The 91,751-nt window shown below is 56.0% G+C and carries 92 protein-coding genes and 10 pseudogenes; 48 read left to right on the top strand and 54 right to left on the bottom strand.

Annotated elements, in window-relative coordinates; all coding sequences use genetic code 11:
- On the top strand, positions 1-237 hold a 237-nt coding region (locus DU29_RS01000000129960; protein WP_028624274.1), incomplete at its 5' end, for an FAD-dependent oxidoreductase.
- Positions 234-911: a class I SAM-dependent methyltransferase gene (locus DU29_RS0114370; protein WP_028622338.1), complete on the top strand. Its 678-nt coding sequence runs from the start codon at positions 234-236 to the stop codon at positions 909-911. The genes DU29_RS01000000129960 and DU29_RS0114370, both read left to right, overlap by 4 nt.
- A gap of 69 nt (positions 912-980) precedes the next feature.
- Here DU29_RS0114370 and DU29_RS1000000131515 read toward each other — a convergent pair.
- Positions 981-1,919: pseudogene (locus tag DU29_RS1000000131515) on the bottom strand (IS110 family transposase); the annotation flags it as partial.
- A 364-nt stretch (positions 1,920-2,283) separates the two neighbouring features.
- Here DU29_RS1000000131515 and DU29_RS0114385 point away from each other — a divergent pair.
- The 8 genes from DU29_RS0114385 to DU29_RS0114420 all read left to right on the top strand — a co-directional run bounded on the left by DU29_RS0114385 (position 2,284) and on the right by DU29_RS0114420 (position 11,417).
- Positions 2,284-2,475 (top strand): type II toxin-antitoxin system RelB/DinJ family antitoxin, encoded by a 192-nt coding sequence (locus tag DU29_RS0114385; RefSeq protein WP_028622339.1) that lies wholly within the window; start codon positions 2,284-2,286, stop codon positions 2,473-2,475.
- 48 nt (positions 2,476-2,523) lie between these two features.
- Positions 2,524-3,444 (top strand): ABC-three component system protein, encoded by a 921-nt coding sequence (locus DU29_RS0114390; protein ID WP_028622340.1) that lies wholly within the window; start codon positions 2,524-2,526, stop codon positions 3,442-3,444.
- Entirely contained in the window at positions 3,441-3,689 is a 249-nt protein-coding gene (locus tag DU29_RS0114395) for an ABC-three component system middle component 6 (protein WP_028622341.1), read from the top strand. The genes DU29_RS0114390 and DU29_RS0114395 overlap by 4 nt, the downstream gene beginning before the upstream one ends.
- Positions 3,686-5,407 carry an ABC-three component system protein gene (locus DU29_RS0114400; RefSeq protein WP_028622342.1) on the top strand — a complete coding sequence of 574 codons (1,722 nt, stop codon included), beginning with the start codon at positions 3,686-3,688 and terminating at the stop codon, positions 5,405-5,407. The genes DU29_RS0114395 and DU29_RS0114400 overlap by 4 nt, the downstream gene beginning before the upstream one ends.
- Positions 5,408-5,486: 79 nt before the next feature.
- The gene (locus tag DU29_RS0114405) at positions 5,487-6,749 is read left to right on the top strand and encodes a hypothetical protein (protein ID WP_028622343.1); all 1,263 of its coding nucleotides are present in this window, start codon (positions 5,487-5,489) and stop codon (positions 6,747-6,749) included.
- Positions 6,746-7,792, top strand: coding sequence for a hypothetical protein (locus DU29_RS0114410; protein WP_028622344.1), 1,047 nt, complete (start codon positions 6,746-6,748; stop codon positions 7,790-7,792). Before DU29_RS0114405 ends, DU29_RS0114410 begins: the two co-directional genes overlap by 4 nt.
- Before the next feature lie 101 nt (positions 7,793-7,893).
- Entirely contained in the window at positions 7,894-9,645 is a 1,752-nt protein-coding gene (locus tag DU29_RS0114415; RefSeq protein ID WP_028622345.1) for an ATP-dependent nuclease, read from the top strand.
- Positions 9,642-11,417: an ATP-dependent helicase gene (locus DU29_RS0114420; RefSeq protein WP_028622346.1), complete on the top strand. Its 1,776-nt coding sequence runs from the start codon at positions 9,642-9,644 to the stop codon at positions 11,415-11,417. Before DU29_RS0114415 ends, DU29_RS0114420 begins: the two co-directional genes overlap by 4 nt.
- A 100-nt stretch (positions 11,418-11,517) precedes the next feature.
- Here DU29_RS0114420 and DU29_RS0114425 read toward each other — a convergent pair whose 3' ends face one another.
- From DU29_RS0114425 to DU29_RS0114515, 19 genes are all read right to left on the bottom strand, one after another.
- Complete coding sequence (locus DU29_RS0114425) at positions 11,518-12,585, bottom strand: PDDEXK nuclease domain-containing protein (RefSeq protein WP_028622347.1); 1,068 nt, start codon at positions 12,583-12,585, stop codon at positions 11,518-11,520.
- Positions 12,582-13,784 carry a tyrosine-type recombinase/integrase gene (locus DU29_RS0114430; RefSeq protein ID WP_028622348.1) on the bottom strand — a complete coding sequence of 401 codons (1,203 nt, stop codon included), beginning with the start codon at positions 13,782-13,784 and terminating at the stop codon, positions 12,582-12,584. Before DU29_RS0114430 ends, DU29_RS0114425 begins: the two co-directional genes overlap by 4 nt.
- A gap of 215 nt (positions 13,785-13,999) precedes the next feature.
- Positions 14,000-16,621: a conjugal transfer mating pair stabilization protein TraN gene (traN, locus tag DU29_RS0114435; RefSeq protein ID WP_047882719.1), complete on the bottom strand. Its 2,622-nt coding sequence runs from the start codon at positions 16,619-16,621 to the stop codon at positions 14,000-14,002.
- Positions 16,622-16,762: 141 nt separating this feature from the next.
- Positions 16,763-16,960, bottom strand: a complete 198-nt coding sequence (locus DU29_RS0114440) for a hypothetical protein (RefSeq protein WP_011077967.1) — start codon at positions 16,958-16,960, stop codon at positions 16,763-16,765.
- A gap of 142 nt (positions 16,961-17,102) precedes the next feature.
- Complete coding sequence (locus DU29_RS1000000133530) at positions 17,103-17,234, bottom strand: hypothetical protein (RefSeq protein ID WP_011077966.1); 132 nt, start codon at positions 17,232-17,234, stop codon at positions 17,103-17,105.
- A gap of 1 nt (position 17,235) precedes the next feature.
- The gene (locus DU29_RS0114450; protein ID WP_011077965.1) at positions 17,236-17,442 is read right to left on the bottom strand and encodes a hypothetical protein; all 207 of its coding nucleotides are present in this window, start codon (positions 17,440-17,442) and stop codon (positions 17,236-17,238) included.
- A 270-nt stretch (positions 17,443-17,712) separates the two neighbouring features.
- Positions 17,713-17,847, bottom strand: a complete 135-nt coding sequence (locus DU29_RS1000000133535; RefSeq protein WP_256203872.1) for a hypothetical protein — start codon at positions 17,845-17,847, stop codon at positions 17,713-17,715.
- 398 nt (positions 17,848-18,245) lie between these two features.
- Positions 18,246-18,491 (bottom strand): hypothetical protein, encoded by a 246-nt coding sequence (locus DU29_RS0114460; RefSeq protein ID WP_016502341.1) that lies wholly within the window; start codon positions 18,489-18,491, stop codon positions 18,246-18,248.
- Positions 18,492-18,556: 65 nt separating this feature from the next.
- Entirely contained in the window at positions 18,557-18,802 is a 246-nt protein-coding gene (locus DU29_RS0114465) for a hypothetical protein (protein WP_016502340.1), read from the bottom strand.
- A 49-nt stretch (positions 18,803-18,851) separates the two neighbouring features.
- Complete coding sequence (locus tag DU29_RS0114470) at positions 18,852-19,238, bottom strand: hypothetical protein (RefSeq protein ID WP_011077960.1); 387 nt, start codon at positions 19,236-19,238, stop codon at positions 18,852-18,854.
- Between the two features lie 73 nt (positions 19,239-19,311).
- Complete coding sequence (locus tag DU29_RS0114475; RefSeq protein WP_011077959.1) at positions 19,312-19,728, bottom strand: hypothetical protein; 417 nt, start codon at positions 19,726-19,728, stop codon at positions 19,312-19,314.
- A gap of 69 nt (positions 19,729-19,797) precedes the next feature.
- The gene (locus tag DU29_RS0114480) at positions 19,798-21,612 is read right to left on the bottom strand and encodes a nitric oxide reductase activation protein NorD (RefSeq protein ID WP_028622349.1); all 1,815 of its coding nucleotides are present in this window, start codon (positions 21,610-21,612) and stop codon (positions 19,798-19,800) included.
- A gap of 80 nt (positions 21,613-21,692) precedes the next feature.
- The gene (locus tag DU29_RS0114485) at positions 21,693-22,892 is read right to left on the bottom strand and encodes a DUF3150 domain-containing protein (protein WP_028622350.1); all 1,200 of its coding nucleotides are present in this window, start codon (positions 22,890-22,892) and stop codon (positions 21,693-21,695) included.
- A gap of 75 nt (positions 22,893-22,967) precedes the next feature.
- Positions 22,968-23,936, bottom strand: a complete 969-nt coding sequence (locus DU29_RS0114490) for an AAA family ATPase (protein ID WP_028622351.1) — start codon at positions 23,934-23,936, stop codon at positions 22,968-22,970.
- A 93-nt stretch (positions 23,937-24,029) separates the two neighbouring features.
- Positions 24,030-24,389, bottom strand: coding sequence for a hypothetical protein (locus DU29_RS0114495; RefSeq protein ID WP_023049098.1), 360 nt, complete (start codon positions 24,387-24,389; stop codon positions 24,030-24,032).
- A gap of 456 nt (positions 24,390-24,845) precedes the next feature.
- Complete coding sequence (locus tag DU29_RS0114500; protein ID WP_028622352.1) at positions 24,846-25,574, bottom strand: phospholipase D family protein; 729 nt, start codon at positions 25,572-25,574, stop codon at positions 24,846-24,848.
- A gap of 66 nt (positions 25,575-25,640) precedes the next feature.
- On the bottom strand, positions 25,641-26,444 hold the full coding sequence (locus tag DU29_RS0114505) for a hypothetical protein (RefSeq protein WP_028622353.1): 804 nt from the start codon (positions 26,442-26,444) through the stop codon (positions 25,641-25,643).
- Positions 26,441-27,907, bottom strand: a complete 1,467-nt coding sequence (locus DU29_RS0114510) for a 3'-5' exonuclease (protein ID WP_028622354.1) — start codon at positions 27,905-27,907, stop codon at positions 26,441-26,443. Before DU29_RS0114510 ends, DU29_RS0114505 begins: the two co-directional genes overlap by 4 nt.
- A complete protein-coding gene (locus DU29_RS0114515; protein ID WP_028622355.1) occupies positions 27,904-28,359 on the bottom strand; it encodes a hypothetical protein in 456 nt (151 codons plus the stop codon). Before DU29_RS0114515 ends, DU29_RS0114510 begins: the two co-directional genes overlap by 4 nt.
- Before the next feature lie 166 nt (positions 28,360-28,525).
- On the opposite strand from DU29_RS0114515, the gene DU29_RS0114520 reads away from it, so the two are divergent.
- On the top strand, positions 28,526-29,584 hold the full coding sequence (locus tag DU29_RS0114520; protein ID WP_028622356.1) for an RNA-guided endonuclease InsQ/TnpB family protein: 1,059 nt from the start codon (positions 28,526-28,528) through the stop codon (positions 29,582-29,584).
- Positions 29,585-29,687: 103 nt separating this feature from the next.
- Here the strand turns inward: DU29_RS0114520 and DU29_RS0114525 are convergent, their stop codons facing one another.
- Positions 29,688-31,178 (bottom strand): DEAD/DEAH box helicase, encoded by a 1,491-nt coding sequence (locus DU29_RS0114525; protein WP_028622357.1) that lies wholly within the window; start codon positions 31,176-31,178, stop codon positions 29,688-29,690.
- A 259-nt stretch (positions 31,179-31,437) separates the two neighbouring features.
- Here DU29_RS0114525 and DU29_RS0114530 point away from each other — a divergent pair, with 259 nt between their 5' ends.
- Together DU29_RS0114530 and yejK are read left to right on the top strand one after the other, a co-directional pair.
- Positions 31,438-32,004: a hypothetical protein gene (locus tag DU29_RS0114530; protein WP_028622358.1), complete on the top strand. Its 567-nt coding sequence runs from the start codon at positions 31,438-31,440 to the stop codon at positions 32,002-32,004.
- 3 nt (positions 32,005-32,007) lie between these two features.
- A complete protein-coding gene (gene yejK, locus DU29_RS0114535) occupies positions 32,008-33,009 on the top strand; it encodes a nucleoid-associated protein YejK (RefSeq protein ID WP_028622359.1) in 1,002 nt (333 codons plus the stop codon).
- 66 nt (positions 33,010-33,075) lie between these two features.
- Here the strand turns inward: yejK and sppA are convergent, their stop codons facing one another.
- Positions 33,076-34,011: a signal peptide peptidase SppA gene (gene sppA / locus DU29_RS0114540; RefSeq protein WP_011077946.1), complete on the bottom strand. Its 936-nt coding sequence runs from the start codon at positions 34,009-34,011 to the stop codon at positions 33,076-33,078.
- A gap of 455 nt (positions 34,012-34,466) precedes the next feature.
- On the opposite strand from sppA, the gene DU29_RS0114550 reads away from it, so the two are divergent.
- The 21 genes from DU29_RS0114550 (at position 34,467) to DU29_RS0114655 (ending at position 47,309) form a co-directional block, all read left to right on the top strand.
- Positions 34,467-34,703 carry a hypothetical protein gene (locus tag DU29_RS0114550; protein ID WP_016502335.1) on the top strand — a complete coding sequence of 79 codons (237 nt, stop codon included), beginning with the start codon at positions 34,467-34,469 and terminating at the stop codon, positions 34,701-34,703.
- Between the two features lie 282 nt (positions 34,704-34,985).
- Positions 34,986-35,867, top strand: coding sequence for a prohibitin family protein (locus DU29_RS0114555; RefSeq protein WP_011077945.1), 882 nt, complete (start codon positions 34,986-34,988; stop codon positions 35,865-35,867).
- Positions 35,868-35,975: 108 nt separating this feature from the next.
- Positions 35,976-36,506: a dual specificity protein phosphatase family protein gene (locus DU29_RS0114560; RefSeq protein WP_011077944.1), complete on the top strand. Its 531-nt coding sequence runs from the start codon at positions 35,976-35,978 to the stop codon at positions 36,504-36,506.
- A gap of 270 nt (positions 36,507-36,776) precedes the next feature.
- Positions 36,777-37,520, top strand: a complete 744-nt coding sequence (locus DU29_RS0114565) for a hypothetical protein (RefSeq protein ID WP_011077943.1) — start codon at positions 36,777-36,779, stop codon at positions 37,518-37,520.
- Positions 37,521-37,877: 357 nt separating this feature from the next.
- The gene (locus tag DU29_RS01000000129970; protein ID WP_011077941.1) at positions 37,878-38,387 is read left to right on the top strand and encodes a hypothetical protein; all 510 of its coding nucleotides are present in this window, start codon (positions 37,878-37,880) and stop codon (positions 38,385-38,387) included.
- A gap of 9 nt (positions 38,388-38,396) precedes the next feature.
- Positions 38,397-38,561, top strand: coding sequence for a hypothetical protein (locus DU29_RS1000000132845; RefSeq protein ID WP_158491055.1), 165 nt, complete (start codon positions 38,397-38,399; stop codon positions 38,559-38,561).
- 125 nt (positions 38,562-38,686) lie between these two features.
- Positions 38,687-38,923 carry a hypothetical protein gene (locus tag DU29_RS0114585; RefSeq protein ID WP_016502333.1) on the top strand — a complete coding sequence of 79 codons (237 nt, stop codon included), beginning with the start codon at positions 38,687-38,689 and terminating at the stop codon, positions 38,921-38,923.
- Between the two features lie 77 nt (positions 38,924-39,000).
- Positions 39,001-39,357 carry a hypothetical protein gene (locus tag DU29_RS0114590; protein WP_033050531.1) on the top strand — a complete coding sequence of 119 codons (357 nt, stop codon included), beginning with the start codon at positions 39,001-39,003 and terminating at the stop codon, positions 39,355-39,357.
- A gap of 11 nt (positions 39,358-39,368) precedes the next feature.
- On the top strand, positions 39,369-39,551 hold the full coding sequence (locus DU29_RS0114595; RefSeq protein WP_016502332.1) for a hypothetical protein: 183 nt from the start codon (positions 39,369-39,371) through the stop codon (positions 39,549-39,551).
- Between the two features lie 11 nt (positions 39,552-39,562).
- A complete protein-coding gene (locus DU29_RS1000000133000; protein WP_020190238.1) occupies positions 39,563-39,721 on the top strand; it encodes a hypothetical protein in 159 nt (52 codons plus the stop codon).
- A gap of 362 nt (positions 39,722-40,083) precedes the next feature.
- Entirely contained in the window at positions 40,084-40,437 is a 354-nt protein-coding gene (locus tag DU29_RS0114605) for a hypothetical protein (protein WP_011077937.1), read from the top strand.
- 116 nt (positions 40,438-40,553) lie between these two features.
- Entirely contained in the window at positions 40,554-40,805 is a 252-nt protein-coding gene (locus DU29_RS1000000132365) for a hypothetical protein (protein WP_028622361.1), read from the top strand.
- Between the two features lie 105 nt (positions 40,806-40,910).
- Complete coding sequence (locus DU29_RS0114615; protein ID WP_011077935.1) at positions 40,911-41,360, top strand: type II toxin-antitoxin system PemK/MazF family toxin; 450 nt, start codon at positions 40,911-40,913, stop codon at positions 41,358-41,360.
- Positions 41,361-41,718: 358 nt separating this feature from the next.
- A complete protein-coding gene (locus DU29_RS0114620) occupies positions 41,719-41,994 on the top strand; it encodes a hypothetical protein (RefSeq protein WP_011077934.1) in 276 nt (91 codons plus the stop codon).
- A gap of 12 nt (positions 41,995-42,006) precedes the next feature.
- The gene (locus DU29_RS0114625) at positions 42,007-42,357 is read left to right on the top strand and encodes a hypothetical protein (RefSeq protein WP_011077933.1); all 351 of its coding nucleotides are present in this window, start codon (positions 42,007-42,009) and stop codon (positions 42,355-42,357) included.
- 58 nt (positions 42,358-42,415) lie between these two features.
- A complete protein-coding gene (locus DU29_RS0114630; protein WP_236645614.1) occupies positions 42,416-43,264 on the top strand; it encodes an N-6 DNA methylase in 849 nt (282 codons plus the stop codon).
- Between the two features lie 147 nt (positions 43,265-43,411).
- On the top strand, positions 43,412-43,801 hold the full coding sequence (locus tag DU29_RS0114635) for a hypothetical protein (RefSeq protein WP_011077931.1): 390 nt from the start codon (positions 43,412-43,414) through the stop codon (positions 43,799-43,801).
- 25 nt (positions 43,802-43,826) lie between these two features.
- Positions 43,827-44,504 carry a GNAT family N-acetyltransferase gene (locus DU29_RS0114640; protein WP_016502329.1) on the top strand — a complete coding sequence of 226 codons (678 nt, stop codon included), beginning with the start codon at positions 43,827-43,829 and terminating at the stop codon, positions 44,502-44,504.
- A gap of 60 nt (positions 44,505-44,564) precedes the next feature.
- The gene (locus DU29_RS0114645) at positions 44,565-45,320 is read left to right on the top strand and encodes a serine/threonine protein phosphatase (protein ID WP_177326962.1); all 756 of its coding nucleotides are present in this window, start codon (positions 44,565-44,567) and stop codon (positions 45,318-45,320) included.
- Positions 45,321-45,645: 325 nt separating this feature from the next.
- Positions 45,646-46,053: a hypothetical protein gene (locus tag DU29_RS0114650; RefSeq protein WP_011117396.1), complete on the top strand. Its 408-nt coding sequence runs from the start codon at positions 45,646-45,648 to the stop codon at positions 46,051-46,053.
- The gene (locus DU29_RS0114655) at positions 46,050-47,309 is read left to right on the top strand and encodes a tyrosine-type recombinase/integrase (protein WP_028622363.1); all 1,260 of its coding nucleotides are present in this window, start codon (positions 46,050-46,052) and stop codon (positions 47,307-47,309) included. The genes DU29_RS0114650 and DU29_RS0114655 overlap by 4 nt, the downstream gene beginning before the upstream one ends.
- A gap of 100 nt (positions 47,310-47,409) precedes the next feature.
- Here the strand turns inward: DU29_RS0114655 and DU29_RS0114660 are convergent, their stop codons facing one another.
- The 13 genes from DU29_RS0114660 to DU29_RS0114735 form a co-directional block, all read right to left on the bottom strand.
- On the bottom strand, positions 47,410-48,708 hold the full coding sequence (locus DU29_RS0114660) for a hypothetical protein (RefSeq protein WP_011077926.1): 1,299 nt from the start codon (positions 48,706-48,708) through the stop codon (positions 47,410-47,412).
- 65 nt (positions 48,709-48,773) lie between these two features.
- A complete protein-coding gene (locus tag DU29_RS01000000129975) occupies positions 48,774-49,205 on the bottom strand; it encodes a hypothetical protein (protein ID WP_177326963.1) in 432 nt (143 codons plus the stop codon).
- Between the two features lie 345 nt (positions 49,206-49,550).
- The gene (locus DU29_RS0114675; protein ID WP_028622364.1) at positions 49,551-51,278 is read right to left on the bottom strand and encodes a restriction endonuclease subunit S; all 1,728 of its coding nucleotides are present in this window, start codon (positions 51,276-51,278) and stop codon (positions 49,551-49,553) included.
- Complete coding sequence (locus DU29_RS0114680) at positions 51,275-52,744, bottom strand: type I restriction-modification system subunit M (RefSeq protein WP_028622365.1); 1,470 nt, start codon at positions 52,742-52,744, stop codon at positions 51,275-51,277. Before DU29_RS0114680 ends, DU29_RS0114675 begins: the two co-directional genes overlap by 4 nt.
- A gap of 102 nt (positions 52,745-52,846) precedes the next feature.
- Entirely contained in the window at positions 52,847-55,210 is a 2,364-nt protein-coding gene (gene hsdR / locus DU29_RS0114685; protein ID WP_028622366.1) for an EcoAI/FtnUII family type I restriction enzme subunit R, read from the bottom strand.
- Between the two features lie 216 nt (positions 55,211-55,426).
- On the bottom strand, positions 55,427-55,627 hold the full coding sequence (locus DU29_RS1000000132930; protein ID WP_152635548.1) for a hypothetical protein: 201 nt from the start codon (positions 55,625-55,627) through the stop codon (positions 55,427-55,429).
- A gap of 144 nt (positions 55,628-55,771) precedes the next feature.
- Positions 55,772-56,131 (bottom strand): histone-like nucleoid-structuring protein, MvaT/MvaU family, encoded by a 360-nt coding sequence (locus DU29_RS0114695; protein WP_011077924.1) that lies wholly within the window; start codon positions 56,129-56,131, stop codon positions 55,772-55,774.
- A gap of 187 nt (positions 56,132-56,318) precedes the next feature.
- A complete protein-coding gene (locus tag DU29_RS0114705; RefSeq protein ID WP_016502327.1) occupies positions 56,319-56,945 on the bottom strand; it encodes a hypothetical protein in 627 nt (208 codons plus the stop codon).
- Positions 56,946-57,010: 65 nt separating this feature from the next.
- A complete protein-coding gene (locus tag DU29_RS0114710; RefSeq protein WP_011077922.1) occupies positions 57,011-58,000 on the bottom strand; it encodes a hypothetical protein in 990 nt (329 codons plus the stop codon).
- Between the two features lie 955 nt (positions 58,001-58,955).
- The gene (locus DU29_RS0114720) at positions 58,956-59,261 is read right to left on the bottom strand and encodes a hypothetical protein (protein ID WP_011077920.1); all 306 of its coding nucleotides are present in this window, start codon (positions 59,259-59,261) and stop codon (positions 58,956-58,958) included.
- A gap of 394 nt (positions 59,262-59,655) precedes the next feature.
- A complete protein-coding gene (locus tag DU29_RS0114725; protein WP_011077918.1) occupies positions 59,656-60,684 on the bottom strand; it encodes a ParB/RepB/Spo0J family partition protein in 1,029 nt (342 codons plus the stop codon).
- A gap of 159 nt (positions 60,685-60,843) precedes the next feature.
- On the bottom strand, positions 60,844-61,977 hold the full coding sequence (locus DU29_RS0114730; RefSeq protein ID WP_011077917.1) for a ParA family protein: 1,134 nt from the start codon (positions 61,975-61,977) through the stop codon (positions 60,844-60,846).
- A gap of 201 nt (positions 61,978-62,178) precedes the next feature.
- On the bottom strand, positions 62,179-62,658 hold the full coding sequence (locus tag DU29_RS0114735; RefSeq protein ID WP_011077916.1) for a hypothetical protein: 480 nt from the start codon (positions 62,656-62,658) through the stop codon (positions 62,179-62,181).
- Positions 62,659-63,663: 1,005 nt separating this feature from the next.
- On the opposite strand from DU29_RS0114735, the gene DU29_RS0114740 reads away from it, so the two are divergent.
- A complete protein-coding gene (locus DU29_RS0114740) occupies positions 63,664-64,530 on the top strand; it encodes a replication initiation protein (protein WP_011077915.1) in 867 nt (288 codons plus the stop codon).
- A gap of 169 nt (positions 64,531-64,699) precedes the next feature.
- Here DU29_RS0114740 and DU29_RS0114745 read toward each other — a convergent pair whose 3' ends face one another.
- Positions 64,700-65,041: a hypothetical protein gene (locus DU29_RS0114745; RefSeq protein ID WP_016502326.1), complete on the bottom strand. Its 342-nt coding sequence runs from the start codon at positions 65,039-65,041 to the stop codon at positions 64,700-64,702.
- Between the two features lie 100 nt (positions 65,042-65,141).
- Positions 65,142-65,462, bottom strand: a complete 321-nt coding sequence (locus DU29_RS0114750) for a hypothetical protein (protein WP_028622368.1) — start codon at positions 65,460-65,462, stop codon at positions 65,142-65,144.
- Positions 65,463-65,609: 147 nt separating this feature from the next.
- On the opposite strand from DU29_RS0114750, the gene DU29_RS01000000129985 reads away from it, so the two are divergent.
- The 4 genes from DU29_RS01000000129985 (at position 65,610) to DU29_RS0114770 (ending at position 68,991) form a co-directional block, all read left to right on the top strand.
- On the top strand, positions 65,610-67,112 hold the full coding sequence (locus DU29_RS01000000129985) for a 3'-5' exonuclease (RefSeq protein ID WP_033050535.1): 1,503 nt from the start codon (positions 65,610-65,612) through the stop codon (positions 67,110-67,112).
- Between the two features lie 59 nt (positions 67,113-67,171).
- Complete coding sequence (locus DU29_RS0114760; protein ID WP_016502325.1) at positions 67,172-67,357, top strand: hypothetical protein; 186 nt, start codon at positions 67,172-67,174, stop codon at positions 67,355-67,357.
- Between the two features lie 196 nt (positions 67,358-67,553).
- Entirely contained in the window at positions 67,554-68,525 is a 972-nt protein-coding gene (locus DU29_RS0114765) for a DNA replication terminus site-binding protein (RefSeq protein ID WP_011077913.1), read from the top strand.
- 175 nt (positions 68,526-68,700) lie between these two features.
- Positions 68,701-68,991: a hypothetical protein gene (locus tag DU29_RS0114770; protein WP_011077912.1), complete on the top strand. Its 291-nt coding sequence runs from the start codon at positions 68,701-68,703 to the stop codon at positions 68,989-68,991.
- A 178-nt stretch (positions 68,992-69,169) separates the two neighbouring features.
- Here DU29_RS0114770 and DU29_RS01000000129990 read toward each other — a convergent pair.
- The 3 pseudogenes from DU29_RS01000000129990 to DU29_RS0114785 form a co-directional block, all read right to left on the bottom strand.
- Positions 69,170-69,892 (bottom strand): annotated as a pseudogene (locus DU29_RS01000000129990) (endonuclease); the annotation flags it as partial.
- 23 nt (positions 69,893-69,915) lie between these two features.
- Positions 69,916-70,911: pseudogene (locus DU29_RS0114780) on the bottom strand (Tn3 family transposase); the annotation flags it as partial.
- A gap of 335 nt (positions 70,912-71,246) precedes the next feature.
- A pseudogene (locus DU29_RS0114785) lies at positions 71,247-71,495 on the bottom strand (ATP-binding protein); the annotation flags it as partial.
- Positions 71,496-71,602: 107 nt separating this feature from the next.
- Between DU29_RS0114785 and DU29_RS0114790 the strand changes: the two are divergent.
- The 3 genes from DU29_RS0114790 (at position 71,603) to DU29_RS0114800 (ending at position 75,051) form a co-directional block, all read left to right on the top strand.
- Positions 71,603-72,994, top strand: a complete 1,392-nt coding sequence (locus DU29_RS0114790; protein ID WP_023118183.1) for an IS4 family transposase — start codon at positions 71,603-71,605, stop codon at positions 72,992-72,994.
- 37 nt (positions 72,995-73,031) lie between these two features.
- Positions 73,032-74,060: an IS30 family transposase gene (locus DU29_RS0114795; RefSeq protein ID WP_019818564.1), complete on the top strand. Its 1,029-nt coding sequence runs from the start codon at positions 73,032-73,034 to the stop codon at positions 74,058-74,060.
- 70 nt (positions 74,061-74,130) lie between these two features.
- On the top strand, positions 74,131-75,051 hold the full coding sequence (locus DU29_RS0114800; RefSeq protein WP_003463565.1) for a cation diffusion facilitator family transporter: 921 nt from the start codon (positions 74,131-74,133) through the stop codon (positions 75,049-75,051).
- 408 nt (positions 75,052-75,459) lie between these two features.
- Here the strand turns inward: DU29_RS0114800 and merR are convergent, their stop codons facing one another.
- The gene (merR, locus tag DU29_RS0114805) at positions 75,460-75,858 is read right to left on the bottom strand and encodes an Hg(II)-responsive transcriptional regulator (protein WP_003089120.1); all 399 of its coding nucleotides are present in this window, start codon (positions 75,856-75,858) and stop codon (positions 75,460-75,462) included.
- 74 nt (positions 75,859-75,932) lie between these two features.
- Here merR and DU29_RS0114810 point away from each other — a divergent pair, with 74 nt between their 5' ends.
- Genes DU29_RS0114810 through DU29_RS0114820 form a run of 3 tightly spaced genes read left to right on the top strand, consistent with a single transcriptional unit; the run spans position 75,933 to position 76,791 of the window.
- Positions 75,933-76,283: a mercuric transporter MerT family protein gene (locus DU29_RS0114810; protein WP_003089115.1), complete on the top strand. Its 351-nt coding sequence runs from the start codon at positions 75,933-75,935 to the stop codon at positions 76,281-76,283.
- Positions 76,284-76,295: 12 nt separating this feature from the next.
- Complete coding sequence (merP, locus tag DU29_RS0114815; protein WP_003150552.1) at positions 76,296-76,571, top strand: mercury resistance system periplasmic binding protein MerP; 276 nt, start codon at positions 76,296-76,298, stop codon at positions 76,569-76,571.
- A 7-nt stretch (positions 76,572-76,578) separates the two neighbouring features.
- Entirely contained in the window at positions 76,579-76,791 is a 213-nt protein-coding gene (locus DU29_RS0114820; RefSeq protein ID WP_003089113.1) for a GDCCVxC domain-containing (seleno)protein, read from the top strand.
- Between the two features lie 12 nt (positions 76,792-76,803).
- Here DU29_RS0114820 and DU29_RS0114825 read toward each other — a convergent pair whose 3' ends face one another.
- The 3 genes from DU29_RS0114825 to DU29_RS0114835 are packed head-to-tail and all read right to left on the bottom strand — an operon-like array spanning position 76,804 to position 80,450.
- Positions 76,804-79,797, bottom strand: a complete 2,994-nt coding sequence (locus tag DU29_RS0114825) for a Tn3 family transposase (protein WP_003299771.1) — start codon at positions 79,795-79,797, stop codon at positions 76,804-76,806.
- 3 nt (positions 79,798-79,800) lie between these two features.
- Positions 79,801-80,211, bottom strand: coding sequence for a putative toxin-antitoxin system toxin component, PIN family (locus DU29_RS0114830; protein WP_003150546.1), 411 nt, complete (start codon positions 80,209-80,211; stop codon positions 79,801-79,803).
- On the bottom strand, positions 80,211-80,450 hold the full coding sequence (locus DU29_RS0114835) for a ribbon-helix-helix domain-containing protein (RefSeq protein ID WP_003089107.1): 240 nt from the start codon (positions 80,448-80,450) through the stop codon (positions 80,211-80,213). The genes DU29_RS0114830 and DU29_RS0114835 overlap by 1 nt, the downstream gene beginning before the upstream one ends.
- A gap of 201 nt (positions 80,451-80,651) precedes the next feature.
- Between DU29_RS0114835 and DU29_RS0114840 the strand changes: the two genes are divergently transcribed.
- On the top strand, positions 80,652-81,581 hold the full coding sequence (locus DU29_RS0114840; protein WP_003150544.1) for a recombinase family protein: 930 nt from the start codon (positions 80,652-80,654) through the stop codon (positions 81,579-81,581).
- A gap of 6 nt (positions 81,582-81,587) precedes the next feature.
- Here DU29_RS0114840 and DU29_RS01000000129995 read toward each other — a convergent pair.
- A pseudogene (locus DU29_RS01000000129995) lies at positions 81,588-83,600 on the bottom strand (Tn3 family transposase); the annotation flags it as partial.
- Between the two features lie 122 nt (positions 83,601-83,722).
- Between DU29_RS01000000129995 and DU29_RS0114850 the strand changes: the two are divergent.
- Both DU29_RS0114850 and DU29_RS01000000130000 read left to right on the top strand, forming a co-directional pair.
- Entirely contained in the window at positions 83,723-84,268 is a 546-nt protein-coding gene (locus DU29_RS0114850; RefSeq protein ID WP_004574810.1) for a recombinase family protein, read from the top strand.
- A 75-nt stretch (positions 84,269-84,343) separates the two neighbouring features.
- A pseudogene (locus DU29_RS01000000130000) lies at positions 84,344-85,114 on the top strand (AraC family transcriptional regulator); the annotation flags it as partial.
- 61 nt (positions 85,115-85,175) lie between these two features.
- Here the strand turns inward: DU29_RS01000000130000 and DU29_RS1000000133310 are convergent.
- The 9 genes and pseudogenes from DU29_RS1000000133310 to xylJ form a co-directional block, all read right to left on the bottom strand.
- Positions 85,176-85,731, bottom strand: a pseudogene (locus DU29_RS1000000133310) (IS66 family transposase); the annotation flags it as partial.
- Positions 85,732-86,079: 348 nt separating this feature from the next.
- The gene (locus DU29_RS0114870) at positions 86,080-87,330 is read right to left on the bottom strand and encodes a benzoate/H(+) symporter BenE family transporter (RefSeq protein WP_004574812.1); all 1,251 of its coding nucleotides are present in this window, start codon (positions 87,328-87,330) and stop codon (positions 86,080-86,082) included.
- Between the two features lie 186 nt (positions 87,331-87,516).
- Positions 87,517-87,807 (bottom strand): annotated as a pseudogene (locus DU29_RS0114875) (transposase); the annotation flags it as partial.
- Positions 87,798-88,205, bottom strand: a pseudogene (locus DU29_RS1000000131550) (OprD family outer membrane porin); the annotation flags it as partial. The pseudogenes DU29_RS1000000131550 and DU29_RS0114875, both read right to left, overlap by 10 nt.
- 271 nt (positions 88,206-88,476) lie before the next feature.
- Positions 88,477-88,668, bottom strand: coding sequence for a 2-hydroxymuconate tautomerase (locus DU29_RS0114890; RefSeq protein ID WP_003454301.1), 192 nt, complete (start codon positions 88,666-88,668; stop codon positions 88,477-88,479).
- 49 nt (positions 88,669-88,717) lie between these two features.
- A complete protein-coding gene (gene dmpH / locus DU29_RS0114895) occupies positions 88,718-89,512 on the bottom strand; it encodes a 2-oxo-3-hexenedioate decarboxylase (protein WP_004574814.1) in 795 nt (264 codons plus the stop codon).
- Entirely contained in the window at positions 89,509-90,546 is a 1,038-nt protein-coding gene (dmpG, locus tag DU29_RS0114900) for a 4-hydroxy-2-oxovalerate aldolase (RefSeq protein ID WP_004574815.1), read from the bottom strand. The genes dmpH and dmpG overlap by 4 nt, the downstream gene beginning before the upstream one ends.
- 10 nt (positions 90,547-90,556) lie before the next feature.
- A complete protein-coding gene (locus DU29_RS0114905; RefSeq protein WP_004574816.1) occupies positions 90,557-91,495 on the bottom strand; it encodes an acetaldehyde dehydrogenase (acetylating) in 939 nt (312 codons plus the stop codon).
- Between the two features lie 14 nt (positions 91,496-91,509).
- Positions 91,510-91,751 (bottom strand): annotated as a pseudogene (gene xylJ, locus DU29_RS0114910) (2-hydroxypent-2,4-dienoate hydratase); the annotation flags it as partial.

Here is a 91,751-nt window from a genome sequence, read left to right on the forward strand (position 1 = left end):
GTCGAAGCGATGGGCTGCGCGCTGGAAGAAACGCCCCTCGGCATGCAGGTGCGCACCGACGCCGAGAACAAGACTTCGGTGCCGGGTGTGTTTGCCTGCGGCGATGTGGCCCGGGCACCCCATTCAGTATCGCTGGCCGTGGGCAATGGCGCCATGGCCGGCGCCCAGGTGCACCGCTCGCTGCTCTGGCCAGAGACCGTCCAACCCGTGCAACAAGAGAAGGCGGCCGCCTCATGACCCCGTTCACGTTTTCCGGCACGACCATCGTTTCCAGCTATGCCGAGAACGCCGCGCGAATGGTGCCCGGCCTGCGCGACTTGCCGAAGATGGCCGGCGCGCTGCTGGCCGAGCGTGTGCCGACCGATGCGCGCATCCTGGTGCTGGGTGCCGGCGGTGGGCTTGAGTTGAAGGGCTTCGCCGAGATGCAACCGGGTTGGCGCTTCGATGGCGTGGATCCGTCAGCCGAAATGCTCCAGTTGGCCCACACGACCCTGGGACCTCTCGCATCCCGTGCGCGCTTGCACGAAGGCTATATCGACACGGCTCCCATGGGACCGTTCGACGGCGCGACCTGCCTTCTGACGCTGCACTTTCTTCCGCGGGCCGAACGCCTGGAGACCTTGAAGCAGATGCACGTGCGACTCAGGGCCGGCGCTCCTCTGGTCGTCATCCATCACAGCTTCCCCAACGAAGGTCCGGACCAGGACAAGTGGCTCCAGCGCAACGCTGCTTTCGCGGCCGTCTCCGGAATGCCTTCGGCACAGGCCGAGAACATTCGGGCGCTCAAGGAGCGATTGCCCGTACTCTCGCCGGAGCAAGACACTGATCTGCTCAGCGAGGCCGGATTCACGCACATCGAGTTGTTTTATTGCGCATTCACTTTCAAGGGCTGGGTCGCGTACAGGCGATGAACGACTGAGCCCCCCGGCCGCGTGGTGGCACGATGTGAGCCTCCGCATCGTCCGGGCAGTTGCCGCCTTTTCTTTCCAAGGCCTGCCGGTTCTCACCATGGCATTCAGAATGATCAGCAGCTTGCGCATGCAAGCCACGATGGCGACCTTTTTGGGCTTGCCTGCCGCCACCAGCCGCTCATAGCAGGCTCGGATCAGAGGGTTGTGCCGCATGGCTACGATTGCCGCCATGTAGAGGGCGCTGCGCACCGTTGCCCGACCACCGCAGATCATGCGCTTGCCGCGTGACTGGCCCGAGTCCCGATTCATTGGCGCGACGCCGACCAGTGAGGAGATCTGCTTGGCCTTGAGCTGCCCCAATTCTGGAAGCTCGGAAATCAGCACAGCCGTAGTCGCCGGCCCAACGCCTTTGACGCCCTGCAAGAGCTTCGTCAGACTGGCTTGATATTTGGCGAGATGCGCTGCGATGCTCGCGTCGATGTCCTGAACCTGGCGCTTCAGGATGTTCATCAGTTCGATGATCCCAGGCTGCACATCCGAGTGAGAGGCGTACTTGCGCTGACGTTCACTGACTTGCAAGCGGACAAGCTGCCTCCGACGGGTCACCAACGCATGCAGGCGCTGCTGCGTCTCATCTGCCATCGGCCTGGTGAAGCGATCCCGGTCTGGGCGTTTGTCGATCACTTCGGCCAGCTCTGCCAGCATCAGCGCGTCGACGCGATCCGTCTTTGCCAGCCTGCCCATCGCCTTCGCGAAATCTCGCGCCTGTCTGGGATTGACTACCGCCACCCGGAATCCTGCGGCTTGCAGGGCGCAGGCACAGGCAAATTGGTAGCGGCCAGTGGCCTCCATGACGACGAGTGAAATTGGTTGTCTCCTCAGCACTGCCACCAGGGCCTGGTGGCCCTCTTGGTCGTTACTGAAAACGGTGGCTGCGCCATCCCTCCCGATGGCTACATCAAGTGTGTTCTTCGAGATATCGATACCGACGACTATTCCATTGGCCATGATCTCTATGTCCCATCCTTGCAAATGCGAATGTGGTTCCTGCAACTGTTCGGGCTTGCAGAGACCAGTCGCAGACATGCGCTCAGGACTGACGCACGGGCTTGGAAGCACCGAGGGATAACGAGCTACATGCTGCGGCCAATCACCGGTGCCAAACGGCACCGGGCGTGAACGGCCCTCCGATCACGTGGAATGGAAGATACAAGGGATCAAAGCCGGATGGCCGCGACGCGGCACGTGGCGCGGGGTGTAGCCCGCGAGCCCAACGGCGGTATGCCGGGACGCCCAACCTCTCTTGTCAATATGTAAATGACATTGAGGCGCAAATGAGGCACAATGTAGCTACAAAATGCTTGAGGCAGTTATGGCAACCAGTGACGTTGTTCGCGCCCGGATTGACGGGCATATCAAAGAGGAAGCCACAAACGTGCTGGCCGGGATGGGCTTGTCCGTGTCGGATGCCATCCGGATACTGCTGACGCGAATTGCGGCTGATAAGGCGCTCCCTTTTGATGTGAACCGGGGGCAGCAGCAGACGAATACCAAGAAGCCATGAGGCATCGCCTGAAAATAACTAAAAACACTAAATCACGGGCTTGAACCCATGGATCGCTTACAGCAGCTTAATTACGAAAAGGATTTCCGCATCGCCTTCTTGGAATCCAAAGGGGACGGTTTTCAACGTCTGTTCGAGAAGCTGATGTCTAAAGCCCATCCCAATGATTTCATGGCATGCCGCCCGTGGGGCAATGTTGGCGATCGGAAGAATGATGGGTATCTGCCCTCGGCGCGCATCCTTTACCAGAGTTACGCGCCCAATGAATTGACCGCCGCCGAAGCGATCAAGAAGATCAACGAGGATTTCGACGGCGCCAAAGAGCACTGGGAGAAATATTTCGATGAGTGGACCTTTGTCCACAATGCGCAGGATGGCCGTTTGGGCCCTCACATCATCGAAGCGCTGGCGAAACTTGGGCAGGACAACCCAAAGATCAAAATCGGCCACTGCGGCTATGAGGAGATGCTGGCTAAGTTTCGCCAGTTGAGCTTGCAGGATCTCGAATCCTGGTTCGGCCCATCGCTGACGATGGAAGCGAATGTCAATTTGGGGTTTGGCGACCTGGTGGCCGTCCTCACCCACATCAGCATCACTCCCGTGCCCACGGCCAGCGAAGTGAAAGATGTATCGCGCGGCAAGATCGAGGCGAACCTGCTGTCTCAGGCCGTCGCCGACTTTTTGAAGATCGGTATGCAGAAGTCAACGCTCGTGGCGCAGTTCTTCAATAACTGGAAGAACCCGACCTACGGCGAGCAGATCGCGCAGGCGTTCAAAAGTGAATACGTGACGCTGCGAGACCAAGTTCCAGCACTGCACCCCGATGAGATATTCGGCCGGCTCGAAACGTGGGCTGGGGGCACTGCTAACACCACGCCGACACATAAGGCGGCAGTGCTGGCTGTCATGGCATATCTGTTCGACAAATGCGAGATTTTTGAAGACGCTCAAGCGGTGGGGGCTGCATGATTCTGCCCTCCAAGCATCTGCAACAGGATCGAGCACTGTTGACCGTCGGCGCCCATGTTTTGACCTACCTTGTGCGGCCAAAGACCGTCTCTGCGTTGTGGGAGGAACTGAACAAGCATGAAGCAGGCGTAGCCACAATGCCCCGGAAAATTACCTATGACTGGTTCTTACTCGCGCTCGACCTTCTGTACGCCATGGGGACAATTGAACTCGAAAGCGGCCTCGTGGCACGGAGGGCGCCTTGATTCATCACCTTTTCAGCACGCTACCCAGCTTCAAGAGCCTTGAAGACCTGAAACCAGGTCTGAATGTCTTGCTTGCTCAGAAAACCGAGGGTGCAAGCAGCAAGCAGACACGCAATCGTGCGGGAAAAACCAGCTTCGTAGAGCTTGTGCATTTCCTGCTCGGCGCCGACGCTGGTCCTGAATCAATCTTCCGAACCCAGGAACTGGTTGAACACTCCTTCGGCATGGACTTCGATCTGAAGTCGGAGCGCACCGTTGTTGAGCGCAGCGGTGGCACCAAAGCAAAAATCTTTGTGACTGCCCCGCCTGCGGCGAAGGTCAAGTTTTCGGCTACCGAGTGGTGCGCATTCCTCGGCGAGCAGATGTTTGGTTTGAGCAGCCTGGAAGCTGCCGGCAGCAAGCCGCCGTCGTTCCGTTCGCTGTTCGCCTACTTCGCACGCCGGCAAGCGAGTGGCGCCTTCATGACGCCGGAAAAGCAGGCCACGATGCAGGGCACCGGCGACATGCAAATGGCGCTCATGTTCCTGCTCGGATTGGACTGGCAGATTGCGCGCGATTGGCAGGCTGTTCGCGATCGGGAGAAGACGCTGGAAGAGCTGAAGAAGGCGGCAGGGAATGGCGCGTTCGGCTCGATCATCGGCAAGGCAGCCGACTTGCGCACTGAGCTGACGCTGCGAGAGGCACGTCTCAAGAAGCTGCATGCAGAAGTCGAGACGTTTCATGTCCTGCCTGAATATCGTGAGTTGGAAGTCGAAAGCGCCGCACTGACCCGCCAGCTCAATGAGTTGGCCAACGCCAACACCATCGACTTTTCAGCGATCCGGGATCTGGAAAGCGCGCTAGCGTCCGAGGTCCCTCCTGATCTTGAAGACTTGCAGGCCGTCTATGAAGAAGCGGGCGTTGTGCTTCCCGGCCTGGTGAAGCGTCGCTATGAAGACGTGAAGAGTTTTCACGAGTCGGTTGTTCGCAATCGCAAGGACTACCTTTCCAGTGAACTCGAAGCTGCAAAGCTGCGTATTGAACTGCGCGATGGCAAAAAGGCGCAGTTCGACCAACGGCGTGGCGAAGTGCTGGGCATCCTGAAGAGCCACGGTGCGCTGGAACAGTTCCTCAAACTGCAAGGAGAACTAGGCCGCCTGGAGTCCGAAGTGGAATCGCTTCGGCAACGCTTTGAAGCGGCCGAACAGCTTGAAGGCACGAAGAACGAATTGGAGATCGAGCGCAATCGCCTCACCATCCGCTTGCGGCGTGACTTCGCAGAGCAGAAGGATCGACTAGCAGAGGCCATCGTCGCCTTTGAGGAGACTTCGCAGCGTTTGTACGAATCGGCCGGCAGTATGACGGTGGACGAAACATCCAACGGGCCGATTTTCAAGTTTCCGATGCAGGGGCAACGTAGCAAGGGCATCAAGAATATGCAGATCTTCTGCTTCGACATGATGCTCATGCGCCTGTGCGCCAAGCGTCAAATGGGGCCTGGATTCCTGATTCATGACAGCCATCTGTTTGACGGTGTCGATGGACGTCAGGTCATCAGCGCGTTGCGTCTTGGCTCGGAGATTGCGCAGGAGCTTGGCTTCCAGTACATCGTGACGATGAATGAAGACGATGCCTTCAAGGAGACCATTGAAGGCTTCGACCTTAACGATTACGTGCTGCCTAAGCGCCTGACCGACGCTACTGAAGACGGGGGGCTGTTCGGAATTCGATTTGGATGACTTAGAAATACAAGGTCAACTAGATTTGGAGGCCATCGGCACTCCGCTAGCAGCAAGATTTTTCTTATAGGAGGGATAAATGGACAAGAAGACCAAGGGATCGTGGTTGATTCATCACACCAATAAACTCCAGGGAATAACGAATCAGGCCGGTTACGATAAGACCTTTCTCGCGGGCAAGGCTGGCATTTTGCTTTCTGCAATCTCGTCAAACAACCACGCAACACTCAATAACGATCGCTTGAACGTTCTGGCGCAAGCGGCGAACATCAATACGACTTTCGAGCTTCCAAAACTTATCGAAGTTCTGAAACAGCAGCAACTGGTCGACACCGCGAGCGGTGGCGTTGCTGTTCTTGGCGTTACCACAGCGAAGACCCTTCAACACACGTCAGATATATTCGATGCCCTCGCGCCTGGCGCATCCGAGATCGCTTCGATTGCGCTTGCGGAGAAGGCTTCCGTCGAGCCCGTGCTGTCCGACCATGTCTCCACAGAATTGGCCGACTTTTATAAGCTGGCAAAGCCCGATATTCAGCGCCTGATGTCTGATGCTGAACAAATTGGATTCGTGGATGCTGAAGACCTCGGCGCCGGGCAAAGATTGTTGTTTAACGGAAATCTCTTCCGCCGTGAAACTACCCGAAAAATAAAGGCGGTCCTCGATTCGCTTTCATCCGCCGAGCAGACAAAACTCAATGAGTTAACTGATACGCTGAAGAAACGTGCCTGCGTCAGCACGGACTACGCGACACAACTTCTCGGCGAGCCACTTTTCAAAAAGGTGGCGGCCATTGGGTTGTTTGATATTAGCGTTGTCAGCAACTCGACCGAGGATGCTGGGTTCCTGACGCTGCCATCCGCATTCTCGAAGTACAGCAACTCAATGGTCGATGACGCATTTGATCTGGCTAAGGCATTTGTCAGTTCCGTGACCTATGGGATGACGAAGAGCAGCTATTCCAGGGGGCAGATTCAGATGGTTGATGCGCTACTGAGCGCACTGGTTCGAGGTGAAAGCGTGGGGCCGGTAAATGCCATTGCGCAAGACTACAAAGTTCTGGAATTAAAGGGTGTCGTCGAAGTCAAGCATGGCACAAAAAAGGGCCGCAGCGGCCCGATGCTGAAGTTGCTGAAAACGGAAGTTGGTGAACTTGCACTGCAGGCCATCAGGCAAGGCGATGTCAGCGAACATTCTCTCAATTCACTGCCGACTGCGGCAGTCACCATATTCAACGGCCCTGAACACAATCGTGAGAAAGTTCGGCGAGCACAAATCAAGGCAAGCCCGAAGGCTACCAATGACATGCTCTCTATCCTTCGCACAGGAGGAGGCATATGACCAAGGGACAGCAAGTTTTGCTTAAAGGCCCCCGGATGGAGGAGTTGCTGCGAAGCTATTTTCTCAAAGCCGGCTACTACGTGGTGCGAGGAGTTCCGTTTATCTATGAGGGCTTTGACATCACCGATATTGATCTGTGGCTCTACAGTCGTACGTCATCCGTGTCACGTGAAATAACCCTGGTGGATGCCAAAAACAAAAAGACGCCACAAGCGATAGAGCGGATATTCTGGGTTCAAGGGCTTCGCATTGCGACCAAAGCCACCAACGCGGTGGTCGCGACCACGGAGAAGCGTCAGGAAGTAAAGGATTTTGGTCGAGATTTGGGAATCCTTGTTCTCGATGGCACTTTTCTGAGCAAGCTAGATAAGGCAGATGACCCCAATGCGTTGAGGTTTTCCGACGAAGAATTCTTCTCAAAGATTGATGAATATTCTCTAAGCAAGTTGGATGGTGACTGGCGTGGTCGCATAGTTCATTCCAAAAGCTTGCTGGCGAAATCACTTTCGTTTGACAGTTGCAATGAATGGCTTATGCAGGGCAAGTTCTTTGCGGAGCAATCGATAACGAAAAACAATCAGCGCGAGGTTGCTTTGCGCTGCCTGTATATGGTTTGTTCGTTCATTGCGGTCGCAGTTGACTTTTGCATGAAGGAGATTTCGTTCCATGAGCAATCGGAACGCGGTGTGCTCATCAAGGACGGATTCACCTATGGCTCGAAAGGTAGTGCAGGTCTCAAAAAGATATTGAATGTCTCTATGGGACTGATCGAGCAGCACGCCAGCGATGGTGCGGCGACAGCCAGGCAAGTCCGATCCAGCATTGAACGCCAATTGGCGGATCTCAACACGGCTGTCCTTGGCGAGTTTTTTGCAAAGCATGATGTCGCCAGAACGCTCTTCGCTGTAGCGAAAGAGTTCGAGCAATTAGCGATGAGCCGGGACTTTTCTTCCGACGCGACGGCTACGCCTGAGCTCCGTAGCATGCTCTATTGCCTCCTCGACTACTGGGAGGTCGATCGAGTTATGTTTTCAAGCGTTTAAAGGATAGTTAGGACAGTCCCGATGACGGTTGGTCGCCAACTGCTAGGGAGAAAAAGCCCTTAAAAATTAGGATGGACTTCAGAATCGGCTAGGGAGGCTTGATGTATTTGGGCGGTATAAAAATTTCGCGATTTCGGTCTTGCGATAATGTGACTGTCAGCCTCCGGCCTGATCTGACGGTCTTGGTCGGTGAGAACAATGGTGGCAAATCAAACGTCGTAGATGCGATTCGGTTGCTAACCTTGCCGTTGAACGGACGCCGGGAGCGGTATCCGGAGGATGAAGATGTACGACGCCACGCGACAGTCCCGAACTTTCAGATCGAGGGTGTTTTCCGAGACCTCAGCGACACACTGAAAGGACTGCTGATCTCGGCGGTCCCTGATCCCACCAAGAACGAAGCCGTCTTCGGCTATCGGTATGAGGCACGGTCCGAGCGCGCGCCGCGTGGCAAGACCACTGTTTGGGCCGGGCGCTTCGACGCCAACGAACCTGAGGCTGGCTCCTCTGAACTGATCCGGCATGTCTATCTGCCTCCTTTACGCGATGCGCATCAAGCGCTTGGCACAGGTAGCGGTACACGGGTCATGGCGCTACTGCGCAACTTCCTGCCAAAGGATCAAGAACAAGATTTTCTCGCTGGCGTCAGGCGGGCGGATGATCGGCCTGAGATCTTGACAACGATGAACACGGAGATTGGTACCGCCCTAGGTTTGCTGACCAATGGGGTCCGCCCGCAAACAGCAGCTCTGGACTTTGGCGCCGAATCCCTACTTGATGTCGCCCGCGATTTGAGGTTTCGTCTGGCCGATTCCGGTCTAGTGCCCGAAGACATCCGGGCGTCTGGTCTGGGCTACTCCAATCTGCTCTACATGGCAACGGTGGTCGTCGAATTGGCCAAAGCCAAGGAAGCCGACCTCACGATTTTTCTCGTTGAAGAACCCGAAGCACATCTGCACCCGCAGTTGCAGGTGCTGGTGCTCGAATTCCTGTTGGATCAAGCACGCCAATCGGCTAGTCGCGCCATCGAGCCTGGCAAGCCGGAAGGCCGCATCCAGATCGTTGTGACTACCCATTCGCCGAACCTAACAGCATGGGTTTCTCCGATGCATCTAGTGGTCATGCGTTCGCGTCGTCGCGACCAAAACGGGGTGGCGGTATCAGAATCGGTCAGTGTGCCCATTGCTGATATCGGGCTCAAGCCAAAGACTCTGGATAAGATCAGCCGCTATCTGGATGTGACGCGCTCCGCGCTGCTGTTCGGCAACAGGGCAATCCTAGTGGAAGGAATCGCGGAAGCACTACTGTTGCCCGTGTTGGCGCAAAAGCTTGTTCTCGTCGGTGATGCCGATGGATGGCTCCGGTTCAAGGGCACGGTTATCGTGCCGATCGAAGGAGTAGACTTCCGCCCCTACGTAGAGGTGCTGCTACGGCCGCATGGCGATGCACGCATTGCCGACCGGCTGATTGTGATAACCGACGCGGACCCAACGGTGTTGGGCAATCGGAGGGTTGATCTGGAAAACCTCGCTGTAACGCATGGTGCACCCCAGGCACTGACTGTGCTAACCAATCGACACACGTTGGAGCACGAGGTTTTCAGCGCTGGGAACGAAGCCTTTCTAAAGGGCGTGTTTCTTCGTCTGCATCGCAACTCACGGCGTGACTGGGAAGATCGGATCGAGAGAATCCCAGTGCAAGACCGCCCCGATGCGTTTCTTAGACTGATAGAGACGAAGAAAACCCGCAAGGGCGATTTGGCCCAGGCCATGGCTTCACGCATTGCGGCGGGCGAGCCGTTTGTTGTCCCGCCCTATCTCGCAGATGCGATTCGTGGCGCTGCACAAGCATGATTGGCGTTCAGGGTCTAACTGAAGAGCAGGAAGCATTCGCCGCACACGTTGGCGGTGCCTTCGTTCATGCTTGCCCAGGCGCCGGAAAGACCCGCACGATCATTGCTCGTCTAGCAAGGATCGCCGCTACGTTGCCACCACGCCGTGGTGTGGCTGTGCTCTCGTTCACAAACACTGCCGTTGATGAGTTTCGCGAACGCTGCCAGGCGGCAGGGCTAGACCCTCTTTTGAAGCATCCTAGTTTCATGGGAACGCTTGATGCTTTCGTCAGGCGTTTCGTGGTGCTGCCAAGTTGCACTGCAACATGCACGACGCGACCAATCATCATCGATAGTTGGGACACTCTTGGCATCGAGATCCGCTTGTCTGGACAGTTCGCCTTTCGTGGTGATCCGGTAAGCCTGGATCTCTTCGACCCGGAAACCAATGTCATTGATCCAGCAAAGATCGGGCACGCTGGATTGCAAAATCATGTACGCCAGCATCAAGCTCGATATCAGCAAGCTGCGGCACTCCGCCGACGTGGCTTGCTACAGGCAGGCTATTTGAGTGCCGGCGATGCCCGCGTTCAAACACTGCGGTTGATTCGTGACCCAGTGCATGGCGGAGCGCTAGTCCGCGCACTGGCGGCACGTTTCCACGAAGTTATGGTAGACGAAGGCCAGGATTGCAATCCGCTTGATCTGCAGATTCTCTCGTGGCTCAGAGAACATGGCGTGCATGTCACCTTTGTGTGTGACCCTGACCAGGCGATCTACGAATTCCGCAACGGCAATCCTGCAGGTATTCAGGGGTTTAAGGAAACGTTCCCCGTTGACTCGCATCGTAGGTTAACGGGCAATTTTCGTAGCAGCCCTGCGGTCTGTCAGTTAGCGGCCACGCTTAGGAACGCTGGCCAGGTGGACCAGGCTCTCGGCGAAACAGCAAATATTGAACACCCAATTTTGCTTCTGACATATGGTGGTCGAGGCCCAACAGCGACGATCGGTCAGGCTTTCCTTGATCGGGTTACTGAACTAGGCTTGGATTCAACGGACGCGATTATCTTGGCGCATTCTGGCAAGGTCGCGCGACGGGCCGCTGGCACGGCTCCTCACGATTCGAACGGGACCTCACGGATCGAGTCGCTTGCTCGCAAAGTCGCGGAGTTCTGGTCACCAGCCGCGACGGCGAGATCAAGAGAGGCTGTGGTTCAAGTCGTGGAGACGGTTCTACTGGATCTCATGGGGCTACGGCAACCAAACGAGCATTTGTTGAGAACCACCGAACGCCTCGGCATAGATCGTCGAGCACATCGAAGATGTGTGCTGAGTTTCCTAATGAGCCTTCCCAAAAAGTGCGGAAATACTGACGCCGATCGGCTCGCCTGGATAGCCTGTGTGCATGCGGAGACAGAACGACTGAACCTTCCGCTACCGGCTGGTGTTACTGTGCGCAATTTTTTTCGTCGACCAACCAGCGCGCAATGGTCGAACCATCTTCAAGTGCCAATCGCTCTTGGCCTTGCATGTGCCAAGATTCACGAGGCTAAAGGCCGTGAATACGGTGCAGTGTGTGTCGTGATTCCACCCAACCGCGCTCCTGAAAACCGGAGTGAAGCATTGTTCGAGTCGTGGGAAGCACGCGCCGACGCAGAGGCCAAGCGCGTGCTATACGTGGGGTTGACGCGTGCTCAGCATCTCGCAGCACTTGCAGTGCCAGTCGCCTTCGCCAATCGTTGCGTTGCGGTACTGACCGCAGGTCAAGTACCCCACACAAGAAGAGACTTATAAAGCTCGGCAGAGTGCCCTATCGATCATGATAGGGGGAATTCCTGCACCGATCAGCGCGAGTGTTTCATACATATTAAGCCTGATCGACTTGCGATCTAAATCATCTCTTAGCTATGTCGTCACGCTTTTTTATTTGCAGTCGGGCACGTGCGGTTGCTTGCTGTAGCCGCTCTGACAGCATTTCGCGTGGAGGCAAGCTCGTCAGGTATTCGGCAACGTGGATACCTGACTTATCCAGTTCCAGTAGCTCGATCTGTTCGCGCTTTTTACCAGTGCACAGGATGATCCCCAACGGCGAGGCTTCTTCTGCCTCGCGTTCGTGCTTGTCCAGCCAGCGAAGGTAAAGCTCCATCTGTCCTTTATAGGCCGCTTTGAAGTCACCGACCTTCAACTCCACCGCCACCAACCGCCGCAGCTTGCGGTTGTAGAACAGCAGATCAAGGTGGAAATCGTCATCGTCAATTGGGATTCGCTTCTGTCGGGCCACGAAGCTGAACCCCGCTCCCAACTCCAGTAGGAAGGCTTCCATTTCACGGATGATCGCCGCCTCCAAGTCGCCTTCCTGCCAAGTGTCCCGCAGCCCCAGGAAGTCGAGAATGTACGGATCGCGCATGACGAGTGCGGGCGACATACGTTGCGCATCGCGCATCGTCGCCAGTTCCTGCGCGATCGTCTCGCCCGGCTTCTTGGACAGCGCTGTGCGCTCGTACAGCATCGAGTCGATGCGCTCGCGCAGTGTCCGCACGCTCCAGCGTTCGGCGCTGGCCATCTGCGCGTAGTAGTCCCGCTGGAGCGGGTCTTTTAGCGGAATCAAGGCGATGAAATGAGTCCAGCTCAATTGTCGTTTCAGTGATACGACAATCTGTTCGTCGGGGAACGTGGCGGCGAATTGCACCATTCGGCGCAGGTTTTTCATCGAAAAACTGCCGCCGTACTCCTTCACCAACTGCGTCGCCAAGGTCAGCACGACCTCCTCGCCGTAGTCGGCCCGCCGGCCCTCCAAAACCTGCGTGTGGATGCGCTGACCGATGCGCCAGTAGAGCATCGTCAGTTCGCTATTCACTGCCGAGGCGGCGCGCTGCCGCGCCGCATCGATCAGCACGCGAATGTCGCCCAACAGCACCACCGGGGCTGCGGGCGAAGGTGCGGATACCTTGCGGCTGGTCATGCTGTTGCCTCCACTGGTGGTTGCTTGGCACGGGTGATCGTCTTGCGCCGTTTCGCCACCAGTTCGGCAGCCTCGCGCACCGGATCGTCCTCGGTATGGACATAGCGCATGAACATCACGACGGTCTTGTGCGCCGTCAGCGCCATACCGACCTTGACCGGGATACCTGAATTGGCAATGTCGGTCGCAGAGCGATGGCGAATGCCATGCGTCCCTACGTGCGTCGCCCCCGCTGCCTTGAGAGCGCGGCACCAGCCACCGTAATACTCGCCCGTGGTTAGGTGCTGCCCCGGATGGCGTGGCGACGGCAGCACATAGGGATTGCCTTCCCGCCTCGGTGTCGTTGAAAGCAGCCGATAGGCTTCCTCGCTCATGGGCTTGGACATGCCACCGGTCTTGCTGTCTGGCCAGACGACGCGCCGATGCTCCAGATCGACCCATTCCCATTCAAGCGTGACGATTTCGGAGCGGCGGGCGGCGAACTCGAATTGCAGGCGAATCGCCAGCGGGATGACGTAGTTCTCAAGCCCTTCGGCTTCGATCGTGTCGAGCCGCCGGAACAACTTGCCCATGTCCTCGTCGCTGATGAGGTGGGTGGACTTGCCGGCAGGGAACATCGGGACGTGGCGGCAAGGATTGGTGCCGTCTGGCCGATAGCCCCACACCTCCGCCATGTTGAACATCTTACGCAGGATGCTGAACGCCTTGTTTGCCTCGGTCTGCTTGTATGAAAGCTTCTCCATCAGCCCGGCAACGTCCGGCCGCTTCACGTCGTGAACTTTCTTGCGGCCCAGCAGCGGGATGATGCAGCGGTCGATGACCCCTTGATAGCCGACTCGGGTGCTGGGTTTGTTGCGCTTTTTTGAGTAGTCCTCCATGAACTTCTTGCATAACTCCTCAACGCTGGGCGCCTGGCGTGCCTCGGCCTTGTCCGCTGCCGGATCGCCGCCTCGGCGAACCTGGGCCAGCCATTCCTGCGCCAGCGAGCGGGCCTGTTCGACGGTCAGCTCGCCGAACAGGCCCAAGGCCGGCTTGCGGCGCTCGCCGGCGTTCGTTCGGTACTGGAGCATGAACACCTTGCGACCTGCCGGCGTAATCTTGCAGAGGAAGCCGGGAACGAGGGTGTCGCGCAGCTCGATGGCTTGCGCTTGGGGTTGTGCCGCATCGACTGCGGACTTGGTGATCTTGGTCTTAGCCATGATGACTCCTCGGAAAGACCCGATTCCCAGGAGCCTCGTAGGAGCCAGCAGAAGGGAAGCCGGGTCAAGTTTCAGAAAGCACCGGCATATGTTGAACTCGCCTAAGTCCTTGATAAACCTGCGGCAGCTGGTTGTGGCGTAGTCCAGCGAAATGCGGTGCTGGAGTCATCCTGAAATAAAAAAGCCCCGGCACGCGGGGCTTTTTTACTGCTTGATCACTTCATATCAAGCTCATACTGTTTCTTCACCGCGTCGACGTCGAAACCCTCCAATCGCTCCAGGTTGCGATCCAGGGTATTCAGGCGTTTGGTTCCCTCAGAAAACTGTCCCAAGCCACTACCGCTTCCCGTTACATCTTCAAGAGAAACAGTCGAAGCAGTTGGCAGTCTGCCTGCGAGATTCAACATGCCAATCCACTCGGACAGATCCACACGCGACCAATCCATTTTGCCCAACTGATCGGGTGTGATCCCCTCGCAGGTCGGGGTTTTCACCTCTCCCCATCCCAACCCTAGCTGTTCACGAGCCGACTCCTGAATGATCCTCGCAACAACTGAGCCAAAGCAGCAATACGCCTCGCGCTTTTCAACGCAAGACCCAAGCACTTCGGAAGCGCAGTAGCTCCCAACAAAATGGCATTGTCGGGTTTCCTTTTTCGCCCCTAGCTCGAACTCTTTCTCCTCGCATTCCCAAATGATATTGATCAGCAGATCTACGATCACATAGACCATATACACCCAGCCGATAATGTTCACCACCATCGCAGCGTTTGCCCCAAGACCAGTTACTGCGCCATCGGCCCCAGTTGCAAACACAGCATCTGCTGCCGCGGTCGCTCCCATATCCACCATGGCGTCATATGCCTGTTGCATGAGCCAGGTTTGCAGCTTACTCAAGGCTGTCTGCTCAAGGGTGCCGCTGAGCGTCTTCTCGAATGCGCCTGTAGCAGCATCCACGATAGACCCCCATTGCCCCTTCACGACCGAAGTACCAGCTGCCATCACAGCGTTACTTCCCGCAGCCCAGTATCCGGGCGCGAACAGGCTACCCGTTCTGTTCAGCGCTTCCAGCGAACTGGTCATCTTGAGCGTGTTCATCGTCAGGTTCACATAGTCGAAGATGGATACGCTTTCTGGCGCTTCACAACAATCGACGTAACCGCCGAGTGCTTTTTTGCACTCCATTGCCTCGCCCTTGAACACTTTGCAGTCATTGGCCTCATTGATATCGGTACCATCACCACCGCAGTCCAGGTCGTGCTCAGCAAACTGAGCAACCTGAAGCATGGCCACCGCATAGGCAAAATCGCCGCTTTTAGTGTTCGACGAGTCGAAACACTCACTGCCCATGCACCGCGCCCCACCAGGGCATTCGATTTGGGCACCAGTGTTCACGATTGTTTCGTAGCTGGTGTCATAACCGCAGTCCCAGACCTCCTCGAAGGCATAACAAGCGCCTGTCTCGCCTTTTGCGCCATCAATACAGCCTTGAGAGATAAAACCGCAGCTTGGATTCTGCTCGTACTGGGTGCAGGTATTCAGGTTACCGCCATCATTTGAGGGGCACCGTTGCACACCTTTGGCGTCCGTGTAGCAATCCATATTGCCCTTGTAGTAAGAGCACTCGGCGCTTACCTTGGCCTTTTTGCAAAGCGGATCGATGTTCGGATGCGGGGATGGTGGCATGTCCGAGCGGCAGATCTGAACGCCATTGGTTTCAGTACAGCCATTGGCATCCACTGCCGGCATAGACGTGCACGACATCTGCGCGTTGGTGCAGAACCCATCCTCGATCATGTCGAACATAGGCAGGCGCTCTTCCGGCCCCCAACCTTTATCGACAAACGCCTTTGCCGGGTCATAAATGATCTTGATACGGGCGTAACCCTCACCACCGCCGGTGACCGAGGTGCGAGTTTTGAACGTAATCACGTCATCATCACTGCCGAATTTGTCAGTGATCACCTTGTTCGGAGCTACGTTCCAGCTTGTTCCACGCTCGCAGGAGCCAGATGTTTCAGGTGGGAAAACGCCTGGTGTATGTGTCCAAAGCATCTGATCATTGAACAGAATTTGGAAATAGTCATCGAAAACAGCTCTGTCAATTGTGGCTGAGATGATGGCGTCCTTAGCTATCACGCGGAATCGGGTGTACTCCTCATAGATCGCGCAGTTACCACCCCAATAGTTGTCCCCGACCGTGCCGACCCAGATATACAAGCAGCCGCGACCGCATGACTGGAAGTTTGGCTGCCCGGAAACATATTCGATTACACCTACCTTGTAATCATGCAAGAACTCAACGTTCCCGCCCTGATCCACTACACGCTCACATGTTTTGTAGTTAGCAACGTGGGCGTTTTTCGTCACGTTCTCAAATACATCGGTCGATTTGCAATCTGCGAAGTTTTGCTTAAACCCGTCCATGAAGTCGGGCGAGCGAACTTTATCAGCCTGGTTGAGCATAGGGTCTTTGGACAGATCTACAGACATGCGATTGCCGCTGTCGATAAGCGTTCTATATGCCTCCCCCTCAGAGGACGATTCCGATTTCAGACGGGTATTGGCCCGCAACCCAAGATCAATCGTCTTCACATCGTCGCCATAGACCTTCTCCAGCGAGACCGTATCGCCAGCGTCAGGGAAAAGATCTTGGAGCGTGACCGAGGCATTCCCACCGTCGAAAACCTGAAGTGCCTGTTGGCCTACCGATTGGCCCGCCGCCGATCCTGCGGTCACTGCGTCAGCCCAAGCAGTGAAGGTCATGCTATTGAGATATAGGCCTATGACGGTCGCGTTGACCAGGCGTATGAGCGTGGTTTTGAGTGGTTGTCGCATCGATCGCATGTCCAGAAAGAGGGATGCTTCGATGCTATGGCAAGGGGGAAACACGATGGCGCGGTTTCAGGCAATAAAACCGCCTGAAAAAGCAAAGCCCCGGCTGGTGGTGTCACCGGCCGGGGCTCGCTATGTTTTTGATCATGCCTGAGGCACTACTAAGACCTGACCATCACTCGGGATCAAGCGATGAATCACCGCCCATGATTTGACGAACCGGGTATCCGGATCAGAGGATGAAACAGTTCTGGCGATCTGCTCGGGGACTTTGAACACCCGACCAGACTCGACCATCAGTTCTTTGAGTTCTTGGCAGAATAGTGCGTTTGCTGCGGTCATGTTCAACTCTCCTGGTGTGGGTGATCCCCAGAGCCCTTCACACGGAAGGGCTCTGGTGGATCACCCACGGAGGGTGACCACGCAGCGGCCTAGCCGAAGCTAGGCTTGAATCCGTTCACTGGGCAAACCCCTAAGGGATGGCTCAGTGGGCCTTGATGTTGGTGCCGTGCTTCTTGTCGAGACGGTCAGCAACCACATAACCGATCACGCCGGTTAGGGCCAAAACGCTGACCACACCTACGATTGCGTAAACAAGCATCTGCATCGAGTCCATTTCATTCTCCTTTCGGATTGCTCATCGCTGTAATCAAGGATACCACCAAATCGGCGATCATCATTACCACGCCAAGCACCAGACAGAACGATACGACAAGCGGATGCGTCCCTGGTGTAACGATGGAAACGAAAGCGGCTGCCAACAAGCTACAGCCAACGCCCATAAGTGAAGCCTTAATCCAGTCGAATAGTATTTTTTTGTACATAGTTTTTACTCCTCAAAAAGACGAGGAGTCCCAACGGGATTCCCCGTCAGGGTTTAATTATTTCCAACTCCGAGCCGTTCGGCTGAGTCAGTAGAACAACAATAAAGCCATTTGCCTGCGAATAAATCGCATAGGCACATTTCGATTTTTCAGCCAACGATGATGCGCTGCGAACAGCGTCAATTGCGTTTACATGAAACATCGGAAAGACCTCTTATGGAGCAAAGACTCCCGGAGAACCGAAAGTAATTTGCCAAGAGCCTTATTGAATCAAAGCGAGTGACGCGCCTTGATCATTTCTGCGGTGTGAGACTGCTGAGCAGTTGCAACGCCGGAATCGAATGCCTTTAAGCCAAGTTGAATGCCACCAACAACAAGAGCGGTAAGGACGATAAGAGTTTTCATGGTGTTCTCCGTTAGCAAAGGATGCAGACGGAGAACCACCCTGGCGGGAAGTAATCTCCCCGCTGCGGGTTTTTAGGCACGCAGAAAAATCAATATCCAGTTGCCTGGATGCCGATAATTTGAGTGCTATTTTTAAGCCGGTTTGAAAGCGTGGCTCTGCTTTTTTGTGACTCATCACATGCATGATGAGAACACTGCCTGAACGCATACACGTTTCAGGCCTTGGCGGACATGCTCATGCATGGCGCTAAGTTCTAAGCACAGAGGTCTCTGTGCTGGAAGGATTCTTTAGAGCTCGACCTGAAGCCCACTCTATGGCTGCGATGATACCAAACCGATGCCCTTTAACAAGACGCTGAACCAAAAAAAAGGGTGACCCGAAGGCCACCCTTTCACACTCATAGCCCACTCGGTGAAAACACCTTATGACCGCGTTTATTCCGGAAACGGTCAACAACCATCTCCATTGGTTCTTCCAGCATGATCGGGGGGAAAAAACCATGCCCCCGCGAGTGCTTCAGGTATATGACTCCCCCTGTTGACAGCTCCCAGAGGTGAACCTTTGTTTCGCCTTTGGTAACCCAAGCCTTGCGGGCTACCGAGGCCTGACCTTGCAAACGAGCAGCTTCAAGGATCGCGTTCATCGACTTCTCCGTATATCCGACAGGGAGAAGCCCCATGGGGGATTTCTCCCCCATAGGTGGTTTAATTAGAGCGCTACGTCTCGGCTTTCGAGCTTCAGCTTTTCCGGTGCTACTGGAAACCAGTAGCAATCCCAGTCCAGGAAAATGATGGCCCCGGGCCGAAACTCATCGATCTCACGAACGAATCCAAGGATTGTCTTTCCCTTGATTTCGAGCCCGTACCCATTTGTCACCGTTACGGTATCGCCAAGCATGAAATCGCATGGAACAGGCGCGATTTTTGCCATTTTTTCTTCTACAAATCGATGCATTTTTAATCTCCATTTGCATGGAGAACCCCGCCGGAGTTCCCCGGTAGGGTTATTTGCAGATTGCGTTGGCAAGCTCTTCAGCACGAAGCAGAGCGTAAGCTCTTCGCTCCTGGCTCATGTATGGCCAACAAGAGCCAACTGCGTCCGAATAGCTCCCGAAGGCGTCAATCCAGTCCCAGTAAATGTTCGTGCTGTCTACACGTCGCATCTGGTCGGCAGCTGGACGAACAAGGCTGAATACCTTGTACAGCTCGCCACGCTGAGTCGCTTGCTTTACAACCTGAAACTCGCCATCCGTCATAGCCTTGCGGCAAACCTTCTCGACGAGAACACTGGTGGCTCGCTTCAGCAGCCTTTCAACTAGCTTGACCACCTGATCGTTACGAGTAACGAACATCTTGGCTTCGCCTGCCTGGGCGTCCCTATAAGCATTCATCTGATTCTCCATTTCCACGAAGCGCAGAAAGGGAGAAAGCCCGTAGGGGGCTTTCCCCCTATCGGGCTTCTATTTACTTAAACAGTTCTTTGGCTGCGATTTTCAATGTGGTAGCACGAACATCTTCGAAGTCGCACATCATTGCTTCACAACAGACCCGGAAGCTAAACGGATGAACTTCGTCCGAAAGAACCCAATCCATTGCTTCGCGCCAATTCTGCTCACTGACCTGAGGATGAATGATCTGCCTCAGAGTGATTTTCAGCAGGTACTCCCGCATCCACTCAACGTAATCATCGGTGATTTCGTCTCGTGCCCGCAGGGCTTCCAGCTCAGCGTCTGACATTTCAAGAATGTCGAGAAATCCAAGTTGAAAAACTCGCGCATGGCTTGCCTTTCTCCGTGGTCTCCGCTCAAACGAGCGGCGCTGAATAATTACTTGCTCCCCAAACAGATCCAACAAGGGCAACGCAGTCGCAGTATTTTCCATTTCAGACCTCCTCAAACCGACAGAGGCCTCCCACTAGGGAAAGCCCCTAGTGGGTTGAATGGTTATTTGTCAGGCGGCTAATGCTTCGCGAACAAGCTCAAAGAGCGAGTTCTTGAGATTCGCAACCTCCCCAACAGCACGGTATTGGCTGAACAATGCTTTCAGGATGTGCTCATTGGCACTTCCGAAACCAAGTCCAATCACTTCGATGCCGCTGACCTCACACCGCTGAAGAAACTCCTTCGCTGCATGAGTAGTACCTGCGTTCGGTTCACCATCCGTTATGACGAAAAGAATCTTCTTCTCGCCCTTCGCACGAAGAACTTCAACAGCAGCCGGCCACAGTGCTTGCGCAAGAGGCGTACCGCCCTCCGACATCGCACCAAAGCCACCTTCGCTTACCGCCTTGATCAATCGCTCTTTCGGGCTCTTGATCAGTGCGCAGCGCTCAACGCCATCGTTCGCCTTGTTGGGGAACGACATCGCGCCGGTTGTCACCAGCGGAAGTCCCTCCAGCGCGCTTAGCACCGCGTAGACTGCGGCTTCGGCCTGATCCATCGCAGATTTCATACTCCCCGACTTGTCGAGAAGAATCTGGATTGATGCAGACTGACGCTCTGCTCGAGACTTACTTCTAAACACCCGCGTTTCGCCGCCTTTCATCATGGCGATACGGCCAGTGTCGATCCTCTTGCCCTGCCGCTTCAGCCGAACACGGCAATCAACCTGCGCCTGTAACAGCCCATTAAGGCACTGTCGTAGACCGGCAGATTGCTCGATGCCCAATTGCACACGGCGGACGCTCGCTTGATCGGATCGGTTCCTCCCCCTCCCATCCAGAGAGAATGGTCGGAGCGGATTACCGTCGCGCACTGCCTTACGGCCTAGCAACTCACCCGCCTTGTCGCCAACTTCCGAGATCAACCCTTTCAGGTCGGCTTCGGTTGCATCCTTGGCCTGCTCGCGCAGGTTGCTGGCTTCTGGGGAAGGTTTGCCGCTGCCATTGCTGGACTGCGAGGTTTCTTGGCCATCGTCGCCGGCATTGCTGCCGCTACTTGGTTGGGATTGGTCTTGCGGCTCGGAGCCGGACTGGCCTCCATCAGATGTTTCCTGCTTGGATTCGGGTTGCCCCTCCTCTTTGCCTTCATCACCTGCACCCGCACCACCGTCTTGCTTCTGCTCCTGCTGCTGATCGCCTCCACCCGACTCTTGCGAGTCCTGAGGAGCACCCTCCGAGCCTTGCTCGGGCTGCGGTTGCTCATCTTCCTGCTCATCCTCTTGCGAAGGCAGCAGGTCGATAATCGCGTCCACCAGAGCGAGAACATCTGTTGTGCTCTCGCACGTCAGGGTGTTCTTCACCAGGGTCAGGATCTGATCCGTAAGGTCAGCCCCAAGAAGGGTCTCCATACGGGCCAGGTAGGCTTTTGCTGGAACCTCAAGCTGCGGTTCCTGGAGTAGCCAGTAACCGCCGTAGAGAATTCCGTTGTGAATCACATGGAGCGCCGGGCAGTCATCCACCTGCTCAGGCCGAAACGGCTCAAGCAGAACCTTGCGGTTCAGGTAGCGGATGTCCGACTCAGTACCTGGGTACTGATCCATGCTCAATCGTTCAATGCGGATGTCCTCAAGAATGTTCAGCAGATTCTTGCGGAAGGGTGTCGGGCATGAGTCGCGAAAGCAGCCCATGTCTGTGTTGCGGACATGGGAGCATTCATGTGCGATGTACCCGAAGGACAGCGGCAGATCGTCCTCGGTGAAGGGGACAAATACGTTTTTTCCATCTGTCTTAGCCTGGATACCCTCAACGTGCACTTTGACGCCAGTTAGCTCGGCAAGGTGCTGTGCATAGATCGGCAGAGTGCCGACCAGGGATTGATTGCTCATCGTTTATCTCCTTTCTCGCCACCGCGAAAAGGAGTAACCCCGCGAGGAGGGCTACTCCCACGCGGGGTTTGTTTGTGATGTCAGAACCAGAAGGTGCCGAAGGGCATATCGGGTTCGGACGGATTGATTACGAGGGGTTCTTCAGACTGCTCCACTGGAACGGATTCAGCTGGTTCAACAACCTCGGGTGTTGCTGGTACTTCGTTGATGCTGTCGTGACAACTCGGAGTAGCTACGCTTGCGCTCAGCTCTTCCTCGACCATCGTTACGGCATCCGCGGGTACTTCAGCATCAGGTACAGCAACAACAGCGACAGTCTCGGCCGGGGCCTCGATCTCAACTGCTGTAGGAGCCTCTGTTTCAACACCGGCCGGGGCCTCGGTTTCAACTGAAGGCAATGCTGGAACGAAGGCCATCGATGCATCTTCATGACCGTTGGCAATGTTCAGGTTTTTGATCAGCCGCTTGATCGAGTCCTCATCAGAAAGGGCCGACACAAGGGCTACAACGCTGTTGTACTGAGAGCCATTAACCACCCCGGACTTGGGGAGAGCCGCAAGGACTTCCTCAATGTGTTCGGTTAGGGCTTTGACCTCACTGGACAGGAACATCAGGCCGCGAAGCTTGGCGTTGATCTTCCGAACAGTGTTCAGCGTCGTTTGTGTGACATGGCCACGAGTGGCCAAGCCTGTTTCAAGCAAGCGCTCGGCTGTATCTGCCGTCTCAGCGTACAGCTGATCTGACAAACCACGGACCTGCGTACCCAGCGTGTTAGAGAGGTGCTTGTCGCCATCAGGGGAAACACGGCATGCCGCGTACCCAAAATGCATCCCTGCATCTACCTGCGCCTTCGGTGTCACCGAGGTGCGGATAGCATCACGCCATTCTTGCTTCTCCCAGCCCTTGTCGATCCACTCAGTGATCCAGCGTTCGTAGTTAGGGAGAAAGTTGTTTTTCAAGTCGTAGAATTGCGATTTGAGCGCTTCCAGTCGGTCAACAACCTCCTGGATCTTGTCCTGGGAAACTGCATAGCCACCGAGGAACCGCACACCACACTCTTCCACCACCTTTGTAGCCTGCCGCTTGATCTTCTCAAACGGTTTCAGCTTCTCCGGGTCGATTACACGCATCGAGCCGAGTGAAGCCAAAATAGCAGGAGGAATCTTCCCCTCCAGCATTTCAGGTTTAAGCTTTTTCCGAGCAGTCCACAGATGGATACCGGAAAGATCGACCAGCAGTAGTTGGTCTAGGATTTTGATCTCATTCTGTTGAATGGACATTTCACGATTCTCCTTTCTCACATGCATGAAAAAGGGGGAATCGCGCCCGGTGGGGGAGATTCCCCCTTAGGGTTTTTACACAGCAACTTTCCAATCGCCACCAAAGACACTCTGGGCGATCTTACGAATTGCTGTCTTCTGAACTAAATCGCAGCGATTGAGCAGCGATTCATCCAGCGAAAGTTGAAGCGGATTAGCCGCGCCCTGGTGAGTGTATCCACAAGAGATACGCCCCCAGCGAAGCAATGTCCGAGTGGACATCGTGACGCTTAGGTAATTACCACCTAACCCTTGATGTTGATTACGAATGGAGTTCGCAACCTTCACCATGTTTTTCGCCATCTCTTTCGGAAGCATTGGCAAAGCAGATATCAAAGTTGCTACTTCGTTATCAGCCTCAAGGTACGGAACCTCAAACACTCGGAAGCGATCCAGCGATGCCAGGTTCTGCTGCATGGTGCCAGCATGTACTCCCGATGCATCACCCTGTCCCGCCGTATTGCCGCAAGCGACAAACCGGAAGTTGGCATGAGGCTTCACAACCTCACCATTGTTTTCCGCAATCACCAAGGGTCTCCCCTCCATGACAGCGTGCAGACCTACAGTTACTGCCGGATCAAGCGTGTCGTACTCATCGAGCACGAACACAAACCCATTACGCATTGCTTGGGTCAGCGGCCCATCCACAAACTTCGTGTTCAGGTCGCCGCTCACCGGATCAGTGACAGGCAGGTTGTAACCAGTAAGCTCCGGCATTTCCATCCGACTATGTGCCGAAACGGTGATGCAGGGCCAATTAAGATGGGCAGTGACTTGCTCTACGAGCGAAGACTTACCCGATCCAGTTGGGCCGAGGAGCATGCAGCTATCCCCAAACGGAGCGTAGAGCCAACTCATGAACGGCTTGACCAGCATCTCGCGGAAAAAATACTTCTTCTTCGGCGCGACGTGATGCATCCACTGGTGTCCTTCTGCAAAACCTGGCGCTTGCGCGTTGGTATTGAAGCCGAACTCTTTCATCTCAACTTTTGCATTGAATTGCATTTTATATTCTCCGTTCTCGAAAGCAGTTGCCCAAGAAAAGGAGAATCCCCATAGGGGAAGACTCCCCCAGTGGGCGGTTTATTTTGTGCAGGTTTACGCAGCAACTACCAGATCAATCACAGACAGGCTGTCTTCACTGGTTTTTTTGGTGAAGCTTACGACTGGTGTGAGCCCGTGATAAACCAGCTCGGCACACAGCGAATGCATCATCCATGGCGGGCAACTGACCAGAACGGTAGTTGTGCCAGATTTTTTTGCTTCAGCAAGGGCAATTTCGGCAAGACGCTCAACGCGCTTTGCAACACTTTCCTTGGTCGGCAACACCGGGAAGAAAAGGAGATTACGAATCTCCTGAAATTCCTTCCAACTCGTAAGATTACGAACCCCGAAGGCTTCGAGTTCACGGGTAGTTTTAAACTTGGTCAGATTAACGACTTCGTTGGTATTGCTCATATTCTCAACTCCAGTTTTCAGAGCGGAGAAATCCCATACGGGTTTCCCCGCATGGGTAGGTTTTTAAGCTGATTAGAGTCGCAGCTAACGACCCGTGCCAGGCACGGACAAACATCTACGCTCATGCGTGGATGGTTGATTCTGGGGGGTAGCATAGGTCAGACGGACTTATGCTTACTTGAACAGCCCCGATCGGGACTGTGAGGGTTCTTGAGCTGCAATAGCGCGCAGCTTACGCACCTTTCGGTAGGGCCATGATGCCTATTTACAGGGATGCCTGCAACCCTCTGGGATCACGCAAATTTGCGGTCAAGCAGGCCCGGAGGAGAAAGAAAAGCCGCCCTTAGTCAGCCTTGGGCGGCTCGCTTATCGTGCTTCTGGGCCGGCTCACATCAGGTGAGGAATTCCATGGCATTCAGGCTTGCTTTCCGTGCCGGTCGGGCCTCGACACAAGCGTCAAAAATCAAAATCAAACGGCCATAAAAAGTAAAAACCGCCAGGCCCCTTCCGGAACTCGCCACCTGCGGATTTACCAAGGTCTGTCAGGTAATGCATGGTATCTCGAAGCTCGAGGTATCCCCCCGCAACAAGCCGATCCATCAGGTCTTTCGTCTTGATGCCCATTTTTGCAGCCAACTTTGCAGAGGTGAGCTTGGCCATAGCGCCTGAACCACCATCAGCCTCATCGGTCGATGCCGATGCTGCCTGAGCAGCAGCGCCACCGCCTTCGACCTTGACGACCATTTCCATTGCAATACGCACCTCATCGCTTACACGGACAATACGCTGAGCCTCGTCGTAGGCATCGCGGTAGCACTCCGAGTCAGCCTCCCGGGTCAGCAGGATGCCCATCTCGTTGTTATTGACCTGGCTGAACTCGTAGAGGTTGAGGCTCGTGATGATGGCCACTTCTTCGTTGAGGTAGCACTTGGCATGCAAATTCTTGCAGAAGCTCGTGCGAACGAAGGTCAGGGCCTTGAGCCAGTTAATTTCCTGAGGGTTGAGCTCGCTCTTGCCGTAGACGATCCGCACGTCAATCTTCATGCGGTTTTTGTCTTCCAGCAGCTCGCGGATGCGATCATTGATTTTGAGGAACGGGCTGATCAGGATCAGCCGCTCTTTGGCGTTCTTGATCAGCTCCTCCAGGTAGTAATTGGTAGCGCTGGTGTTAAGAAACTTGGGCATATAATTTCCTTGACTTCGTGAATTGCTCGGGCCTAATGCACCCGCGATTGCATGCACCATAAGTGCTCAAACATGGCCACGGGCTCCATCCCAGAAGGATTTTAGATGGAAGAAAAACGCTGGGAGCAGGATCAGCACTAAGCTCGCTACTACAGATAGGGTCACCACCGTCACCGCGCCGTTGAGTGCATGCCACATGCCGATCTCGAGATAGCGCGTCCCCAGATCCGCTGCCTTGATGATGAACGCCATTGCTACGCCTTCTCCTTGGAATGGGATCATCTGGAGCAAGAAAATTAATCCGCCGAAAGCGACCGCGATGATCGCGAATCCCTTGAGACCCAGGGCGGTATCGGCTGTGCTTGGGATGGCGTGCATCGAGATAACCAGGACGAGTAACGCCAGAGCAAACCCCTGCAATGAGCCAGTACCCAAGTCGACGATCGCGGTAACAGAACCGGTGGCCACAGCGCCGATCCAGACAACCAACGGCACCAATCCCTGGTCGGGAAGGCTCTGATCGTATGATGTGCCAAGGGAGATAACGGCGATTGCGCCCCCGGCCAACAAGGGCGCTATGCCCTGAACAAGGAGACCAATCGAGTTGCGCAGAGAAAACGGGCTGTAGGAAAACTCGACGTAGCCCAGCTGCCCAGTGATTGCATCCGGTGCGAATAGAGCAAGCTTCCTGATTCGCAGGCCGAAGAGCAGGCATGCAATCGCGTGCGCCATTTCATGTACAGGCCCGCCGATGATTCCAGTGTTCCGATAGACGATCCACGTCTTTACCGAAAACTGTGACACCAGCTTACCCCAGACAAAAATCGCGCCGGCCGGCACCAGTAAAAGCGCGAGATAGAGGTAGATCATGCGCGCTGCCCCGCTGCTGCTTCCATCTCCCGCTTGGCCTCAGCGTGACTTTTTTGGATCACGACCTGGGTGATGCTGTTGATCACCAACACCTTCTTTGCTCTTGTGGCTGCGACATAGAGCAAATTCAACTCATCAACCCGCTGATCAGGGGTGATCTTCTCTTCGTCGAAGATGTCTGGGAAATCTTCTTCCAAGACAACCACATCCCACTCCAGCCCCTTCGAGCGGTGGCAGGTGCTCACAATCACATCTGCATCAAGAGGATCATCCGTTGAGTTGCGGCGTAGCGCCGAGATCAACTTCGGAATGTCGTTGTGCTCCTTGAGTATCCTGAGCATCCGATTCATCTCGGCATCCTTCGACTCCTCTGCCGCTTCGGCAAACCCTCCAAAGTCGCTGAACTGCCCGAAAAGGCGCTTGTTGCGGATCTCATCCTTGCGGCCGACCTTCAGATGGTAAACATCCTCGAGGTCGGAGATTTGGTATGCCTCAATCCCCCCGTTCCAGTAGACAACTTGGCCGTCAGATACAGCATCAATGGCCGTCATGATCACGCCGATCACCGTGCGGTTGAGCACGGTGTAGTGGTTACATCCAGAGGGCAGCGATGTCGTCACTTTGTCGCGGGCACCAAACCCAACCAGGGGACGTGTTTCCCCTTGCTGTTTGAGGATCGCATTGGCTACGCCGGCAATCATCGGCCCGAACCGGAACGAGTTGGTCAAGAACATCGACGCCGCGCCCTGCACAATCTGCGTATCAAGTGCGTTCTCAGCCCCTCGCCAACGGTAGATTTGCTGCCATTTGTCGCCGACAAATATCTTCCTCGCCTTCTGACCAGCGACCAGGGAGGCAGTTACGGGGTTACTGTCCTGCGCCTCATCGAAAAGGATCACGTCATACGGCAGCTGGGGATTACTGAGCTGGAAGAGCTTCAGGTATGCGTCATGCTGGCAGGGGAATTTGCTCTCGGTATCGATCATCTCGTCCCAGAGTTTCTGGGCAGAATTTATCGTCCGGTCGAGGTGATCGGCTCCGTGCTCCGCTGCCTCTTCCTCGCTGAGCGCAGCAAAATAATGCGCCTCACTGATTTCTTCGTCAGCGCTCGAAAGGTAGGCATTGAGCACAGCGATAGCGTCTCGAACATCTCCCCAGTTCCGTGTTTTGAGGAGCCCGGCAGCATCCGTCAGACGGATGTTCCCGAGCTTGTGCTGATAGTGTCGGCCAAACTGCGGCCAGGCCAACTGGTGGGATGTCTTGCACACTACGTTTTTCGGAAACTTCTCCGCGCCTTCATCCCGGATAGCGCGGTTGTACGCCAGATAGAGCATGCGCAAGTGGCTGTGATGGTTGGCGTAGGCAACAAGCGTTGTCGTCTTGCCGCACCCGGCATAGGCCTTCACCACCAGATGGTCACCTTGGTATTCGATGATGGGGAGCTGTTCTGCGGTCGACTTCATTGAGGCGACTCCATTCTGTTTTTTGCACATTTGCCGCCGTAGACAGACAGCGCTGCTAAGCACCAGAACGAAAACACGGCATCAATCAGGTCGCCCATTGGGAGATGGCGAACAACCAGGGCTACCGGCTCTGTCACCACCAGGAACGTCGCATACCCTGCAACGGCATGCATTCCGAAGGTGCGTAAGGCTGCTGCTGCTATGAGGAGGGGAAATAGTGTGTAAAGCGCCAAGCTATGCGTGGAGCTGGAGCTCGGGGCGAGGTGGGTACAGGCGACGACCATGCCAACCGCTACTGCCATCAAGCCGGCAGCGTGACGACTGGACATCGAGCGCAGCTCTTCGCCGCTGTGCCTGAACGTCAGAATCATGACCGCGTGCGAGCCGATGCCTGCCAGGTAGTCAATGAGTGGTGATCGGCATATCGCCGGAAGATATTTTTCGCTGGGCATGTGAGTCTCCTTAGGTGAGGAGATCGTTTCATGCAGGTCGCGGGGAAAGGTCTGGTTTCGGGCGGTTTTTTGGTCTGAATTACGCAGACGCCGCCCTAGATCGGGGCGGCCGGAGAATAGCGATGGCTCACCTTGGGTTATTCCAGAGCTATGGCACGCTGCCGACATGAAGCACACCAAGACCCTCCAGGTTCGCGTTCGAGACAAACACACTCAGCTGCTGCGCCAGATGGCCCGGCAGGTGAATTTCGTCTGGAACTACCTGAACGAACTCAGCCATCGCTCGATCCGTGAGCGCGGGGTCTTTCTGTCGGCCTACGACTTAGATCGCTATACCCAGGGCGCAAGCAAGGAACTGGGCCTGCACTCGCAGACATTGCAGGAAGTGTCGCGGGAATACGCCACGCGCCGCCGGCAGTTCAAGAAGGCCCGGCTGAGCTGGCGTAAATCGATCGGTGTTCGCCGCTCGCTCGGCTGGATTCCGTTCAAATCCGGCGCAGCGAGCTGGAAGAACGGCCAGGTGTTCCACAATGGCAGATGCTTCAAGGTCTGGGACAGCTACGGGCTGGGCCAGTACCGCCTCCGCTCCGGCAGCTTCAGCGAAGACGCCCGAGGCCGCTGGTATTTCAATGTGGTCGTCGAGCTGGAGACCCAGCTATCGACGGGGCAAGGGGTAGTAGGCATCGACCTGGGCCTGAAGGACGTGGCCACCTGTAGCGACGGGCAGCGGCTGGAGAATGGCCGTTTCTACCGCGACCTGGAGCCCAAGCTGGCCAGCGCCCAGCGTGCTGGCAAGAAAGCTCGGGTGCGGGCAATCCACGCCAAGATAGCCAACCGGCGCAAGGATGCCTTACACAAATTCAGCCGCTCGCTGGTCGAGCGCTGCAACACGATCATCGTGGGCGATGTCAGCTCGCAGAAACTCGTCAAAACCAAGATGGCCAAGTCGGTGCTCGATGCCGGCTGGGGTCAACTGAAAACAATGCTGGCCTACAAATGCGCGCACGCAGGCATCGTCTTCAGGGTCGTGAACGAGGCGTACACCACCCAAACCTGTAGCTGTTGCGGTGCATTGCCCGCCAGCAGGCCGAGAGGTATCGCAGGGCTTGGAATAAGGGAATGGATCTGTGAGTGCGGTGTCACTCACGACCGCGACGTGAACGCGGCCAGGAACATTCTCGCGCTCGGGCATGAGCGTCCTGGAGAGGGAATCCCCGGCGTTTAAGCCGGGGGAGGATGTCAATCCTTGGTTGTTGAAAAATCGCATGGGTGTTAAGTCCCAGCTGAAAGCAGTGAAACATGGCTCTAGATAATCCCAAGCCACCGGCTCACCCGAATCGGCGTTTGCTTTTGGCGCGACGGACGTTATAGCCCTTCACCCAGCTTTTCATGTCTTCGCTCGGTGGTTTGGGTTGCACGGTACCGATCCATGCGCGATCTGGCAGCTCTTTCATGTATGCCTGGTATGCGTACTGAGCCCACCCGTCTTTCTTGCCGGTCTCACGGGCGTACCCAAGCAGCTCGCAGAAAGTGTGCTGTTTACTGGTCGGCCCGAGCACTTTGCGTCGATCGTCTAGCTTCACCAGTTTGCCGGTGGCCACCGCCACCCCATCCGGTATTACGATTTCGTTGCCACACTTCGGACAGAGCAATCCGCTGAAAACAAAGCTGCACTTCGGACATGGCTTGGTTTTTTTCTCCTGATCGCCTTTGTCCTGCGGGCGGCGGTCAAGACGCTCCCCTTCCCCATTGTCCATGGCGTCGGGCACCTCGTCCGTTGGCTTCCCGTTAAGCAAGAGGTTCCCGGAGTGGTCAATGATAATGCAGTCGATTTTTCCAGTTTCAGGCGAAAGCCTCAGACCACGGCCAATCATCTGGTAGTGAAGCATCAGGGATTTGGTCGGTCGCGCAATCACAAGGCAACTGGTAGACGGATCATCAAACCCCTTGATCAGCATTGCCACTGAGACCAAGACCCTTATCCTACCCGCCTTGTACTGGCGCAGGATCTCCTCAGTCTCATGCGGCGGCATGTAGCCGTCGATGTGGGCTGCGGCAACGCCCGCTTTCAAGAATTGTTCAGCAAGCTTTTTTGAGTGCTGGACGTTGCAGGCGAAAACCAGTGTTTTGCGGTTTTGACCCAGCTCTTTCCAGTGAGATACCACGTCACCAAGCAGCTTGGCGTCCCCCATCACCGTGGCGAGCTCGTCCTCGATCCAGTCGCCGTTTGGCTTCGTACTCACGCCCTTCAGCGAAGGCACGGACGGGGCATAGCACACTGTCGGGACAAGGAATCCCAGGTCAGTAAGCTCAGAAAGAGAGATGCAATTGATCAGCCTGTCAAATATGCGGCCCAGGCCACGGCGCCATGGGGTAGCACTTAGCCCGATTACTGGCACCTTGTTCCGCCGGCACCAGTTGATCAACTCAATGTGGGCTTCATGGATAACATGCGCCTCGTCAATGAGAACAAGGTGTGGCTTGTGGTGGTTGAGCATGTAGTCCAAGCGAGGGCGCAAGCTCTGGATCGTTGCTACCTGGATGGGCTTTCGATAGTCCGTCAATGGGTGGTCTGACTGAATCGCTCCCGCGACCAATCCATCTTTGTGGAACCGCTCAAGCGTCTGATCAAGTAGCTTCAGGCTGTCGACGATGAACCAGGCCTTCCGGTTCTTCGCCTGCGCGCCAGCAATGATGTGCTTGGCCACCTCTGTCTTACCGGAGCCTGTGGGGCTCATCAGCATCTGAATGGTCGCGCCAAGGCTGATGCCCTTGCGGAGTTCAAAATCCTGCTGCTGTTGGTAGGGTCGGAGTTGCATCGAGGTTTCCCGCTGAAAGAACTACAGGCAGGAAACCATTGCCTCGAAAAAACCCAAGCTAGGTGCTTGATCCACCTGATGGACACAGCCCGGGCACAGCCTGATGGAGACAGATGTTTTTTCTGAGAATGCGAGCCGATATGGACCATCCCTGAAGCCCGTATCTTGATTTGGGTTTTGCGGGTTACGTGCAAACGTAATCGTCATTGCCTGTGCTTTCGCCCAGGCGTCAATGATGGCCAAGTCAAAGGAGGCCTAGATGGATGACGTAGGAAAGGCACGCGCTCTTAGGTATGCAGAGTCGTTGCGAAACGCAAGCTGGGTTATCGATAAGGATTCAGCAAACGCACAAAATGCCGTTGGATTCTGGCTTTACTCATACAACCTGGTTGCAGGCCCCAGGCTCGTAGGCCAACTGACGTTGGACGGCTATCGAGCCATGCAGTCCGGAGAAGATCTGAAAGCACTTGGCGGGCTCCAGCCAGCCGATGTTCTCGGCGCAACCCTCACCGCCTATGACGCACTGCCCGACCAGAACCGCAATGCAGGGGAGTCACAAACCGTCATATCAGCGCTGTCCCTATACGCCAGTTCAAGTATGACCTTGCAGGCGCTGGCGCCTCTCCAAACTGGAGCACATCAGCACTTCATGGTGTTCGATTGGCTTACAGCCACCGGCAAAAGGATCTTTCGCCCGGCTGCGGCAGTCACCGGATCCGTTCTTGCTCCTGAAACTCTTGCCGAATTCGGGAACTTAGTGCTCTGCGCGCATATGTCGAAACACCCCCACGAAACGCCTTTCCAACTCCAGACTACAGGTTCTTAACTCATGCCAATCCGTCACATCATCGTTCATCAGATCCACAAAAAGCCTGATGGAACCCCAGCTGTATTGCATGCCCGCGACACTGAACTTGCAGCGTCGGCAGCCATCGAGAACATGCTCGGCGACCTCAACGAGAGCTACAACGCCAAACAGGGCAAGGCCTGGGGTTTCTTCCATGCCGAGTCAGGCGCTTATCCCTTCAGCCGATGGTTGAAGGATTACCTCGACGAAAACCAGGACTTCACCGCCTTCAGCCGCCATGCGGTCGAGCACCTGCAAAAACTGATGGAAGAATCGAACCTCTCAACCGGCGGCCACGTCCTGTTCGCCCACTATCAGCAAGGCATGACCGACTACCTCACCGTCGCTCTGCTGCACCACAGCGAAGGCGTGGCGGTGAACGACACCCTGGACGTGACCCCAGCCAAGCACCTGGATCTCGGCCAACTTCACCTGGCAGCACGCATCAACATCAGCGAATGGCAGAACAACAAGCAGTCCAAGCAGTACATTTCGTTCATCAAGGGCAAGAACGGTCGAAAGGTCTCGGACTACTTCCGTGATTTCATCGGTTGCCAGGAGGGTGTAGACGCTCCCGGCGAAACCCGCACCCTGCTCAAGGCATTCAGTGATTTCGTCGAGAGCGAGGATCTGCCCGAGGAGCAGGCGCGGGAGAAGACCAATACTCTGGTTGGCTACGCCACCAGCCAGGCGAAGTTGGGCGAGCCGATGACGCTGGAGGAGCTGTCCGGGCTGATTGATGAAGATCGACCAAAGGCGTTCTACGATCACATCCGCAACCGCGACTATGGACTGTCGCCTGAGATTCCAGCGGATAAACGCACCCTCAACCAATTCCGCCGCTTCACCGGCCGCGCCGAAGGGTTGTCGATCAGCTTCGAAGCCCACCTACTGGGTTCCAAGATCGACTACGACGAGAATGCCGGCACCCTGACCATTCGCAATCTACCCACTCAGTTGCGTGATCAACTCAAGCGCGGCTAAAAAAATGCCCCGTCCATCTCTGGACGGGGCAGATCCTGCTTAGCCTGGCAGTGTTCCTGCTGGGCCTTAGCGCAAGCTCAGGCCGTCGAACCCAAGCCGCAATGAGAGCTGATCGGCAACCGAAGCGCCGATCTTGCTGGCAAAGCGATCCAGGGGATTCTGTTTGCGGGTGAAATCAACGATCTTGCTCACACCTACGACTTCACGAGCCACGTAGTCAGAATCACCAAGGCGATCAACCAGCCCCAGTCCCACCGCTTGCTCGCCCGTCCATATCAGCCCCGAGTACAGGTCGGGATTCTCCTTGGCTTTCAGACGATCTCCCCGACCAGCCTCTACCGAGCGAATGAATTGGTTGTGGGTTGTTTTGAGAACCCCTTCCCAGAACTTCCTCTCCTCAGGATTTTGAGGCTGGAATTGATCCAGGAAAGCCTTGTGTTCCCCGGAGGTATAGGCGCGGCGTTCGACCCCAAGCTTTTGCATGAGCTCAACGTAACCGAAGCTCGCCGCGGTGACACCGATCGATCCGACCAAACTTGCCTTGTCCGCAAATATCTCATCGGCTGCGCTGGCGATGTAATAGCCACCGGAGGCACCCAGATCTGTGATGACGGCATAAACCTTCGTGTCTGGATGCAGTGCACGCAAGCGACGAACTTCATCGTAAACATGGCCCGCCTGCACGGGACTTCCGCCTGGGCTGTTGATTTCCAAAATCACAGCTTTCGTATTCTCATTTTCAAAGGCCTTGCCGAGGCTGCGTTTCAGGTTCTCAGCGCTCGCTTCCTCCCCATCCGCAATCACTCCCCTCACCTTGATTTTTGCTGTTACCGGCACATCGGCCCCAACGCCATCAAGGTCTGCCCTTCCGCCGACCACAAAAGCAGTCACGACGATCCCAAGAGTCGCGAGACGGAAAAAATTCTTCCAGCGACGTGCTGCACGCTGCTCTTTGATGCTTGCTTGCAGCGTTCGCTCCAAGACTTCGAGGCTTTGATCCATGGGATTTCCGTCAGAAAATTTATACACGGCTATTAAACACTGCGGAGAAGCAATCCTGAACAGGCAACGGGAACTTGGGATTCTCGGCGGTCGTGAGAGAAGGAGGCGGATCACTTATACGGAGAACCATTTATGCAGGTCGTCACGCCCCAAGCCCGGAATCGGGCTGGACTTACTCTCAACCTGGTCATTGGAGTTATCGGCTCACCGCAAGCGCTTTCTCGGCTGAAAGCCAAGCTCGAATTAGCCGTTGAGGACGCTTTGCAAGGGCTCTCACAAGAGGCCAGCCATGAGCTTGGAATTGAGATTGGTCGCTGGAACATCGAAACGTCCACCTCCCAACCAGAAGGCGACGGGTCGGCATCGAGCGGGCCACCCCCTGGTCATTCGGTAGAACAGCTGGAAGCCCCCCCGAAGCCCGCATCCGAGGCCTCCCTGAAGGCAGGATTATGCCTATGAGCGCCACATCCGCCGTGACACAAAACTTCGAGCACGAGCGCTTTGTGGTGCGGGATATCTCTGACCAGTATGAGGCTCCGACCTTTGACCTGATTTTCCGAGACCAGGAGCACGGAGTTGAGCGTTGCTCCGACAGCGTGTGGAGTTCGCACGAGCAAGCCTCGGTAGCAGCGGAGGCACTGGAAAAGGCGGATCGCCGTCCAGTTCACTGGGGTGTGTTGAAGAGCCTCTAAACGGAGACCCATAGAACTCAGGCGACCATTTGTGTCGCCTTTTTTCGCGCTGTCAGCCCCCGTGACTCAATCAGCCAGGTAGCCGGCAGTATCGAGGCGACTTGGGTATTTCAGGCATGCCTATAGCGTGGCCAATGCAACGCGGCCGAAACCGAGGAGAAAAACACCGCAAACCACAAACAGCTTAGCCCGCTTTCAGGCGATAAAACCGCCTGAAATCGGGACATTCCTCAGTCAGTACCTAACAAACTATCCGGCGACCAACCACCAAGGATCATCAGTATGCAATTCAACAATTTCTCATCCTCCTCCAAATCTCCCCTGGCTCTCGGCTTGATTGCCGTTTCGGCCGTTATTGGCGTGGGTCTGCTGCTGGGTTCGTTTTACACCGTCGACGAGAAAGAGCGCGCAGTAGTCCTGCGCAACGGTGCCTTTATGGAGGTGGCAGATCCAGGCCTGCATTGGAAAATCCCCTTCATCGACAGCGCCAAAGCGATCTCGATACAGAACAACGCCACCAAGTGGGACGGCTTGCAGGCGTACAGCCGTGACCAGCAGGCTGCAACGCTGTCGGTCTCGGTCAGCTGGCACGTGCCGGCAGGTGAGGTCGCGGATGTCTACAAGAGCTACGCCGATCTGGACGGCCTGCTGACAAGGGCGATCAGCCGCCATGTCCCGACACAGGTAGAAAACGTCTTCGGTCAGTACACCGCCGTCAACGCCGTACAGCAACGCGGCAAGCTGGTTGCCGATATCGCCACCGCAATCAAGGGCGCAATCAGTGGACCGGTGGTGATCGACAGTGTGCAAGTCGAGAACATCGACTTCAGTGACGCCTACGAGAAGTCGATCGAAGAACGCATGCGCGCTGAGGTTGCCGTGAAGACTCGTGAGCAGCAACTGGCCACTGAGCAGATCCAGGCGCGGATTGTCGTCACCCAGGCCCAGGCTACCGCGGATTCGGCACTGGCCGCCGCACGTGCCGAAGCGGAAAGCATCCAGCTGCGCGGCGAAGCGGAAGCAAAAGCCATCGACGCCCGCGCCCGCGCCCTGGGCAGCAACCCCGGCCTGGTCGAGCTTACCAAAGCCGAGCGCTGGAACGGCGTGCTGCCTACCACGGTACTTCCAGGCGGAACCCTGCCGTTCATCGACGCCAAGAAGTAATCCATCCTTCCACACTAGAAGCCCGCAGCCCTGACCAGCTCGCGGGCTTTTTCATTGAAAAAGGGATCTATCAATCCAGTAGTCATGCCGATGGCAACGGAGAGACAAATGCACCGAACCATACCCAGCTGCATCTTTTTATCGCGCAGCGACGCTGAAGCACACGCGCCAGGCCCCGACTGGCACCTGTTATCGATATCTGATGGCCTTGAAGATCAGGCCTGCATCGACGAAGCACGGTGGAAGAGCGTGAGCTACCACCACTTCATTGATGCTGGCTTTGACGAAGAAGTCATCGAGATATACGGGCCAGATTTTGAGCGGAATTACGTCGACTACCTGCTCAGCAGCAAGGCTGACGTGCTGCGGGAGCGCATCCGAGAAATTGCAGATCAAGGGGAAAATATCGCCGTCAATTGCCAGGCCGGGCGATCCCGGAGTGCCGCGGTAGCTTTGTATATCAGCAAACATCATGGGTACCAGCTGCATAAGCCGACCCCAGACGCAAACCAGTGCGTCTACCGGATGTTGGCCAACGATGTTCACCTGATGGCAGCCTACCGTGCGGCAAGAACACCAGTGGAACCAGAAGCGCCAAAGCGAAGCCTTCTTTCGGCGATCAAATCGCTGTTCTCCTGAGAGAGCAGAAGACCGCAGCGAGTCATGGTAAATTAGGCCCTGGGCAGCTTCATGGTAGAAGCTATGCTCCCAAGGCACTCCTCCCCCTCCTGTCTCGTCTGTGGTGCCGCTGAAGCTGCTCGTTTTATTACCAAAGCCCGCCAGGCTTAACCTCGGCGGGCTTTTCTTTGAGCAACGCACTGTCGCTCAACCAGCCATTGGGTTTTCGGCTAGCCGCAGTACGCTCATAGCTGAATCTTTTGTCACCCACATGCAGTCAAGGAACGGATCATGAATGTTGAAACAACGCGAGCGGCTTACATCGAAGAACGCCGGCAGACAGAGGCCGAGAGCAAGGCCCGTGCCGCCGAAAAGCTCAAAAATCACCAGTACACCTGCCTGGTGAAGCAGCCCGACGTTGAGGTCTGGCGTTGCAAGGCCGAGAGCACCACCGCCTATGCCTTCGATATCATGATGACCCGGTTCGGAATCGCCGTTGTCGGCGATATCGGCGACCTGACGTTCAGTGTCGGCCTGGGCTATGGCATATCGTTCCTTGCGGGTGATGACGTCACCTACTACCTGCACACCAAGCTCAACGAGTCCCACAAAAAGCAGGTATTCAGCACAACCCTGTTCCGCCAGGTACTGGTGTCGAGCATCTGCCGGGAACTGCACGACAACTGCTCCGAGGAAATTTGGGACGCCCTGCCAGCCTGGGCGCAGGATGCGGACCTGGTTCGTGGTGAGCATTGGGGGGAGTTCCGCGCCCTGACCGTGACCAACCGCCGCGATCTGGAGAATGGCGATGATCGCTGGATGCACTGGGACGACCTCTTTGACCTCGCTGAGAACATCGGTTTCACCGAAGAGGCGCACCAGTTCATGCGCGACAATGCCGAGGTCCTGTGCCTCGGCGAAGAGTGGTACGAGCACCGGATAACGAAGACCTGCGACAGCCTTTATGCTCAGCTCTACATGATCAACCACGCGGCCAAGGCGATCATGGCTCAGGCCGATCAAGCCGCTGCTTGAGGGAAAACAAGATGCTTAGGCACTCACCTTCAGATGTACCTCGCTTGATTGACGGGGAGTCACCGAAACTCATCGCGTTGACTGCCACCTACGGCCTGCACGTCCTCAAGGTCACTGACTACAACTGTATTGATGAGGGTGACGAGCCAAACTGGAGCACGGCATGTAGTGACGGCTGGAGCGTTGAACGGACTGACATCATCTGGTGGGCGTATGCGGATGAAGTCCGCGAGCTTCTGGAATCAACCCCCAACAACTGATCACGGAAACCGCCCAGGTACGCCCAAGCCCAGCCATGCTGGGCCGAGGCAGTAGGAGCAGGGCCACTTTCGGCCCTCATGATCGAGCAGGAAAAACATGGATCGCGCAAAGCCAGATTATCAAGAGGTGTTCTCCCGCGTACTTCAATCGGCTGACTGGGGAGAGCGGGCCACAACTATGTTTGCCGGTGCCCAGGATCAATTGCCGGTGTTCGGTCAATACGTGCGGACTGGCCCAGGCCCTGCACCCCTGGTGAATCAGGTTGGTTACGTTGTGCAGATCCGCCGTCGCCAAGGCATTTTCGGGTCTGATATTTACCTGCTGCGGCACTGCAACGGTGAACTGGTGCAGCACGCCAATAACATGTACCTACCGTTGACCCCTGAAGAGATTGAGGCGGTGCTGCCGTGCTTTGGCGATGTGACCCCCAGCGCCGAAGGTGAGAACCCGGTCTACGGTCTTGGCGACCCAAGCACCCGTACAGCTGGGTTTCTGATCGACCCACCCGAAGGGTTTGAAATGCGCGGTGGCGAGGGGGCACGGATGCGGATGACCACCATCGGCGCCGATGGCAGCAAGACCCTCACTGACACCGTTTTTCTGTAGGAAATCGACATGAGCATCAGTGGAGCAATTTTTTTCTCAGCATTTCTCGCTGTTTTTTTTGGATGGCTCAGCTCGCAAGCTGCATCTTTCTGGAAGCTGTGGCTCGGGTTCTTTGTGGTGACTGATGGCCTGACGTGGTTCATCTACGTGTGTTCAGTCATGGCCGATCAATAGTAACTGTTCGAGGAAAACGCGGCGGATCTGCCGACCAGATACACCCCAAGCCCAGCCCTAAAAAGCTGGGCCGAGGACGTAGACGAGGACGCCACATTGCGTACTCCCCAAACAGGACGGTCAGTATGTTTTCAGGTAACAAGGCAATCGCATTTTGGTTCGCGGCTATGGTGATGCAACTGGTTGTTTCAACCGGAGTGAACGACTGGGTTGGCCGGGTAGCGGTATTAATCGGGGCCACATTCTCTGCCTGGCTTTTCATGGATGGTTTTATGGCTGCTATGCGACCTGTAAAGCAATACGAATTCAAGGAGGCCAACCAGCCTTTGAAAACGGGCACCAACAAACCCACGGTGGGTTGAGGGGAAACCCATGGGTCTGCCGACGCTAGCTGAAGTGCGGTCGAACAGCGCCCACGGCAACCAGGAAAATACCGTGCATGAATAACTTCAAAGATCACCAGCAAAAAATTGTGAAGATATTTCCGATTATAGCTCTAGCAGCCCTAGTCGCTTGGGGCTGTTGGGCAGTTAAGGAGATGATCCATGGTCGAACGTTAAAAAGTTACCGGTTGGCCGGGGAGTTACTGATATCAAATAATCACTTCGTCAAAACGACCACGGACGAGTTTTCAGTCGTAGGCGATGATTTTGTGTTCGATTCTGGACGCACTGAGAGGGTCGAGCTTCGAACTTTTAGGGATGGCACTCAGCAACTATGTCTTTTGCCATTTAACGAGCTTTATTCCGAGCAATGCCGCTACATTTCAACCAAGGCCGACAGCGACGGAATATAGGAAAATATGACATGTCGATCACCAATGCTCCGCTTGTTCTGTACGTGTATCGCTGCACCGTGTGCGGCCAAGCAGGCAAGTTGCATCTGCCTGAATCATCGCCCGAAGTGACTACGGCCTGCTCCGCGTGCGGTGCCGAAGTCCTGGCCGAATGGGATGGCGGCGTAGAGCTGGTCACCGATCAACCCGAGTAACGGAAAAGTTCATGATCTTCACCGTTCGTTCGAAACAGGTTGAAATCAGGGCTGCGAAGCGCTTCCGGCTGCTACCAGGTGGCGACTTCTCCGCACCAGGTCACGCACTGATGAATTGGCTGGGTGTGGTGGTTTTCATCAAGCCAGCCCCCCCGAAGATGGATGCATAGGAAAAAGCCCAGCCCTAAACGAGTTGGGCCGAGGCAGCGCGGCTTGGCCACCAGCTCGTTGCTGGCCGGGCCGTTTCTCCCCACCACTGGATTGAGGTTGGGCTCTTCCGGATCGACTACCGCGCCCGGATGTGGCACGGCACCGATCCTGAAATTCCCCACGGCGTTTTTCCTCTGGATGGGAGGCTTTCAGCCCAATACACCGGCATCAGAGTGCAAATTGATCCCCTGCCCCTTCTGTCTATGAAATTCTGATCATGCCGCCATTTGGCATCGGCTCTCCCGAGACTCGTTGAGTCCGGTTGGGATTCCCACCTCATGCAGTAACCTGAAGGCATCTTCTGGAAAGCTCGGATCGCCTTATGTCTTACACCACCTCCACCATCAACGAACTGTTTCGTCTACGCGACAAGGTAGGCCTCTCAACAGCTTCGGGCTTTAAGGCCCGTGTGCGCTTCGTGCAGCTAGCCTATCGCCACAACCTCGTGCGTGAGATCACCAGCTATCACTTGTGGGATCGGGGGTTTGAAGGACTGGGCGAGCGTACTTTCGATACCTGTTTCGAGATGGGAGACAGTCCCGAAGTTATCGCAGAACTGATCCGTGACGCCCGCGCCCATGGCTACGCCGGAAACATAGAGATGGAAGTGGGTAATCCCGACTGCTTTGCCCGTTGGTGCGGATACGCAGACCGACAGCAAGAGCTTGCGTTTTGAGGACTAGCACCAACAGCAATCCCAGCACGGCTCGCCGGGCTTTTTGTTGGCTTGGTATATCGCGTAATGGAAATAGCCTGAAAGCATCTCCCCCTCTGACAACAAGGAGTTGCCTCATGCAGTCCCCTACACTCAAGTCGAGCTATTTGCCGGAATACCTTGCATGGGTCATGTTCCTAGCCGGGGTGGCCAATGCCACGCTGATCTGGTCTGGGGTGTTCGAAGCCGCGCCTCAGGCCTTCCTGCTGCTTTTTGGCGGGCTTTTTGGCAACACTGGCATCGCCCTCCTAGGCTTCCTCATGTTGACCACCTGGTGCACTCTGGGATGGCTGCTTGCCGCACTCACCCGCTGGCTGCCCCGGCCTTGATACTCAAATGCAAATTGCATCGGTTGTCCCAGCACTCGTTCGCACGGGATGCGTGGCGCTGTGGCATCATGCAGCCTGGCAGCGATCCAGCTTTAAGGACGATTGATGGCTATTAATTTTGAACCCAAGATAGGGCAGATCTTGGAATGCAATTACGGCGATTATCAGTACGATGAAAACGGCGTCATAGTTTTCAAGAACTATGACTATCGCTTGAAGCCCGAAATGATAAAAAACCGCTTGGTTGTTGTGCTCAACGCGCGCATCGACCCAAATGCCTGCATTGTCGTGCCGCTATCGACAACAAAGGACATGGGCAAACTCAGCCGCGGGCTACACGTCGAGCTGGGGAGCGACCTGATTGACGAGCTACCGTACTTCAAGCAACAGACCAGGTGGGCCAAAGCGGACCTCGTTGAGCAGGTCAGCAAACAGCGCCTATTCAAGCCCAGGGCGATGCGTGGTCATCTTGAGCAGGTGCTATCGCGAGAGGTCGTTACCCTGATTCAGACAGCAGTGATTAAGGCCGTTAACGCCGGTGGATTGCTGAAATAGCCTAGGTCAAATGCTTACTGAATAGTTGACATAAGTGTCAGCTGACCCTATTATTTCCCACGTAGCCCTTGAGGCACTTGAGTTTTATCCCCCTAGAGGGACCTGCAAAGCCCGGTTAATCACCGGGCTTTTGCCTTTCTGAGATTCCCTCTCTCCTTCTCTACCCCCTTCCTTCAGAGCTTGCCGCTGGGCGTCACATCCCAACCAGGCAGCATCGGCTTTCTCCAACCGCACATCCTACGCTTATCAGGTAGCCACCAGCATTCCATCCCACCTGCTATGCGCTTGGGTTGTGCCTGGCAAATGGGATAATCGGAGCCTAGATTGCACTCGACCGCTCTGAAAAGGAACCCTATTCATGCGTACCCTGGTACTGCCGCTCAAAGGCGAGTATTTCGACGCAATCAAGGCCGGGATCAAGCCGGAAGAATTCCGAGCTGCCACGCCCTATTGGCGACGGCGTTTGGATGGACAGAGCTTCGACCAGATTGAGCTGACACGGGGCTATCCGAAGCGCGGAGACGACGCACGAAGACTTGTGTTGCCCTGGAAGGGCTATCGCTTGACGACGATCGTTCATCCACACTTCGGCGCAGATCCAGTCGAGGTTTTCGCCATTGATGTTTCGCGCTAAGGATGCGGTTCAGTGAATCCGATCAAGCAGCATTTCCGACTGAAAAAACCCTGTGCGAATTGCCCTTTCCTCAAGGAAGGAGCCATTCCGCTAAGCCGCGGGCGCTTGGAGGGGATTATTTCTACCCTGATCGAGGATGATCAATCTACTTTCCAGTGCCACAAGACCGTGCATTCAAAACGGGGTGGCAACTGGGACGATGAGGGGAACTATGAACCCTCGGGGCACGAGTCGATGTGCGCTGGAGCTGCGGCTTATCTCATGAAGAAAGGCAGACCGACCGTGGGTATGCGGTTCGCTTTTGCCACCGGCGATGCTTCCCCCAACGACTGGGATTCAGTGCGAGAGATCGTGATCGACTGACTTCTTGGGTTCTCATCACTTCGGGTTAGGTTCGTCCTAACGTTCCCGATAGCAGCTGATGAGCACCATGGCTAAATCAAGACACGCAAACGCAAAGACCGAATCCTCGAGCCCGGCAGAACACCGTAAAAACCTCATTCGCCTGCTCAACGCAAACAGCCATCGCCATCACTTGTGGGATGTGTTTGCGGACTTCTGCGAAATGGGCGCGCTAGCGATGAGCAACAGCGTGGACCTGGCCCAGCGTAATGAGCGTGAAAAACGCTACATGAGCGTCATTAAGAAGTATGAGCCGAGCGAGGTGCATCGGTTTCCCCAGATGCTCGCTGAACTCACCATGGCAATGGAATATGGGCCTGACGATGTGCTTGGCCAGGTATTCGGCGAGTTGGAGCTGGGGAACAGCTCAAGAGGACAGTTTTTCACCCCTTACCCAGTCTGCAAGCTCATGGCCTCACAACTCTTTGGGGATGGTGCAGATCTGCGCAAGCGACTAGATGAGCGAGGTTTTATAACGGTCAACGAACCAGCATCCGGTGCGGGAGCTATGGTGATCGCGATCGCCGAAGCGTTGGGAGACAAAGGCTTCAACTACCAGCGCTGCCTCCATGTGACTGCGCAGGATGTCGACTCCCGCGCAGTTCATATGACCTACCTCCAGCTCAGCCTTCTGCACATTCCCGCAATTCTGATCCTCGGTAACACGCTGGCGCTGGAAGAACGGGAGCTGTGGTACACGCCGGCACACATTATGGGTCTATGGCGCGCCAGGCTAACGCGCCACCAGACCATGGCCAGCGAGATCACCAATCCTCCAGACGAAAATACTACGCCCGTCCTGTTCCGGGACTTGGCCACTCTCACTGCCCCCCCCGCAACCAGTGGCCAACAAATCGCACTGTTCTGATGAGTATTGCTGGCGGAAATATCTCCGACACACCGGAGGAAGATACAACGCCCTGCTCCCGCCCAGGGCAGTAAATGCATCAACTTGAGTTGGCATTTTCTCCCGCGCTGGCATGCTTATTCCTCAAACATCATTGGAGCTCCATCTATGCGCAAGCTGTTTATCTACACCCTCTTTGGCCTCTCGTTGGCCGGCTGCGACTCGTCGCGAGATTCGGGGGGCGCAGTCGGTACCGGTGCTGTCGAACACGAGCGCACTTTGCACTACAGCAAGGCAGAAGACGGCTCGACCGTGATTCAAGCTACTCGCATCACAAACGGCCAGCGAGCAGTCGATACGGCAGCCGGGGAGGACGCGGTGCAAAGCAGGGGGGGATTCATGAATCAGGTCGCCTTCAAAGACTGTGGCCGTGTGAACTTTGCCAGAACGGGGCCTGGTGAGGGCGTTGTTCAAGGCATCCACACCGGGCGCGGAATGACTGCTAAATGCAAAATCCGAAACTGGGATGGTCAGTGGCATATTGTTGAAAGCAAATAACCGAAGCGAACACAAAGGAGCAATCATGGAAATTGTTACAATCAAAAATATTAAAGAACTAGGTGATTCGCAGAAAGAAGAAATCTTGCGGATGGCCTATCGCTATAGCCAGGATTTGGTCAACCGACCAATAAGCACTACCCACCCAATGTTCGGCGTAGTTCGTGCGTGGATGCTCACTGATATCCAACTTCAACTAGACCCAGCAATTAGCCTGATGATCAATTCAGAATTAGTAATCGCTGTAAATTCCGCATCAACTATTATAGGTTTTATGACCCTCACCCGTGCTAACGACTCCGCAACTGCTTGTGGCATCAATTATATTTGCGTCGATTCAGCCCACCGCAATCAGGGAATTATGACTGCGATGATTGCCAGCCTAAAACCACGCTTCACCGACATAGCGCTGAGCTGCTTTCCAAAACTCGTAGAGGCGTATGAAAAGATCGGATTCGTAATGTGCGAGGCCCAAGGGTCTCAAGTCGCTATGCGAATTGGCGGTTCCTACAATATGAACGTCATAGACCCGAACTTCCTGAACAGACAAAGTGCGGTTTCTCAAGAAGCTCAACGCTTGATTAGCGAACTTGGCGGGGATCGGGCTGTTGCTATCAACGATGAGTATGACGCTGAAACAAAGCGAATATCTCAAGAGGTTGCGTACTTCGTTGAGCAACGCAAGAACCCTTTATCTATCTAGGCGCTATCCGTTCCGAAAATGGTCTGTATGCCAACAATTACAGCGTATCGCGAGCCTATTATGATGCCAAAATTCCCTCATCTTTCTGCAATTCATGCCCCGGTCAGCGTGAGCGCCAATGGCTATTACGCGAAGTATGGAGCAAATATTTTTGGGCGTGATTTCGTGGTTGGCGATATTCATGGTGAATTCAGCAAGCTATCGAAACTGTTATCTTCGGTAGGATTTGACGAATATGCAGACAGACTATTTTCGGTAGGTGATTTAGTTGATAGAGGGCCAGAATCACACCAAGTTGATGAGTGGTTGAAGAAGCCTTGGTTCAAGTCTGTTATGGGGAATCATGACTACTGGTGTGTTGAAGGCGGACTAGATACCGAACCAGTTGGACATCGGAAGTACGGTGGAGAATGGTTTTATTCCCTTACCTCTGACGAGCAGAAGTCCATAGGGCTTTCTTTACATGGTCTACCCATCGCTATTCAGGTCGAAGGCCGCAACGGCGAAAAGTTTGGAATTGTTCATGCTGAATGCACATGCCTAAGTTGGTCGCGCTTCGAAGAGGCTCTGACAGGTGAGTTAGGCGACTCTTATAGGAACTACCATGCCACGGAAGCAATGTGGCGTAGGTCTCGACATGCAAATCAAACAACCATCCCCGTTGCTGGTATCGACAGGATCTTTGTAGGCCACACGAAAGTCGCTGCCGTCCTTGATTTAGGGAATGTTCGATATATTGATACTGGTGGTGTTTTTGAAAACGGGCTATTGACCATAGTTGAAATTGGCGGCTCAGAAGCCATCCATTCAATCTGATCAGGCGACAACCCGGCCGAGGATTCAGGCCTGCTGCCGGGTGGGCGACTCCCCCTCTCCTCTCCTCTCCTCTCCCCTACCTCACCTGGTCCAGGTACTCATGCTCTCGTCGGTCCGCCTCCTCTGCTTCCTGGAAGGGTCATTCTGCTCGATAGCAACTGTGGGCTATGGTGTGGGATGTAATATTTGGGTTTTCTGGAATTCCTTATAGGTTCTGGCCTGTAGCCGTTTTGTATGGGGATACCTTATCCTCCTACATTGCGGCGAGATCTGGCGCGATTTCAGTATCAGCGCCTGCGAACAAACGAGCCGCGAGGAATCCGTAGTGAAAAACCATGATTCGAATGAGCACGCTCAAAACGAGCCTATTTCAGGTGAGATTTACCACGTCACGCCAACCCATAATCTTGACTCCATCTTCCGTGACGGTTTACGGCCGCAGATTGGACCTCGCTCCGCTCTACTCGGTGAGGCCAAGGAAATGGTCTATTTCTTTGGGTCGATGCTGGCAGTTGAAGACGCACTCAGTAACTGGCTGGGTGAAGCGCTCGATGACGAGCCTGGAGCGATTTCCGTTCTCGCCGTCGATCGCTCCGGTTTACACCTCGTTTCAGATGGTGGGTACGAGCTTGCGTGCCCTCACCTCATTCGGCCGGAGAACATTTCTCTCGCTTTTCAGGATGACGTGCCGGCAGATGAAAAGAGCGGCCCGGAGACCGGGGGTACCTCATGAGCAAACTAACCCCTAAGTTCGTCAAGGATGTCGACCAGCCCGGCTCCTACCAGGACGGCCGAGGGTTGATTCTTCGTGTATCAGCTACCCTGCGGAAAAGCTGGGTCTTTCGCTATATGCTGGCGAAACAACGGCACGACCTTGCCCTGGGGACATTCCCTGCTTTGAGCCTCAGAGACGCAAGACTGGAGGCTGACAAGTACCGACTCGATATCGCCCGTGGCGTCGATCCAGTCGCTGAGCGCGTGAAGGCCAAAGCTGCCAAAGCCTCGCGAGCCACAACGAGCCACACATTTCGGGCGTCGGCAGAAAGGTACATCCGCACGCATTCATCAAGCTGGTCTAAGAAACATCACCAGCAATGGCAAAATTCACTCACGAAGCATGTCTACCCTGCCATAGGCGGATTTCGGATAGCCGAGGTCGACACGGACGATATCCTGGATGTGCTGACGCCGATCTGGAGCAAGATCCCCGTCACGGCGAACCGCGTCCGGAATCGCATAGAGCTCGTGCTCGATGCAGCGAAGGCACTGAAGCTTCGGCAAGGTGAAAACCCCGCACGGTGGCGTGGTCATCTCGACAAGCTCTTGCCCAAGCAATCGCATACGGTAGTCCCCTTCCCGTCTCCGACACCTTTACGCACTGCCGAGCTGTTGGCCAGGCTCGATTCCCTGGATGGGTCAGCAGCTCGTGCTGTTGAATTCGCAATTCTGACTGCGACCCGTAACCAAGAGGTGAGCGGGGCCCAGTGGCCGGAAATAGATTGGGAGGAGAAAATCTGGTACATCCCAGCAGAACGCATGAAAGCGGGCAAGGCTCATCGGGTACCCCTTACGGAGCAAATGCTCGAGGTGCTACGGCAGCAGGTCGGAAAGCATGACAAATGGATATTTCTCAACTCCTGGCGAACAGGCCCTATTCCCGGCAATGCCATGGCAAGGGTGCTCGATCAGCTCCAGGTCGATGGCGTCGTACCGCATGGGTTCAGATCTACTTTTCGGACGTGGGCCGCAGAAGAAACCGATCACCAGCGAGAGGTTTGCGAAATGGCTCTCGCGCATACCCTCAACAGTAAGGTTGAAGCAGCATATAACCGAGGTGACTTGCTGGATAAGCGTCGCGCCCTGATGAAGGATTGGGGGGACTTTCTTGTCGCCAACGCTCCTCAGGTGCAAGGTGAGGTATCGGATCTGGTTTCGGAGCTTGCCCCTGATGCTGGGTCAGATCTGGCCAAGGTTCTGCCGGCCGCTTGACCACCGAGGTGAGGGCGCTCTGCCAGAAGCGCCCTAATAACAACCAATTTTGCCTGAACTGTGCCCCCTCCCTCGCAGTTCCTATATTTCATAGGTGAGATCAGAATGGAAGTTTCTGCTCCACCACCATAGCTGTGGCGTTGTACTTCCTGCCGATCCGGAATGTGTCCCCCATAGTCGTGATAGTACGACCACGAAGATCGGTCGCTTTCTTGTCCTCAGCCAGGAAGCGCATGGCATCGGCAATCCGGTGCGCGAGCTTGCCGATCGCCTGGTTGTATCGGTCAGCACTACGACCGATCTCCAGGGCAGCATCCAAGGTTGCACCATGCAACAGGGCGTCGGCCACCCACTCACCGACCTCTTTAGCCGTGTCGTGATCGTTCTTGCGGTCTGCGACCTTACCGAGCAGATAGAACAGAAAATCGTCGTCACGGTTCGCCGCCCACCCGTTGATGAAGTGGCACTCCATCTGGAACACGTCGAACAACGAGTAGAGGGTGCCATCCGACAGCATGGACAGTTCTGGGTAGAGAGCTCGCAGCTGCGGGAATTCTTCCTCCCCGTACTCCGGCACCTCATCCGTCGGGTCGTTCAGCGTTTCCAGGCGCAGGCCGGCAGCCTGGGCCCAGACCTCTGCAGCTCGTTCTTGAGCATGCTTGGCGGCATGAGCGATATCGCCACGCCACTTCGCTTCAGTTTCCTTCACGGCGTTGAACATCACCTCCGAGACTGGCTCAAAGCCCGCCTCGAACTCGACGTTACCCAGCGCCGTGTAGACCCAGCCTTCAGCCGCCGGCCCTTCGGGGATTTCAGGCCGGGCCGGCAGCAGCGCCAGATCCAAGGGATCGCGCAGCGTCATCGGCTGCCCGCGATAGGTGAAGTCACCACTACCAGGGAGAACACCACCCACCAGTAGGTTGGCGAACGCGGCTTTCACGTCGCCCTCCTCCTGGAAATCCCCCGGCATTCGAGCATTGAAGGGGCGGTGCAGGATTAAGCGGCCAGTCGCCCGAGATTCAAGGGTGGCTGTGTCCATCGCCGCAAGAGTTTCCGTTTGGTAGGGAACCGGCACTACTCCCCAGGCCTCGACGGCTTCCTTGGCAGAAACAGTTGCTTCGGCAATCAAGCTGAGAGCCAGTTCTTCGACCGTTAAGCTGCGGGCCATCTCTTGCAGCTGTGCATGCGGCTGCTCCTTCTGGCGCTCTTTCACCAGGTGTACCAGCTTGTCGAAGACAAACACCTTCCCGTCATTGACCAGGTAGGTTGCATTAGGTACGCCAGACACCTTTCGCAACTCTTCCTTCAGCGTGTCATTCAGCCCCCCCAAAAAGTTGCTGTACTCGTCCACGAACAGCATCCGCGGTGGCTCAGTTTTGACGTGTTTGTCGTCAGACATGACTCAATTCCTTTCCAGTGCCTCAATGGGCATAAACGGTGACCAGTTACCCGCCGAGCAATAATTCATTCGCTGGCTTGGCCGAAAGAGGTGCCTCGAATATTGTTGGCCTCGTCGCAGATCCGGGCAACCTCCAGCATCGCTTTCAGCGCTCGCTCCTCCGTTTCCTTCGTGGCGAATGCAATCATGAACCCATGCAGCAGGCCTGCGAGCATTGCCCCACTGTCCGCAACGTTACGGTTCCCTGCCACGGCGGAAAATTGCTCCAGAAGGGGAGCAGGTGCCTTCAGAAGAAATTCCTGCCCGAGGGATTTTCCGATACTTGCCGCATGGACACACTGGTGAGCCAAGGCTTCTTCAGGCGACATCGGTGTACCGTCATAATGCTCGAATGACGCCTTTACATGGTTGCGACCGTGCATGTGGGTAATTGCACGGACTTGCCCACCCATTTGCATTCGACCTGACCAGTCATTTGCATCGGATTTGACCAGCAAGATTCGTGGACATGACCGGCAGAGAACGACCCTATGCTGCCCTTCAGTGCGTCGTTCCCGCCGGCCTTTCTGCCGCAAAAGCGACCCTGTATCGAGGATCCTCGCCCTTCAACTCCGAAGATAGGAACCCGTTGCGGGTACGCTAATCAATGTCTTCCAACTAAGAGCGCGAAGTAGAAATCATAGATAAGCCTCTGGCCCCCTTAGTGAGCCATCGATTCGTCGTCTGGCCGATCTCTAGGCGCTTGGCTTTGGGGCACCAGACCGCGCCCAGCGCCATAGCCTTCTGGCCATCGTTCTCCAGATGGCAGGACTTGTCGCAGTAGATGTTGAAGGTTTCGCTCATCACGCCACCGCCTGCTCAACCAGAGTGCTGGCCAGTTGTTCGTTCAGTTCGCGGGCCTGGGATAGGCGGATTTCCAGTTGGTCGCAGAGGGCCATAAGTTGATCGACTTTGTTGACGATGCGGTGTTGTTCGGCTAGAGGCGGCCAAGAAAACAAGAACTCAACTACCTGGGATTGGTTAATGAACGGCTGGTCTGATCCTTGCAGGCTCTCATTCAATTTGCCAATGAATAAATGAGACTGCAGATAGTAATAAAAAAATTTAGCCTCTACGGATGAGTCGTAAAAGTTAAATCTTCCAACTCTCTGATACAAAATTGCAGGGAGGTCTTTTTCAGAGATAATGCAAACCTTCATCCTGCCATTAAGTAACGGCCTGTTAAGTGCTATCAGTACATCTCCTTCTTTGAGTGCAAGCTCTGGATAGTCATTGAGATAATTTTCCGGAAGGAAATTTTCAATTTGCCACTTTGTATGCCCAAGGCTTACATTCGCTATTTGAAAAAGTCTAGCGCCACTAAGCGAGTACTCCTGCGCTTTAAAGCCTTTTCCTGATGTTAAAGATAATATTTCCCCGAGACGGACCCACGTCCATTTCTCTGGCAGTACAAACGGTTTTTCCTCTTCAACAATTTCAGCCTGCGCTTTCTGCCTCTTGATCTTGCCTTCCGCTACCAGTCGCGCCTTTTCCTCAACAATCCGCTTGAGCAGCTCACTGGCCGGTTCATCGCTGGGATCTTGCGGCACCAACTTGCCCATCACGGCCAGTTGCAATAGGGTTTGTTTGAGGGCGACGATGCTGGGTTCGGTGGTGAACAGGGCGTGGAAGTGTTCGGCCAGGCGTTGCCAGTTGGTGGCGAAGTCATCTGCGTCGCAAGCTTGGGTCAGGCTGTCGAGCAGCGCTTGTACGAGTTGGGTATGGGCGCTTTCGGCGTCGGCCTGCTGAGCTTCCAGGCGGTCGCAGAGTGCCATCAACTCATCAACTTTGGCTACGATTCGGTATTGTTCTGCAAGTGGAGGAATAGCAAACAACAAGGGGCGTAGTTTTGCCAATGACACGTTAGCAATGTTTGTGGTCTGGCTCGCACTATCTATTAAGGCACTTCGAGCATGAGGTGTGCGCAGTAGTGCCATCACAAATCGAGGTTCAATCAACACCGGGCGTAGGACACCGAGAAAGCCACCAAATGTTGTTGGCTGATCAAGTGTTGAACCAATCATGGCAACTTTTCCGACTAGTTCCCGGCTGTTTGCCATGGACATAACAATGTCATACGGCTGGACGTACTGATCAGGTCGAGAGATAAAACTCTCGCGGATGTACAGCAGATCATCCCATTCAATTTCGTTTTGCACGTTTGCAGTCCGCAGACATGCAACACGCCCGTGCTCTGGTTCTCTCGATTTCTCGTTGGCTGGGAAAGTAATTCCACGAACAATCTCAACGACCTGGCCAAGTGAAGCAACGTCCCACGTCGATGGTATTGGGTAAGAAATTTCGGCTACGGCGTCATCTACAGTCTTACCTTTCTTGATCTTCCCTTCAGCCACCAACCGCGCCTTTTCCTCAACAATCCGCTTGAGCAGCTCACTGGCCGGTTCATCGCTGGGATCTTGCGGCACCAACTTGCCGCGTACCGCCAATTCCAGGATCAGCTCTCGCAGCTTTTTGATGCCATTGGGTGCGCCAGCCAGCAGCGGCAGATTCTCGGTCAGCAACGCTGTCATACCTGGCGCTCCAGTGCTTTGGCCAGCACGGCCCTAAGCTGGTCGCGCAGGTCGCTGATTCCACCTTGCAGGGCGGCATAGCTGCGTAGCAGTTCGCCTGGGTCATGGCTAATTTGCTCGCCGATATGTGGGTTTTTGCAGTCGAGGTTCCAGTTGCGCGCCTGCAGCTCTTCGACACTGACCTGCCAAGCGAATTCGTTCTCCACCCGTGCGGCAAAGCCGTCGGTCTCGTTGCCCCACCAGGCTTCTTCTGCGCTAAATTCTTCGATACGCATGGGCCGGGTCTTAGAGTAGTTTTTCACTCCGGCCGGGTACTGATGCTCGTAGAACCACACTTTTTTGGTCGGAGTACCTTTAGTGAAGAACAGCAGGTTGGTTTTGATACTGGTGTAGGGGTTGAACACGCCGCTGGGGAGGCGAACGATGGTGTGCAGATTGCACTCGGTCAGCAGCTTTTCCTTGATGCGGCTCTTGATACCTTCGCCGAACAGGAAGCCGTCAGGCAGCACCACGGCGGCGCGGCCGCCGTCTTTAAGCAGGTGCATGATCAGCACCAGGAACAAATCGGCGGTTTCACGGGTACGGAAGGCGGCGGGGAAGTTGGTTTCGATGCCGTCTTCTTCCATGCCCCCGAACGGCGGGTTGGCAACTATGCAGTGCACGCGCTCACTCGGCCCCCAGCTGATCAGCGGTTTACTCAAGGTGTTGTCGTGACGGATCTGGCTGGGCACCTCGATGCCGTGCAGGATCATGTTGGTAGTGGCCAGCAGGTGCGGCAGCGGCTTCTTTTCAACGCCGAAGATGCTGGCCTGCAGGATGCGTTCGTCCTCGGCGGTTTTTACATAGCGGCTGCGCTTGCGCTCGATCGCGCAGGTAAGGAAGCCGCCGGTGCCGCAGGCCGGGTCCATAACTTTCTCGTCCAATTTTGGATCGACCATACGCACCATGAATTCGGTGACCGGGCGCGGTGTGTAGAACTCGCCAGCGTTGCCGGCATTCTGCAGGTCGCGCAGCAGTTGCTCGTAGAGGTTGCCGAATTCGTGGCGCTCCTGGGCCTTGTTGAAGTCCACACCTTGCTGAATTTTGTTGATCACCTGACGCAGCAGCTGGCCCGACTTCATGTAGTTGTAGGCGTCTTCAAACACGCTACGGACTACGAAGGCTGAAGGTGTGTTGCTGTACTCATGCAAGTTCTGCAACTGGGGAAAGAGGTTGTTGTCGATAAAGTTCTTCAACTCATCGCCGGTCATCCCTTCCGGGTCGGCAGCCCAGGTGCGCCAGCGGCAACTCTCGGGGATGGGCGAGTGGTAGTTATCGTCCATGAGCTCCCATTCCTGCTCGCGGTCATCGAATATCTTCAGGAATAGCAGCCAGACAAGTTGGCCGATACGCTGAGCGTCGCCGTCGACACCAACGTCTTTGCGCATGATGTCCTGGATGGATTTGATGGTGGAGCTGATCGACATAACAAGTACTCGGGAGGCGCGGCAAAGCGGACGATTGTAAAGGGATTGGCTGCTGATAGGTTACCCAGCTGCACGGCTAATCCACTTGCGGGGCAATGCGGGTTAACTGGCGTAAAGTTCGTCTTCCAGTTCATGGATGGCCTGGTTGTAACCGGCCTTGCCACCAAATGCCTTAACCAGTTCGAGGGGGGCACCGATCTGGATGAAAGGGTCGAGCTGGAGGATTTTGATGTCCTCGATATGCTCAACACCGGTATCGGCGTATTTATCTAACAACGCCTCCAGCACTTGCCGAGCCGCGCCGGAATACTTGGCAAAGTAATTGCGCTTTTTCACCTGCTCAGCACGCTCCTTGCGCGATAAGGCAGGTTGGTCGAAGGCGACATGGCAGACAAGGTCAAACGGATCGAGGGGCTTACCCTGCTTCTTTTCCACTTCCTCTGCCAGGGCTTCCCACATCACACCTTGTGCGGCCATCTCGTCGATGATGGCCTTCTTCTGCTCGGCATCACTCCAGCGGCGCAGGAAGTCATCCAGCGAGGCGAACTGTTTTTGTACGCAGGTGCGGGTGTAGTCGTGCAGCGACTCAGTGATCAGGTGGCCATCTGGTCCGTAGTACTGCACACGCTCGGCAATGACGTAGATCGGGATGCTGTCGATAACGTATTTGATGCGCTTCTTGCCGTCATCGTCGCCTGTGAACTCCAGGTCATCAGCCTCGGCATTGTTGCCGGAACTGATGCCATCGTCCTCCATCAGGTCATCGGGTGGCACGGGCGGTACGCCGCCTTCGGGGGTGTAGATCACCACCGGATCGCCGTCGAAGGCTGGGTCGGCAAACAGCTCGGTGGCCTTCTTGAAGTCCATGATGGTGAACCAGTATTTACCGAAATCCTCGTTTATGCGTGTGCCGCGCCCGATAATCTGCTTGAACTCGGTCATCGACTTGATGTGCTGGTCGAGTACGATCAGTTTGCAGGTCTGCGCATCGACGCCGGTGGTCATCAGCTTGCTGGTGGTTGCGATGACTGGGTAGCGCTCTTCCGGGTTGATGAAGTTATCCAGCTCGGCTTTGCCTTCCTGATCATCGCCGGTAATACGCATGACGTATTTGCGGTTCTCTGCAATGCGCTCCGGGTTAAGGTTGACTAGGCTCTGGCGCATGCGCTCTGCGTGGTTGATATCGTCGCAGAAGATGATGGTCTTCTGGAACGGATCCGTGGCCTTGAGGAACTCGGTAACTTTCAATGCAACCAGTTGGGTGCGCGCTTCAATTACCAAGGTGCGGTCCATATCCTTGAGGTTGTAGATGCGGTCTTCGATCAGCTCGCCATTCTTATCGAGCATGCCTTTGGGCGGACGCCATCCCTGAAGGTCTTTGTCGAAGTCGATACGCACCACCTTATAAGGTGCGAGGAAGCCATCTTCGATACCCTGCTTAAGGGTGTAGGTGTACACCGGTTCACCGAAGTAAGTGATGCTGGAAACCTCTTTGGTTTCCTTCGGTGTGGCGGTGAGGCCGACGTGGGTGGCGCTGGAGAAGTAATCGAGAATTTCGCGCCATGCGGAATCCTCGGCGGCACTGCCACGGTGGCATTCGTCAATCACAATCAGATCGAAGAAGTCGCGAGAGAACTGCTTGTAGATGTTCATCTCCTCTTCAGTGCCTGTCACGGCCTGATAAAGCGACAGGTAGATCTCATAGGAGGTGTCGATCTGACGCCTGGCGATCTTGGTCATCGCCCGGCCGAACGGTTTGAAGTCGTTGTTCTTGGTTTGATCGACCAGGATGTTGCGGTCGGCGAGAAACAGAATGCGTTTCTTCTGTTTGGATTTCCAGAGCCGCCAGATGATCTGGAAGGCAGTGTAGGTCTTGCCGGTGCCGGTGGCCATAACTAGCAGCGCGCGATTCTGCCCACGTGCCACGGCTTCGACCGTGCGGTTGATGGCGTTCATTTGGTAGTAGCGAGGCATACGCCCGGAGCCGTCGTCGTAATAGGGTGCTTCGATCTTGTGCTGAACTTGGTCGTTCAAGCCCTTCCACTGGCAGTATCGCTGCCAGAGTTCGTCAGGACTGGGGAACTGGTCGAGGCTGAGTTCGGTTTCTACTTGGCTGCCTGTGCCACTGCGGTCATGAAACAGAAAGCCATCGCCATTGCTGGAGAACACGAATGGCACATCCAACGTCTCCGCGTAACCCAGAGCCTGCTGCATACCGGAGCCGACGGAGTGCTTGTTGTCTTTCGCCTCGATCACGGCGATAGGCAGATTGGCTTGGTGGTAGAGGATGAAGTCTGCGCGGCGTGCTTCTCCACGGCTGTGTAGTTTGCCCCGGACGATGATGCGGCCCTTGGTAAAGCTGACTTCCTCGCGCACCTGCTTATGCATGTCCCAGCCAGATTGCTGGATGGCAGGTGCGATGTACTTGCTGCAGATGTCTCGCTCGGTAAGCGACTTTTTGTCCATGCTCTGATTCCCTTTCAAGCCGGCATGGTCGCTCCATCCCAGCACTGCTGATCTTACTTGGCAGGCACAAATGTACCTTGATTTGCGTTGCCAACGTGAGCAGCGGCTAATTCCCGAGTTGGGCACGGTTAAGTGGGACATCTAGCGACGGCTTGTGGCCGTTCTCTGCCGATCATGGTTACAACGCGTGTTGGTCAAATCCGATGCAATCGCTGGTCAGGACGAATGCAAGTGACTGGTCGGGTCGAATGCAAACGGGTGGTCAAGTGGAGCGCAATTTCGCAGCATGCCGGCGGCGATGCTTTCAGCTCCCTGGCGGATCTTCTCAACTGCAATCCTGGCTATGCTGAAGTCTGTTTGCGCTTCATCCATAACCGCGGCCAACAGGCGTTCATCGACATTTTCAGTGCTATCCATTTGATCCTCCGTTGATAATTATTTACCTCCATTTCAAGTTCGCATTCAATTGAAAAAACCCAAGCTCCCGGTGGCCAAACCTAACTCACAAAAAAGGCCGGGTTCACCGGCCTTTTATTTTAGAAGATCCGCGGTAGCGCAAACTCACTGGGTTCGCCATGTCTCGACTACAGCAGCGCCATGCTCTTGCTTCCACTCCTTGAGCGTCTTGTGGTTGCCGCCCTTGGTCTCAACGAGCTCACCCGTGTTGGGGTTGCGGTAGACCTTGACTGCTCGTTGCGCACGAGGTTTGCCAGGCTGATGGGTAATTTGCTTTCGATAGTCCGGATCAAGAATCGCGATGATGTCGCGCAGGCTCTTGCCATACTCAGACATCAAGGCCCGCAGCTTTTTCTCGAACTCCATCTCTTTCAAAAGGGCTTCATTTCCGCTCAGCTTCTCCAGTCGTTCCTGAAGCTCCTTGATGGCTTCCTCTGTGGCTCGGTATTCGGTGATGAGGGACATCTTGTCTCCTTGGTCTGGGTTACATGGCCCTGAGCCGTGACGGTGCGCGCCAGGCTTGCTAGGGCTGCTGGTTAGATCATGCCTGCCGATGCAAGGAATGCATAGCCCGCAAGGAATCCGGCGGAAGGCCAGAATGCGTAAAATTGAATGTCGACGAACAGTTTCTTGTTCATGGCGTCCAGGAGGGCTAAGCCTCCTCCTCCAAACGGTTGATTTCGGCAATTACGCCCTGCATGTTTTCGATCGCAATTTCGGCGGCTTCCCGGGCCTTGCCGAACAGTGATTCCTTACCTTCAAGCAGGGAGTCGAGGCGGTTGTTCTCGCGCCGGAGCTGCTTCGCAATGGAATCAAAGTCTTCACCCTCGGGAGGTTTCTTGCCCTGGAGCTTGAGTTCCATGGCTTCGGACTGCTTTAACATTAGATCGCGAACGACAGTACGCTGAGTCGCACTTTGCTCGTCGAAGCCATTAATGCTTTCGAAAACCTTCACGGCTGCTTTCACACTGGACAAGGCTTTGGTGCCAACTTCGGACTTCCCTGCCTTGGTTTGAGTGGCTGCCTGTTGAGTATTCACGCCAGGTGCAACATTGCTGCTCGAGGGAGCGCTGCTACCACCAGCCTGGCCGCCGCCGGCCTCGGCCGTGTTTTCTTCGGTACAACCCTCAGTCATCTGATGAGAAATACTCGCCGTACCCTCCTGGGCCTTGTTCGTAGCATCTGCATCATCAGCGGAAGGGATGGACGCAGAGCCACCCTCGCCACCGAAGAGGTTCGGGCCAAAATCCATTACGGTGTCGTCCTGAGTTGTTTGCATGCGGGGTACTCCTTTTCTGTTCGGGCTTTAACCTATGAAATCACCCTTCCAGAAAATCCCAACACTCATGTCTCCTCAGCATATCGGGCCTGCATTTTTGCCTTCACCCGATTTTCTAGCCTCTTGGCTACGTCAACAACGAATGCAAGGAACTGAAGATCCAGGCCCTCTTCAACCTCATTCATGATGTCGTCGGCAACGCCCTCAGCTTCTCGGCCAAATTGCATTCCAGCATCAGCCATTTCGAACAGGAGCTGAGCCGCCGGCTTTCTCTCATAGGTATAGAAAACGTCCGATTCTTGCTCAATCGCGGCTATTTGGTTTGCCGGTGCATCAGGGGCTGATGCGCCATCTTCATTTTCATCATCGTCAAGCGGTACTGGCGGAGGCAGGAGACCGTTTTTATCTGAGAGCGGAAGTGGCTTATTAGGCATCGCAGGTTTCGACCTACCCTCCTCCCTCATGTCCTTCGCAGCCTTACGAATTGCCTTAGGCCCGCGGCTACACAGTTCTTGCTGTGCTTTTTTTTCCAGCTTAGCCACCTGCTCCGCTGCGGATACGCTTACGTCGCCGGCCTTGACAGCATCCAGCAGCTCCGGGGTGCCGTCTCGGACAACCTTGCACGCAGAAGACACAGAGCGCGGACTGATACCCAGTACTTTGGCTGCCTCCTCAATAGCCATTTTTGCGGCTTCCAGCTCCTGCCCGGCGGCCTTTTCCAGGTCAACAGTGATAGCGCTACTCCCGCGCAGTGAGGACAGCTCGGCAGCGATCAAAGCCCGTTGTGCAACGGTGAGCTGCCGGCGATAGAGGTTAAGCGAGAGGACATAACCTAGGGCATCATCTCCTGTGTATTCCTCTGTTCGGGGTTCGATCAGCAGATCTTTGCAAACGCGGTACCGGTTGCGCCCATCAAGGATCTTTCCTTCATAGAGAACGATCGAGGCACGCTGTCCGTTGACATCAATATCTTCAAGCAGGGCTTCGTAGTCATCTCCGATGATTAGCGGAAATAGCTGAGCGTAATCGTGAAACTCAAGATCATAGCTTTGCATAAGCAGCTTCTCGTTCCTGTTTTATCCAAGAACGATACGTCGAAGACGCGCACAAGTGACGCTTTTTCAGGTCGTTTTTACGTCTGAATTCGCGATCATTGTTGCTACCCTAGGCTCAATCTTCATTCAAAAAAAAACCCTGCCGTATAAGCAGGGGTTGGTGTTCTAGAGAAGCCCAGACAATAAAAAATCTAAATTAAATCTTCTCTTGAAGTTGGCTTATTAGTTCTTCGAGTGCTGCTTGATCCGGTTTTGTGTCAACGAATCTAAGCGACTTGTCTGAAAGGACTTCCATGACACCCCATTTCAATTCATGCAAATCCTGGCCCGGCTCTGGTGGCGTTTCCCAGTAGGGAAAGCTTCTGACTACATGGGGCGGCATCTTTGTGATCATGGCTGAATCTCGGTATTTTCTGTCAAGGCAAAGGCTGCATGCTAATCAGTGTATAGATATACAGTTCCGCATCACTACACAAAAACGGCGTCAAAAGGTCGTCATTTTTCAGCTCGTAAACGGGTCGCAGAACGGCAAAAACCTATAAAAAGTTGTTTCATAGCACAGCATAAGCTAGGGCCATGTCTACAGCAAACACTAGGCCATCACAGACCATTTAAGGCGTAATTAGTTTCATTAATTGATGCTTTGAGTTTTCTGCCCGGCGTAAGCTCGATCCTTTACACACAAGGAAGGCGAACAGGCTGGTGAAAGCATAGATTACTACGAGGATCTATGTAGATCATTTCCCGACCGGAGCCTGGGATGCTCCGGGACAGCCTCCTTTGAGCTTCCCTGCTAGGCCTGCGGCCTCCTGGCCTACTCTCTGCTCGCACTAGAGCAACAGAGTAACGAATGAGCTGGAGGGTCAATTGCGATTCGTGCAAAAGGATGCGCTTGTGCGATTCCTTGAGGTCAACTTCACTCGCCCAGATCTCGGAGCAAGGCACCGACGCTGGTTCACCCGCACTCACTCACTGACACCTTTGGCCCAAGCCAACCTTGCCTGCGCACCTCGTCCATCGCCGCTTCCAACTCAGGGATCGAGGATATGTCGCAAGAAACCGTCGGTTTTTTTCCTTTGCGGTCTGTAGGCAACTGCAATATCACCTGTTCAGGATCGCTCAGTGACACCTGGAACTTTACGCTCGGAAGCCCGCTGAAGGTGATGCTCGCCTTCGTTTGGTTCACCTCAGCTGAGGCCTGTCGCACCTCACCTTCGTGCTCATACGCCAGCGAGATACGGTGTTTGGTTGAATTGCTCATAGATAATCCCTGGAGCTTGGTCCACGCAAATTTGCGTAACGCTTAATGCTTTGTTCTGAGCCCGCGCTTCACCGCGGATGAACCGATCTTCGCTGCTCAACATGTGAATCCGAGCGGGGGCTGAACACTTCAGCCAGTGCTCTGAAATTACCGAAAACAGCTCAATCCGGCTCAGGCCGTGCAGGTGCTCAGGCTCAATCTTTGACAGCTGTGCGAGAGCGGCGAATCGTGTCTGCGGTTGCACCACTCTGTGTTCTGGTTGCGCGACTGCGGTTGCCATATGTCCTTATCTCGTAGTCTAAAAAACCATATTCTGTCATGGCACATCGCCTTCGTGTGCACGTTTTCTAACCTGTTTCGCGTCTGAAATATTTAGTTACAAAGCAAATGTGAATCATTCGCTCTCGATCAAAGAACGGTCAATTGTCTTTAAAAAGGCCTCGAACTGCTCCGCAATCAGTTTCGCGTCGACACTTTTCTCACAACGAAGCTCGACTTTTTTTCCTTCTACGCGAACCCGGCCAATACCACTGATCTCAGTATCGGTGAATTTGCTGGACGAGTTTTGCTGGGTCCGTGAAGCAATTTCCTTAGCTAGCCAACGTAGGGCGTGTTCTTGTGTCCATTGCTCATCACGCATCGCCGTCACGGCTCGCAGAAGTAGTTCGGGCTCTTTGCTGCTGAATTCAATAAAATCCTTTGCCCGCTTCCCACCGATGAGTCCTGGATTCGTGTCCAGAATGGCTTTCACTTCATTAGGTAGGTCCATCAGCAATAGGCATCTACTCACTATCGAGTGATTGACTCCTAACCGGCGGCCCAGCGCCCTGACAGATGGCTCACCTCCAGAATCCAAAATTTTTGCGTAAGATTTACCTCGCTCGTACTCCGTGAGCGCTTCTTGGCCTTCGTTGTCCGTCAGCGCAAGGATCTGCGCCAAAGCGTCGTCCATTTCACGGACGTATGACGTAATGGTCTCCCGGCCCAGCAATTTGTGAGCACGCCATCTGCGCTCACCGCCGACCAGCTCATAAATGCCATCACCTATAGGTCTGACAGTGACGGGCTTGGCCAAGCCAACAGAAGCGATCGAATTTGCAAGGTCTTCGATAGCAGCCTCGCTGAATGCCAGACGTGGCTGGAATGGCGATACCCGTATATTGCTGGTGCTGATCTCAGCTATGACACCGTTCGCGGCTCCCGTTTCAAGAACCTTGCCGGAGACTTTAGCCTGGCTATTCTCGCCCTCGATGCCTGCTACCGCTTGCTCAGCAACAGGCTCATTGACCTGTTGCTGAGCAAGCATTTCCCTAACCGAAACTCTTAAATTGGGTTCAGGCAATTCCGCCGGCGTCCTTTTGACGCCAGACATCCAGGTAGGCGCATCTTTTGGCTTTCCTGGAAAATCCTCTGACTTAGCCATAATTTCTCCGTCAATTAACCGCTGTAACGTGGAGCGCATCTAATCTTTGGGGCTGCTGAAGATCTCAAGTGGTGCTCGGAGCACCAGTTAAGCTCAGCAGACTGATGGTGCTCCGAGCACCAGTGAAGCTCAAAACCCAGGTGGTGCTCCGAGCACCAGTCACTGAGAAGCAAACTCCCGGATTTTTTGGAGTGCTTCGCTAAAAACTGAGCGCATGGAGTCAATAGTTTTGCTGGTAGCGCCCTTCCATACGATCAGAGGAATGCCTTGATCCAGCGCTTTACCATAGTCTTCTGAGTAATAGAGCTTTTCTTCAGCAACCCGACCAGGGAAGAGATCGTTCAGAACGACAAGGTTATTCAAGATGCGTTTACGGTTCCTGATGAACATGGTCGGGATTGCTAGAACAACAGGGGAGCGACGGTATGCCTTGGCAAATCGAACCATCCATTCATTCAGCCGCATAAGGGCGCGGAAAGAGAATTTATCCATCCGAACAGGGCAGATAACAAAGTCGCTAGCGACGATGGAGTTTTTTGTGAGTCGAGAAGCGGTAGGGGCATTGTCGAAAAGGATCACGTCATAGGCTGACGTATCAATACCGGGAATCTCTCCAGTCCTGGCTCGCTCTAGCCAGTCTGCATACCAGAAATCCATATTGTTCTCTGCGTCTAAAGCAACAACAAGATCCTCGAGGTACGCATCAGCTGGGATGAGGTGGGGGCCGTTCTCGCCGAATGGTTTTTTGATGACTTGCTCAAAAGACAATGGCTCGAATTGTCGACCTCTCAGCTCTGGGCTCAAAAGGTTCCCTAGGTTGCCCTCAACATAGCGCTCTGGAGGAATTCCCATCGATTCAAGGTCAGACCTTGCCAAATCTGGGTCATACCCCAGCTCACTCGACGAGTCGCCCTGGGGATCATTATCAATGATAAGAATCCGGAGCCCTTGCATCTGGAGGTAGATTGCCAGGTTGACCGTTACAGTCGTTTTTCCCGTGCCGCCCTTGGGAACGAAGGTTGATATCACAACCTGCCGTGGTAGCCCCTTTGCTTGACCTTTCGCTCTACGGATCGCTGCGATATCGAAAATATCACTCAGGGTATAAGCCCGAGTTGGGACAGTGCCGCGAGCAATGCGGCGAATTTCCAGCCCGTTTTCATCCTCAATGTCCTGAAGACGACGGGTAGTCAATCCAAAACAATCGGCTGCAAATTTTGGGGGGTAGAGGAGGGTGGAGAAATCCGTGAAATAGACGGATTCCTCTTCAAACTGCTCGCTTGGCTGCTGCATGACGATCCCTGCATTGTTGAATACAGGTGAATCATAATACGTTAAGTCGCTTTTTCAAGAAAAATCATGGTACAGGCTGGGTTTTTGCCTGTAAAACCGAACTGGAAACGGCTTTTTCCACCTCACAGTTCGGCTTGGCTTGGATGTTTTGGAGACTAAACCCGAATTCACGCTAGGTAAAGCGAGAGCCGATGTCAGCGGTCAGGCGTACTGTTTTTGGGCATCGGTGCGTGCACGTTTGAAGTCCGCGCTTATGTAGTTGACTGTGAATTGGGTGTCCATGGGATGCGATTCGACCACTACCTCGGTGGAGCCAGACAAGAATGTGATGTTCTCAAACCCGTGGCTGGACTCGTCTGTGCCAATTTGCAGCTGGCTTCTCAGCCCGCTTAGCACTTCCTCCAGGTGAAGTTTGTCAGCTTTTACCGTAGCGACATCCAGTACCCCTTCAGCGTTGAAGGCCAGCTGAATGTCAGTGACACCCTCCAGGTTTACCTCCCATTCTGAGAGATTAAGTACCGGGCCGCCGGTGTAGGACGTACCAATCTTGTCGATGATGGTGTAGTGCTGCTGGACGTCGACGATCGTCGTAACGCCTACAGTCAGGCTTACCGGCTCCGGCGCTATGACAGCCATGCTGAGCAGATAAGCTGCGACGCCCGCGAAAGCGGCAGTATTCATTGGGTTCCTCCAGGTCATATTCGGATGGGATCATTTTCTCCTCGCCGACCTGGTGGGTGTGCTGCTTTCGAACCGAATTGTCGTCGGAAAAACAGCCATTGGATTGTGAGTCTGCTTTTGGTTTTTCAACCCTCAGAAAATTAGCTTTTCAGTTTTAAAAGCCTTTTAACTGTTTTTCTCTTGTTGTTCTCTTGTTTTTAGAGAGCTGGAGCCCTTGTATTACGTGGCCTCCAGAGGATCATCGACTACAAATTACGGCATTGCGACTACACATTCCGGCTTTGCGACTATGGATTACGGCTGAAGCGACTACAGATTCCGGCTGTGACGACTACAGATTGCGGCCGTTATCCACAGGCCGGATGGAGGGCCTGGGCTGTGTCTAACGACTACAGATTCCGGCTGCTGGATGCTGCACGTAGCACGAGTTTGAGTTTTTATGGCTCGATTTCAAGCAATTTTGTGTTCTGAATTTGCCTGAGTGGCGTTTCTTTGGATAGAAATCGCAGTAACCCATTGTTTTTAAATGATATTTTAAATTACCCGTCGCTTATTTGACGTTTTTCAGTGGTTTGCCCTCTGCCTTGGTGGATTCGCCAATAAATAGTCTTTGAGTTCACCGTTGGACCTATCGACTACAGATTACGGCTATTTTTACAGTCATCAGCTCGATGCGACTACAGATTACGGCTGTGCATGGACGAGTATGACCAGGCAGTTTTGCAGCCCTATCTTCGGTATCGACTACAGATTACGGCTGTGGATCAAAGCTGTCCCACGCTATCGACTACAGATTACGGCTGTTCTACGTGGCGAACGGACGCCAATCGACTACAAATTACGGCTACTGCCTATCGACTACAGATTTGTCCCTTGTCTTGCGATTGGATGAGGTGGTTGGCTGTGAGGCCCATTTTTACTGGGGTCTAGAGCCTAACCGACTCCTGGGTATCGACTACAGCGTAATCTCTCTGTAGGGTTCCGTTACTAATCGTGGGGCCAGACATGTCCAATTTACCCAAACCTGCCAAGCCGGAACCTAAGCCGCTCCGGGTTACGAAATCCAATACGCTGATTACCGCGTCGTACCGGCTGACGCTCAACGAGCAGCGGTTGATCCTCGCGGCTATCAGTAAACTCGATCCAAGAAGGCCCATGCCGAAAAAGGTGTCTGTCTCGGCCGTGGACTATTCGGATATCTACGGCGTCCAGCTCAGGCATGCCTATGAGCAGATGAAAGTGGCAGCTGATGAGCTGTACGAGCGCGATATTAAGACCTTTGACGGCTCTGGCATGGAGCGGAAGCGTTGGGTCGATCGGGCCAAGTATTTGGATGGTGAGGGTCGCGTTGAGTTGTCGTTCACCATCCATGTCATGCCCTATCTCACGATGCTGTACAGCAAAGTGACTAGCTATGATCTTCGGCGGGTTGCCTGCCTGGACTCGAGCCATTCGTTCCGGCTGTTTGAGATGCTGATGCAGTTTCGGAAGACAGGATGGGCCTACATTGAGGTCGAATCCTTGCGGGTCGCCCTCGGATTGTCGGATGCCTATCAACGATTCAACAACCTCCGCCAGAGAGTCATAGATCCGGCAGTTGCGGAGCTGAAGACTAAGAGCAATCTGGATGTCAGCTACGAGTTGAGGAGGGAAGGGCGGAAGGTGATCGCAATCAAGTTCACCTTCTGTGACCTCGCACAGCTCCCGCTTAATCTGGAACTTGACCCTGAAGATCTTCCCCCGCTTCCTGAGTATGACCCTGCCGAAGAAAGCGAATGGCTGATCACGAAGCCTTTGGGTGAGTTGGCTGAAGCACAAGAAGCCGGTCTGCTGTTCGCTGTTTCGGCAGAGGAAGGAGAGCAACCAGATTAGCTTGCGTCGTCATCTGACGACCGTTTGTGCCTTTGTGAGCAGTGTCGCCGGTGCCGGTTTTTTCCGCTTAGGTATTCGAATCGTCATTTGCCGTCCTTTTGGTGCCACTTCCACAAAAAACCCGCCTTAATGGCGGGTTTTTCTTGGCCCGGTCTGGGGCGCGCAGCGCTCAGTAATTAGGTACAAGCGTGAAGAGGCTTCGCCGCCATTGGCATACATCCTCGCCTGATGCTCGGCCTGCATTTTTGAGCGCGTCGAAGACGCTCAGGGCAAACGACATTGCAGCCTGGTCGTCTTCGTGGAGGTCGACAATCACAACCGGAAACTGGTCGCCGTCATCAGCATCAGGTGTTGCTATGGCGACTGTCTGAATCCCCCAGGTGATGCCGTCATCGTAAGGTTCTACAACAAATCGCTTGAGCCGGCGAATCATGCCGTCACGAATCATCTGAATCAGATCGGTGCATACCGGCTCCGATTGGCGCTGCTGGAAAAGTTGGATGGCTGTCATAAGCTACGGCTCCCTTGATCTGCATTCATCCTGCCAGCAGTCCCGTAAATCCCAAACGGAATTCCCCTGGCTTTGTTCGGCATCGGATTGGCGGCGAACCCTAGCATTCTTTTTTCCCTTGGTTGGGCGTGCCATTCCCCGCGGGTGGTGGCGGAAGTTCAACAAGGGAGGGAGTGGCTACGCAAAATGCTGTTTGCATGCCAGAAACATCGCCGTCCCAACACTCGCATTCGGCATCCCAAGCTTCTCGATCAAAGTGGAAGATTGTCCCAAGATCAACAGCCCCATCCAGGGTGGCGTATGCCCCACTCAAGGTTCCGTTGATCAGCACCGCGTAGCAATCGTCGCCGATTTGCAATGCTTTCCCTGGATTGGCTTCAAGAAGGCGCTGATAGGAAGCAAGGGTCTCGTTGTAAGTCATGGTTGCTGCTCTGATTCCGGGTGTGAGAAGACATTGCCACCTCTCCAGGAATACCCAAATCCTTTAGAGGGCAGAGCTAGCAGCCCCCGCTTGGGTTTGTGCGTGGCTATGCAACCATGGAGGCATATCAGAACGGAGATCCAAGGGATGAACTTCACCCACGAACAGGGGCCAGCGATTAACTCGTTGGCCCGTATCGTCAAGCTGGTGGCTTTTGCTGGAACAGGGAAGACCACCACGCTTGTTGGCTATGCCAAGGCTCGGCCTCAATGCCGTCTGCTCTACCTCTGCTACAACAAAAGCGTCGAGATTGCTGCCAAGCAAAAGTTTCCGCCGAACGTGACGTGCAAAACAGCCCACGGCTTGGCTTATGCGTCGATCGGATCGAAGTACAGACACAAGCTCACGAGCAACCTGCGCCTGACCGACATCGCAAGAATTATCGGCTCACAGAACTGGGAATTGGTGCGCAGCGTGCAAGAGACGCTGAACAATTATTTGGCCAGCGCGGATGACGACATCGAGCTATGTCACTGCCCCGTCAACAAGCTCAAAACGGAGCGAATGAAGCGCGCCGCCGGAAGCATCGTAGAGGGAGCCAGGCAGCTTTGGTTGCAAATGTGCGACATCCAAAACGAGGCTGCGAATATCACTCACGACGGCTATCTCAAGCTTTGGGCACTCTCGAAACCAAATCTGCGGGATCGTTACGATATTGCGCTTGGAGACGAGGCGCAGGACATCAATCCAGTGATTGCTGGTGTGCTTGCGCAGCAGGCGGCATACGGAATGGGCGTAGTCGTTTGTGGTGATGGCCATCAGATGCTGTACCGCTTCAGGGGGGCCGTAGATGCTCTCAATGCAACCTGGCTCGACAAAGCGGAAGTCCACTACCTCACTCAGTCGTTTCGGTTCGGGTCTGCCGTTGCGCACGTCGCCAACATGGTTCTCGCGTTCAAGGGTGAATCCCGCCAACTGGCTGGGCTTGGCGGCGAGACTCGTGTTTCCAAGGCACTACCTGCTGACCTTGAACATCGCACCGTACTCTGCCGGACGGTGGTTGGAGTGATCGAGACGGCGCTGGCCAATGTAGAGACTGGTGCAAAGATCTACTGGGTTGGGGGGATCGAGGGTTACAACCTCCAGGATCTTGAAGACCTACATGCGCTATCGAAGGGGTGGCGTGACCGAGTGAAGGGAAAAAAACTCCTCCAGGAATATCCTGATTACGATCTCTACAAGCAGATTGCCGATGAAAGCCAAGACCCTGAGATGAACCGCTCGATCAAGATCATCGAGCAGTACAGTGCGGATCTCCCGGAGTTGTTTGCCAAGCTGCGGCGCAATGCGGTCACTGATGAGCTTGAAGCCACCATCACCCTCAGCACCGCGCATCGTTCGAAGGGCTTGGAGTGGGATGCGGTGCAACTGGCTGAGGATTTCACCTTCGATCCATTCAATCCAGAGAACGAAAAGGAACCATGGATTGATGAGATGAACCTCCTCTACGTCGCGTGTACCCGCGCGATGCGAGTTCTTGCGGTCAACTCGACGATGTTGGAGATCATGAAAGAATTCGTCGACCGGCGTGACGGCCGCAAGCCAAATACCCCGATGGTTTTCAGGAAGAAACAGGTGGCTGCCGCGTAGTGCTCCTCGAGCATGCTTCGACTTTTGAAAATCACCCACTGATCACAGGAGATATTTTCATGCCCATTTCCAGCGACCAGGCAGCTTTGCTTCAGCAGCTGCGGAATCAAGGCTATGTAGTCTTGCTCGTTGAGCCGAGCGAAACTGAACACATCAATCGAGAAAGGTTGGAGAGCCGTTTGCGGGCCGATGCAGCGGATCACATTGAGGATCTGTTGTCCCTTGAGGCAGTCCAAATTCGTTGAGCTGACACGTAGCAAAAAAAGCCCGTTTCGAACGGGTTTTTTTATGAGCGGATTTTGGGATACTCGATAATACCACCCCTTCAATCGCGAGATCGTTTTCGCACCCTCGGCGTCGCTCCTGGTTAACATGGAGCGGAGGGGGAGGAGGGCATACGGTATAGCCGTAGTGAAGGGGTGGTATTATGAGGAATCCTAGATGACTGACGCAATTGTCTCCGCTTACGAGCGCTTGGTCGAAACCGTTGAGGCTTTCAATGAGAAGTGGCCCGCATTGGTTGTCGGCGGGATGATATGGCGCATCCCGCTCCTCACTGAACAGAGGACGCCATCTCGAATTAACGTCCAGGTACTGACAGGAACTGACGCGATCAAGGCCGCTGTAGAGGCGTTACGCGAGTTTGAGCGCGATCTCGGCCAGGCTCCAGGTACCGTGCTGCGTTTGCCGGGGTACTTTATCCTCTCCGGATCGATACTCGATGAGGGCAGGGCGGTGAACCGCTGCAAGAGCGAGCTGGTGGATGCGATCGAGGCTGAGCGAGTGTTTCGCAACGTTGCCGTCAGCCGCCGTTCCCACATCATGCGCCAGGCCCTGGGGAAAAATTTCTCCCTCAACCAGCTGAAGCGCGCAATCCAGGTTTTTGATGCTGCCCCAAGACAGATCACATTCACCTGGGCCGGTCACACCTCAGGAAAAGAGCGTGTCACTGTTGGCCACGTCCGTGAGGTGCTGCTCGCCGAGGCCCATGAAAAATCTATGGCCACCGGCGAGCCGGTGGTGAATAGCCCCCAGTGGATCGATCTGCGCAGCATTGCGAATATGGCTGAAACCGATATGCTGGATGTGCCAAAGCCCATCGCTCCGCATCCGCGGGCCATGCTGTGGTTTTCCGAGCGCAGCCGGTATGACGCAATGCTGCATGCCAACCTTCCATTCTTCGTACTCGATGGGCAACCCGCTGCAAGGATCGTTGGCCTCAAGAACTTCGATAGAGACTCGCGATCAGCAAAACGACCAGACGTAAAGCAACGGTTGCCGGCACTCCCTGGGGGGCGCTTTTTCGTAGCCTCATCCACTGCGGACCCAGTTGCTCAGGAGCCCGGCGCGCCAGAGACACCTGAGGTGCTATCGACGTACCGAGAGTCAGTAAAAGGCGTCGTTGATCAGTAGACTTACCCTTTATAAACAACAGCTTAGACTTCTTATAATCTTTGTTATGTTAAATTCGGTAGCAGCCTAATAATTAGGATGCGTCCTTTAGCCTCGCGCTTTGATGCTCTACCCAAATAGCTGGTGAACCACGTACGCTCTGCTGAGGCCGCTTGCATTCCGCCAGCTGCCTGAAATGGAGATCGAGAAGATGATGATTGATGGCGTTGAGAAACGAATTGAAGCCGGCGTGAATACGGCCCTGGACATGGTTGAGGTACTGGTTGCAGCTGGCCAGCCCCTCAAAGCTGCGATTGCCACCTCGCGAATACTCACGATGGAAGTTGTCCGCGAGTCTCTGGCAAAGAACCTGGCGAACAAAAGCGGCTCGGTGATTACTCACACCTTGGCCACTACGCCAGCCCATTCTGGTCCGGTACCGGCCCAGCACACTGCAAAAACGAAACAGCATCAGACCGTTGATTGATCATCGAGGCCGGCCGGGAGATCTTCACGATACACCCGGCCAGGCACGCAAAACTCGCTCCCTCACCTCACGCTTCCCGTCAGCACGGGCTGTAACGACCGCACAGCGCCCTGGAGGCTCAGGAAGGGTTAACCTGGCCCTGAAGGCTACAAAACCGCATATCCCCTCCGAACGGCCCTTATCGGCAGTTTCCGGCCCGTTTGAAACCCGCAGCTTCGGCGTCCGCAGCGCTCGCAAACTCTACCCGGTTGCGCGTTCCGACTTTTTCATAGCTCGGACAGCCCACTGGCAGGTGGTAAACATTGCTATTGCGGTTGCCAATCACCGGCGAAAGCGAGCTGGAGGCGTATCCACCAGATACCTGGTGCTGAACTGGTTCGCTCCGAATGGCCTGTGCCATTGTGCCCGCTCCCTTCACTCGCATACCGAGATTCCAGGATCTTTCACCTGTTACGAATGGGTTGCTATGCCCCATTACTCTGGCGATCCGCCGGTCACGCTCCTGTTCCCACGCGCTCACCGGGTATTGACGATCCCAGGCCATCAGCAACTGCTGTTGTGCTCTGGACATCGATAGCCCGTAACGGTCGTGCATGTAGAAGTAGATTCGGGCTACCGCGCCCTTCACCTGGTCGCGAGGCTCTGTCACGCGCTGCTGAAAATCTGTTCTGGTCGGGCAAGCGCCGTATTGCATCGGTGTTGAGGGTAAAACGCCATAGCGAAAATTGCTTCGGTCAGCATTGACCTCGCCAACACTCACCGCAAGGTTGTGCATGTCGGCTTCCATTTTGCGAAATACCGGATCGGTATCGATGCAGTTCTTGCGCCCCCCGTTCTGCCAACACTGCCGCTGGCTGCCGAAGGCGTATGCTGGCAAGACGTGCTCCCATTGGGGTCGCCTCAGAAAAGGGATTTCAAAGTACGCTAAGCCAATTGCAGTCGTCGTAACGGTCTGAATTTTCCCGCACCAACCTTGGTGTTGCGGCGCCACAGGTAATCACCGGTCAGGTTGATGTGCTCCCACCCCAGCGGCGACAGGTACTGCAATAGCGATTCATCGACTGCGTGACCATGTCCGTGCAATGCGTTGGCGGACCGCTCGAGGTAAACGGTGTTCCACAGCACTATGGCAGCGGTCACCAGGTTGAGACCGCTGGCCCGGTAGCGTTGCTGTTCGAAACTGCGGTCACGGATTTCGCCCAACCGATTAAAGAACACAGCTCTGGCCAGCGCATTGCGCGCTTCGCCCTTGTTCAGCCCAGCATTCACGCGGCGGCGCAGCTCAACGCTTTGCAACCAATCTAAAATAAACAATGTGCGCTCGATGCGCCCCAATTCGCGCAGGGCGACGGCCAGGCCGTTTTGACGCGGATAGCTGCCGAGTTTCCTGAGCATCAACGAGGCTGTTACGGTGCCCTGCTTGATCGAGGTGGCTAGCCGCAGGATTTCATCCCAGTGGGTACGAATGGCTTTGATATCCAGCTTGTCTTTGCTAATCATCGACTTAAGCCCGTCATAAGTCATATTGCCCTTGGGGATGAACAGCTTGGTGTCGCCCAGGTCACGGATACGCGGTGCGAAGCGAAAGCCGAGCAGGTGCATCAGACCAAAGACGTGATCGGTGAAACCTGCTGTGTCGGTGTAGTGTTCCTCAATGCGTAGGTCGGCTTCGTGATACAGCAGGCCGTCTAGCACATAGGTCGAGTCGCGCAGTCCCACGTTGACTACCTTGATATGAAATGGCGCGTATTGGTCGGAAATATGTGTGTAGAACGTTCGCCCTGGGCTGCTGCCATATTTCGGGTTGATGTGACCGGTGCTCTCGGCTTTGTTTCCCGTCCTGAAATTCTGGCCGTCTGACGAGGACGTGGTGCCATCTCCCCAATGCGTGGCAAAGGGATGCCGTAACTGCGCGTTTACGGGGTTTGGGGAGCAGTGGAACCAAAAACCAACGTAAGGCTTAGCTAGAGTTCACCGCTGCCGAAAATAGGGGCGGTTATCCAGACTTTGTTTTACTGAACGACTTTTCTGCACTGCTTTTCATGCGTTTGGACGGCCTGGCGTCAGTGCCTGCCAGGGTTCGACAAAAGGATGGTTTTCCCGAACTAACCAGACGCCACAAGGGTTTGCGGGCAGGCGCTGGGCTTAAGTGCGGATTCCACGCCATTCGGACACTCAGCCCACGCTGATCCGGACACCTGTTCCACGATCATTCGGACAGGCAGTCGGAGCGCAGCGACGCAGGGGTTGCATTGTTAGTCTGAGGCGCCCGGCGCCGTCAATTTCTTCACCCGCTTTCTCATCGACTCGCCCTTGAGGTTGATCCGGTAGGCGTTGTGCACCAGGCGGTCGAGGATGGCATCGGCCAGGGTTGGATCGCCGATCAGTTCGTGCCAGTTGTCCACGGGCATTTGGCTGGTCACGAGGGTCGAGCGCTGGCCGTAGCGGTCGTCCAGTAGCTCCAGCATGTCGCGGCGCTGTTCGGCGGTGAACGGGGCCAGGCCCGAATGGCACTTACTTAATCGTTAACCGATTGATCTAGAAGAAGAAAGGCTGCTCTTGGTCTACGGTGATAGTTGCGAACACACACCGAGCCCAAGGAGCAGCCCAGATGAATCCTAGGCGCCAAGCCGCCATCCTTCAACAGCGCCGTACGCATCACCTCGCATCCAATGCGGATGCCTATGCGTTCTTCAATCTGCTGACCGGCCCCGAGCTGTTTGACCAGGTCGAATCGCTGCTGCCAGACCACAGAGAGCGTCTGTTTCCGCCGACCGAGACGCTATCCATGTTCATGGCTCAGGCTCTGAGCGCTGATCGGTCCTGCCAGAGGGCGGTCAATGAGTTGGCGGTCAAGCAGTTACGAGCAGGGTTGAAGCCATGCAGTACACACACCGGCGGCTACTGCCGTGCCCGTCAGCGCTTGCCGGTGGAGATGGTTTCCAGTCTGGTACGTAACACCGGCAACTTGATCAGCAGCAACGCCCGATCCGGGCAATGGATGGGGCGCCCCGTTCGGTTGGTAGACGGCACGACAGTGGTGATGCCCGATACCCAGGCGAACCAGGATGCCTACCCGCAATCGCGAGGGCAAAAGCCTGGGCTTGGTTTTCCCATTTGCCGGATGGTCGGCATCGTCTGCCTTTCCAGCGGAGCCTTGCTGAATGCAGCCCTCGGGCGCTTCAGAGGCAAGGGTGGCGACGAGCAGACGCTGCTGCGTTCGATGCTCGACACCTTGAATACTGGGGATGTTTTGCTGGGGGACGCCTTCTACGCGACCTACTTTTTACTCTGTGAATTGCAGCGCAGAGGTATTGATGGCGTGTTCGAACAATATGGTGCTCGCCGACGGAGTACTGACTTCCGGCGAGGTACGCGTCTTGGCACGCGCGATCACCTAATCACCCTGGAAAAGCCTCGCAAACGGCCCGCCTGGATGAGCCAGGCCAGCTACGAGCAAGCGCCTGATCAGTTGGAGGTCCGGGAGCTGAAAGCGGGAAACAAGATCCTGGTTACGACGCTGGGCTGCGCTCGCGAAACCCCAAAAGCGGCTTTGAAGGCGCTGTTCAAAGACAGGTGGCACGTCGAGCTGGACCTGCGCAATCTCAAGACCACGATGGGATTGGAGATGTTGAGCTGCAAAACGGCCGCCATGGCAGTGAAGGAGCTGTGGGTTTATCTATTGGCGCACAACTTGATCCGGCTGCTCATGGTGCAATCGGCATCAATCGCGGACTGTCTGCCACGCCAGCTGAGCTTCAAGCACACCCTGCAGCTGTGGCTTGCTTGGCGGCAATTTGATGGATCGGATATTGATGAGTGCTTCCATCAGCTTCTGATGCTCATTGCCCAACAACGCGTAGGTGGCCGGTCAGGCCGAATGGAGCCGAGAGCAGTAAAGCGAAGGCAGAAACCCTATCCATTGCTGACCCGAGCCCGCCAAGCGGAGCGCAAGGAAATCAGGAAAAATGGACATCCAAGGAAGGGCGGCCGCGAAAACTGAGTGCAACACCTGACCTTTCCGGTACGGTGCTGCCCCTATGTCCTATTCCGAACTCAGCGTCGAAGAGCGCGCCATCATTCAACTCAGTCAAGCTCAAGGCTTCAGCCTGCGCGGCATTGCTCGCCTGATTGACAGGTCGCCCTCGACCATCAGCCGAGAGCTGAAGCGCAATCGAGGCAGTAGTGGTGCTTACTCGGCCCGCTGCGCCCAGCAACAGATGAACATTCGGCGCCAGGTTTGTCGCCCCAAGCGCAAGCTTGTGCCGGGCAGCGAGCGCTTCGAACTGGTGGCCCACATGCTGCGTAAGCGTTTGTCTCCCGAGCAGATTGCCGGCAAGCTGCGCAGCATGACCATACCCAACCTCAGAGATGCCTACGTCTGTCGTGAGACGATCTATAACGCGATCTATGCCTTGCCGGTCGGCGAGTTGCGCAAGGAGCTGATCGTCTGCCTGCGCCAAGGCAAGACGACGCGCCGGCCGCGCTCTGGTGGCGTGGATCGGCGCGGCCAGATCCCTGAGATGGTCAGCATTCATGTTCGCCCGCCAGAGATCGAAGACCGGCTGATGCCGGGGCATTGGGAGGGCGACCTGATCAAGGGTAAGGCCAACGCCTCGTCGGTAGGCACGTTGGTGGAGCGCACCAGTGGCTACCTGATGCTGATGAAGATGAACGACGCAACGGCGACCTCGGCGATGGAGGGCTTCAGTGCAGCGCTCAACAGCATGCCGCTGGCGATGCGCAAGAGCATGACCTACGACCAGGGCCGGGAGATGGCGCGGCATGCTGAAATCACCCAGCAGACAGGGGTCGCTATTTACTTCTGCGACCCGCACAGCCCCTGGCAGCGCGGTAGCAACGAAAACATCAACGGCCTGATCCGCCAGTACCTGCCCAAGGGGACTGACTTGTCGGTACACAGTCAAGAGCAATTGAATGCCATCGCCTTGGAGCTGAATATGCGCCCCCGTAAACGCTTCGATTTCAAGTGCCCGATCGAAGTCATGGGCGAGGTGATGCAGGAAGCCATGGCTATGCGGCATCATGCTCCAGCTTCAAATCAATAACCGTGTTGCACTCAGCTTCTGCAACCGCCTACCCTTGTCTTACTTTATTTTTTAGGAGCGGTAAAAACCAATGGCCCACGAACATAACCATAACACCGAAGCCATAGGCGATAAGCGTTTAATCGCTGCCATTGGCGTTAATGCTGCGTTAACTCTGGCACAAGTTGTTGGAGGAATACTTTCTGGCAGCTTATCGCTTATAGCTGACGCGCTACATAATTTGAGCGATGCCGCATCACTGGTTATTGCGCTAATCGCGCGTAAGATCGGTCGCAGGCCGCCGGATGCTTTTAAAACCTTCGGCTACCGACGCAGTGAAACCATAGCGGCCTTAATCAACTTGGTCTCGTTGATTATCATCGGTCTCTACCTTATTTACGAGGCTATAGGTCGGTTATATTCCCCTCAGCCTATTGAGGGTTGGACAGTGGTCGTGGTGGCGGGAATAGCCTTGATTGTAGATATCGCCACGGCCTTGCTCACCTACACAATGTCTAAGGACAGCATGAATATAAAGGCGGCATTCCTGCATAATGTATCGGATGCACTAGCCTCCGTCGGCGTTGTTGTCGCCGGGACATTGATTCTTTTGTACGGCTGGTACTGGACGGATACTGTAGTGACATTGATGATTGCTGGTTACGTGCTCTGGCAGGGCTTTAGCATGCTGCCTAAAACCATTCACTTGTTGATGGAGGGCGCACCAGAAGGAGTTTCCATCGCCGATATAATCAACGTCATGGAGCAAGTAGACGATGTTGAGAGTGTTCACCACGTACATGTTTGGGAAATCGCGGAACATACAATTGCATTGGAAGCCCACGTTGTCATAAAGAAGGCTAGTCTGCCTGATATCGAACGAGTGAAGACCGATTTAAAACGAGTACTCCATGAGCAATTCAAAGTCAGCCACTCGACACTTGAAATGGAGCTAGACGGCAGTGTTTGTATCGACACCAGGCAGGCCGACAATCATCGCAGCGAAGCATAAGCCTGCTTTGCTTTTACCGCTGTCACCTGACAGTTAGCTCGATATCAACGGAGCGAATTCGCGTGCGTCACTCGTTGGCGCTATGCCCTTGACCTTAGAAATGCTAACGGCATGTGGCCAAAGTAGCTCGCCACGAGGAGATCAGGCTAGGTCGTGGCACCTTCAGCAGGCTGCCGCGACGAGTAAGCCCCGCCAGTCGCTACCGCCGCCGACGCTCAGAGCCAGCGGCGGACTCGTGCACGGTAGCGGGCGAATGATTCGCCGAACAGTGCTTCCAGCGCCCACTCTTCGGGTGTGATCTGGAAACGGTTCATGTAGGGGTTTGGGGAGCAATGGAACCAAAAACCAACGTAAGCTCTGAATCCCACCGTAAAGGGGCTTTCCGATCTCCAGCTCACCCGCCAGGCATTACTCTCTGATCAGTGCCTCGATGATCGGGCAGATCGTTCCGCCGTCTCCCGCATCACATTGCTGCACCAGTTCGCCTAACAGTTGCTGCATGACGACCAAGTCGGCCATCTTCTGCTCGATCAACGCGAGCTTGCGTGCAGCCCGTGCTCGCGTTTCGGCACAGGCGCACGACTCATCCAGCGTCAGCAGTCCACCGACTTCCGAGAGCGTGAAACCCAGCGCCTGAGCCCGCTTGATGAAACGCAGTCGCTTCACCATGTCCACCGGATAGCGCCGATGGCCACCCAAGGGTTTGGCTGGTTCATCCAGCAGCCCGCGTCGCTGGTAGTAGCGGATCGTCTCGACGTTCACCCCGGCGGCGTCTGCCAGCTTGCCAATGGTCAGCTCTGTGGCCATCACTTTCTCCTTGATTCCGTACTTTGGTACGGAGTTTAGAATAGCACCTAGGCAATCAGGCTCAGGAGATGGGAATGGGGATGCAACTCACCGGGAAAGGCTCGCTGGTCGCGAGTTCGCTGACCGCCATCGGTGCGTCGGTGTGCTGTGTCGGGCCACTGGTGCTGTTGGCACTCGGTGTCGGCGGTACGTGGGTGGGCGCTCTGACCATGATGGAGCCACTACGCCCCCTCTTCATCGGGTTGACTCTACTGTTCCTGGGATTGGCATTCCGCAAGCTCTACCTGGTGCCACAGGTTTGTACGCCAGGTACACCCTGCGCCGATCCGCGCACGCTCGTGCGACAGCGACTCGTGTTCTGGATCGTCAGCGTGCTGCTGCTCGGCCTATTGGCCGTGCCGTGGCTCGCCCCGCTGTTCTACTGAAGGAGATTAACCATGCGCAAACTGCTGATCGCCGTGCTTTTCGCCTTGCCCTTCGTGGCGCTGGCGGCTCCCCCGAAAACCGTCACGCTCGACGTGCAGAACATGACGTGCGGACTCTGTCCGATCACGGTCAAGAAGTCGCTGGAGAAGGTGTCCGGCGTGAGTGACGTCCAGGTCAATTTCGACCAGAAGACGGCGACCGTCACCTACGATCCCGATAAGGCCCAGCCCGAGGCACTGACTGAGGCGACCGCGAACGCGGGATACCCCTCCACAGTGCAGAAGTGAGGTCACGATGAGCGCCATTGTCCTTGAGTCCGTGCTGACTTGCCCGCGCTGCGGCTTCGCCAAGCCGGAAACCATGCCCACGGACGCCTGCCAGTTCTATTACGAGTGCAGCAACTGCAAGGCGCTGCTGCGCCCCAACCCAGGGGATTGCTGCGTTTTCTGTTCGTTCGGCTCGGTGAAGTGCCCGCCGATCCAGCAGCAGCTTGGGTGTTGCTCATAGCGTTTAGGGGGATCACAGGTCGTCGTCTGGATTACGCAGTGGCCGCAGCTCGCCGCGCGCAACTTCTTCCGGTACCGCAAAGGAATACCGCCCGAGCATGTTGATGTGCTCGTAGATCAGCGGCGATAGCCGGGCCAAATCCTCTTCCAGCACTGGATAGCCGTGCTGCTTGAGCCGTTCCACGGCCGCCGTCATGTAGAGGGTGTTCCACAGCACGATGATGTTCACCACCAGGCCCAGAGCACCGAGCTGGTCTTCCTGGCCTTCGCGGTAGCGCTGGCGGAGCTCGCCGCGTTTGCCGTGGAACACGGCGCGGGCCAGGCTGTGCCGGCCTTCGCCTCGGTTCAACTGGGTCAGGGTGGCGCGGCGCTTGGACTCGTCGTCGATATAGGTCAACGTGTGCAGAGTCTTTTCGATCCGCCCGAATTCGGCCAGCGCCTGGGCCAGCCGGGTGGGTCTATCTCCCGTTTGCAGCGTGCGCATGATGCCAGTCGCCGGCACCCGGCCGAGTTTGAGCGAGCCGGCCAGGCGCAGCAGGTCGTCCCAGTGCTCGGCGATCAGGTCGAGTTTGACCGACTGGCGGGCCAGCCCGTTGAGCTTGCCGTAGTCCGCGTCCGGGCGCGTGCGCCAGAAGCGGGTACCGCCGACATCGGCCAGCCGCGGACTGAAGTGGTAGCCAAGTAGGCGGAAGAGCCCGAACACCACATCGCTGTAGGCCCCGGTGTCGGTCATGATTTGCGTCGGCTGCAACTCGGTCTGCTGTTCCAGCACGACCGCCAGCAACACCAGGCTGTCGCGCAGCGTGCCGGGCACGGTGATGGCGTTGAGGCCGGAGAATTGGTCGGAAATCAGGTTGTACCAGGTGACACCCCGGCCGGTGCCGAAATACTTCGGATTGGGGCCGGCATGCACGGTGCGCACCGGTACGACGAAGCGCATGCCATCGGCGGAGGCGACCTCGCCGCCACCCCAGACTTGGGCCAGTTCCAGTTGGCTTTGCGCTCCGACCAGGATGGCGTTAGCCGCTGACAGGGTGTCGTCGCGGATATAATTCTGGCTGACCCAGGACAGCCGGTCACGGCGCAGCGCCGGGTTGTCGGTGCGGATCAAGGGCTCCAGGCCGGTGTTGCAGGCCCCGCCCAACAGCACCGCGCAGAGGCTGGTGACCAGGTTGTCGGCGCGTGCATTGCGTTCGGAGACATGGGTGAAGGCCTCGGAAAAGCCAGTGCGGGCGGCGATTTCCAAGAGGATTTCCGGCAGATCGACACGCGGCATCAGGTCAGACACGGCCGCCCGCAGTTGCAGCAACGAGCAGGGCTCGTCCAGCTTGTCCAGCGCCCCGAGCGACAGTTCGGTCTTGCCCTCGGTGTTCTCGCTCAGTTGAATCGCCGGGTTGTCGGGCAGGCGCGCGGCTACTGCCAGCCAGGTTGCATCCAGCTCGACGGACAAGGCGTCCAGGGTGGTTTTGGCGTCGATGGTCAGGCCCAGTGACCGGCAGATGATCGGTCGCGCCGCCAGCCATTCGGCACCGTCGAGCAGGCCAAGGCGCGGGTCGGCATAGCGCCAACTGGGCGAGACGAAGACATCGCGGCGGCGCAGGGCCGTGCGCAGCGCATCGAGCGTGCAGAACACATAGGCACCCATGTCGAGGGAGCCATCTTCGCGGGTGATGTGCTTCTGCCAAGCCTTGGCCACGATCTCCTGCGGCGCGTCATCCTCTGGCTTCCGGCGCGGCAGGTTCAGTTGCAGCCACTCCAGACTAGCCGCCACGCCCTTGCCGGCCGGGCTGAAGCCGAAGCGGATGTGCTTGAGCAGGTCGGGCAGGAAGCGGCGCACGCTGCGGTAGCGCGCTTCCAATGCAAGAAAATAGACGTCATCTACCGGGCGGATCAGCGCGTTGACCTCTTCCAGGGCCTTTTCCAGGGTGGTCCTCGGCAGGTCGTTGAACAGCCGGGCGCGCACGTTGTCATCGCTGATCGAGCTGTCCAGCACGACCTTGCACGCGGCGGCGAGCGTCGCGGCCGACCGATCCAGGTCTTTCAGGCTGCGCATGCGGGCTTTCTTGTCGGCCTTCTCCGCGTTGCTGAACAGGTCGCGCAGCAAGGCCTCCAGGACTTCCAGTGCGTCGTCGTGCGCAGTCGCCTCCAGGCAGAGTGCGAAGGCCACCAGTGTCGCCATCCGCCGCGACGCCGGCAGCCGATTAATCGCGGTGACCTTGGCCGTGTTGGCGAAGCGGGCCAGGGCGGCGATACGGCTGGGAGGGATGTGCGCCGCCGCCGGCAAGGTGATGCCGATGCCGCGCACGTCATCGAGCCGGCGCAGTGCCCGAATCAACGCGGGGCCACTGACCATGACCGGGCCGGAGCGCAATTGATCCAGCCGGGAGCTGCGGTTGCCTTCGGCCACCGTCAGCAAGTCTTGCAGTTGCAATCGCTGTTCCTCAGTCACGCTGCGGCCCAGCGTAAACCAGAGGCGTTCTTCGACCCGACTGCGCAACTGGGCGATAAAGCGCTCTAGTTGAGACACACCAGGCAGGAGGACTTTCTGTGTGAACAGCCACGAGGTGGCTCGCTCAAACAGCACTCCCGGCCGGTCGGTGCCCGTCCAGCAGAGGGCATACAGCCAGCGGCTCAAGCGAAAGCCGATGCCCGGATCGGTGAAATGACGATAGCCAAAGCGGTTCTGAATATCGGTGGCATGTATCCAGCGGCGATGATCGCTATAGCGCTGGAGGCAGTCGGGGTCTGGAATCGCCAGTTGTCGGCAAAGCACCTGCAGGACTTCCACCGGCACGGCGGCGGGCTTGTCCGGCAGAACGCCAACGAAGCGGACGGTGGTCAGCAGAACGGCATAACCCAGACGGTTATGGTTACCCCGCAGCACCTGGATGGCTTCACGGTCTTCATCGCTCAGGTGGAAGTAACGTTCCAGCTCTTCACGGCTGGGCGAATCAACATAGCGGCCAAAACCGTCGCGTTGCTCTTGAGTCAGAAAACCGACCGGCATTGATCACAGCACCTCGACGCAGAACACGGCGGGCGTGACGATCCGCGTGCGTTCGATGTGCCCGCGTTGCAGCAGGCCGGCGCGGCGATCACCGGTTACCAGGTAGTCCGCATCGCCCGCCAAGGCCATGGCCAGCAAAAACGAGTCATCCGGATCATCGGCTTCGACCTCGATGGTCAGGCGCTCCAGTACCACAGCCCGTTGCAGGTTATTGATCATGGCGCCCACCTTGGCGGGCTGTAGGATGGCCTGAAGCTTGGGATAGCGGCTGGCTCGACGAATTTCATCGAGTTGCATCCGCGAGGTCACCACCTCGAAACGCGCCGCCCGCCAGGCACGGTAGATCGCATCGGGCGCGCCATGTGGCGAGATCAGGGCGCTGAACAGGATGTTGGTATCCAACACGACCCGCATCAGCGCTTACGTGCCCAGTCGAGCGCTTCGTCAACCGCGTTGGTCAATTCTGCCTCACTCAGATGGGCGTTAGCGGCCTTGGCCTGCTCAGCGCTCAGCTCCAGGATGTGTGCCCGTACCGCTTCTTCGATGAAGCGCGACAGGTCGCCCTTACGGCCGCCGCCCTGGCTGGCCAGAAACATCCGAAGCGACTGGTCGGTGTCGGCCGAGACGGCGACATTCCAGCGAATGGTATTCATAGCGTTCTCCGCTAATAGGTGTTTGTGTGTTTATACGCCAATCACAAAGGGCGATGCAATGGTTCGACAAAACGAAGGTTTTGCCGAACTCTATCGAGGAATGGCTCGGTTCGTTAAGCTCCCCGCGCTACGGTTCAAATAACTGGTACGCTTAATCAAAGTTCAACTATTACTAACGTAGTCGAGTAAACAGTACTTTTGATGAAGATCGGTTATGCGCGAGTGAGCACTCGGGATCAGAAAGCCGACCTACAAGTCGATGCCCTGAAACAGGCCGGGTGCGAACGCATCTACCAAGACATCGCCAGCGGCGCGAAAAGCGCCCGGCCGGAGTTGGACAAACTGCTGGCCAACGTGCGGCCGGGTGATGCCGTGGTGATCTGGAAGCTGGATCGCCTTGGGCGTTCCCTCAAGCACCTGGTCGAGTTGGTCGGCGAGCTGGCAGAGCGCAAGGTCGGCTTACAGAGCCTGAATGACCCCATCGACACCACCCACGCCCAAGGCCGCCTGGTGTTCAACCTGTTCGCCTCGCTGGCGGAGTTCGAGCGCGAGCTGATCCGCGAGCGGACTCAGGCGGGTCTGTCGGCCGCACGGGCGCGTGGCCGGATCGGTGGCCGTCCCAAGGGCCTGCCAGCCAAGGCTGAGGCCACCGCCATGGCGGCCGAAACCCTCTACCGCGAAGGTCGCCTGAGCGTCAGCGCGATCGGCGAGAAGCTGCACATCTCCAAGAGCACGCTGTACAGCTACCTGCGCCACCGTGGTGTCGAGATCGGCGCGTACCAGAAGAGCGCCAGGTCACGCGACCAGCAGCCTTCGGCCGCGTCGCCGGCAGAGCCGCCCGCCGCCGAGCGGGTGGCCACCGTCACCCTGCGCCTCGCGGTGGTGAATAACAGCAAGTTCGTGCGCGGCCGGAAGCGGGCCACGGAGAACATTGAGCGCTACTGCCTGGAGCCCTATGGCATGAAGCGGCTGGATGCCGGCCACTATGAGTTGACCATTCCGTATCGGAGCGACGATGAGCTGGACAAGAGCGTGCATGACCTGCTGACCGAGATCAGCCAGGAGGCCGACATGCGCAACTGTTTTGTCGAGATGGGCGCCTGGGAAGAAGACACCGAAAAGCGTTGGTAGGGCTTACGTTGGTTTTTGGTTCCATTGCTCCCCAAACCCCTTTACCAGCTCCGCCAGTGCTGTCGAATAGGTTTCGTCACGGATATGCCAGGCTTGCAGCCAGGACAGTTTGGCGTAGGTAGTGCCAGGGCAAGACTCGGCCATCTTGGTCAGGCCCAGATTGATCGCATCGGCCAAGAGGGTGGACAGCAGTAGGTACTTGTCTTTGGCTTCGTCGCCCGATTTCAGGTGCGCGAAGTGCCGGGTGAACCCCGTCCACTCGTCCACCTCCAACAACAATTCGGTGATCTTGATGTGCGGCAGCGCCATCGCAGTTTGGTCAATCAGCGCTTGCGCGGTCTCTGGTACTGCCGCATCCAGCGGAGTGATCTTCAAGCCAGACTCGGTGATGATGGCATCCGGAAGATCGTTGGCTAACGCCATACGGTTGACGATGGCAAGCTGCGCTTCCAGCAGAGTCAGACGGTCATGCAGGTACTTGTCGCAGTCGGTGGCCACGGCCAGTGGTAATTCACTGGTCTGCTTGAGACGGGCGAATTTTTCGGGTGGTACCAGGTAGTCCTCAAAATCCTTGAATTGACGCGATCCCTGCACCCAGATATCGCCGGAACGTAGCGCGTTCTTCAGTTCCGACAGCGCGCACAACTCGTAATAGCGTCGGTCGATACCGACGTCAGTTATCACCAGTTTCTTCCAGCGTTTCTTGATGAAGCTGGTCGGGGCATCAACGGGAACCTTGCGGGCGTTGTTGATGTTCATTGCGCGCAACACCTCAATACCATCGAACACGTCCTTGGCCGCGGGCGCAGCCCGCAGTTTGAGTACGTCGAGAAATTGCGGCGCATAGCGGCGCAGCGTGGTGTAGCTATCACCAATGTGATGCAGGAAATCGAAGTCTTCGGGCTGCGCGAGCTTTTGCGCTTCGGTGACGCTCTTGGCAAAAGCATCCCAGGACATGACAGCTTCGATGGCGGCAAACGGATCTCCACCGTTTTGCTTGGCATCCAGTAGGACTTGGCCGATGCGTCCATAAAGGCGCACCTTGGCGTTGATCGCTTTGCCGGATGCCTGGAACTGTTTCTGGTGTTTATTCTTGGCTGCGTTAAACAGCTTGCCCAAGATACGATCGTGCAGATCGATGATTTCGTCGGTGACGGTGGCCATACCCTCGATGACCAGCGCCACAAGGGTGGCGTAGCGCCGCTGCGGCTCGAACTTAGCCAAGTCAGCGGGTGTCATTTGGCCACCTTCACGGGCGATTTTGAGCAGGCGGTTTTGGTGAACCAGCCGCTCAATGCCTGCAGGCAGATCAAGAGCCTGCCATGCTTTTAGGCGTTCGATATGTTCAAGCATGTGCCGCGAGTTCGGTTTAACCGGCGACTGGCGAAGCCAGGCCAACCAGGTGGTCTGGCCTTTATCTCGGCGCTTGAGCAGGCCGTCGAGGCAACCGAGATGTGTATTCGAAAGAGGCTCGGACAAGGTTTCGTAAATGCGCCGGTTGGCACGGGTGATTGCCTCAGCACAAATGCGCTCGATGACGCTTAGTGATGGAAGCAGTATGTTTTTTTGTCGTAACCCTTTGACCAATTCCGTCGCTAACACGAAGCCTTTATCGGACTGCCATGCCAATTCATCCAGGCTATGAACACAGGGACGATAATGCCGTGTTGTGAATGGCTTAAAGTCAAAAAGCGCTTGTAATTCCAATAGGTGCTCGCGACGCGTCTCGGCGCGTTGCCCATAATCCGCCCATGCTTCAGGCGGCACCTTCAACTGCGTGGCCACCAAACGCAGCAATGGCGCGAATGGTTCTTCATCCACCGCAAGCGTTACGCCGGGATAGCGCATGTAACAGAGTTGTACAGCGAAGCCCAGCCGATTCGCAGACCCGCGCCGTTGACTAATGAGGGTCAGATCGGCGTCGCTGAAAGAGTAGTGACGAATCAGGTCATCTTTGGAGTCTGGCAACGCCAGTAAGCTTTCCCGCTCGGCGACGGAAAGAATCGAACGACGTGGCATACAGTCTCCTTTCTCATAAGTTTGTGGACACGGTAAAGTGATCCTCCCAAGACGTCTATTAATTCGTTTATCGCTACTTCATAGACGGAAGATCTAAAAATCGACTTATGAGACATTTTGCCATGCGACTTTTTGGTTATGCCCGCGTCTCCACCAGTCAACAGTCCCTTGATGTACAGATAAAGGCGCTCAAGGCTGAAAACGTCAGAGCAACCCGAATTTTTACCGACAAGGTATCTGGCAGTCACGTGAACCGCGAAGGCCTAAGGATGCTCCGGCTCAAGGTCGAAGAAGGTGATGTGGTCCTGGTAAAAAAACTCGACCGGCTCGGTCGCGATACCGCGGACATGATCCAGCTCATTAAGGAGTTCGACGACATGGGCGTGGCCATCCGATTTTTGGATGACGGCATCAGCACAGAGGGAACCATGGGCAAAATGGTGGTGACCATCCTGTCAGCCGTGGCTCAGGCCGAACGCCTGCGGATACTGGAACGGACCAACGAAGGTCGTTTGGAAGCAAAGGCCAAGGGCGTGAAGTTTGGCCGCAAACCTACGGTGGACAAAGCCGAGGTATTCACGCTCCACGGTCAGGGTATCAGTGCGATGGAAATTGCCAAACGACTGAAGATTGGTCGCTCGACGGTCTACAAAGTGCTGGCATCATAAGTTCATCTGACAGACGCGTGCTGTCAGCCCCGCCCATGCTTAGCGTACTTTAAAATCCCTTTTCTGAGGCGCCCCCACCTGCAGCTATTGCTCAAGGGTCATTGCCTTTGGCGTGGCAATGGCTTGGAGCACTATTTTGCGCCAGGCGAACTATTGGTGATCAACCCGGATGACCGCGCGGAGCTGACTTATTCGGAGGAGTGCGAGAAATTCATTGTCAAATTGCCCTCGGTTATCATTGATAGCGCATGCAATGAGCTCAATTGGCAGAAGCCGAGTGGAGGTATCCGTTTCCCCCCCCGACATAGCCTGCAGCAGCTTAATGGCTTCATCAATCTAATCGGACTGGTTTGTGACGAAGCGGAACATAACATGTCGATGACCTTGGTGGCGGAGCACTACACGAAGATCATCGCTACCAAGCTGCTCGAGACGCTCAGCAGCAATGTCAGCCGCAAAGGCTTCGTCGAAGGCAACCCATGTTTCGAGCGAGTCGTTCAGTTCATTGAGGAAAATGTCAAACGGAGTATCAGCCTTGAGCAGTTAGCGGAGCTGGCGCTGATGAGCCCACGCTCCCTCTACACCATGTTCGAGAAGCATACCGGCACCACGCCCATGAATTACATTCGCAACCGCAAGCTTGAGTGCGTCCGTGCCTGCTTGAGCAATCCCACTACCAATATACGTAGTATCACTGAGGTGGCCCTAGACTACGGCTTCTTACATCTGGGACGTTTCGCCGAGAAATACAGGAGCACATTCGGCGAGCTGCCTTCCGACACCCTGAGTCTACACAAGATGAAGTGCATCGATTCAAGGGAGTCTAGCCTGTCCTCGCTCTTTTGACTGGCTGCTTGTCGGACTTGAGCCCCGCCGTCAGGTAGAGCATCAGATTTTTTTAAAAACCATCGATCACCTCCCTGCCGTTGTCGAGACAGCGCACCAGGGCCGTCCAGCGCTTGAGGCTGTGGTCAAGCGCCTTGGAGATGGCCGTGCCTTCATGGATGCGCTCGCGCTGGGCGAGCATCCAGGTGTGCAGGGTATCGTCGAGAGGTCTGGCCTGTGCGTGGCGTATTCGCGTCGCTCGTCAGGCGGCAGTCACGCACCTCGCGCTCGATGGCGTACAGCTGACCGATATTGGTGCAGGGCCTGTCCGGCCAGCGGGCTCTGGTTGGCCACGTGCAGGCTGTAGAACTCGCGCCGGGCGTGGGCCGCGGGCCATACAGCCGATTTTGGTCACGCCTTCCCCTGCTCGAAGCAGAACTTGTAGGCGGCGAAGTCATCACAGACCAGCTGGCCTCTCCAGTCACCGAGGAAGGCACGGGCATGCTCGCCGGCTCGGCTGGGACTGAAGTCATAGACTATGGCGCGCAGCTCGGCGAACGCGCTGGCAGCATAGGCCACACGTAAACCCGCTGCGTCTTCTTCATGCCGGGCGCAAGCATTTGCACCGGGGTTTCATCGGTCGTGGTAGGGACGGCAGTTACCTGCCGCCCTCCGCTCAGATCCGTACGTGCGGGATAACCGCATAGGGCTCCTGCCTCGGGGTATGTGACGCAAAGAGATCCTCAGGATAACGATGTGCGTTTCCGGGTTTAGGTATGTAGTAGAGGTCAACGAGGCGCCCTTAACATGACCATTGATATTTGAAAGCTTGCCGTCCTAGCTAGACGGCAGACCGCCGAACGAAAACCACCAAGACGTATCAGGTTCCCCGGCGCCGCGTGGCAATTGAAGAAACGCGTTTCGGCAACCGGCTCATCTGCCTCATCAGACAACTCGGCGGTTGACATCAGGATATTCTGACAAAATCAGGAAGTCTTTTTCAGAGTTTCCTTAGGCACCATTACCCTACGCAGGCTGTCACGCTCGAGTAGCCAAGACGCGATGAATGCGAACACGAGACCCCAAAACGGAGCGCCTATATTCAGAATTGGTACACCGGCCACCGACACCACAAAGGCGACCAGAGCACCAAGCGGACACTCGCCGCAAAAGGCGCCTTGGAAAGCGCCCTGCAACGCCCGGATCATGGCCAGTCCGCCGATTAGCCCAATCAAGGCCAGCGGCACCGCCAACGCAACGGCTGTTGCGACCGGTGCAAAAAGGCCAAAAATAATCATTAAGACAGCGAAGACCATGCCGCCGATCCACTGCCGATGCTGCGCGCCGCTGGAGACGAGAATCGCGTTGGTCGGCCCGGTAAGACAGGCGGGCACCGAACCGACCACCGCGAACAGCATCGAGCCCAGCCCGGACCCCACCGTAACGGCCTTCACAGGCGGTGGGTGATCGACCTGCTGCAGTACCGCAAAGCCCTGTGCGTTCTGAATGCCCAGCACAGTTATCATGAGCGGAATGACCATCTCTACCAGAGCCTGCAGCGAGAACTCTGGCATGTACATAATAGGACGCGCTAGGAGCGTTGGCACCACGCCCAGTGGCGCGATGCCGCCCGTAGTCCAAGCTACCGCGCCACCGGCGAGCAGCGCGGCCAGCACCGGCGGCAGTCGGCTCCCTAGCGCTGGCAAGACGGAGAAGAGCATGAATACTCCGAGGCTTACGGTGGCGAGCAGCGCGTTACTGGTAAACGCGGTGACAACTTTAACTCCCAGCGGCAGGAAAACGCCGGCGACCATGCCCATGACGATGGGTATTGGAATGCGGCGCATCACACAGTTAATGAGCCCGCTCCAGCCGAGTAATGTGATGAGTAGAGCAGTTACCCAGTAGGCCCCAATGACTTCCGCAAAGCTCAGGTGGTCGAGCGCCGACGGCAGCAGCAGCGCGCCCGGGATCGTCCAGGCCATCCCTAGCGGCTGCCGGTATCGCCAGCAAAAGTACAGGCTCAGCACCCCACTGAGACCGTAGGCACCGAAGATCCAGGAGGCGAGATCTACATCGCTCAGACCTCCATCACGGCCCACCATGATAAGGATAGCCAAGGGACCCGTCACCCCGAAAAGAAAGGCAGTGATGCCGTTGCTAAGAGCGTGACTATCGAGGCGATTCGACCTGGCTTCTTCAGCACTACCCGCGGTATTCCTTTCCTCTGTTTGCAAAGTCTTTCCTCCGTCAGTAAGAACCTCCCGGAAAAGCCTAGGGATGGTCTGAAGTAGTCAGGTATTTCTGGCTGACTCCAGCCCTTGCCGATTTCAAAACGGTGATTCGGCTAAAAAACGATCAAATCATCCCCTCTTTCCGGATTTATAGCCGGCGCGAGCACCTCGCGCCGGCCATTTCCCGCATTACAGACGCACCTCTCCTGCATTCGTCAGCAAATGTCGGCGCGCCATCCACAGGTTCGACAGCGCGAACAGTGTCACCAACTGCGCGGTGTTCTTCGCCAGGCCACGGAAGCGTGTCTTCACGTAGCCGAATTGGCGCTTGATCACCCGGAACGGGTGCTCGACTTTGGCGCGCACTTGGGCCTTGGATTTCTCGATCTTGCGCTTGGCTTTGTACAGCGCACTGCGCTTACTCAGCTTCTTGTACATACTGCGGCGGGCCGCAATCTGCCAGATCACCTCCCGGCCTTCAGTTCGGTCTGCGACAGGCGCACCTTTAGCGCCGCTCCAAGGCGGCTGAAGTCATCGACCGCCTCGCCGCTATCCAGGGGTAGCAAGCCGGTATTCACCCTCTCGCGGCTACTGTCGAGTTTAATGCCCAGCATTCACAGCAGGTCGACGCCGAAACCGACTGTGCCCTGGGTGTAGCCAGAATTCACTCTGAGAATGAAGCCCTGCGCCCACTCTTCGGCCTTGGACTGCTGGTTGGGGCCCTCAATGTCCGAGAAATCCCGACTGAAATAATAGTTGCGCGCTTGCAGCGTCGCCGTGGTGTCTTCGATGAAACCGCCTTCAGCGGCTAGGGTACTGAGCGGCAGACTGGCGCTCACACACACCAGCAGACGGGTTAGGTTCGGATATTGCTTCATTTTTGACTCGCTCTTTTTTATTGTTTTTTGGAAAGCATATATATGCCACATATTTCCCGCCCACAATTCTCCGTACCGCAAGTGGGCGGCCTTGAAACCACCTCGCTACCCAGACAGGCAACTCGGCGTAACAAACGGACCAGCCGCTCTGCACTTTTCCTCGCTTCAGGCATGCTTAAAATAACAGGCAGTCACTTGCCCGCGCTCTTTGTGGCCGCGTCCCAATGCAGGTCTGGTTCCTCGACCCGAAGTGCCCTTGGGCATCTCCACTTCAGCGTCTGACCTTGCTGGCCAGTTCGCCGCCGATACCGAAGTGGCCCTTGGCCATCTCCGTGATAATCACTCGCACGCTGGTCAGCGGCGCATCCAGGGAGCGCGATATGGCCTCGCTGACCTCACGGATGAGGGTTTCCTTCTGCTCGTCGTTGCGGCCTTCAAGAATGTGGATCTGGGCAATGGGCATGTTGTGCCTCCTGAATAAGAAGGCCGCCCGGGCAGGGCGGCCGAATGGCTCAGATGAAGCGCGCGGAGACGCTGCCAAGCCCCTGATAGCGCACGGTGATGTTGTCGCCCGGCTCCACCGATACCGCAGCCGTGATGCCACCGGTCATGATGAAGGTGCCGGCCGGTATGTGTTCGCCGCGCTCTGCCAGCAGGTTGGCGAGCATCGCCACGCTGGACAGGGGATGACCGAGCACCGCGGCACCGGCGCCGAGCTCCACCACCTCGCCGTTCTTCTCCATCACCACGCCGAGGGTGCGCAGGTCGACCTCCTCGAGGCTGGCCATGCGGCCGCCGGTGATGAAGCGCGTCGAGGAAGCGTTGTCCGCCACCACGCTAATCAGGTCGAACTTGAAGTTCTCGTAGCGCGAATCGATCACCTCGACGGTCGGGATCACGTAGTCGACCGCCGCGATGACGTCGCCGATATGGCAGCCCGGGCCTGTCAGCGGCGCCTTGGTGACCACCGAGATTTCCGCCTCGATCTTCGGGTGGATCAGCTTCGAGCAATCCACGGTGCCGCCGTCCGGCACGCTGAAGTAGTCGGCCAGGAAGCCATAGATGGGCGTTTCCACGCCCATCTGCGCCATCTTCGCCCAGGAGGTCAGGCCCATCTTCAGGCCGACGGTCCGGTTGCCGCGCGCTTCCTTGCGCCGGCGAATCTCCCACTGGATGTCGTAGGCGTCAGCGAAGGTCATCTGCGGATAGTCGTTGGTGACCTTGTGGATGTCGTGGGCCTGCAGTTCGGCGTTTTCCACGTGCTCGGCCAGGGCCAGCACCTGTTCGCGGGTCAATGTACGGTTCATGCATGTTGCTCCTTGCGAGTTGCCAGCAGGTCGAGCGCGACGTCGACGATCATGTCTTCCTGGCCGCCGACCATGCGGCGCCTGCCCAGTTCTACGAGGATGTCGAGCGTCTTCAGTCCATACTTCGCGGCTGCCACCTCGGCGTGGCGCAGGAAGCTGGAGTAGACCCCGGCATAACCCAGGCCGAGGGTTTCGCGATCGACCCTCACCGGACGGTCCTGCAACGGCCGGACGATATCGTCGGCGGCGTCCATCAGTGCGTACAGGTCGGTGCCGTGGTTCCAGCCCATGCGCTCGGCCGCGGCGATGAATACTTCCAGCGGCGCGTTGCCGGCGCCGGCGCCCATGCCTGCCAGCGAGGCGTCGATGCGATCGCAGCCCTCCTCCACCGCGATGATGGAGTTGGCCACGCCGAGACTGAGGTTGTGGTGGGCGTGCATGCCGGTCTGGGTTTCCGGGTTCAGCGCCGCCTTGAAGGCGCGCATGCGGTCGCGGATGTCGTTCATGTTCATCGCGCCGCCGGAGTCGGCCATGTAGATGCACTGTGCGCCGTAGCTTTCCATCAGCTTGCCCTGCGCCGCCAGCTGTTCGGCAGGGATCATGTGGCTCATCATCAGGAAGCCGACGGTGTCCATGCCCAGTTCACGGGCATACTCGATGTGCTGTCGCGAGACATCCGCCTCGGTGCAGTGGGTGGCCACGCGCACCGAGCGGGCGCCGGCGTCATAGGCGGCTTTCAGGTCATGCACGGTGCCGATGCCAGGTAGCAGCAGCACGGTGATCCGGGCGTGCTGGATCACATCGGCGGCGGCCTCGATCCACTCCAGGTCGCTGTGCGCACCGAAACCGTAGTTGAAGCTGGAACCCTGCAGGCCATCGCCGTGGGTCACCTCGATGGAGTCGACGCGGGCCTTGTCCAGCGCGCGGGCGATGTCCTGGACGTTCTGGATCGAATACTGGTGGCGGATCGCATGGCTGCCGTCGCGCAGGGTCACGTCGGAGATATAGAGTTTCTTGCCGGGGTTGAAGGTCATGGCTCGGTCCTCATGCGTTCAGCAGCGACTGCGCCATGCGTTCGGCGGTAGCCAGCGCGGCGGAGGTCATGATGTCGAGGTTGCCGGCGTAGGCCGGCAAGTAGTGGGCGGCACCTTCGACTTCGAGATAGATCGAGGTTTTCAGGCCACTGAATGTGCCGAGCCCAGGGATATGCAGCGGCGCGGATGCGGGAATCATGTCGAACTGCACCTTCTGCTTGAGGCGGTAGCCCGGCACGTAGGCCTGCACGGCGCTGGCCATCTCCTCGATGCTGGCCTCGACCTGTGCCTGGTCGACGGCCTCGGACAGCACGAACACCGTGTCACGCATGATCAACGGCGGCTCGGCCGGGTTCATGATGATGATCGCCTTGCCCTTGGCGGCGCCGCCGATCACTTCGATGGCCTTGCTGGTAGTCTCGGTGAACTCGTCGATGTTGGCGCGGGTCCCGGGGCCGGCGGATTTGCTGGCGATGGAGGCGACGATCTCGGCGTAATGGACCTTGGCCACGCGCGACACCGCGGCCACCATCGGGATGGTGGCCTGGCCGCCGCAGGTCACCATGTTGACGTTGAGCTTGGCGAGGTGCTCTTCCAGATTCACCACTGGCACGCAGTAGGGGCCGATGGCCGCCGGGGTCAGGTCGATCAAGCGGATGCCGGGTTTGGCACGACGCAGCAAGGCATCGTTCCGTACGTGGGCAGAGGCGCTGGTGGCATCGAAGACGAAATCGATGTCGGCGAATTCGGGCAGGTTGATCAATCCTTCGACACCTTCGTGGGTGGTCGCCACACCCATGCGCTGGGCGCGGGCCAGGCCATCGGAGGCCGGGTCGATGCCCACCATCGCGCCCATTTCCAGATGCTCTGCGTTGCGCATCACCTTGATCATCAGATCCGTACCGATGTTGCCCGGGCCGATGATCGCTACTTTGAGTTTCTTGCTCATCAGGCTGTCCTCGATCAGATGAAGCGCACGCTGGCGCTGCCGATGCCGCCGATCTCGACGCGCATGAAATCGCCTGCCTTGACCGGCTCCAGCGGAACCAGCGAGCCGGACAGGATCACCTCGCCGGCCTTCAGGCCGATGCCGAACCGGCCGAGGGTGTTGGCCAGCCAGGCCACGCAGTTGACCGGCGAGCCGAGCGCCGCGGCGCCGGCACCGGTCGAGAGCAGCTGGCCGTTCTTTTCCACCAGCATGCCGC

The organism is Pseudomonas sp. Ant30-3 (genome assembly GCF_000690905.1).
In the GTDB taxonomy this organism is placed as follows: domain Bacteria; phylum Pseudomonadota; class Gammaproteobacteria; order Pseudomonadales; family Pseudomonadaceae; genus Aquipseudomonas.

Coding starts and splice junctions, on each gene's coding strand:
- DU29_RS0114370 (WP_028622338.1), top strand. CDS start 234: ATGACCCCGTTCACGTTTTCCGGCACGACCATCGTTTCCAGCTATGCC.
- DU29_RS0114385 (WP_028622339.1), top strand. CDS start 2,284: ATGGCAACCAGTGACGTTGTTCGCGCCCGGATTGACGGGCATATCAAA.
- DU29_RS0114390 (WP_028622340.1), top strand. CDS start 2,524: ATGGATCGCTTACAGCAGCTTAATTACGAAAAGGATTTCCGCATCGCC.
- DU29_RS0114395 (WP_028622341.1), top strand. CDS start 3,441: ATGATTCTGCCCTCCAAGCATCTGCAACAGGATCGAGCACTGTTGACC.
- DU29_RS0114405 (WP_028622343.1), top strand. CDS start 5,487: ATGGACAAGAAGACCAAGGGATCGTGGTTGATTCATCACACCAATAAA.
- DU29_RS0114410 (WP_028622344.1), top strand. CDS start 6,746: ATGACCAAGGGACAGCAAGTTTTGCTTAAAGGCCCCCGGATGGAGGAG.
- DU29_RS0114415 (WP_028622345.1), top strand. CDS start 7,894: ATGTATTTGGGCGGTATAAAAATTTCGCGATTTCGGTCTTGCGATAAT.
- DU29_RS0114420 (WP_028622346.1), top strand. CDS start 9,642: ATGATTGGCGTTCAGGGTCTAACTGAAGAGCAGGAAGCATTCGCCGCA.
- DU29_RS0114425 (WP_028622347.1), bottom strand. CDS start 12,585: ATGACCAGCCGCAAGGTATCCGCACCTTCGCCCGCAGCCCCGGTGGTG.
- DU29_RS0114430 (WP_028622348.1), bottom strand. CDS start 13,784: ATGGCTAAGACCAAGATCACCAAGTCCGCAGTCGATGCGGCACAACCC.
- traN (WP_047882719.1), bottom strand. CDS start 16,621: ATGCGACAACCACTCAAAACCACGCTCATACGCCTGGTCAACGCGACC.
- DU29_RS0114440 (WP_011077967.1), bottom strand. CDS start 16,960: ATGACCGCAGCAAACGCACTATTCTGCCAAGAACTCAAAGAACTGATG.
- DU29_RS1000000133530 (WP_011077966.1), bottom strand. CDS start 17,234: ATGGACTCGATGCAGATGCTTGTTTACGCAATCGTAGGTGTGGTCAGC.
- DU29_RS0114450 (WP_011077965.1), bottom strand. CDS start 17,442: ATGTACAAAAAAATACTATTCGACTGGATTAAGGCTTCACTTATGGGC.
- DU29_RS1000000133535 (WP_256203872.1), bottom strand. CDS start 17,847: ATGAAAACTCTTATCGTCCTTACCGCTCTTGTTGTTGGTGGCATTCAA.
- DU29_RS0114460 (WP_016502341.1), bottom strand. CDS start 18,491: ATGAACGCGATCCTTGAAGCTGCTCGTTTGCAAGGTCAGGCCTCGGTA.
- DU29_RS0114465 (WP_016502340.1), bottom strand. CDS start 18,802: ATGCATCGATTTGTAGAAGAAAAAATGGCAAAAATCGCGCCTGTTCCA.
- DU29_RS0114470 (WP_011077960.1), bottom strand. CDS start 19,238: ATGAATGCTTATAGGGACGCCCAGGCAGGCGAAGCCAAGATGTTCGTT.
- DU29_RS0114475 (WP_011077959.1), bottom strand. CDS start 19,728: ATGGAAAATACTGCGACTGCGTTGCCCTTGTTGGATCTGTTTGGGGAG.
- DU29_RS0114480 (WP_028622349.1), bottom strand. CDS start 21,612: ATGAGCAATCAATCCCTGGTCGGCACTCTGCCGATCTATGCACAGCAC.
- DU29_RS0114485 (WP_028622350.1), bottom strand. CDS start 22,892: ATGTCCATTCAACAGAATGAGATCAAAATCCTAGACCAACTACTGCTG.
- DU29_RS0114490 (WP_028622351.1), bottom strand. CDS start 23,936: ATGCAATTCAATGCAAAAGTTGAGATGAAAGAGTTCGGCTTCAATACC.
- DU29_RS0114495 (WP_023049098.1), bottom strand. CDS start 24,389: ATGAGCAATACCAACGAAGTCGTTAATCTGACCAAGTTTAAAACTACC.
- DU29_RS0114500 (WP_028622352.1), bottom strand. CDS start 25,574: ATGCCCAAGTTTCTTAACACCAGCGCTACCAATTACTACCTGGAGGAG.
- DU29_RS0114505 (WP_028622353.1), bottom strand. CDS start 26,444: ATGATCTACCTCTATCTCGCGCTTTTACTGGTGCCGGCCGGCGCGATT.
- DU29_RS0114510 (WP_028622354.1), bottom strand. CDS start 27,907: ATGAAGTCGACCGCAGAACAGCTCCCCATCATCGAATACCAAGGTGAC.
- DU29_RS0114515 (WP_028622355.1), bottom strand. CDS start 28,359: ATGCCCAGCGAAAAATATCTTCCGGCGATATGCCGATCACCACTCATT.
- DU29_RS0114520 (WP_028622356.1), top strand. CDS start 28,526: ATGAAGCACACCAAGACCCTCCAGGTTCGCGTTCGAGACAAACACACT.
- DU29_RS0114525 (WP_028622357.1), bottom strand. CDS start 31,178: ATGCAACTCCGACCCTACCAACAGCAGCAGGATTTTGAACTCCGCAAG.
- DU29_RS0114530 (WP_028622358.1), top strand. CDS start 31,438: ATGGATGACGTAGGAAAGGCACGCGCTCTTAGGTATGCAGAGTCGTTG.
- yejK (WP_028622359.1), top strand. CDS start 32,008: ATGCCAATCCGTCACATCATCGTTCATCAGATCCACAAAAAGCCTGAT.
- sppA (WP_011077946.1), bottom strand. CDS start 34,011: ATGGATCAAAGCCTCGAAGTCTTGGAGCGAACGCTGCAAGCAAGCATC.
- DU29_RS0114550 (WP_016502335.1), top strand. CDS start 34,467: ATGAGCGCCACATCCGCCGTGACACAAAACTTCGAGCACGAGCGCTTT.
- DU29_RS0114555 (WP_011077945.1), top strand. CDS start 34,986: ATGCAATTCAACAATTTCTCATCCTCCTCCAAATCTCCCCTGGCTCTC.
- DU29_RS0114560 (WP_011077944.1), top strand. CDS start 35,976: ATGCACCGAACCATACCCAGCTGCATCTTTTTATCGCGCAGCGACGCT.
- DU29_RS0114565 (WP_011077943.1), top strand. CDS start 36,777: ATGAATGTTGAAACAACGCGAGCGGCTTACATCGAAGAACGCCGGCAG.
- DU29_RS01000000129970 (WP_011077941.1), top strand. CDS start 37,878: ATGGATCGCGCAAAGCCAGATTATCAAGAGGTGTTCTCCCGCGTACTT.
- DU29_RS1000000132845 (WP_158491055.1), top strand. CDS start 38,397: ATGAGCATCAGTGGAGCAATTTTTTTCTCAGCATTTCTCGCTGTTTTT.
- DU29_RS0114585 (WP_016502333.1), top strand. CDS start 38,687: ATGTTTTCAGGTAACAAGGCAATCGCATTTTGGTTCGCGGCTATGGTG.
- DU29_RS0114590 (WP_033050531.1), top strand. CDS start 39,001: ATGAATAACTTCAAAGATCACCAGCAAAAAATTGTGAAGATATTTCCG.
- DU29_RS0114595 (WP_016502332.1), top strand. CDS start 39,369: ATGTCGATCACCAATGCTCCGCTTGTTCTGTACGTGTATCGCTGCACC.
- DU29_RS1000000133000 (WP_020190238.1), top strand. CDS start 39,563: ATGATCTTCACCGTTCGTTCGAAACAGGTTGAAATCAGGGCTGCGAAG.
- DU29_RS0114605 (WP_011077937.1), top strand. CDS start 40,084: ATGTCTTACACCACCTCCACCATCAACGAACTGTTTCGTCTACGCGAC.
- DU29_RS1000000132365 (WP_028622361.1), top strand. CDS start 40,554: ATGCAGTCCCCTACACTCAAGTCGAGCTATTTGCCGGAATACCTTGCA.
- DU29_RS0114615 (WP_011077935.1), top strand. CDS start 40,911: ATGGCTATTAATTTTGAACCCAAGATAGGGCAGATCTTGGAATGCAAT.
- DU29_RS0114620 (WP_011077934.1), top strand. CDS start 41,719: ATGCGTACCCTGGTACTGCCGCTCAAAGGCGAGTATTTCGACGCAATC.
- DU29_RS0114630 (WP_236645614.1), top strand. CDS start 42,416: ATGAGCACCATGGCTAAATCAAGACACGCAAACGCAAAGACCGAATCC.
- DU29_RS0114635 (WP_011077931.1), top strand. CDS start 43,412: ATGCGCAAGCTGTTTATCTACACCCTCTTTGGCCTCTCGTTGGCCGGC.
- DU29_RS0114640 (WP_016502329.1), top strand. CDS start 43,827: ATGGAAATTGTTACAATCAAAAATATTAAAGAACTAGGTGATTCGCAG.
- DU29_RS0114645 (WP_177326962.1), top strand. CDS start 44,565: ATGATGCCAAAATTCCCTCATCTTTCTGCAATTCATGCCCCGGTCAGC.
- DU29_RS0114655 (WP_028622363.1), top strand. CDS start 46,050: ATGAGCAAACTAACCCCTAAGTTCGTCAAGGATGTCGACCAGCCCGGC.
- DU29_RS0114660 (WP_011077926.1), bottom strand. CDS start 48,708: ATGTCTGACGACAAACACGTCAAAACTGAGCCACCGCGGATGCTGTTC.
- DU29_RS0114675 (WP_028622364.1), bottom strand. CDS start 51,278: ATGACAGCGTTGCTGACCGAGAATCTGCCGCTGCTGGCTGGCGCACCC.
- DU29_RS0114680 (WP_028622365.1), bottom strand. CDS start 52,744: ATGTCGATCAGCTCCACCATCAAATCCATCCAGGACATCATGCGCAAA.
- hsdR (WP_028622366.1), bottom strand. CDS start 55,210: ATGGACAAAAAGTCGCTTACCGAGCGAGACATCTGCAGCAAGTACATC.
- DU29_RS1000000132930 (WP_152635548.1), bottom strand. CDS start 55,627: ATGGATAGCACTGAAAATGTCGATGAACGCCTGTTGGCCGCGGTTATG.
- DU29_RS0114695 (WP_011077924.1), bottom strand. CDS start 56,131: ATGTCCCTCATCACCGAATACCGAGCCACAGAGGAAGCCATCAAGGAG.
- DU29_RS0114705 (WP_016502327.1), bottom strand. CDS start 56,945: ATGCAAACAACTCAGGACGACACCGTAATGGATTTTGGCCCGAACCTC.
- DU29_RS0114710 (WP_011077922.1), bottom strand. CDS start 58,000: ATGCAAAGCTATGATCTTGAGTTTCACGATTACGCTCAGCTATTTCCG.
- DU29_RS0114720 (WP_011077920.1), bottom strand. CDS start 59,261: ATGAGCAATTCAACCAAACACCGTATCTCGCTGGCGTATGAGCACGAA.
- DU29_RS0114725 (WP_011077918.1), bottom strand. CDS start 60,684: ATGGCTAAGTCAGAGGATTTTCCAGGAAAGCCAAAAGATGCGCCTACC.
- DU29_RS0114730 (WP_011077917.1), bottom strand. CDS start 61,977: ATGCAGCAGCCAAGCGAGCAGTTTGAAGAGGAATCCGTCTATTTCACG.
- DU29_RS0114735 (WP_011077916.1), bottom strand. CDS start 62,658: ATGAATACTGCCGCTTTCGCGGGCGTCGCAGCTTATCTGCTCAGCATG.
- DU29_RS0114740 (WP_011077915.1), top strand. CDS start 63,664: ATGTCCAATTTACCCAAACCTGCCAAGCCGGAACCTAAGCCGCTCCGG.
- DU29_RS0114745 (WP_016502326.1), bottom strand. CDS start 65,041: ATGACAGCCATCCAACTTTTCCAGCAGCGCCAATCGGAGCCGGTATGC.
- DU29_RS0114750 (WP_028622368.1), bottom strand. CDS start 65,462: ATGACTTACAACGAGACCCTTGCTTCCTATCAGCGCCTTCTTGAAGCC.
- DU29_RS01000000129985 (WP_033050535.1), top strand. CDS start 65,610: ATGAACTTCACCCACGAACAGGGGCCAGCGATTAACTCGTTGGCCCGT.
- DU29_RS0114760 (WP_016502325.1), top strand. CDS start 67,172: ATGCCCATTTCCAGCGACCAGGCAGCTTTGCTTCAGCAGCTGCGGAAT.
- DU29_RS0114765 (WP_011077913.1), top strand. CDS start 67,554: ATGACTGACGCAATTGTCTCCGCTTACGAGCGCTTGGTCGAAACCGTT.
- DU29_RS0114770 (WP_011077912.1), top strand. CDS start 68,701: ATGGAGATCGAGAAGATGATGATTGATGGCGTTGAGAAACGAATTGAA.
- DU29_RS0114790 (WP_023118183.1), top strand. CDS start 71,603: ATGAATCCTAGGCGCCAAGCCGCCATCCTTCAACAGCGCCGTACGCAT.
- DU29_RS0114795 (WP_019818564.1), top strand. CDS start 73,032: ATGTCCTATTCCGAACTCAGCGTCGAAGAGCGCGCCATCATTCAACTC.
- DU29_RS0114800 (WP_003463565.1), top strand. CDS start 74,131: ATGGCCCACGAACATAACCATAACACCGAAGCCATAGGCGATAAGCGT.
- merR (WP_003089120.1), bottom strand. CDS start 75,858: ATGGCCACAGAGCTGACCATTGGCAAGCTGGCAGACGCCGCCGGGGTG.
- DU29_RS0114810 (WP_003089115.1), top strand. CDS start 75,933: ATGGGGATGCAACTCACCGGGAAAGGCTCGCTGGTCGCGAGTTCGCTG.
- merP (WP_003150552.1), top strand. CDS start 76,296: ATGCGCAAACTGCTGATCGCCGTGCTTTTCGCCTTGCCCTTCGTGGCG.
- DU29_RS0114820 (WP_003089113.1), top strand. CDS start 76,579: ATGAGCGCCATTGTCCTTGAGTCCGTGCTGACTTGCCCGCGCTGCGGC.
- DU29_RS0114825 (WP_003299771.1), bottom strand. CDS start 79,797: ATGCCGGTCGGTTTTCTGACTCAAGAGCAACGCGACGGTTTTGGCCGC.
- DU29_RS0114830 (WP_003150546.1), bottom strand. CDS start 80,211: ATGCGGGTCGTGTTGGATACCAACATCCTGTTCAGCGCCCTGATCTCG.
- DU29_RS0114835 (WP_003089107.1), bottom strand. CDS start 80,450: ATGAATACCATTCGCTGGAATGTCGCCGTCTCGGCCGACACCGACCAG.
- DU29_RS0114840 (WP_003150544.1), top strand. CDS start 80,652: ATGAAGATCGGTTATGCGCGAGTGAGCACTCGGGATCAGAAAGCCGAC.
- DU29_RS0114850 (WP_004574810.1), top strand. CDS start 83,723: ATGCGACTTTTTGGTTATGCCCGCGTCTCCACCAGTCAACAGTCCCTT.
- DU29_RS0114890 (WP_003454301.1), bottom strand. CDS start 88,668: ATGCCCATTGCCCAGATCCACATTCTTGAAGGCCGCAACGACGAGCAG.
- dmpH (WP_004574814.1), bottom strand. CDS start 89,512: ATGAACCGTACATTGACCCGCGAACAGGTGCTGGCCCTGGCCGAGCAC.
- dmpG (WP_004574815.1), bottom strand. CDS start 90,546: ATGACCTTCAACCCCGGCAAGAAACTCTATATCTCCGACGTGACCCTG.
- DU29_RS0114905 (WP_004574816.1), bottom strand. CDS start 91,495: ATGAGCAAGAAACTCAAAGTAGCGATCATCGGCCCGGGCAACATCGGT.